We start from the raw sequence: 115,343 nt of genomic DNA on the forward strand, positions 1-115,343 counted from the left end.
CGTTCATCCTGAGCCAGGATCAAACTCTCGCATGTAGAACTTTGGCTTCGTCTTTAAAAGCCTCTTGTTCGTTTGCGCTCCCCATGTTCTTAACGCGGTTTCCCACATGTTTAGAACTGTCGGAGCTTCTTTTTGTTTGCCCGGACCAGAATTAACCTCTAGCTAATTCTTATCCTTTTACTGTTCTTGGTTCGTCTGTATTCTATACAGACCGTTCGAAAATTTCTCTCTTAGAATTTTCAAGGATTGTTGTCTATTGTTCAGTTCTCAAGGTGCTTCTTTGTTCTCGCCTCTTAGCGACAGCTTTTATATATTACCAAAACCTTTTCCGCTTGTCAAGAACTTTTTTCTTCTTTTTTCGCCGCCTCTTTCTTCTCTCTTTCGCGACAGCTTTCTTAGATTATCATATCATTACTTGTCTGTCAAGCCTATTTTTACCTTTTTTCCACTTTTTTACTTTTTAATCTTCATCTCTATTTTATCTCCCTATTTTTTCTACTTATTTGCATTTGCACACACTGGCACACTAGCCTGAAAAGTAATTGACACAGGTAGTAAAATAAGCTTATCTCTGTCCTACATAAAGCTAATAATTGATTTTTTCTGATAGAACCGCTATAATATTCATAATTTATTTAAACTAATTTTATAATGTTGAAAATAAAAAAGGGGTATAAAAATCTGGAGGAAAATTATAACATGTACTTTTTCCAATCGTTATGATATTCAGCCCATCTATAAAATGAATGTGAGGAAACTATATGCATTTTATCCATAATGAAAATCAAATAGTACTTTATTCTGACAATGAAGAATTACTTGCAGAAATTACTTTTCCTTATATAGACAAGGACACCGTCAATATCAACCATACATTTGTAGATGCTTCTCTACGCGGACAAGGAATTGCCGCAAAACTCATGTTAGAAGTTGTCGCGGGACTTGAGCTTCGTCAATTAAAGGCCGTCCCTACTTGTTCTTATGCAAAAGGTTGGTTTGAAAAGCACACAGAATACCGTTATCTTCTTAAATGAAAACTTTCTATAATGAAATAAAAAATTGCTCTGTACAAATAAGGTTTATATTTGCACAGAGTAATTTTTTATCTCATCATCTTGTATTTATCAATTCAAATATTAATTATTTTAATTTTTATATCAAAAATATTAATTTTAATATTGATTTTATTAATATATTGTATTATATTTATTTTAAAAGGAAGGAAGTGAGAAGATGCAAAAAATTATCAGTCGTTGTCCGGTATGTAATGAAGAAATGCATGTAACCCAGTTAAAGTGCTCCCATTGTGAAACGGTCATAGAAAACAATTTTCAATTAAGTAAATTTGATTATTTGACAACAGAGGAACTTCATTTTACTGAAACTTTTCTAAAATGCAGAGGTAACATAAAAGAAGTTGAGAAAGAATTAGAAATTTCATATCCTACTGTGCGTACAAAGCTGAATTCTATAATAAAGAAGCTTGGATTTGAAGATACCGTCGCACAGGACGAAGAACTACAACATCGTGAAACTGTTCTAAAAGCTTTAGAACGAGGTGAACTTACTGTCGAGGAGGCAATACGCAAATTAAAGTAACTTTATTCCTAATATTATCATTTATAAAGCAGAAAGGAGATATAATTATGGATGAAAAGCTAAGAATTCTAAAAATGGTGGAGGATAAAACAATTACAGCAAAAGAGGCCGCAAGCTTGATGGATGCACTAGGCATAGAGGAAACGGAACAAGCGTATGTTTCTTCTCCTTCGTATGATAAAAAAATGTTCCGTATCATTGTAGACAGTGTCAATGGAGATAAGGTAAACATTCAATTTCCAGTAAATGCTGTAAGGCGTCTGTTAAAAGTGACAGGAAAACTTCCTATTCCAGAGAAAGAGTTAGAAGGCTTTGACCTAAATGAAATGCTATCCGCCGTATCTGAATGTCTGGATGCACAGATAAATGGCGACTTTGTCAATGTGACTGGTGCAGATGGAACTGTCGTAAGAATCTATGTGGAATAACAATTGTCTTTATATCTTTATTAAAAAATGAACAGGGGTACACTCAATGAAAATACATATAAAAACACCGGATGGACACAACATTAAAATGCCTGTTCCCGTTGGTTGCGCTGCTTTTTTCATACAGAGACTTCCAGACAGCCTTTTCAAAAATGTGCAGAATAAAATTTGCTATCCTTTTAATACTTTACTCACAAAAGAAATCGTATCACTTATGCTCTCTCAATGCACAGATATCATAAAAGAAAACAAAGGTCTGGAAGTCATTCATATAGAAGCGAAAGATGGTACTTATGTTTCAGTCCAATTCTAATTTTTATAGAGCCCTCTCCTGACCAGAGTGCTTTTTCCTGCAATCCTGTCCTCCTCTACGGCGGGCAATTCCTCGTGTAGCTTTGACATATTTTCCCGTCTATTATAGGTTTCTATATCTATGGCTATCAGCCCCCGTACCGTTCTTAGTTAAAAAACTAGCTTCTGCGGTCTTTCTGCACATATCGGCAATCTCATTGTCATCTGTATGATTGCTTAATATTCTATTCCTATTATATTTTCATACAAGCAAGTCCACCAAATTGTAAAAATAAGCGTACCATTATTTCTAATGATACGCTTATCATTATTCAGATATAAACATCAACATCCAAATCTTCGCCTATTTTCGTGCAATAGCCGCCTGTGCTGCTGCCAGTCGCGCGATCGGCACTCTAAACGGTGAGCAAGATACATAATCCAGTCCAATACTGTCACAGAATTCTACCGAACTCGGATCTCCACCATGCTCGCCGCAGATACCTACATGCAAGTTCGGATTAACCGGTTTTCCTAATTCAATCGCCATCTTCATCAGTTTGCCAACACCAACCTGGTCAAGCTTAGCAAATGGATCGTTTTCAAAAATCTTCGCATCATAGTATGCTTCTAAGAACTTACCGGCATCATCACGAGAGAATCCGTATGTCATCTGTGTAAGGTCATTTGTACCGAAGCAGAAGAAGTCAGCTTCCTTTGCAATTTCATCTGCTGTAAGTGCAGCTCTTGGAATCTCAATCATTGTACCCACTTCATATTTCAGATCGCTTCCTGCTGCCGCAATTTCAGCGTCTGCTGTCTCAACTACGAATTTCTTCACATATTTTAACTCTTTGATGTCTCCAACAAGTGGAATCATAATTTCTGGTTTTACATTCCAGTCCGGATGTGCCTTCTGTACATTGATTGCAGCGCGGATAACCGCTTTTGTCTGCATCTTTGCAATTTCAGGATATGTTACTGCAAGACGGCATCCACGATGTCCCATCATTGGGTTAAATTCATGCAGGCTGTCAATGATTGCTTTAATCTGCTCTACGGTCTTGCCCTGTGCATCTGCCAGCTTCTTAATATCTTCTTCCTCTGTTGGAACAAACTCATGCAACGGTGGATCCAGGAAACGGATAGTAACCGGATTACCCTCCAATGCTTCATACAGCTTCTCAAAATCTCCCTGCTGTTCTGGAAGAATCTTGTCCAGTGCCGCTTCTCTTTCTTCCTCTGTCTCGGAGCAAATCATTTCACGGAACGCATCGATTCTATCTCCCTCAAAGAACATATGCTCTGTACGGCAAAGACCAATTCCCTCTGCGCCCAGCTCACGTGCTTTCTTAGCATCTGCCGGAGTATCTGCATTGGTGCGGACTTTCATTGTTCTATATTTGTCAGCCCATCCCATAATTCTTCCGAATTCACCTGCAATCGTTGCATCTACTGTCGGAATGATTCCGTCATAAATATTTCCGGTAGAACCATCCAGAGAAATCGCATCTCCTTCATGGTACTCTTTTCCGGCAAGTGTAAACTTCTTATTTGCTTCATCCATTACAATATCGCCGCACCCTGATACACAGCATGTACCCATTCCACGTGCAACAACTGCCGCATGAGAAGTCATACCACCACGTACAGTCAAGATACCCTGTGCAGATTTCATTCCTGTAATATCTTCCGGTGATGTCTCCAGACGTACCAAAACAACTTTTTCTCCTCTCGCAGCCCATTCTACTGCATCATCTGCCGTAAATACAATTTTACCGCAGGCAGCTCCTGGTGAAGCACCAAGTGCTTTTGCCATCGGTGTCGCTGCTTTTAAAGCCGCAGCGTCAAACTGTGGGTGAAGCAGAGAATCCAAATTTCTCGGATCGATCATTGCAACTGCTTCTTCCTCTGTTCTCATACCTTCATCCACGAGGTCGCACGCAATTTTCAGAGCTGCCTTTGCAGTTCTCTTACCGTTACGTGTCTGAAGCATATACAGTTTACCATGCTCTACAGTAAACTCCATATCCTGCATGTCTCTATAATGTGTCTCCAGAGTCTTGCACACTTCTTTAAACTGTGCAAATGCTTCTGGGAATTTTTCTTCCATCTCAGAAATATGCATCGGAGTGCGGACACCTGCAACAACGTCCTCTCCCTGTGCATTTGTCAAGAACTCTCCAAAGAGTCCGTTCTCTCCCGTAGCAGGGTCTCTTGTAAATGCAACACCTGTACCACAGTCATCTCCCATGTTACCGAACGCCATCATCTGTACATTGACAGCAGTTCCCCATGAATACGGAATATCATTATCACGGCGGTATACATTGGCTCTTGGGTTATCCCATGAACGGAATACAGCCTTTACAGCTCCCATTAACTGCTCTTTCGCATCAGACGGGAAATCTGCACCGATTTTTTCTTTATATTCAGCCTTGAACTGTCCTGCCAACGTTTTCAGATCTTCTGCTGTCAGCTCAACATCCTGTGTAACGCCCTTCTTCTCTTTCATCTCGTCGATGAGCTCTTCGAAGTATTTTTTGCCTACTTCCATAACAACATCTGAATACATCTGAATGAATCTTCTGTAGCAATCCCATGCCCAGCGTGCGTTTCCTGATGCTTCTGCCAGAGTTTCTACAACTTCTTCATTCAATCCCAGATTCAGGATAGTGTCCATCATACCTGGCATAGAAGCTCTTGCACCGGAGCGAACAGAAACAAGCAGAGGATTTGTCTTATCTCCAAATTTCTTTCCTGTAATTCCTTCCAGCTTTTCGATGGCTTCCATAATCTGTGCCATGATTTCATCATTGATTTTTCTGCCATCTTCATAATACTGTGTACAAGCCTCTGTAGTTACTGTGAATCCCTGTGGTACCGGGAGTCCTAAGTTTGTCATTTCTGCGAGGTTTGCGCCTTTTCCGCCAAGAAGGTTTCTCATTGTAGCGTCACCTTCTGTGAACATATAAACCCATTTTGCCATGTTCGAATGACCTCCTAAATAAAATTTTACAAATAATTTTGCATTAAGTCGCATATAATATTCTAATTGTTTTACCCTTTGTCGTCAAGCGTTTTATTGGTAAATATACACAATCTTTATTCCTTTTTTCATTTCTCTTTTCCCAAAAAACAAAGCCCTCGGCAGTGCAGCTTTTTGCACATGCCGAGGGTTAATTTTGCATAAATATTCGTTTTATTTTCTCTAGTCCAGTTTTAAAAATGCCCTGTAGCCTTTTACTGCCTCATAAATATCTGCTTTGCTCGTCACCTCATAAGGCGCATGCATATTCAGTACCGCCACGCCGCTGTCTATGACTTCCATCCCGTAGTTCGCCATAATATACGCAATGGTTCCGCCGCCTCCTATATCCACTCTCCCTAACTCGGAAAACTGATACGCAACTCCTGCCTCGTCCATTACACGCCTAAGCTCTCCCAAATATTCTGCATTTGCATCGTTTGAGCCTGATTTTCCCCTGCTTCCGGTAAATTTATTAAAAGTCAGTCCATTTGCGAAAAATGCAGAACTCCTCTTTTCAAACGCCTCTGCAAACATGGGATCATATGCCGCGCTGACATCCGAAGAGAGCATTTTCGATCTGGCAAGCGCACGGCGGACTTTCAGCTCTGATTCTCCTTCTGTCAGCGCCACCAATTCCGCTACTGTATTTTCAAAAAATTTGGAATGCATCCCTGTAGCTCCTACGCTCCCTATCTCCTCCTTGTCTACAAGCAGACAGCATCCTGTGCGCTTAGCCTGCTCTACATCCAGCATAGCAAACAGAGAGGTAAACGCACATACTCTATCGTCCTGTCCATAAGACAACACCATGCTTCTGTCTATTCCGCAGTCTCTCGCCTTCCCCGCAGGAACAATTTCCAGTTCTGCAGAATAGAAGTCTTCCTCTTCCATCTCATATTTTTCTTTCAGTATCTCCATCACATGCTTTTTCACAGCGTCTTTTTCTGCCTTATCAAGCCCTTCCACCTGTTCAATCGGCCGATTTCCAATTAAAAGATCTAGTTTTTCTCCCTCAATTACTTTGGAAGCCTTCTTTTCCATCTGCTCCTGTGCCAGATGGATCAGCAGATCTGTAATTACAAATACCGGATCGGATTCTTCTTCTCCCACCGTCACTTTCACAGCACTTCCATCCTTTTTCACAATGACTCCATGCAGGGAAAGCGGCTGTGCTACCCACTGGTATTTTTTAATTCCTCCGTAATAATGAGTATCCAAATAGGCAAGCCCTTCATTTTCATAGAGTGGATTCTGCTTTACATCAATACGGGGAGAATCGATATGCGCCCCTAAAATATTCATCCCTTCCGAAATTGGTTTTTCCCCTATACGGAAAAGCGCAATCATTTTTGACATGCACACTGCATATACCTTGTCTCCAGCTTTTAGAGACGTTCCTTTTGCCAGTATCGTTTCTATGTTCCGGTACCCTGCGCGCTCTGCCATATCTACAGCCAAAGCAACACATTCTCTCTCTGTTTTCCCCTGATTTAAGCATGTTTTATAGCGTTCATTGATTTCATTTAACTCCTGAATCTGATTTTCATTATAAGTTGCCCATACATTTTTTGCTTCCATCTCTTCTGTCATCCTTTCTTTGTATCATCTTCCCCTTAAAGCGATATTTCTATGCAGCCGCTTTCCAATTGCGTGCAGTGTGCATCCCCAGAGGTTTTTATTGTATAGGGAACGAGGCTTCCTATGCAATGAAAAAGAGGGGAGATACCCTCTTTCTTCAGAATATCCCCCATTTACCACTCGAATTTTTTCTCGAAGTATGCTTTTAAATCTTCTATTTTCACTCTCTCCTGCTCCATTGTATCACGGTCACGTACAGTAACCGCGCCGTCCTGTTCGGACTCAAAATCATATGTCACACAGAATGGAGTTCCAATTTCATCCTGACGGCGGTACCGTTTACCAATATTTCCCCTGTCGTCAAATTCACAGTTGTATGTCTTTGACAACACCTCATACACTTTTAAAGCGCCCTCGTTGAGTTTTTTAGAAAGTGGCAGAACCCCTGCCTTCACCGGCGCTAAGGCTGGGTGAAAATGAAGAACCGTACGTACATCCCCGCCTTCTAATTCTTCCTCGTCATAAGCGCTGCAAAGGAACGCAAGCACCATGCGGTCTGCTCCTAACGACGGTTCAATCACATAAGGAACATATTTTTCCTTCTTCTCATCATCAAAATACGTCAGATCCTGTTTGGACACTTCCATATGGCGGGATAGATCATAATCCGTACGATCCGCAATCCCCCATAATTCTCCCCATCCAAATGGGAATAAGAATTCTACATCTGTAGTCGCTTTACTATAGAAGGACAATTCTTCCTTCTCATGATCGCGGTAACGTACCTCCTCCTCTTTTAGCCCAAGTGTACTTAACCAGTTTAAGCAAAAGCTCTTCCAGTAATCGAACCATTCCAGATCTGTATCCGGCTCACAGAAAAATTCCAGTTCCATCTGCTCAAATTCCCTTGTACGGAATGTAAAGTTTCCCGGCGTTATCTCGTTGCGGAAAGATTTTCCTATCTGTGCAATTCCAAAAGGAATTTTCTTTCTAGAGGTACGCTGTACATTCTTAAAATTCACAAAAATTCCCTGTGCCGTCTCCGGACGGAGGTATACAATATTCTTTGCGTCCTCTGTAACCCCCTGGAATGTCTTAAACATCAGGTTAAATTCACGTATATCTGTAAAATTGTGCTTTCCACAGGAAGGGCACTTGATACCATGCTCTTCAATATATGCTGTCATCTGCTCTTTCGACCATGCATCTACACTTCCTTCAAGTTCTATACTGTTTTCCGCCGCGTAATCCTCAATCAGTTTATCTGCACGAAACCTTTCTTTGCACTCCTTACAGTCCATAAGCGGATCGCTAAAGCCTCCCAAATGTCCCGAAGCCACCCATGTCTGCGGATTCATTAAAATTGCACAGTCCACTCCTACATTGTACGGACTCTCCTGCACAAATTTTTTCCACCAGGCTTTCTTTACATTATTTTTCAGCTCTACACCAAGATTGCCGTAATCCCATGTATTGGCAAGTCCTCCGTAAATCTCGGAGCCTGGATATACAAACCCTCTCGATTTTGCCAGAGCTACAATCTTGTCCATTGTCTTTTCCACCATTATACTATTCCTCACATTCTCTTATTCATCTACACACAGGGTATAAAGAAAATTCCTCATACACCCGTCTTCGTGCCGGTTTCCGGCATTATAAACTGCTACTTATTATAACGGGTCGCTTTCCTTTTGTAAAGTGAAAGCAGCGGCTGAATTTGCCTATAACTATAGTAAAGTCTCCAGGATCTCTAAGGATTTGAATTTTTTATCTATGTATATAGCGCAATAATGTTCCATAATTTTCCCAAGTTGATTCAACACCTTTTCAGACACTGTAAATGTATATAATTTCTCTATTTTACTACTTTCTATATATTGCATGCTATATAATGTGGAGTTATCCAGTACAATCTTATCTATCACATCTTGACCACATTTCCTGCACACAAGCCCGCCCTTTTTTGCGCTGAACTCCATATTTTTTTCCTGGCTGCCGCAGCCTACACACTGAAAGACCTGCGGTCCCTCCCCGTTTATGCTCACCGCTTTCAATTCAAATATATATCGGACAAGCCTGTTTGGAATATGTGGATTCGATATCGCCTTCAAGGTCTGATAGAGAAGTTTTAACATGTCCCTCTCGTCATTTCGTTCTCGTGTATAATAATTGGCAAACTCCAAAAAATAAAACCCATAATATGCTCCCGTGATATCTTCTCTTAGCTCTGCGAAATAATTCGATATATTGGCAGACTGTATTGTATAGGAGGTTCTGCCCTCATACATCACAAATTCCCCGAAGCTAAAAGGATTCACAGCGCCAATAAGGGGGCTGTTCGGTCGTCTCGCCCCCTTTGCAAATGCAGAAATTTTTCCATGTTCTTTTGTCAGAAGCACAACCCTTTTGTCATATTCACCAACCGGCGCTGCGGACAACACCATTCCTGTCAAAACAATCTGATTCACTCTCTATGCCCCATTTATAAGTACTTCCTGTCTCTTTTACTGCTTCTCTTCTCTGTTCCTGTCTATAGAGGAGATAGTCCTCCACTTTCCCCGTCACCATAAACTGCTTCCAGTATCTTTCTTCCATCGGCTCACCTCTTCATATGTGTTACTGTTAGGTTCCCCGATTCATACGCAGGCTATACCACGCAAAAACTACCAGTCTTTTTTGCGCAAAATACCTTGACAGCTTCAAATATCTTCTTGTCTGTAACCAAAATTTTTCATCTGGAAATCACTATCGCGCCAGTTTTTCTGTACTTTTACCCACAGTTTCAAATTCACCTGACAGTCAAGCAGCTTCTCTATCTCATAACGCGCGGTAATTCCAATTTTTTTCAGCATGCTTCCCTGTTTTCCTATAATAATTCCTTTGTGGGAATCCCGTTCGCAGATGATCGTCGCATCAATATGCATCACTTTCTTCTGCTTTTTCATTCTATCAATCGCTACAGCAATTCCATGTGGAATTTCCTCCTCCAGGCAGTGCAGCGCCTTTTCCCGGATCAGTTCTGCCACAATCTGGCGTTCCGGCTGATCTGTCACTGTCTCTTCGTCATAGAACTGCGGCCCACTAGGAAGATATTGAAAGAGCACCTTTACCAATTCATCCGTATTCTTCCCGTTTCTTGCAGATACCGGCACAATCTCTGCAAACTCCAGCTCCCTGCGGTATGTATCGATCGCCTGCAGCACCCCCTCTGGTTTTACCATATCTATCTTATTGATAACGAGAATAACCGGCGTATGCACTTTTTTCAGCTGCGCGATAATGTGCTGTTCTCCTGCCCCTATAAAGCTGGTCGGCTCTACAAGCCACAGTATAACATCTACCTCTCCCAGCGTATGCTCTGCTACATTTACCATGTATTCTCCCAGCTTATTCTTCGCTTTATGTATACCAGGCGTATCTACAAATATAATCTGTCCTTCCTCCGTCGTCAGAACTGTCTGGATTCTGTTCCGGGTCGTCTGGGGCTTATTTGAGGTAATCGCAATCTTCTGTCCGATCAGATAATTCATCAATGTAGATTTTCCTACATTTGGCCTGCCAATCAGCGTCACAAATCCTGATTTGAAATTTCCTTTCATTCCTGCTCCTTTTCTACTCAAAATCCGCCTGTTCAAGCTTTCCTTGAACAGGCAGACTTACTTAAAATAATGTCTTTATTTCCATAAACAGCTCTTTTGCCGCCTCTATTTTGTCTTCTCCGCCGATCACACAGAGCATGTCAGCATTTAAAAGAGCCTGTACTACCCCCGCCAGCGCACGGATATCCTCTTGATCTGCTGTAAGAATTTCTTCTCTTTCCCGACGAATCATAGCCTCTGACACATGATTCATATACAGATTCATAGAACGTTCCCCTTTCGCCGCAGGCGTCATAGGACGATCGATATTGCTGATTGTCCCGATAATATATTTGTCCATATCTCTTTCACTGACAGTGAAATTCTTCAGATACTTCACAATCCCCTCGTAGATCTTCATCGTCTCTTTTAAATTGGGATCTCTATAAGAAACAAGATACCCCTCGCCTATTCGGTTAAAATTACTCATACAGCCATAAGCACCGCCCTTAACCCGGATATTCTGCCACAGATAGTCATAACTTAAAATCACTTTCAGAATCTGCAGTGCTCCGCTGTACTGGGCTCCCTCATCTATAAAATTTCCTACCCGCGCCACATATTGTACTTTTGAAGAGGTTTTAAATCCTTCATTTTTCTTTTTTACATGAAGAATACAATTTCTTTCTCTTTTTCTGTCTCCTTTGTATAAAGTATACTCTATTTTCTCAAATGCCTGTAGAATCGGCTCCATTTTGCCCTCTGATGCGGTATAGCTAATCATCAGATTGTCCGATCGGAAAATTCTTCCTGCAATGTCTTTCAGATTGTGAATCAGCTCTTCCTTTCTTTCTTCAAAATGCTCTTCTATCTCTTTGACAACTTCATAAAATCCGATTCCGTCTGTATCATCTTTAAATTTCGCCATAGGCGACCCATAAGAGAGGGCACGCAAGGCTGCTGTCGTATGCCCGGATGCCTGGAAGGACATAGTAAGCCTGGATTTGAGCATTGCAAGAATTTCCTTCAGGCGCTTTTCGTCGTCCAGCTTTGACTCCATAAGAATCTCCCGCATCATAGAGAGCAGAACGTCCATCTGCGGATAAAGTGCCTTGCCTTTCATCTCGAATGTTGCTTTAAATGCTTTTTCTTTTACTTTCACAGCGTCTGCGTACAGCTCCAGCGATGTTCCAATTCCGCCTGTATGCACATTGATTTCGTTAAATAATTCTCCGTATTCATAATGGCTTGTATCAATAATACCAAGTACACTTTGCAGAATCCCTACATACGGTAAGAGCTCTTCTTCTATTTCTGACAGGTCAAACATCAATGTCACGTAGCCGATTCCATTCGTCTCTACCTTATGATATACCAAAGGAACCTCTCCGGCCTTTCTCTCTTCATTATATATCGGAGCAATCTCTCTGGAAATATCCCCTCTTTTCAGCACTGGTATCTTTGCCAAATCTTCCGGCGCGGATTCTTCCTCCTGATAGTTCACAAGCGCGGCAGTATCCGACACAAGCTTTTCAATTTCCTGGTCGCTTAAGCCCTCTTTATAAGCTTTCAGCTTTTCTCTCAGTTCCTTTTCCATATGCGCTGTGCGCCCTCTCTCTGGTTTGATTACAACAATCGACGCATGCGTATTTTCCAGAAGGTATGTTTTTATCAATTTCTCGAAATATCCCGTTTTTATCTGCTCTTTCAAAAAATGAAAGGTTGGGATCGCCTGCATATGGATAAATGGCTTTGTATCGTCATACAGCCAACTGTCGAACAACTGAAGCCCGTACATAAGCCCCTTTGGATAATTCCCGAAGTCTGCCTCTCGGAAACGAAATTCATGGTAGTTGATGCCCGCCTCCAATGCCTTTTTATCCATTCCATTTTCCACAATCTTTTTCAGTGTATCTTCGATCACTTCCACAAATTTCTGTTTTTGTTCCAAATTCGCGTTTTTTGATATTACGGAAAAAATCGGCTGATAAATCCCATTATCATAGGAGCCCATGATGTCCTTGCCGATTCCTGCATCTAAAAGAGTCTTCTTAAGTGGTGCCCCCGGTGCAGATAAAAGTGCATAATCTAGTATCTGGAATGCGAGATATAGTTTTTCATCCAGTGAGGTTCCAATTACTTTATTGTAAGAAAGATACGTGTTATTCGCTTCTGACTCTTCACTGGAAATCGAGTATTCCATCTCCACTTCTTTGACCTTGTCAAAAGGAGCCTGGTATCGGATTTCTGAATCCACTTCCTTAGCATCAAAAGCCGAAAGATAGTTTTCGTCCAGCCACTTTAGTTTTTCTTCCATATCCATATTTCCATAGAGATAGATATAACTGTTAGAAGGATGATAATACTTTCTATGGAAATCTAAAAATTGCTCATATGTCAATTCTGGAATTACCTCCGGATCTCCGCCAGATTCATTTGCATAAGAGGTATCCGGAAAGAGTGAATTTAAAATCACGCGGTCCAGCACACCCTCCGGAGATGAGAATGCTCCCTTCATCTCATTATATACAACTCCATTATAGGAAAGCTGCCCATCCGCACTGTCCAGCTTATAGCTCCAGCCCTCCTGACGGAAAATCTCGTCATGTTCATAGATATTCGGATAGAACACTGCGTCCATGTATACGTGCATCAGATTTTGAAAATCCTTGTCATTACAGCTCGCTACAGGATATACTGTTTTGTCTGGATAGGTCATGGCATTTAAAAACGTATTCAAAGATCCCTTCACCAGCTCTACAAACGGATCCTTCACCGGAAAATCCCTGGAACCACACAGAACGGAATGTTCCATGATATGCGGCACTCCGGTGCTGTCTGACGGCGGTGTGCGAAATCCTATCGCAAACACTTTGTTTTCATCTTCATTCTCCATTAGCAAGACTCTTGCCCTGCTCTTTTTGTGTCTCAAAAGCACACCCTTTGACTTCAAATCGGATAAGTCTGCTTCCTGGATTACTTCATATGCTGACAACTCATATATACTCATCTGCTTTTTCTCTCCTTGTCCTATTCTCTTTTCTGTTAACAGAATAACCAAAATCTTAGATTTTGAAACGCTTCCTCGTTTTTTATAAGGTATACCCTAAAGGGCATACCGTAATTCATTCCCTTTGGGAGGGCGGGCTTCGCCCGATAAGGTATACCCTAAAAGGTATGTATTATTATAGCATTTTGTCTAAATCCTGAAAAGAGGCGCCGCTGTCTTTTGATGCTATTATGTCAGAGCCTGTGCCGGCAATATCCTTTATAAGTATATCCCCTGTTTTTACTGGGGCTGTGACTATCATACCTTTTAAAATTTTCATACATTCCATTATTTTTTCTTTCGGAATTTCCCGATTTGTCCGAACCGGCACAAGAGGATACGCGCCTCCTTTTACCCGCACAGTCGTCGTCAAACTTCGCATAGGATGAAAAAGTTCTTTTATAGCATACTCCTTTCCTCTTTTACAATGGTTTCCCAAGACACATGTCTTTCCGTCCTCTGCAAATACCTTGAGCCTGCAGCCAAGCGGACAACAGATACAGACAAGCTCTTTTTCTTTTCCCATATCTCATGCCTCCTTTATCTGGATTTGCAAGACGGACATATTTGGATACTTCTCTGCTTCATCGCTTTTTAAGCATATCTCTGCCATCTCTCCCGGGGTAAGCACTCTTACTTTTTTTCGTGTTAAGAGCTGCCCGTCTGCCAGTAGTTCCACATAACAATTTTCAAATACAGCGGTTACTCGGAAACGTATGGCAATCTCCTTTTCTACCCTCTGTATGTCGATAAAGGAAGGGACTGTATAGCGGATGCCTGTTCCTGCACACACAATCGTACAATCTTCCCAGGCTTTTCTTACATCCTTTTGTCCGCCGCGTCCTTCTCTTACATATGCAGCCGCATGTTTTCCTGCATTTTCTGCTTCCTGGGAAACAAAGTCCACCAGATCATGCACATGTAAGACATTCCCACATGCAAAAATTCCGTCTGTACTTGTCTGAAAGCTCTCATCTGAAACAGGCCCGTTTGTAACGGGATTTAATACAACTTTCGCCTGTTTAGACAATTCATTCTCTGGTATCAACCCTACAGAAAGCAACAGTGTATCACAGACATATTCCTCTTCTGTTCCAGGAATCGGCCGTCCGTTTTCATCTACCTGAGAAAGCGTGACCCCCTCCAGCCGTTCTTTGCCTCTGACGGCAGTCACTGTATGCTTTAGCTTCAGAGGAATCCCATAGTCGTCCAGACACTGCACAATGTTTCTCTTTAGTCCTCCGCTAAAGGGCAGAAGCTCTGCTACAACCTGCACATGTGCCCCTTCCAGCGTCATTCTCCGCGCCATAATCAGACCTATATCGCCAGAACCTAATATTACCACTTCTTTTCCAGGCAGTTGCCCCTCTATATTCACCAACCTTTGTGCAGTCCCTGCTGTATAAATCCCTGCCGGACGAAACCCTGGAATATTAAGCGCACCTCTGGGACGCTCTCTGCACCCCATTGCAAGAATGACTGCATCTGCTTTTAGTATGCAGACCCCTCTTCTAGAATTCACTACTGTCACTTCTCTCTCTGGGGAAATATCTGTCACCATTGTCTCCAGCCAATATTCTATTTTCAACTCCTGCACTTGCTTTATAAATCGAGCAGCATATTCCGGCCCCGTAAGCTCTTCCTGAAAGGTGTGGAGGCCAAACCCGTTATGGATACACTGATTTAAAATACCACCCAGCTCTCTATCCCTCTCCAGAATCAAAATCCTATCCACACCTTCTCGTTTTGCCGCCGCAGCCGCCGCAAGTCCTGCCGGGCCTCCGCCCACAATGATAATCTCATATTGTTCCATCTTCATTTCTCCCCTATCACCATTCGGGACTTGCCGCCCTTTTTCGTTATTTCTTCCCACGCAATATTCTGTTCACGTGCCAAAATCTCCATCACCTTTGGAGTGCAAAAGCCTGCCTGACATCTTCCCATGCCCGCGCGGGTTCTTCTTTTTACACCGTCCAAAGACCTGGCCCCGAGGGGGCGGTGTATGGCATCGAGTATTTCCCCTTCTGAAATCTTTTCACAACGACAGATCATATTTCCATAGGCGGGCTCTTTCTGAATCAGCTCGTTCCTTTCTTTTAAAGACAGTTTTTCTGGATTCAGAATCCCTTTTCTTGTCTTTTGAAACTTTTTATTTTCTTTTAGTTTTAATTTATTTCTTACCATATTTGCCACCATCTGTCCAATCGCCGGAGCGCTGGTAAGTCCTGGGGACTCAATTCCCGCGCAGTCTATAAATCCAGGGGCGTCCTCTGCCTCCTGAATAAGAAATTCATGTCCATCCTCATGGGCACGCAGACCTGCAAAACTGGTAATCACTGCTTTTGTGGGAATATGTTCTACCGTAAGACGTGCTTTCTCCTGCACTGCCCAAAGTCCCTCTGCTGTAGTATCTACCCCGTCTCTATCTTCTATATCCAGTGCGGTAGGGCCACACAGTAGATTTCCATGCACAGTTGGGGTTACAAGCACTCCCTTCCCTAATTTCCCCGGCAGGGCAAATATTGTACGCGTAACATGCTCTCCTGCCTCTTTATCATAGAGCAGATACTCCCCCTTTCGAGGGGTAATATGTATTTTTTGCCTGCTTGCCATATTGTGAAAAACATCTGCATAGACGCCTGCCGCATTGATAACCGTTTTTGTCTCATAAATTTTTCCTGTACCAGTTGTCAGCTTCCAGCCATCTTTCATTCGTTCTATCTGCTTTACCTCCTGTTCAAGGTAAAATTCCACTCCGTTTACGCAGGCGTTTTCTGCCAGTGCTATCGTAAGCCCAAAGGGACAGACAATCCCTCCCTCCGGTGCGTAGAGGGCGCACACCGCTTCCTCTGAAATATGTGGTTCTAAGGAAAGCAGCTCCTCCCTCTCAAGAATCCGCAGATGTTTTACTCCATTTTTGATTCCTCGCTCATATAGCTCTGTCAGTCTGTCTCTGTCCGCAGGATCTGTACATACCACAAGAGAACCATTTCGCTTAAAAGGAAAGTCCAGCTCCCGAGAAAGTTCCTCCATCATACGGTTTCCCTGCACATTCAGCTTTGCCATCAAAGTCCCCGGCCGCGCGTCAAACCCTGCATGCACAATCCCACTGTTTGCCTTGGATGTTCCACTGCAGACATCCTCTTCCTTTTCCAGCACGCACGCCTTTATTTCATATCGAGACAGTTCACGCGCCACCGCACAGCCTGTCACTCCGGCGCCAATGATCACTGTGTCATACATCTTTTTTCTCCTTCCCGTCTTTTTCTTTCAGAAATATTTCTACTGCTTTATTAAAGGCTTCTGGGTTTCTTTTAGCCACAAAATGGTTTCCTTCGATCAAGACTAATTCTGCGTCAGAAAGATTTTCGTATATCTGCCGGGTGTGTTCCTCCTTAATCATGTCCTTCGTCCCTGCAATCACCAATGTCCGTACTTTTACTTTTTTTAATTCTGACGGCTCAATATTTGGATCGTGTACCATAAGCCCAAGCATTTCTGCATTAGCTGCTGCCCTGCTGCTTACTCTGGCGAAAAGAGAGGCTATCCTATATCCCACAATAATTGGAATCTGCACTGTCGGCTTTACCCCGTCTCCCTTTAGATTCGCTCCGTTTAAAATCAATTTTTTTACATACTCCGGATAACGCATTGCAAAAATAAGCGCAATGTTTGCACCGTCTGAAAACCCTAATATATTTGCTTTCTTGATTTTCTTCTCTTCCATAAAATCATGCAAATCCTCTGCGAACTGCCGTATACAAAAATTAGCAGTTCCTCTCGCAGACTTTCCATGCCCGCGCGTATCTAATGCAATCACACAGTAGCTTTTCTTGAAATATGCTGTCTGTTCATCAAAATACGTGCTGTCCTCTCCATTTCCATGCAGCAGAATCAACGGTTCTCCGCTGCCCTCTTCACGGTAAAAAAGTTTTATCTCCATTTGTTCTATTCTTCCTTCGCCCATCCATATGCATATTTGACCGCTTTCTTCCATCCGGCAAGCATACTTTTTCGTCTCTTGGCTTCTATCTCGGGCTCAAATGTCCGGTCAACCGCCCAGTTTGCTTTTACCTCCTCCTTATCCTTCCAGTATCCTACAGCGATTCCTGCAAGGTAAGCGGCTCCCATTGCTGTCGTCTCCACACACTGGGGGCGCTTTACAGGCGCGTAGGAAAGGTTTGCCTGCGTTTGCATAAGGAAATTGTTTGCACTTGCCCCGCCATCCACCTTCAATGCGGCAAGGCGGATTCCAGATTCCTCCTCCATCACTTCTAAAACATCATTCACCTGATAGGCAAGGGATTCCAAAGTAGCGCGTATGATATGATATTTATTGACTCCCCGCGTAAGTCCTACGATTGTCCCTCGGGCATACTGATCCCAGTAAGGCGCTCCAAGCCCTGTAAAGGCTGGCACCACATAACAGCCATTCGTATCCTTTACCTTCTGCGCCATATATTCCGAATCCTGTGAGGAGTCCAAAAGGCGCATCTCGTCCCGCAGCCATTGTATCGCTGCTCCAGCAACAAAAATAGAACCTTCCAGAGCATAATTGACTTTTCCATCCAGTCCCCAGGCGATAGTTGTCACCAGTCCCTTTTCTGAAAAAACAGGTTTTTCTCCTGTATTCATAAGCAAAAAGCATCCGGTACCATATGTGTTCTTTGCTTCTCCCTTTTCAAAACAAGTCTGCCCAAACAATGCCGCCTGCTGATCTCCTGCCGCACCCGCAATCGGTATCGGCGCCCCAAAAAAGCCTGCATCCGCCTCTCCGTATATGCAGCTCGATGGCTTTACTTCTGGGAGCATACATGCCGGTATATTCAGCTCTTTCAAAATCTCTGCGTCCCACGTCAGGCTATGGATATTAAAAAGCATTGTCCTGGAAGCGTTCGAATAGTCTGTTACATGCACTGCTCCCTTCGTCAGCTTCCATATCAGCCACGTCTCCACAGTGCCGAACAAAAGCTCTCCGCGTTCCGCACGTTCCCGTGCCCCTTCTGTATGATCCAATATCCATTTTATCTTTGTACCGGAAAAATAAGCGTCAAGCACCAGCCCTGTCTTTTTTCTAAATTTCTCTGTCAACCCTTTTGCCTTCAGGCTGTCGCAGTATGCAGATGTCCTTCTGCATTGCCAGACAATCGCATTTCCTATAGGTTTTCCTGATGTCTTGTCCCAGACAATTGTAGTCTCCCGCTGATTCGTAATTCCAATCGCCGCAATATCTGCCGCTGTGGCATGAATATTCGCCATCGCGGTCATCGCTACTTCCAGCTGCGTAGACCATATTTCTTCTGGATCGTGCTCCACCCACCCGGGTTTTGGGAAATACTGCGTGAACTCCTTTTGTGCCACACTGCATATCTCCCCTTTCTCATTAAATAAAATACAGCGGTTGCTTGTTGTTCCTGAATCCAATGCCATCACATATTTTCTCATAATTTCCTCCCTGTGGACTTCTGCTTTTTTCCTTCTTTCATTATATGGAAAATACCTGTAATTTACAACACTTATCCCACCTTATACACATTCCTTCTTTTCCATATATCTGACGCCACATTTCTCGGCAGCCGCACTCTTGTCTATTTTTGTTCAGATAGTATATAATATAAAGAACGATTACAGCCTATCGGAAATATTGATTATCAGAGGAGATTACCATGCGTACTACAAATGACACTCTGCTGCCCTGTTCACCCGTACAGATTCTTACAGAAAAACAGTTCTGTGAAAAATATCCTTTGGCCTCCCGCCGTATTTTCTTAAATGAGGGACTTGTCCATGCCCGTTTCTGCAAAGCAGAACAGTTAAGCAACGGTGTTGCAGGCACATTTGCCATACCAGATAAAAAGAAGCCCGTAAACGGCAAATTCACATTCGGCTATTATCTGACCTCAAAACTTTTGATTTTTATCGATGATTCTGGAAATGTACAAGATTTTATAAAAGAGATGAAAGACCTGCCGCTTACCGATGCTTCCTCTCCCTGCCTCTTTTTATTTGATTTTCTAGAATTCCTTTTGAAAGATGATATGATATATCTTCTCGATTATGAAGAAAAGCTGACAGATTTAGAAGAACAGCTATTAAACAAAAATCTCTCTGACTTTAATCGTACGATCCTCTCTGTCCGCAAAGAATTATCCGCACTCAGCGCATATTATGAACAGCTCTCTGATTTAGGAGAGACCTTCCAAAAGCTGGCTGCTGAAAAAGAACAGCAGAGAGAACGTCTGCTTTTCGGTCTTTTTTCCGACAAAGCAGACCGCCTTCACTCTACTGTTCAGATGTTAAAAGAATATTCTATCCAGTTAAAAGAAATGCATCAGACACAGATCGATCTGCGCCAGAATGAAATTATGAAAGTTCTGACTATTGTCACAACTGTCTTTATGCCTCTCACTCTCGTCACCGGATGGTACGGGATGAATTTCTATAATATGCCGGAGTTGTCTTACCGGTATGGATACCGTATTATATGTATTGTATGCCTTGTTATTCTTTTCATAGAGCTTTGGATATTCATCATAAAAAAATGGTTCAAATAACTCCTTTTTGCAGCATAATATTTGCATAAAGAGCAGACTCAGATGTGGCAATAACCGCATATGCTTTTTTAGCCTCCTCATAGAACGCAAAACGTTCTATGTTTCCAACAGTTGTCTCTCCTCTGTCGTCATACTTTCGTATTATTTCTTTATACACATCCCATATAGGGGTTTCCACTGTATCTCCCGGCATTACCTCCATAAGGCTGACAGGCTTTTCCACATAGGTATCCAGTGGAAAAACCTGTAGGATTGCCTCTAAAAGCTCCGGAATGTTATGCCCGTCACATCTTATGACAACTGCATTTTTCCCAATCGACTCTACTGGAAAATTTCCATCGGCGATGACCAGCCTGTCACTATGCCCCATTTCGCAAAGTACTTTCAAAAGTTCTGGTGATAAAATTCCGGGTATTCCTTTTAACATTTCATTTCCTCCTTGTTTTGGCTTATTTCTGTTCGGTAAAGGCTGCCAGACCTTTCCTGAAAAATAAGGGTGCAGAAGCTCCGCACCCTTATAAAATATACCTGTTTCTTTTCTTTGTCTGCCAATATGTAGATACGCCTATTCATACAAGCAGGCAGCAATTTCTTCATTATCAATATTATCGGCGGTATACCACAGAGCCCCTGTATCCACATCTGATACTTCTTCCCCGTTAGCGGCCTTTACTGCCAGCTCTACTGCCTGATATCCAATCTGTACTGGATTCTGTGTGATAGAACCTGCAAAAATACCATTTCTTACAGCGTCTAATTGAATCTTACCAGCATCAAATCCCACGCCGATGATTTTGTCAGCACCCAGTTTATCAAGACTCTCATTTGCTGTTATGATATTCTTTGCTGCAAACTCATTAGAGCCATAGATTGCAACAAGATCTGCTTTATTGAGCAGTGTATTTGCTACTGTTACGCAGGCTGCGTCTTCTACTGTAGCAGGAATACCTACTTCAAGCACGACTTTTGCTCCGTCTACTTTATTGTTATATTTGTCGTGTCCTTCTACAGAAGCTTTATCTTCTCCGATAAGGCTTACCATTTTATCAATAAAACCAGCTGTTCTGTCTATGATAGATCCGGAGGTCGCATCCTGCGAAACCACACCGATTCTTACAGTCTCAGAAGGATCTGTCACTTTATCCTTGATCAATTCATACATATTCTCTGCTGCCATCTCGCCTGCCGCATAGTTGTCTGTAGCCGCATTGGCAACGATCGTATCATTTCCCGGCACTCCGGAGTCAAAGCCAACCACCGGTATATTCTGGGAAGCCGCCGTATCTAAGGCACCCTTTACAGATTCCGGATCCAGGGAAGCAAGAACAATTGCGCTTGGCTTTTTGTTGATCGCGTTATTTAACTGTTCTACCTGCTCTGCTACCGCAGACTCGTCCTTCGGTCCTACAAAGTTCATCTTCGCCCCGTATTTCTCTGCCGCCTGTTCAGCGCCGGAATTTACCGCTTTCCAGAAATCATGCTGAAATCCTTTCGCGACTACCTCGATTGTCACATCTGATCCCGATGAAGAACCGCCGTCAGATCCAGATGTTCCCGCGTCTTTCTGATCTTTGGATCCACATCCAATTGCCAGAGATGCTACCATTGCCGTGCATAATAATACACTCAGAATTTTTTTCTTCATAGAAAATCCTCCCTTTTCATTTTTGTTTTCTTGCTGCTATCTGAATATCTGCCTTGCAGATACCGATGCCTTTTTTATACGGACGCTGCTTTCCTTCTGTTCAATACATCTGCGAATACCGCGAATATCAGGACGAAACCTGTGATAAACAACTGGTAATGCGGCTGCAGTCCTACAAACGGAAGCCCTGTCTTTAAAACTGCCATGATAAACACACCGATCAAGGTACCGGAAATAGAACCATTTCCTCCCGAAAGAGAAGTTCCTCCAATTACCACGCCCGCGATTGCATCCAACTCGAATCCGTTTCCGGTTCCCGGCATAAGTGTGGAATACACCGCCGCGTAGGATATTCCCGCAAGCGCCGCGAAAAATCCACTGAATGTATACGCCAGAGTTTCCCATTTCACTACATTGACACCAGAAAGTCTTGTTGCCTCCTTGTTGCTTCCAAGCGCAAGTATATACCGCCCTGGTCTTGTCTTATTTAAGATTACAGCCATCAGAACCGCCATAATAATCAACAGAATAAACCCTGTTGGAATTCCCGCCGGAAGGCTTGCTGTCTTAAACTTAAAAATATTGTGGAACCAGGCTCCCGCCACATCTCCCTGAGGGAAAGTAACCGTCGCAGTTCCTGTTACAATAGAACCAAATCCACGCGTAATCATCATAGTACCGAGCGTGGCGATAAACGCCGGCAGTCCCATCACAGATACCATTAATCCGTTCGCTACGCCGATCAGAGTACCAATTACTAAAATAATGATCAGCACCGCCGCCATCGGAACGCCTTTTTCAAACAGTGTTCCACCAATCAGAGAACAGCAGATGCAGACTGTACCGATAGAAAGGTCAATTCCGCCGGTAATAATGACAAATGTAACGCCTATCGCCATAAAGCCTATGTAATAAGATGAGTCAAAAATACTTACCAGCGTACTATACTGGAAAAAGTTATCTCCAAAGATACTAAAGAAGATATACAGCAGTATCAACGCAAGCACTGCAACCATCTTCTGTGTTTTTAATGTTTTTTTCATTTTCTTTCTTCCTCCCTATTCTCTCATTGTCGCCGCATGCATAATATTTTCCTGTGTCGCCTCAGAAATATCTAATTCTCCTGTTTTGCGGCCCTCACACATTACTACAATTCTGTCGCTCATACGAAGGATCTCCGTCAGCTCTGACGAAATCATAATGATGGATTTTCCTTCTTTTACCAGTTCGTTCATAAGTGAATAAATTTCACTTTTTGCCCCTACGTCAATTCCGCGCGTAGGTTCATCGAAAATAAGGATGTCGCTGTCCCTTGTCAGCCATTTTGCGATAACAACCTTCTGTTGATTTCCTCCAGATAAGTTCTTTACAAACTGACGCACAGACGGAGTTTTTGTCTTTAGCGCGTCTACGTAATTCTGCGCCGCCTTCTCTTCTTTTTTCTTATCGATAAAGATACCGGACATGAAATTTTCCAGAGATGCCATTGTCGTATTTTCTGTCAGTGTCTTCTCTACAATGACACCATATCGCTTTCTGTCTTCCGACAGATATCCGATTCCATGCTTTACCGCATCCTTCGGGCTTTTGATCGTCACTTTTCTGCCATGTACATAGATGTCTCCGCCCTCAATTTTGTCCGCGCCAAAGATTGCCCGCGCAGTTTCCGTTCTCCCCGCACCCATGAGACCAGAAAACCCTAGAATCTCTCCTTTGCGAAGTTCAAAGCTTACATCCTTTACCATCTTTCCTGCGCGCAGATGTTCCACTTTCAGTACCACCTCCGCGTCCGCCGGAACATTGCTGACCTCTTTCGGATCTTCATATACGACACGTCCCACCATCATACTGATGATGTCGTCTTTCGTACACTCCTTAGATACCAGTGTTCCTACGTATTCTCCATCCCGCATGACAGTCACTCTGTCTGTAATTCTTTTGATTTCATCCATACGGTGCGATATGTATATGATCCCAAGGTCTTTTTTCCGCAGATCGTCAATAATCTTAAATAATTCATTTATCTCCGTCTCTGTCAGCGCCGCTGTCGGTTCGTCAAATACGATGATTCTGGCATCCGTTGAAATCGCCTTTGCAATTTCACACATCTGCTGTTTTCCGACTGTCAGACGTCCCATTGTTTCTTTTGGATCAATATCAATATGCAGCATATCAAACAGACGTTTAGCTTCCTCCGCCATCTTTCCGTCATTGATAAGCTTCCCATTCATTTTTTCGCGTCCGATAAATATATTCTGCGCTGCCGTCAGGTGGTTCATCATATTTAATTCCTGATGCACAATCACCACACCCGCCTGCTGTGCTTCTTTCGGATTTTTGTATTCCACTTCTTTTCCATCATATATAATCGTCCCGCTGTCTTTACTGTAGATACCTGTCAGGATTTTCATCAGCGTGGATTTGCCCGCGCCGTTTTCTCCCATCAGGGCATGTACTTCCCCTTTTCTCAATTCTAACTGTGCATTTTTCAGCGCATGTACTCCAACGAAAGATTTATCAATATCTTTCATCGTCAAAATCACTTCTCCCACTTTCTCACCTTCCATTCTTCTTCCCTGTTACTTACTTTTGTTATATTTATTATAATTTTCGCCCAACATGGCTTGAATAGAATATCTTACAAAAAAAGGTAAATATCTTCCTTAAATAGAAAGATATTTACCTTTTTATGGTAAAATATTCATTTTTTAATTTTTAATCGTCTCCTGTATGCACCGGAAAAAGCAATTTCTGATTTTCTTTTGTATAAATCGTTTCTCTTGTCACTAGTTTACATCCTGAATCCACATTTGCCTCCTGTTTTTCTCCCTTTTCTGTTTCTATTCCTAGTTTAATTCCAAGATAGCCCATATCGAACGCGCGCTGGATTACCAGCCCCTCGATCACTCCAGATTCCAGCATTTGAATTTCTTCTTTTGAATTATCGAAGCCTACAATTTTTACTTTTCCTTTCAATCCCATATCTTTTATAAGCCTTGCAGCACCTACTGTAGCATATTCGTTTGTTCCTACTATCACTGTAATTTCCGGATGTGCCTCCAGCATTTTCTTTGTCTCATCATACGCAATACTATAATTTGATTCGCCATAGACTGTCTGCACAATTTCTCTTCCGTCCTCTTCTAAAACCATTTGCACACCTTTTTCCCGTTCCTTTGCCGTAGAACTCCCCTTCACATGGCTTACGATTCCGATTTTCTCTTCTGGACTGCAGATGGATAACGCATACTCTCCCAATTCTTGCCCTGCCGCATAATTGTCTGTAGATACAGCACAATCCGCAATATCCTCCGAAAGCCTGGAATCAATCAATACCAGTGTAATCCCCTCTTCCTTGATCTTTTTTGCCTCCGGTAGTATCTCTTTTTCATCTACAGGCGCTAGCGCGATTACATCCGGAGCCTTTTCTATCGCTTCTCTGATCAGTTCTTTTTGCCTGTCTACATCTTTCTCCTGTACAGGCGCCATCCATTCATATTCCGCCCCATACTCATCGGCAGCCATCTGAGCCCCCTCTACAAGTGAATTCCAGAAATCAATATTATCCTGGGTCTTCGAGACAAAAATCACCTTCACATCCTTCTCCTGCCGGAGGCCGATATATAGTGCTGCTCCTAATATAAGCAAAAACAGCGCGGCGGCAATTCTCTTTTTTTCCATCTTTTTATATCTCTTCATCCTCCGCCTCCTCTCCTACAGGAATCTTCACATAAACAGTCGTGCCTACACCCTTTTTGCTCTTGTAAAACAGCCCATATTCTGCTCCGTAATAAAGCCGCAAACGGTTCTGCACATTATATACGCCAATTCCGCCAAATCCCGGTTTGTATATTTTCTTATCAAAGATATGCTGCAATTCCTCTTTTGTCATACCTTTCCCATTGTCCTGTATTTCAATTATCACATATTCCTCTTTATAATAGCCCCTGACAGTTATTTTTCCAGGCCCTTCTATATATTTTATTCCATGATAGAGCGCATTCTCTACCAACGGCTGCAATGTAAGCTTCGCGATCTTTTCATTTTCAACTTCCTCTTCTAGTTTTATATCAAAAGAAAGTTTATCTTTGTACCGCATCGCCTGAATGGTGAGATATGTCTCAATATATTCCAGCTCCTGCCTGATCGGAACAAATTCCTCCTCATTCCCTATACTCTGCCTAAACAGACGGGAAAGAGCAGAAGTCATACGCACAACCTCCTTATTGTATTTCCCGCTTTCTGCCATCCAGATAATAGAATCTAATGTGTTATAAAGGAAATGTGGATTGATCTGCGCCTGCAACGCCCTCATTTCTGCTTTCCTTTTTTCTTTTTCTTCCTTTACATTTTGTTCCATTAAACTCTGTATTTCCTGTACCATCATATGAAAAGACTCTCCCAACCCTCTGATTTCTGCCTGCCCGCCATGTTCTGTCATCAGTGCACTTTCAAAATGGCCTTTCTCCACTTCTCTCATAGCGGCATCCAGAGATACAATCGGCTTAGTGATTGTCCTTGACAGAAGCAGGGCCAGGAAAAAACCGACTACAAAGAAACAAAATGCCAGAATAATATATATTCTTTTAAGCTCTTGTCCTTCTTTTAAGAGTTCTGACATATAGGCAACGCCTACTACTGTCCATCCTGTATCTGCAGAGGTAGATGCTGTATAAAGCTTTCGTTCCTGACCTTTTCCCGATACGAAACCACCACTGTTATTCCCTTTTTCCAATACTTCTTCTATAAGCTCTGTCTTAAGCCCACTGTAAAGCAGCTGTTGCTGCGGATGGTAAATAATTTCCCCGTTTTTGTCGAGCACATAAATATATCCCTTTTTCCCCAGGCTTACAGAACTACATAAGCTGTCTATCGTCGCATAATTCATGTCGATTAAAAATACGCCTTCTACCTCTTTTGTATTCTGGTTTTCAATTCCCCGACTTAATGTGATTACCCAGTCATATTGATCATATATCATGTTCTGTACGTGAGAAGAAGTAATGTGTATCTCTTCGCTTTCCTCCTTGACAGTCTTATACCACTCCTGTTCTGATAACGATATATAAGGATTCAAAGCAGACGTTCCTCTATTGATCACGCTTTTTCCATTATCTCCGAGCACCGCGATATTGCAAACGTCTTTTCTCGTGTTCATAATTGTTCGGAACTGTTCTATGATTCGTGCGTAATTATCTTCTTGGAGGTCTTTTGACAACTCCTCCTGGAATAAGTACTTCTGTATATCCCTGCTACTGTATACCATAGAAGAAATATCTTTCATATAATTCATATAAGAATCCATATCATCATTTACTTTCTGGATCAACTGCTCTGTGTATTCTTCGGAATTCTTTATAACACTGCGCTCTGTAAAGCTAATCGCTAATATAAAAAATGCAATGGAGGACATCAAAATCAAGACTGTAAATACCCCCATAACCGCCGTATGTATTTTTAATCCTTGTAATTTCTTTTTTATCCAGTACCGCACTGTTTTTTCATATTTTATTCCCTTTTGCATATTCCTTTGGTGTTATCCCTTCATTCCTTTTAAAAATACTTCCAAAATAATGGGCGTCGCTATATCCAACTTTTTCAGCAATCTCATAGGACTTCAATTCTGTCGTACGAAGCAGTTCCTTAGCTTTTTCCAACCTTACCTTTGTCAACGCTTCTATAAAGGTTCCTCCCGTCTGTGCTTTGAACAAAGCACTGAAATAGCTTGTACTAATCGCAAGCGCCTTACTGACAGAATTCAAAGAAAGGGACGTATCCTGATAATTCCCGTCAATATATTCCATCGCTCGTTCTGCCAGACTTTTTCCTAATTTCTCCCTATTCTTTGAAATGCTTTCTGTGACTTCCAGGCAGAACTTAAGCAGTAGCTCCTCCATTTGCTCCGCCCTGCCCTGATCTACAATCTCCTCAAAGAGTGGTTTTTCCCATAGCATCATATTTTTCTCATCTATTCCCGCCTCATCCGCAAATAGACTAATTCTTGTCGTCAAGCTCTGCACATACATCCCTGTGCGTACTTTTGTCATATAAAGCCTGCGCATATCCTGAAAAAATTTTTTTACCTCCGCGCTTACACCCTCTCTGTCGTTTCTCTTCATCCGACTGATCATTTGTCTGGCGAGTTCCCCCGTATCCACCTCTGCCTTAGCACCACGGTTTATAAATTCCTTACCAAATATAAGTTCATTGTCATCAAACAGAAACGCATATTCTGATGCGCGTTTGACGTTCTCATAAGACTGCCCCAGATGCGCCAGATCCCAGACGCATTTTCCTGAAAGTATCATCACAGGCTCACTGAAAAACTTTTCCACATATATCCGGATCACCTCTGAAATCCTCTGGATTTCCGTTTCTACCTGATAAGTACTTTCTCCGCAGAATATCAGTGTAGTTATATTACTGATGTCCTGAAACACCTCACAGCACGTCTCTTCTCTAACCAATTCTTCTATCACGTTATAGAGTACAAACAGAAGAATATCCGCCGGATCCTCCTGCCGTATATATTTTATCTGCACCACAGAAAAACATTCACCTTCTAGGTGAATATCATAGAGCTCCATTCTACCTTTCATATCCTGGTGTACATCTTTTTCTCGGATCAATCGGCTTAAAAACCGTTCCTTAAAATATCCTTTGTTCTGCTCAAATGCTTCCCTGACTTTTTTTTGCTTTTCCGCGTCTGCACGCTCCTTTGCAATTTCCTCATGCAGCTTTAAAAGCACCTCTTTCAATTCTCTGGCTGTCACAGGTTTCAGTATATATGCTCCAACCTGGTATTGAATCGCTTCTTTGGCGTATGCAAAATTATCATATCCACTGATTATTGCCACTTTACATTGTGGGCAGTTCTCCTGCACATACTTTGCCACGTCCAGTCCGTCCGCATACGGCATACAAATATCTGTCAGCACAAGTTCCGGCTGCTTCTCTTCGATTGCTTTTATCGCTTCACGTCCGTTTTCACACACCGCACACAGACAAAAACCCGCGCTTTCCCAGTCCATACTTTCACTAAGCACCTCTCGTATTAGAGCCTCATCATCCGCCAGTAAAACTTTATACAATATTTTCCCTCTTTTCTATGTCCATTTTTTACTTTACATTTCAAACAGGTACAGAATAAATCTTTGCTGCATCTTGTATTTATTTTCTATTATGACATATAATTTACTTAAATGGAAAGAAAACTTCTGCACAAGTTTCTATTCCATAACTGTGCAGAAGTTTCTGTCCTAATTTTTCTAACTATACCAATATCTTTTTAAATCTCTCATACGCCTCGTCCCAGTCTTTTTTCCCATGTGGGATATATCGTTTTATATCCTGGGAACCGCGTATAATTTCCCGTACCTCCTGCAAGGAGGAAATATCGCCCATAGCAAGAAACTGTAACGCCACGTTTCCAAGCACCGTCGCCTCCACCGGACCAGCGCTGACCGCACATCTGCACGCATCTGCCGTACATTGGCACAGCAGTGCACTCTGTGTTCCTCCACCGACCATGTATACAGTCTGATAGTTCTTTCCGGTACAGCTTTGAATCTCTTCCATTGCATAACGGTATTTCATTGCCAGACTCTCATTGATACAGCGCACAATCTCCCCTGGTGTTCCGGGGATGTTTTGTCCCGTCCTCCGGCAAAATTCCCGTATCCTTTCCGGCACATTCCCGGCAGGCGTAAATTCCGGGGCGTCTGGATCGATAAAGCATTTTAAAGGAGGCGCTGCTTTCGCCAGTTCTTCTAACTCACCGAAGCTAAACTCCTTCCCTTCTCTTATCCACTGCCTGCGGCTTTCCTGGATGCACCAGAGTCCGATGATGTTTTTCAGGAACGAAATTTTTCTCCCGTATCCTCCTTCATTCGTCACATTATAATACCTGGATTTCTCATTTATAATTGGCTCTGAAAGCTCTGTTCCAAGCAAAGACCAGGTTCCGCAGCTCAAAAAGATAAAATCCTTTTCTTCCGCCGGTACGGCTGCAAGAGCGCACTGCGTATCATGTCCCGCAACAGCGACGACCTCTGTTTTGCCTATGGAGAGTTCTTCACATATTTCTTTCGTAAGGCTTCCGACTTTCGTTCCTGTAGGAATAATCTCTGGAAAAATCCTTTCAGGAAAATCAAAAGCATGTATGATCTCGTCTGACCATGTTCTTTTTTCCGCATCCAGCAGCTGCGTGGTGGAGGCTATAGAATACTCCGCTTTTTTCTCCCCTGTCAGAAAATAATTAAATAAGTCCGGCATCAACAGCAGCTTATCTGCTTTCATAAGCAGATCTTCTCTTTTTTCCATAAGGGAAAGAAGTTGAAAGACTGTATTGATCTCCATAAACTGATTGCCGGTAATGTGGTAGAACTTCTCCATGTCTATTCGCCTGAAGCTCTTCTCCAACATCCCCTGTGTTCTTTTATCCCGATAGTGTACCGGATTTTCCAGAAGTCTCCCTTCCTTGTCAATCAGCCCGAAATCAACTCCCCATGTGTCAATTCCAATACTTTCTATTTTTCCGCATTTTTTTGCCTTTATCAGTCCCTGCTTGATTTCAAAAAACAACCGTAAGACATCCCAATACATCGTACCATTTACGATGACCGGATCGTTAGAAAAGCGATGCAGTTCCTCAATCGTGATCTTCTTCCCGTCAAATATACCGCACATTGCTCTTCCGCCGGAAGCTCCAAAATCAAACGCTAAAACTTTCTTTTCCATATCGTCCTCTCTTATTTATAAAGCGGCCCATATGCAGCACACGCCCTGTAATCCTGTCCCTCTTTATCCATTCCAAACGCATTCCATGCAGACGGACGGAAAATCTTCTCCTCCGGTACATTGTGCATTGCAACTGGTATTCTGAGCATAGAACACATCGTGATCAAATCAGCTCCGATATGGCCGTAGGAAATAGCGCCATGATTTGCTCCCCAGTTATTCATCACGTCATACGCCGTCTTAAACGCTCCGTCTTTCCCATTGCATCTTGGCGCAAACCATGTACAAGGCCATGTATAGTCTGTACGTTTCCAGAGTTTGTCGGAAACCTCCTCTGGAAGATGCAGCGTCCATCCTTCCGCAATCTGCAGCATTGGCCCCAACCCTTTGACAAGATTCAGACGAATCATAGTCACAGGCATCTCCGCACGGGTCGCAAAACGACTGGAATAGCCGCCTCCGCGGAAATAGCCATTGTCCGCCGGATTCCATGTAGTGGCCGCCATAATCGCCTTCTGGTCTTCCTCTGTGACATTCCACCACTCTTTCATCACTCCGTTCCCATTCTCATCCTTTGCCTCTGCGCAGGCGTCCAGACAAGCAGCTCCGGAATTAATCAAGTGAATAAAGCCTCCCGCTTCCTTTGCGATTCCTTCGAGTTCATAGCCTGTGGCATTCTTTACCGCTTCCGGGCTCCAGTATGTACGCACGTCTGCAAAAATCTGCGCACGGTTTGTCAACAGCTTCATAAATAACATTCCCAGACCATTGAGAATGTCATTCTCTGTCGCGAGAATATAAGGTTCTCTTGCCCCGTTCCAATCGAAAGACGTATTGAGCACTGCTTCTGCAAAATCTGCATTTGGATAAAAATCTGTCCATTGTCTCTGCCCCTGGAATCCTGCCGCGATCGCATTGTGTCCGATTGCCTCTTCGGAGAATTTCTCTGGTAATTTTCTATTTCCATTCATAAGTTCTTTGATAATGACCGCCATCTTTACTACAAATGCAAACTGTTCCTCTTTCTTTTCCGGGGATGCCTGTAACTCCTCTGGATTTTTATCAAATCCGATCTTGCAGGTTTCTTTTGCCCACTTCAATGCTTTTTCAAATTCTTCTTTATCATAGATTCCTTCCGTCATCCTGCGGATGATCTCTACCTCGTCTACTGATTCTACCCTCATCCCAAGATAGGATTCGATAAAGTCAGAATCTATAATTGACCCGCCTATTCCCATACAGATAGAACCGATCTGCAGGTAGGATTTCCCGCGCATGGAGGCCGCTGCAACTGCCGCCCGCCCGAATCTAAGCAGCTTTTCCTTTACATCCGAAGGAATCTCCGTCTCGTCCGCATTCTGTACGTCGTGTCCATAAATTCCAAACGCCGGCAGTCCTTTCTGCGCGTGCGTTGCCAAAACAGACGCAAGATACACAGCGCCTGGTCTTTCTGTGCCGTTAAATCCCCATACCGCTTTGATCGTATTCGGATCCATGTCCATTGTCTCTGAGCCATAGCACCAGCATGGCGTTACTGTCAATGTAATATCCACGCCTTCTTTTCTGAATTTATCTGCACACGCCGCACTCTCACCAACGCGGCCGATCGTTGAATCCGCGATCACGACCTTTACTGCTTCCCCGTTCGAATACTTTAAATTATCTCTGAAAAGTTTTGCCGCAGAATGTGCCATATTCATTGTCTGTTCTTCCAGAGACCCTCTCACATCCAATGCCCCGCGGCGTCCGTCTATCGTAGGACGAATACCAATTACAGGATAACTACCGATCAATCTGCTCTCTGCCATTTCTATATCCTCCTTCTTCTTTTCCTTTCCGCAGCGCGCCTGCTCTGCGGAAAGCTATGCGCACAGGCCATATACTGCTTTATGCCTGATGCATATAAATTATTATATTTTTCTTTATTATAAGCCTGACATTTCAGTAATTCTTGTGATATAATAGAAAAAAATATAATAATATTCACTTTTTATTTCTGCATTTTATATAGGAGAATATGCGCTATGAAATATATTAAATACAGAGAAGATAAAAAGCATGGAACTTTTGATTTTCCGATTGAGTTTTATCATGTCACCGCAAGTCATCCGCGTTATGAAATGTCTTATCATTGGCATATTGAATATGAAATTATACGTATTCTCAAGGGTGAGTTCTTGATGACACTCAATGAATCCACATTCACAGCCCAGGAGGGAGATCTCATTTTTGTACAAAGCGGAGCGCTGCACGGAGGAATACCGAAGCACTGTGTCTATGAATGTATTGTCTTTAACCTAGGTATTCTTTTATCTCCTAATCATATCGGGGAAACATTTTTAAAAAAAATAGAAAATAGTTCTATTCAAATATATCATCACATTAGTAACTGCGACGAAGAGCTGAAAGAGATCATAAAGTTTCTTTTTGAAGCTATGAGGGGCAAATCTGAAGGCTATAAATTGACCGTCATTGGAGCTTTATATCAATTCTTTGGTTATGTCTTCAGTCATCATTATTATAAGCCTGTCGGAAACGTATCGGCAAAGAACAACAGGCGGATCGAACAGCTAAAAAAGGTTCTCGAAATGATCGAGACCTCCTATGATCAATGTCTGACTCTGGATATGTTAGCAAAGGAAGCCGGCATGAACGCAAAATACTTCTGTCGTTTCTTCCATGAAATGACGCACCGCACTCCGATTGATTATCTGAATTATTACCGGATCGAGCAGGCCTGTTTGAAACTCGTCACTTCCAGTGACTCAATCACAGAAGTAGCATTTAGCTGTGGATTCAATGATATTAGCTATTTTATTAAGACTTTTAAAAAATATAAGGGCATCACTCCAAAAAAATACCTGAGCGCCTCCTTTTAAACGCTCAGGTATTTTAATTGTTATTCTCCAAAAGTCAGCACAATCTTGCGAATAGACGGATCCTTTGTATCTACGAAATCAAACGCTTCCTGCGCCTTCTCAAACGGATATGTATGAGAAATTGTTCCTGTCAGATCTAATTTTCCTTCCCGTATCAAGTCAATTGCAGTCTGGAATTTCTTATTCTGAAGCCTTGATCCTCTCACATCTAGCTCTTTCGATGTGATGACAAACTGATTCACCTCTGTAGGTGCCACTGAAAATCCCATTGTCATCACACGCCCTGCATTTCCCGTTGCATTTAAAAGCGTTAAAAGAGAATCCTTCGTGCAGGCTGCGTCAATCGAAACTGTCGGCCCATATCCTTCTGTCAATTCACGTGCTTTTTTAACCACATCCTCTCTTGCGATATGGATTGCATAGTCGGCGCCATTTTGCAATGCCTCCTGCAGCTTTTCCTCCACAATGTCTGCAACGATAATTTTTGCGCCGCTTAATCTGGCGATTTTCAAAATTGTGCTTCCAAGAGCGCCGCAGCCCAAAATAAGCAGCGTATCTTCCGCACACAGTTCTGCCCTGGAGCAGCTCTGTATGGCAATCGTCGTCGGCTCAATCATCACCGCCTCTGTATCGGTGAGCCCCTCCGGTAAAATATAACAGTCGTGTTCCGGAACCGCCATATATTCCCGGTACCCTCCGTCAATATGTACCCCGCGTACCTTCAGGCTGCCGCATACATTTCCTCTCCCTTTGCGGCATGCATAGCAGTGCCCGCAGCTTACAACCTGATCTACAATCACTCTGTCTCCTGGCTTTAAATATTTGGTATTCGCCCCTACTTCCTCTACGACTCCAACCATTTCATGACCAATGACGCGCGGATATGTAGCAGCGGCGTTAGTCCCGTGATAAATCCCTACATCAGAGCCGCAGATGCCCGCAGCTTTCATTTTCACCAGCACATTGTTCTGTTCTGTAATCACTGGCTTTTCCATCTCAATCATTTTCAATTTATTCGGTTTTACAATCTGAATCCCTTTCATGCGTCTTCCTCCTCACATAATATCTTTTAGATACATAAATGTGCCTAACTTTTCTTGGCATCACTAGAAACCGACGCTACCAGTATCAGAACAAGGACTGCCCCCTGAATCAGCCTTTGCATTCCCACTGACAGACTTGCTGCATTTAAGAATGTCGTAAGCAGATACATCATCAATGCACCTAAACATACACCGGCGACATTGGATTTTCCGCCGGATGCCGCTGTTCCTCCTACAAATGCCGCTGCAATGGATGGCAGGAAGTAGGTTGTTCCCATATCCTGAAATGCCCCGCCATTGAAGGCCCCGCACAGAGTACCAGAAAGCCCGCACAGGGCGCCGCCTAACACAAACGCTAGAATCACGACTCTTTTGACATTGATGCCCGCATATCCTGCCGCCACTCTTTTCTGCCCCACCGCATGAAGCTGTTTCCCATATTTTGTCTTATAAAGAAGCAGTGCAAGTAAAACTGCAACAAGAATACAGATAACTGTCAGCATAGAAAATCCGCCTGCATGAAGATTGATAAAATCTACAAATCCGGCATCCGGCAGTGTTTTCATTCCCGGAGCCAGGACAAGTACAATCGTAAAGATAATATATCCCGTAGCCAAAGTTGTCACCATTGCCGGAACTTTTAAGTAAATATTGATCAGCCCGTTTACCAGGCCGCACAGTGCACCCACCGCCACTGCCGCCACGATCCCAAGAAGTACGTTGTACTGCATTAGATCACAGGATATATATGCAGCCAGTGTCAGGATATATTGCTGTGACAGATCAATTGCGCCTTCTCCACTCGTTACAACTACCATCTGTCCCAACGCCAAAAGCAGAGCGAACGAACATAACTTAGCGCTGGAAAACACCTGTGCGACACTAAATTTCCCGGATACAGCTGAAATCGCAATCCACAAAAAGATGGAACCGAGAAGTGGCCATATAAACGCATACTTCGTCATTATCTTTTTCATTTTTATCTTCCCTCCTTTTTATGGGTAACCAATTTGATTGCCAGCACGACAATCAAAATCAGGCCTGTCACTGCTGTCTGGTAATTCGAATCTACCCTGAATGATGTCAGAATTGTTGTGATAAAAGACATAGCGATTCCGCCGCATACCACGCCGATCGGTGCCACAATTCCTCCCGCCATCTCACATCCGCCGAGAATAACTGTCGCAATAGACATCATACAGTATGTCGCGGATGAATTCGCATCTGCTCCCATACAAACCGCCGTATATGCCATACCTGCCAGTACAACCATCAATCCGGCAAGCGCATAGTTTGCCATTTTCGCCTGTAGATAAGACCAGCCTGAACGCTCTACCGCCAGAGGGTTATTGCCGATTCCTCTTAAAATCATTCCGTATTTTGCGCGGAAAAGTACATACCAGCAGAAAATTCCTGCGAGTACACACAACACAATCGGCATTGGAACAATCGGAAATTCAAACTTGTAAATCGCAAGCAGCCACTCAGGGCAGGTTCCGCCCGGAGATGGCGCAATCACTAAGGCAATTCCCCACCATACAAATTGCGCACCTAATGTTACGACAATCGCAGGAATATTGCGCACATGGATCAATGCCCCCATCAGCGCATATGCGGCGATAAAAATCACCAGACTTACGATACCAAACAAGGGATTGCCTGTCAGTATGATACCGACCAGTACATTGACCAGCGCGATAGAATATCCATTTCCCATGTCTACGTCGCCCGCTGTGACTATGAACATCTGCCCTAGAGCAGCAAATACAAGAGGTACAGCCGATGAAACCAACATGCGCAGCCCCATATAGGAGAGAATACGTGGATTCATCGCTGCATTTGCCAGAATCATAATGATCATAGCAGCAACCGGAAGCAATACCCGAGATGTCAAAATCCTATGTACGATTCCCTCTTTTTTCTCTTCTGTTGCTTTCTTATGTTTTACATCCTTAAAAGAAGCCTTTACAATATTTGCAACTGTAATATCTTCTTTCTTTAATTCTTCGGTAATCTCACCTTCATGCATAATATAAGCACGGTCGCAGATCTCAATTTCCGCGTCTTCTGTAGAATAGAGAATTACCGCTTTCCCTGCTTTCTTTGCCTCTTCAAGAAGACTATAGATTTCCTGCTTTGTCTCTATATCTACTCCCGCTGTCGGATCATTTAAAATAATCAACTCGGCGCCTGACGCGATTCCTCTAGCAATCAACGCTTTCTGCTGGTTTCCTCCACTAAGTGACATAATCGGGCTGTGAATTCCTTCAGCCTTAAATTTCAGTTTGTCATACCATGTCTGCGCCAGCTCTTCTGATTTCTTCTTATCCAAAAACAGACCCTTTTTCACCTGATCCAGATTTCCAATAATCGTATTGTCAAAAATATCCCAGAGGTGGAAGATTCCTTCCTTTGCCCGATCCCCGCTGACATACGATACAGATGTATTTAAAATTACACCTTTCTTCTCTTTTCCCTTATATTTTTTCGAATCATAGAGAAGATTTAAAAGCGTTGTCTGTCCCGAACCCACCAGGCCGGAAATTCCTACAATCTCGCCTCTGTTTACATACATATTGATATTGTACAGACCTTTTCCAGTGAAGTCCTTAATCTGCGCCGCCATCTTAACATCCTGTACATTTTCCGCTGCACTGCTTTTTAACACTGCCTTTTTTGCGCCGGTACCTCCAAGCATTTCTACAAGTTGTTCTGTTGTAATCTCAGCAGGGTCACACTCCCCTGAGTTCGCGCCATTTCTCATCATTACAATACGGTCAGATACTTTCCGTATTTCATCCAGCTTATGAGAAATATAGATGACTGCCGTTCCCTTTGCGCTTAATTCCTCCACCACTTTATGAAGCTGTTCTGCCTTGTCTGTAGACAGTGCGGAGGTCGGTTCGTCCAGAACCAATACCTTTAGATTATCTGTCATCAACGTCTTACAGATCTCTACAATCTGTCTCTCAGCGAGTGTCAGACGTTCTACTGGCTTCATCACATCAATATGATTATTGGGAAAGTATTTCTCCAGAAGTTCTTTTGCTTCCTTCTTTGCCCTTTTTCTCCAGCCTGGTTTTGTGACAATACTGTGTTCCACATTCAGCATTGCGAAGTTTTCATACACACTTAGGTTTGTACACAGGGACAAGTCCTGATATGCACAGGAGATACCAATTTCCTTCGCCTCTTTTGTCGTATATTTCGCCATCTCTTTGCCTTCTACAATGATTTCCCCTGCTGTGGGAGGAAGCACTCCGGTCAGCACCTTCATCATAGTAGATTTTCCTGCTCCATTTGGACCAACCAGCCCAATTACTTCTCCTGTAAATATCTGAAGATTGATTTTCTTAAGTGCCTTCGTAATTCCGAAAAACTTGTCAATCTCCAGCAATTCTATATAAGGAGTCTGTGTTTCTGCTCTTTTCACTTTTTTAAATGCTCCTTTCTATTTGACCGGTGTCAGTGCAATCACCCTTATCGGAGATGCAGAACCGTCCTTTATCTTATTTGCCAGACCAACTACATAAGAAAATACCGGAAGCTTATGTAAATTCGTCAGGTTTTCTATAATCGGCACTCCATTGCCAAGCAGAATCAGATGACAGGGATATGTTTCACTTCCGAACGGATCCAGTGCAAGTGCATCTGTTCCTACAGAGGCAGCTCCTTTATCCAGAAGATACTGTGCCGCATCCTCTCCCAGTCCCGGCCAGTCTTTTAAAAATCCTTCCGCAGCTTTGCCTATTCCGTATTTTTCTTCCCACCCGAAATGCAAAAGGATAACATCTCCTTTTTGGATCTCTCCATTTTTTTCCTCAAATTTTTTTAGCATATCCAGTGTATATACTCCGCATGGCTCCAAAAACGAAGCGTCTATCCTAACTCCTCTTCCTATCACTGCTCTGACGTCTACCTCTTCAATAGATGCTCCACCTTTTATAAAGTGTTTCGGCGCATCCAGATGTGTGCCCGTATGTTCTCCGAAGCTAAGCTGTCTATGTAGAGAAACCGCCCCTTCGTCATATGTCTCATACACAATGCTTCCAAATCTTGCATGTGTCGGCCAAACGGGCATCCCTGGCTCCAATGTATAGCTTAAGTCGACAATATTGGAAGAATCCATTACTTGCTGCATTAAAGATATGATTTGTTCTTTCACGAAATATCCCTCTTTTCCATGTCAATTCTTTTTCATTGCCTGCCGCCGGATAATGACAGAAATATAGACAAATAACTGTTCCTGCAAAAAAGCATACTCCGGCAGAATAGAAACAGCCAGACCCTTCTACTGCCCCGTCGCGGCCTGGCTGTTCTTCTCACTATTTATTCTCGTTACCGGTACTTAATTATTTATATAAGTTCTCTCTTACCCACTCGCGGTCATATGTCGGAGTTCCTATTTCTTCATCTCCCATATCTTTGTAGTTCTGTACTTCGTCCTTTGTCACTACCGCAAACGGATGTATCATTTCATTCGGAATTTCATATTCACCGCTTAAAATGTCACATGCTACATATACTCCAGTAGCTCCGTCCCAAGGATTGGAGGAAACAGAAATTGTATCATATCCCTCTGGTGCTTCATTTGCCCACCACTTCAAGAAATAACCGCGGTTGTCGCCGCCGATAACCGGAAGTTCCATTCCAGCTGCCTCAAATGCCTGTACGGCTGCGTAAGAATCTCCTCCCTGTGTTACAACTCCGTCAACCTCATCCAGCGTCGGAAGAACAGAAGCTAATTCTGACTGTGCCTTAGAACCTGTCCAGTCTGTATAGACCTCTGCGACAACTTCAATCTCCGGATAATTTTCTAATGTCTTCATCACGCCTTCGTGTGCAATATTGTCAAACTCTGCTCCTGCAGTTCCTCTCAGCTCGATAATCTTGCCTTTTCCGCCGATTGCCTCACATACATATTCTGTCAATGTCCCCATCTGATCCACTGTATCAAAGTTAATCTGATAGCACAGTTCTGCATCCGATTCTACTGGGCCGTCATTGATAATGATACATGGGATTCCGGCATCAGAAGCCTCTTGAATCGCTCCTGTCAGTGCAGTAGCGGAAATTGGATCGATAATAATTGCGTCCATTCCCTCCAGAATAAAGTTCTCAATCTGCTGTACCTGTTTAGAAGCATCATTATTCGCCTCCACAATCGTGAATTCGGAAATCTCTCCGGACTCTTTTAACTCATCTGCCGCCTCCTGTGCATATGCTTCCATCTGCTGACGGTAGGAGTTTCCGTTAAAGCTGTTTGTCAAACCAATTTTATAACCGCCTTTGCTCTCCTCGCCTGCATCTTTCTTGTCGTCTGAACCTGAGCTCCCACATCCTGCCATGCTCATTACCATAGCCGCTGCAAGAAGTGCTGCCAATACTCTGCTTCTTTTTTTCATAACTAAGTCCTCCTTTTAAAAACTGTTGTGAAACGTTTTCCACACTTGTATACTAGTATCTTACCCCCCCCCCAATATATTTTGTCAACTAGTTCTGTTATACTTTTACATTTTCCATTTCTTTTCTCCATTTTGCACAATTTTTGTCTTTTTTGCTCCGAAAATACATTTTGATTTTCTGTCATATTACACAAAAAAATTCTGCCAGGATTTCTTTTTCCTTTTGAAATCCTGACAGAATTTTTTATCTTTATAAGGTATCACTTAATACCTTTCTTTTATTTTTCCTTAAAAAATTGCTGATATTTCTCTTTTACAACTGCTTCATCAATTTCATGTCTCGTTAGATGTCGTTCCATAGCGATTCTTCCCCGTTTTGCATCCTTTCTGCGAATTGCGTCCAGAATCTCCATATGGTCATCTATTACATACTGCTGATCCACAGTTTTTGTACGGAGCGTACGCAAACGGTCAAAATGTAGCATCATATTACTCATCAATTTATAAATATGTGGTTTATTTGTCATTCTAAACAGTTCTTTATGGAATTGATTATCTAGATCTAACAGCTCTCCCGGCTCATTATTATTCAGATAAAATTGCTGCAGCTTCACATTCTTTTCCAGTATTTGTAGATTTTCTTCTTCTATGTCCTGACATGCCAGACAGATAACCGCTTTCTCCAGAGTGATACGCATAAACTGCGCTTCTTCTACCATTTCCCAGTCAATCAGTGAAACATAACTCCCCTTCTGCGGATAAATCTCAACAATTTTGCTTTTGCTCAATTCGATCAGAGCTTCTCTCACTGGTGTTCGTGAAATTCCCAGTTCTGCTGCCAGCTCGTTTTCACTGATTCTGCTTCCTGGTTCTAATTCCAACATCACAATATTCTCTTTGAGCACACGCAGCACATATTCCCTTCCAGTTTCCCTTCCATATCTTTTCTTTACAATCATCGCTTTACCAAACCTTTATTTTCTAGATTGGATCTGGGTACTAAAAAGGAGATGTCTGTCATCCAGATCCGAATTGTATACCACTTTATGTTGCAAGCTAGTATACAAGTTATATATCTAGTATAATGGCTTATGAGATATATTGTCAATATAAAAAGAAATTCCTTAACTGTATACAACAATTAAGGAATTTCTCTTTACGCTGCCGCTGACTTTTCCTTTATGGATAAGCAGTCAAGCCACAGTGATTATTCTTCTCCGTACAGAGTCACCAGTTTTTTCAGATAAGCATATCTCTCCATTGCTTCTTTCTCATTCTGAGCGAAGAGCTTTTCAGCTTTTTCAGGATTTGCTCTCTTCAATGCATTGTAACGAACTTCTCCGTCAAGGAATGCCTGGTATTCTTCCTGTTTTGGTTCTTTGCTGTCAAGGAAGAACTTATTGCCTTCTGCGGCAGGGTTAAACCGGAAGTTGTTCCAGTATCCGCACTCTACTGCAAGCTGTTCCTCTGTCTGCGCCTTACTCATGCCCTTCTTAATACCATGGTTGATACATGGAGCATATGCGATAATCAGAGATGGTCCCGGATAAGCCTCTGCCTCTGCGATCGCTTTCACTGTCTGATTGAAATCAGCGCCCATAGCAATCTGCGCAACGTATACATAACCATAACTCATTGCGATGCCTGCAAGGTCTTTCTTCTTAATTTCTTTTCCGCCGGCTGCGAACTGTGCCGTAGCACCTGTCTTTGTAGCCTTAGAAGACTGTCCGCCTGTATTGGAGTAAACTTCTGTATCAAATACCATGATATTGATATCCTTGCCGCTTGCAAGTACATGGTCAACACCGCCGAATCCGATATCGTAAGCCCAGCCGTCACCACCGAATATCCACTGTGATTTCTTGGAAAGGAAATCTTTGTTCTTCAGCAGTTCTGTCTTTTCTTCTCTGTCACATCCACAGTTTTCCAGTGCAGCCACCAATTTATCTGTTGCTGTTCCATTTGTCGCTCCACATGCAAACGTATCCAGGTATTCTTGTGCGGCTGCTTTTACCTCTGCATTTTCTGCAGATTCTGCCAGTTTTGCAACTTTGCCTTTCAGTCTTGCTCTGATTGTATTCTGTGCCAGAAGCATACCATATCCAAACTCTGCATTGTCCTCAAACAGAGAGTTACACCATGCCGGTCCTTTTCCTTCCGGAGTTACCGTATATGGTGTGGACGGTGAAGAGTTGCCCCAGATAGAAGAACATCCTGTTGCATTTGCAATGTACATTCTGTCACCAAACAACTGTGTAATCAATTTTGCATAAGGAGTCTCGCCGCAGCCTGCACATGCTCCTGAGAATTCAAGCAACGGCTGTTTGAACTGACTTCCTTTTACTGTCGTTTCTTTGAATTTTGTAACAACTTCTGGTTTTACCGGAATTTCGCGTCCATAGTCGAAGAAATCCTGTTTTCCGGCATTTGCTTCCATGTTCCCCATAACAAGTGCTTTCTCGCCCTTCTTACCTGGGCATACATTTGCACAAGACCCACATCCTGTACAGTCATAAGCAGACACTGTGATAGAGAATTTCATTCCTGGCATACCGATCATATCAATTGCTTCCATTCCTTCCGGAGCCTTGGAAAGTTCTTCCTCTGTCAATGCCACCGGACGGATAACAGCGTGTGGACATACATATGCACAGCGGTTACACTGGATACAATTCTCTGGTTTCCAGATCGGAATATCTACCGCAATTCCACGTTTCTCATATGCGGAGGAACCAGACGGTGTGGAACCATCTACATACTCATTGAAAGCGGATACCGGCAATGAATTTCCTTCCTGGGAATTTACTTTTGCCTGAATATTCTTAACGAAATCTACAACGTCTTTTCTTCCGTTTTCATCTACGTGCGGTGTTGCAAGTCCTTCGTCAGCCGCGTCTTTCCAGCTTTCTGGAACGGCAACCTCTACAACCTGTTTCGCACCTGCGTCAATCGCATCATAGTTCATCTGTACAATCTTGTCACCTTTTCTGCCATACGTAGCTTTCGCAGCTTTCTTCATCAGATCGATCGCTTCTTCTTCCGGAATAATAGAAGCAAGCTTAAAGAATGCAGACTGCAGCACCGTATTGATACGTCCGCCAAGTCCGATTTCCTTTCCGATCTTGATACCGTCGATTGTATAGAATTTAATATTGTGTTTTGCAATGTATGCTTTTACCTGTCCTGGAAGATGTTTCTCAAGTCCTTCCATATCCCATGGACAGTTCAAAAGGAATGTACCGCCGTCAACTAACTCCTGCACCATATTATACTTGTCCACATAAGACGGATTATGACATGCAACAAAGTTTGCCTGGTGGATCAGGTATGTGGATTTGATCGGAAGTTTTCCGAAACGCAGGTGAGACATTGTGACACCGCCTGACTTCTTGGAATCATAGTCAAAGTAAGCCTGTGCGTACATATCTGTGTTGTCACCGATAATTTTGATAGAGTTCTTGTTTGCGCCGACTGTTCCGTCTGCTCCAAGTCCCCAGAATTTACAGTTGATTGTTCCTTCCGGAGTCGTAACAAGCGGCTCGTCCGCTTTCAGAGACAGATTTGTCACATCATCTACGATACCGATCGTGAATTTCTGTTTCTCATCATTGTGGTATACTGCAACAATCTGAGCCGGGGTCGTATCTTTTGAACCCAGTCCGTAACGGCCTGTATATACCGGAACCGCGTCGAATTTCGTGCCTTTGAGCGCAGCAACGACATCCAGATACAGAGGCTCTCCAAGTGCTCCTGGTTCTTTTGTTCTGTCAAGGACAGAAATTTTCTTCACAGAATCCGGAATTGCAGCGATCAGAGCTTCTGCACTAAACGGTCTGTACAGACGTACCTTCACAACACCCACTTTTTCTCCGGCTGCTGTCAGGTAGTCAATTGTCTCTTCGATCGTATCACAGACAGAACCCATTGCGATAATCACATGCTCTGCGTCTGCTGCTCCATAGTAGTTGAACAGCTTATAATCTGTTCCGATCTTCTCATTTACTTTATCCATGTATTTTTGAACGATTGCCGGCATAGCATCATAATATGGATTACATGCCTCTCTTGCCTGGAAGAAAATATCCGGGTTCTGAGCGGAACCTCTCTGGCATGGATGATTCGGGTTCAGTGCATGTGCACGGAATTCATCAATCGCGTCCATATTTACAATCTCTTTTAAGTCTTCATAATCCCAGGTCTCAATTTTCTGAATCTCATGGGAGGTTCTGAATCCGTCAAAGAAGTTGATAAACGGAAGTTTTCCTTCCAATGCCGCACAATGTGCAACCGGTGTTAAATCCATAACCTCCTGTACGCTGGATTCACATAGCATAGCCGCGCCAGTCTGACGACAGGCGTAAACATCAGAGTGATCTCCGAAAATAGACAGCGCATGGCTTGCAAGTGCACGCGCAGATACGTTGAACACACCCGGAAGCTGTTCGCCTGCTACTTTATATAAGTTTGGGATCATCAGAAGTAATCCCTGTGAAGCTGTAAATGTTGTTGTCAGCGCTCCTGCTGATAAAGAACCGTGTACGGCACCTGCCGCACCTGCCTCTGACTGCATCTCTGTAACTTCTACAGTCTGCCCAAAGATATTCTCTCTACCTTCAGTAGCCCATTCGTCAATGTGTTCTGGCATAACAGATGATGGTGTAATCGGATAGATTGCCGCAACTTCTGTGTACGCATAGGAAACGTGAGCGGCAGCCTGATTACCATCCATGGTCTTCATTTTTCTTGCCATTTTGTTGTTCCTCCTTATAATTTACATTGTAAAGTTAATATTTTCACATGTACTGTAATTATATCCCGAAAAATAACAAAAGTCTATAGAACACACTCTATTTTTTGTTTATTTTCAGGTACATTTCCCATTCTGTTTAGTCTCTTTTCAATGGCAGATATTTACTGATACAAAAACATTTCTGTAATACAGCAATCATCATATTTATTTCCATCTCTGACGTCAGTAATCGTCACTTTACACTCACTGATTTCTACTGTTTCTCCAAAATCAATATATATCATCCCGTCGAAAGGATTTTCGCTGTGGAAGGGAAGTTCCCTGTCTACATAAGAAAAATCCATAGATTCTTCTCCATATTCTATATGAAACGCTATCGGCGCTCCATTTTTTGCATACAAATCTGCACTGGCGCAAAATCCCGGCAAAATTGCAAGCCCCCTTACCGTTTGTTTCTGACTGCTTGTAAAGAGGATACTTTCATTTGTTCCGTTTCCTGCCACACCGTCCGCCCAACATGTAGAAGCATCCAGATCCTTCAAATTTTCTGCCTCATAATTATATCCACTTTCTTTTAGGACAGAGGACGCAGAAACTGTAAAATCCGCCATATAAATTTCTTCTCCCGCGTACGTCAGCCCTGTTGCTATACCTGTTGGTTCTGGCAGTTCTTTTTCTTCTGCTTTTTCTGTCTCTTCACGTTCTTCTCTTTTTGCCTCTTCCTGTTTTTCTTCCTTTTCTTCCTTCTCCGCCTCTATCTCTTCTTGTTTTTTTGCTTCCTGCTGCGCTTCTTCTTCCCTCTTTTTCAGGAAAAATATAGCGAACGTTGCCGCCAGTATAAGAATGGCGATCAGAAGAACCGTCAGCGCGGCTATTAGCCCTGCCTTCCCTTTTTTCCTTTTCCCTGGCTTCTTTCCACCCTGTTGCTCCCCTTTGTATTCCTTAATATCAGAATGGCCTTGGATTTCTGTTTCCTCCGCCGATACTTTCTGTCCACAGTTTGGGCAGAACTGCTCTCCTTCTTCTATCTTTTTCCCACAATTTTCACAAAACATCTTCCACCTCTCCCCTATTCCTATTTTTTAAATCCCTGTATACCACCTCTTTATGCATGACTTGCCTTGGATGTAATATACAGGGACTGCTCTGGTTTCTTACCTACTTCTTAAATTTGAATATCCGTTCTTTTGTTTTAGGAGGTTTCTTTCCCTCTATTTTCTCCGGCATGGGTTCATATCTTTTCTCCGTTTTCAGAAACGGCATCCTCTTATGGTTTTTCCTAAGATACAAAAGCGCTGCGCCGGTGCCGATTACAATCAGCCCTGCCAGAAGCTGGGATACCGCGATACCAAGTCCTGGAAGGAGCAGTTGATCCGTCCTGAGCCCTTCTATCCATACCCTTCCCAATCCATATCCAAACAAATACAGCAGAAAGAGTTCTCCTTCATACTTTTTGTGTTTCCGGTATGCAAACAAAAAAATCAGCAGCACCATGCACCAGAAAGACTCATAAAGAAACGTAGGATGTACCTGAATATAGCTTACGCCGTCTATCCGCTGCACAGCCCTTCGCATCTGCTCTGTTACATCCGAAGAACGCACCGCATCTAACGGCAGTCTCATCGCAAACAGACTGTCCGTATATTCTCCGAACGCCTCCCTGTTGAAAAAATTTCCCCATCTTCCAAGCATTTGCCCGTTTAGCAGTGCCATCGCAATTGTGTCAAATATCTGTGGCGCCGACAGATGCTTTACCTTAGCCAGCACAAGAACACTAATCACTGCCGCGATCACGCCGCCATAAATAGCGAGCCCGCCTTCCCGCAGATTAAATATATCCAGCAGATTGTCTTTGTACATATCCCAGGAGAATATCACATAGTAAATTCTGGCTCCGGCAATTCCGGCTATCACTCCAATAATCCCCATATCCAGGTAGTCTTCTGGGTTCTGTCTCGTCCTTTTGGCCTCGGAAGCGGCAATCAAAAATCCCAACAGAATTGCCAGCCCAATTATGATTCCATAATATGCAATCTCAAATCCAAAGACACGGACACTTTTCCCCACATGCTCCAGGTAGATACCAAGATGTGGAAAACTGATGTCATAGTGCATAATTATGCTCCTTTCTATATTGCCCTGTCCTGCTTTGCCCGCGCTGTCCATAAAGCAGCAGTCCATGTTTACTGGGTCTTTACGCCTGCCCAAGACATGGAAATATGGTGCTATACATTAAATCTGAACAGCATAATATCCCCGTCCTGCACTACATAATCTTTCCCTTCTAGTCTTACCAGCCCTTTCTCCCGCGCTGCCGCGTAAGTTTTACATGCCATCAGATCCGCATAGCTTACTACCTCCGCACGGATAAATCCTCTTTCGAAGTCCGAATGAATTTTTCCCGCTGCCTGCGGCGCCTTCGTTCCCTTCGTGATTGTCCATGCGCGTACTTCCGGCTCTCCCGCCGTCAGATAGCTGATAAGTCCCAAAAGATGATAGCTCGCTTTAATCAGTTTTTCCAGACCTGACTCCTCTAAGCCCAAGTCCTCCAAAAACATCTTCTTTTCCTCATCCTCTAATTCTGCAATTTCCTGTTCAATCTGCGCACATATCACAAACACTTCGCACTGTTCTCGCTTGGCGTACTCGCGCACTGCCGCAACCTTGGTATTATTCGCTCCATCATCTGCCAGGTCATCCTCCGCCACATTTGCCGCAAAGATGACAGGTTTAGCAGTCAGCAGATTATATCCTGCCATCCACTCCCTTTCTTCCTCGTCATCTGTCTCAAAGGTTTTCGCCATCTTATTTTCTTCCAGATGTGCCTTAATCCGATTCAAAAGCTCCAGCTCTTTTGCTGCCGCCTTATCATTTCGGGAGAGTTTTACTGTTTTTGCAATCCTTCTTTCTAATATTTCCAAATCTGAAAAAATCAATTCCAGATTAATCGTCTCTATGTCACGCAGAGGATCGATACTCCCGTCTACATGGACAATATTGCTGTCCTCAAAACATCTCACAACATGGACGATGGCATCCACCTCTCTGATATTCGCCAAAAACTGATTGCCCAGCCCTTCACCCTTGGAGGCTCCCTTCACCAAACCTGCAATATCTACAAATTCTATCGCAGCGGGAATAATCTTCTTCGTATGGTACATCTCCCCCAATACATCTAAACGTTTATCCGGCACTGTCACGACCCCTACATTGGGATCAATCGTACAGAATGGATAATTTGCTGATTCTGCCCCTGCCTTTGTCAGAGAATTAAACAGTGTGCTCTTTCCTACATTTGGCAGTCCTACGATACCTAATTTCATCTTATTTGTTTCCTCCTATTTAAAATTCCTCTATTTTATTGGCTTGTATCTTCTTTCAGTCATACCAATTTCCTTTTTTTTCTTAAGTTTTTTCTCCATTATTCTAGTTCTTTCCAAGTAAAGGAAGCTCTCATATAGCAAGTTATAGATTACCATAATAAAGCTTCAAATTCAATGTGAATCCGTTATTTTTATGGATAAAACAGACTCAATCTAATGCAAAAGAGCCTTATATGTGATAATATTTTTATGAGTCCTGTCTAAGCTCGTTAAACGCTTAAATATTTTCATTTAATGAGAGGAGCCTTGTTATGAACAATGTTGACCCTAAATCTGTAAAAAGCTGTATACTATCGGGCAATGCCATCCTGGGAATCGAATTGGGTTCCACTAGAATCAAAACCATCTTAATTGATCAAGATCATACCCCCATAATAACCGGCAATTATGACTGGGAAAATAGATTTGAAAATCATATGTGGACCTACGATATAAAAGATATATGGAAAGGGATCTCCGCCAGTTATCTTGATATGTCCACCCGCCTTCGCAGCAAATACGAAGTCTCGCTTACATCTGTAAAAGCAATTGGAATAAGCGCTATGATGCATGGATATATGGCTTTTAACAAAAAGGGACAGTTACTCGTACCATTCCGCACATGGAGAAATACAAATACAGGAGCCGCCGCTGATGCCCTTACAAAATTATTTCATTACAACATCCCGCAGCGGTGGAGTATTGCACACCTTTATCAGGCTATTCTCAACGCCGAACCGCACGTCCAGGATCTGGCTTACATTACCACACTTTCCGGCTATATCCATAAAATGCTGACCGGACAGCGTGTTCTTGGAATTGGAGATGCTTCTGGAATGTTCCCTGTAGATATTGCCACCGGAACGTTTAATCAGACTATGATCTCCCAGTTTAATGCTCTTATTAGGGATAGAAATTATTCTTGGAAACTAGAAGAAATTCTTCCCTCAGTCCTCCAGGCGGGAACATATGCAGGCAGGCTCACAAAGGAAGGCGCTTGGTTATTAGACCCCTCCGGCTGCCTGAAACCAGGAATTCCTCTCTGCCCTCCTGAAGGCGATGCCGGAACAGGAATGGTTGCTACAAACAGTGTGGCTCCCAGAACAGGAAACGTTTCAGCCGGAACTTCTGTCTTTGCCATGATTGTACTTGAACAAGAATTAAAATCTGTGCATCCAGAAATAGATATGGTGACAACCCCCTCCGGCCATCTTGTTGCTATGGCACATGCAAACAACTGCACTTCTGATATAAACGCATGGGTAGAACTCTTCAGAGAATTCTCTGTTCTCACCGGTCATGCTGTAGATAAAGACACGTTATATCCACTGCTTTATAACCTTGCCTTGGAGGGAGATGCGGACTGCGGCGGTCTTTTGTCATACGGCTATTATTCAGGTGAAAATGTTCTTCCTCTTGACGAAGGACGCCCTCTGTTTATCAGAACTCCGGACAGCCATTTTAACTTAGCTAATTTTATGAAGACACATTTATATGCTGCTCTGGCGGCTCTTAAAATAGGAATGGATATTCTTACCAATGAAGAACATGTAAAAATTGATACCATTTATGGACATGGTGGATTTTTCAAAACTCCTATTGTCGGGCAGCGCATTATGGCGGCCGCACTGGGAACTTCTGTAACTGTACGGAAAACTGCTGGAGAAGGAGGAGCCTGGGGAATCGCTGTTCTGGCCTCCTATCTCGTCAACAATCCGTCAGATAAAAGCCTGGAAAATTTTTTGAAAAGTGTTGTGTTTTCTAATGATGACAGCATTTGTCTAAAACCATACCAAAATGAGATCGATGGGTTTGCTCAATTTATACACAGGTTTAAACAAGGACTTCCCGTAGAACAAAGCGCCATCAGACAGATTCCTTCCTCATAAAATTTGGCAGGAAAATATGGTAAACTTTCGTCTTGTTTCCTTCATATTTTCCTGCCATAATTATGCTACTTTCTTTTAATCCCGCGTCTCCATCAGGATAAGTGTTCCATAAGCAAAGGAAATCTCTACCTCGTCCGCGTCAAATTCATTGCTTACACACAGACTGTCATAGGGCATCAGCGTATGTCCTCTAAGAGGATATTTCGCTCCGGAAATATTGACTCCTTCCACAGTTCCTCCCAGAGAGAACACAGAAAAATAAGGGCCAAACGCCTCTTCTTTTTTCAGGCAGATTTCATCCTTCAAAAGCCGTATCTGATTATGACTGTCGAGAAGTCTCGCATCTGCCCCCGCATCCAGGGCAATTTTCAGACTCTGGACATTCGCCCATATATGATCGATTCTTGTTCCCGTTCCTCCTAGTATCACAATCTCTTTTCTCCGCAGATCCATGCAGAGCCTAAGTGCGATCTCTGTGTCAGACGCATCCTTTACCGGATTGAATTCTCTGATAGGAACATTTGTCTCTTCTTTATAGTAATTTACAACGTCTGAAGGAGCGCTGTCAAAATCTCCTACAATATAGTTCGGGCAAATATCGTGTTCATATAAAAAGTCAAGCCCCTTGTCCACCCCGATAATAAATTCTGTCTCTTCACTGTTTAAAACAGAAAGCGCAAATTCTTCCTCTATCATCCCGCCGCTTACAATGACTGTCCGTCTACTCATATTGCTTTAATATCTCCATAAATTTTGCTGTATTTTCTCTGATGTCCCCTTTAAACACACCGGAACCCGATACAATGACATCGGCTCCCGCCTGCAAAACTTCTCCCACATTCCGATGGTAAATCCCACCGTCCACTTCAATCGCCGCTTCTGGATTCTTTTCTTCCAGAAGCCCTCTCAATTCCTGTATCTTGTTTAGAGAATAGGGAATAAAAGACTGTCCGCCAAATCCCGGCTCTACAGACATAATCAAAAACATTTCTGCTTCCTTTAAAAATGGATGCAGCATGTATACCGGTGTATTTGGTTTGATAGATATGCCGGCCTTCATTCCGTACTTATGGATCTCCTCTAATGTCCTGTGCAGATCTTCACATGCCTCATAGTGAACCGTAAGAAAATCTGCTCCCGCCTCCTTGAATGCTTTGACATACCGGATTGGCTCTGTCACCATCAGATGCACGTCCATCACCTGCTCTGTAACTCCGCGAATAGAAGAAAGCACTGGCATGCCAAAAGAAATACTCGGCACAAAATCTCCGTCCATCACGTCAAAATGAATATACTGTGCCCCTGCCTCTGCCGTCTGTCTTAACTGTTCTCCCAGTATTTTAAAATCTGCTGACAAAATAGACGGCGCTAAAATTTTTTGCATTTATCTAATACCTCCTTTTCTCTTTCAATTCCTGATATATATCTGTGTAATCTTTATACCGTATTTTGTGAATTTTTCCTTCTTCCACCGCCGCCTTTACCGCACAGTCCGGCTCATGGATATGATCGCAGCCATGAAACTTACATGTTCCCTCATACTGCGCAAATTCCTTGAAATAATATTTCAGCTCTTCTTTTTCCAATTCATTGACATACAAAGAGCTAAAGCCCGGTGTATCCATAATATAAGAACCTTCTTCTATCACGATCAGCTCCGAATGTCTGGTTGTATGCTTTCCACGTGCAATCTTTTGGCTGATTCTCCCTGTCTCCATCTTCACCTCTGATTGCATCAGGTTAATCAGAGAAGACTTTCCCACGCCGGAAGGCCCTGCCACTGCTGTTGTCTTCCCCTTTAAGAACGCTTTCAGCCGATCCATATTTTCTTCTTTCTTTGCACTTGTAAACAATACCGGATATCCGCATGCCTCATATACTTCCTTTAGTTCTGCAACTTGCGTATCCTGTGCAATGTCCTTTTTGTTAAAGCACAGCACTGCCGGTATGCCTTTACAGTCCATCATAACCAGGAAGCGATCCAGAAGCTGAAAATGTGGGCTGGGCTCTGTCACAGCAAATACAACCAAAGCCTGGTCAATATTGGCGACTGCCGGACGCACCAGCTCATTTTTGCGCGGCAGGATTTCTATAATGCTGCCTTCTTTTTCTGTATCGCTGAACACTTCAATTTCAACTTCGTCTCCTACCAGCGGCTTTTTTTTATCTTTTCTGAAAATCCCCTTTGCTTTACACTCATAAACACCGGATTCTACTACGTCAACGTAGTAGAATCCGGCAATTCCTTTTATTATTTTTCCCTGCATCTTATCTTACCTTGCTGTCACTACTCAGCTTCATCCGATCCGTCCCCGTCTGTCCCCGGATCTGTCTGCTCCGGCCCCTTGCTCACTACGAAGTCTATATATGTCCCCTCGTCCACACTTCCACTGACAGCCTGCCGGATGACAATCCCCTGTCCGAAATCGTTACTGTACTCATACGTAATCTGTCCCACTTTCAGACCTGCACTCTCAAGCATCTGCCGCGCATCTGCCTCTGCATATCCGGCAATCGGCGGAACCGGCACTTTCTTTGTCTGCGGCCCTTTACTGATAACATAATCTACATTGGAGCCTTTATCCACCTTTTTGTCCGCCTTTGTTCCCTGTGAAATAACCTGTCCTGCCTCATACTTATCGCTGTATTCTTCGGTCACATTTCCGGGATTTAATCCTGCGTTGTACAGCGCGTTCACCGCGTCCTCTGACCACATCCCCACTATGTCAGGCACAGTGGCAGGCTCTGCCCCAAGGCTTACATACATCTTTACTGTAGAGCCCTCTTTTACTTCTGTTCCTGCGGCAGGATCCGTAGAAATCACTTTTCCTTCCTCCACAGTATCATCATACTGTCCTTCGGAGGTTACTACAAGATTTGCCTTCTCTAATGCCTTCTGCGCACTGTCCTCATCTTTTCCCGTCACATCTGGTACAGAAATTGTCTCTGCTTTCTTGCCTGTGCTTACCACTACTTTTACTTCTGTATTTTTCGCTACCTTTTTCCCTTTTCCTGGATCCTGACTGATAATCTCGCCTTTCTCATATTTCTCTGACTCTTTCCGTTCGGAGACAACCATCCCCAGCTTCTTTTTATTCAGCGCTTCTTTTGCTTCCTCTTCTGTCATTCCTGTGACATCCGGCACTGTTACTTTTGAGGAAGTTGTCTGTGTCGTGCCTGCGCCTCCTTTAAAAAGCCCTGCCGCGTTCGCGATCATAAAAATTACAGCGAGAGCGATCACCGCAGCCGCCACTATCATCAAAATTTTCATGATCTTCTTCGTATTCGGATCTACATTATTTTTCTTACGATTCTTTTCGTACCTGCTGTCCTCGTCGTCATCTTCCTCATCATCATAGTCTTCATCGTCATACTCCTCGTCATCATAAGGACGGTTCTGCACACGCTCCATCTCTTCTGTAGACATCACAACCGTTCTGTCACCTGTATTGCCGTAAATGCCGGAATAGACAAAATCCCCTTCCGGATCAACTAGAGAACGCTTCAGATCCAGAATCAAATCTTCACAGTTTAAGTATCTGTTTTCTGGATTTTTCTGCGTACATTTTAAAATGATACATTCCAGGCTGTAGGGAATATCCGGCACTTCCTCTGCCGGGGACGGTACCTCCTCCTGCAAATGCTTAATCGCGACAGAGACCGTAGAATCCCCGTCAAACGGCACATGTCCTGTAACCATTTCGTACATGGTAATACCGGCAGAATAAATGTCGCTCTTTTCATCTACAATACCGCCCCGCGCCTGTTCCGGCGAAGTATAATGTACCGATCCCATCACACTGGCGCTGATCGTATTTGTAGAAGTCGTCGCTCTCGCGATTCCGAAATCTGTTACTTTTACCTTCCCGTCTTTGGAAATAATAATATTCTGGGGTTTGATGTCCCTGTGAACGATATGCTGGTTGTGAGCTGCCTGAATACCTGTCACCATCTGAATCGAGATGCTGATGGTTTCCTTCGCTGAAAGCTGTCCCTTCTTCTCAATATAATCTTTCAGCGTGATTCCTTCTACCAGTTCCATGACCATATAATAAAGGCCCCGATCCTGTCCTACGTCATACACATTGACTACGTTCGGATGCATCAGCCCCGCCGCAGCCTGTGCTTCGCTTAAAAATTTCTGGATAAACACTTCATCCGTACGGAAATCACTTTTCAGCACTTTAATCGCTACATATCGGTTCAGCTTGTGGTCTTTTCCTTTATACACATCCGCCATTCCGCCGGAACCAATACGGCCCAGTATTTCATACCGTTTTCCTAAAAATACTCCTTCTTTAATCATATACTCACCTCATCTGCGAACGGTTCCACCAATACAATTCCAATATTGTCTGTACCGCCGTTTTCTTTTGCAGCTTCTACCAGAGACTGCGCCGCTTCTACGATGTCTCTTCCACCCTGTACAATATGGAAGAGCTCCTCATCCTCCACCATATTGCTCAATCCGTCTGTACACATCAAGATGATGTCCCCCTTTTTCAGACGGTGCTCGTAAAAGTCTACCTCCACATCTGCCTTCGCCCCGATTGCCCTTGTGATAATATTTTTGTCTGGGTGATGCTTTGCCTCTTCCGGCTTAATTCCCCCCAGACGCACCATCTCTTCCACAAGAGAATGGTCCTTTGTCAGCTGCTGGATTCCCTGGTTAATCAGATATAAACGACTGTCCCCGACATTGGCAAAATACATCATCTGTCCCTCGATTGTTGCCGCAACGATTGTTGTCCCCATTCCTTTGAGGTGTGTATCCGAAGAAGCTTTCTTGATAATTTCTTTATTTGCTTTTTTAATCGCCTGTACAAGCGCCTTTTCTACATCTTCCTCATCGCTTTGCTTTAACTCCCGCTGCAAAACCTCTACTGTGTATTTGGATGCATAATCTCCCGCCTGATGTCCTCCCATTCCGTCTGCCACCACAAATAAATTGTGCAGGGTACCAAGCGGTTTGTCCGTCGTATAGACATAATCTTGATTTACCTGTCTTACCATTCCTACGTCAGTAATGGAAAATGTCTTCATAAATCTTCTCCTTTAATTATTCTGCCAATTTCTCCTCTTTTTTGCAGATACATGTCTGCGGCTGCTGTCTGGAGGAAGGGGTATACCGCCTGCGAAGCTGTCCGCAGGCCCCGTCAATATCTGCGCCCATTTCCCTTCTTATAGTAACATTTATCCCATTTTTTTCAAGTTTATTTTTGAAATTCAAGGTATTTTTACTGTCCGGACGCTGAAACTTATGCTCCTGAATCGGATTTACCGGAATTAAGTTCAGATGGCAGTTCCTGGGCTTCAAAATCTGAATCAGCTCTTTTGCATCCTGGTCTGTGTCATTGACATCATGGACAAGGCTGTATTCAAAAGTGATTCTTCTGCCCGTTTTTTCAAAGTATATATCACATGCATGTAATACCTCTTTTAGATCATACTTATTTGCCACAGGCATAAGTATCTTCCTTTTTTCCTGTGTAGAACCATGCAGGGACAGTGCAAGCGTAATCTGTAAGGACTCCTCTGCCAGCTTAAGAATCTGCGGTACCAGACCACAGGTAGATACGGTAACATTCCGCTGACTGATATGCAGCCCATGTGTATCGGTGAGAATTTGGAGGAAGCGCAAAAAATTCTCATAATTATCGAGTGGTTCTCCAGTACCCATCACTACTACATTGGACACCCTCTCACCGGTCATTTTCTGAATCTGGTAAACTTGCCCCAGCATTTCTGACGGATACAGGTTCCTGACGAGTCCTCCGATTGTGGAAGCACAAAAACGACACCCCATCCGGCATCCTACCTGTGAAGAAATACAAACGGAGTTCCCATGCTTATAACGCATAAGAACACTTTCCACCATATTGCCGTCATACAGTTCGAAAAGGAATTTATTCGTTCCGTCTAATTTTGATTCCTGTCTCTTGAACATCCGGACAGGAAGGATGACATATTCTGCATTCAGCTTTTCTCTTAATCCCTTGGACAAATTTGTCATTTCATCAAATGTGTCTGCAAGCTTTACATGCATCCATTCGTAGATCTGTTTTGCACGAAACTTCTTTTCCCCAAGTCTCTCTATTTCTGTCTGCAGTTGTTCATATGTATATGCACGAATTTCTTTTTTCATATCCTGTCACTTTCTTTTTTACGCACCAGCCTGGCAATAAAAAAACCATCGCTGTCATGGATTCCTGGAAGAAGCTGAAGCCATCCTTCACCGCTTACACTTTCCTTCAATTCTTCACACAAGTCTTCTTTTATATTCTCCAGTACAAAATCGGGATGGTTTTTCAGAAACCAACGGACGTTTTCCTCATTTTCCTCTCTGTGTATGGTACAGGTGCTGTATAGGAGAGTTCCCCCTGGTCTCACATAATTCTGCACAGTACTTAATATATTTCTCTGCAGAAAAACCAGCTCTTCCATTCCCTCCCTGGTGATTTTATATTTTAAGTCTGTCTTTTTTCCAAGTACTCCCAAACCAGAACAGGGCAGATCGGCGAGTACAATATCCGCCTTTCCTCTCTCCTTTTCATCTAGTATTGTCGCATCCTTACAGACTGCCTTTATATTTTTCAAGCCTGTACGCGCAATATTTTCTTCTATCAATTCTGTCTTGTACACCGTCAGATCCCTGGCTTCTACAAAGCCAGTGTTACAAAGCTTTTCCGCCATGTGAAGCGCCTTACCTCCCGGGGCCGCGCAGACATCCAATATTCTGTCATTTCTCTTTACCCGCGCAGCCTCCACTGCAAGCATAGAGCTTATATCCTGTACAAGAAACCATCCTTTACAAAAGCAGTCCAGATTTTTAAGGTGATCGTAACCCGATATGCGAAACGCATACGGTAGATAAGGATGTTCCTTTACATGCACCCCCTCCTTCATAAGCGCTTCCTTTAGCATTGACGGGGATATCTTCTCTTGATTACAGCGGATCGTAACCGGAATTTCCCGTTGAAAGGAGGCGGCAATTTTCTCTATTGTTGCTGTGTCTATGTCCCTGCTCCACATATCCAAAATCCACTCTGGCATAGAGTATTTTACAGAGAATGCTCTAGTTCCTTCTTTCGGATACTCTGCCTTATCTATATTTCTCGCCACATTCCGAAGCACTCCGTTTACAAATCCTTTTAGGTTTGCAAATCCTTTCTTCACTGCCAGCTTCACAGCTTCATTGCAGACCGCCGCATCCGGAATACTGTCCATATATTTCAGCTGGTATACAGCACTCCTTAATATCGCGCGGATCACCGGTTTCATTTTCTTTACTTTTACTTTTGAAAAGCAATCCAGTATATAATCTATCTCTATCAAATGTTCCAGCGTCCCTTCTGTCACGCGAGTAATAAAGGCACGCTCTTTTTTCTCCATATACTGGTACTTTTCAAGAGTTCTGCGAAGCACAATGTGACTGTATTCTCCTTCTTCTGTCACTTCTAAAAGAATTCCAAGCACCAGCTCCCTCTCACTTACCGGCTTAGTCATGGTTCCTTCTTCCTCCTGTCAAAATCAATAGACGAAGAAGCTGCAAAATCATTGCAGCAGCACTCGCCACATAGGTAAGCGCCGCTGCGCTTAAAACTTTCTTCGTCGCATCCACCTCATCCGGATACAGCATGCCGGAGGTTTCCAACACTCTGACTGCCCGGCTGGAGGCATTGAACTCTACCGGAAGCGTGATAAGCTGGAACAAAACAGCAGCCGAAAACAAGTAAATTCCCAGATTGATCAGAATAGAGGACATGTTCCCATTTATAAAAAGCCCAATCAGAATCAACGGCCACGCCGCCATAGAACCAATATTTGCAACCGGAACCAGGGAACCTCTGATCTTCAAAGGCGCATATCCGGTCGCATGCTGTACCGCGTGTCCACATTCATGCGCCGCTACGCCGATCGCCGCCACAGAAGAAGAATTGTATGTCGCATCAGAAAGTCCCAGCGTCTTATTCCTGGGATCATAGTGATCTGTCAGATTTCCCGGAATATGATGCACCGTCACATCATAGATTCCATTCATATGCAAAATCCGTTCTGCCGCCTCTTTTCCTGTCATGCCCGTATGACTTCGCATACGGGAATATTTCGCATATACCCGATTTACCCGGGAGGAAGCGATAATACAAATCACTGCTCCGATAAGCACTAAAATATACGTAGGATCCAGATAATATCCGTAAAACATAGTTTCTCCTCCTTGAAATTTATACCGGCATACATAAGTCCGGGCTTACTCGTGAAACACCGTTCCTGCTTCGATTGTATACCCCCGCAGAAAAGCCTCCGTCTCCATTCTCTTTTTTCCTGGAATCTGTAGTTCATAGACAGCGAGTATTCCGTCGGCAGTCTGTACACAGACACAGTCCTTTCTTACCGCCGTCACTGTTCCCGGAACTGCCCTTTCGTTTTTATCCTTCTCCTCTGGTTCTACCTTTGCTCTCCAGATTTTCAATACTTTATCCTGCCAGTGTGTATATGCACTTGGCCAGGAATTTAAGCCTCTCACCAGCCGTTCTATCAAAACTGCCGGCTGGTTCCAGTCGATATTTCCTATCTTCTTATCCAGCATCTTCGCATAGGCAGTCGGACTTTCTCCCTGCTTTTCAAATGCCGCAGTTCCTTCCTCTATCCTTTTTAAGGTCTCTACGCAAAGCTTTGCTCCTGCCACGGCAAGTTTATCGTGCAGACTCTCTCCTGTCTCATTTTCATCAATTGGCACCTCTGTCTTTAGAATCATGTCCCCTGTATCCAGTCCTTCGTCCATCTGCATTGTCGTAACACCCGTCACACTCTCCCCGTTTATGATCGCCCACTGGATAGGGGCTGCTCCCCTGTATTTTGGAAGCAAAGATGCATGAACATTGATACATCCGTACGGAGTAAGGGTCAAAATTTCTTTCGGCAGTATCTGCCCAAATGCGATCACAACCATCACATCCGCAGCATATTTCTTTAATTCTTCCACACATTCTTTCTTTCGAATTTTTTCCGGCTGAAAGACAGGAATCTGGTACTTCTGCGCCGCCTCCTTTACAGGCGAAAACTGCACCTCTTTTCCACGTCCTCTTTGTCGGTCAGGCTGTGTCACCGCAAGGCAGATCTCATGTCCTGCCTGTATGAGCGCTTCAAATGTCCCCACCGAAAAGTCCGGTGTTCCCATAAAAATAATCCGCATCTATTCTTCCTCCTTCGTTTCCTCCTCATTGTACGACACATCATGCAGCCCGTCCTGCGTCTTGTCTACATACAGCTCCCCTTTTAAATGATCGATTTCATGGCAGAATGCCCTTGCAAGCAGGCCTTCCCCTTCCATCTCAAAGGGTTCCATATTTTCATCAAGAGCGCGCACTTTTACACGCTCCGGACGTGTCACGATCCCCCACTTTCCAGGCACACTTAAGCATCCCTCTTCTCCCGTCTGCTCCCCAGATGTTTCTATAATCTCTGGATTTACAAGCACAATCGGTCCTTCTCCCACATCGATAACCACAATTTTCTTCAGGACGCCAACCTGCGGTGCTGCAAGGCCTACCCCCATCTTCTCATACATGGTATCCAGCATGTCTTCAATGAGTATCTTTGTGCGGAATGTCATCTTTGCAACCTCTTTACATGGTTTTGTTAATATTTCATCTCCTATTTCACGTACTTCTCTGATTGCCATAATTGCCTCCTGTTTTTCTTATAGATACATCGGATTGAAATCAAACTGAATCCGCATCTTAGCAAATCCAGAATTCACTTCAATATATTGCTCTAGTCTGTTTTTTATCCCTACCAGTGTATCATATCTTTTTGCTTTTATATAGAGTACTCTTCGATATACATCGTTGATTTTTCCGATTCCAGGGCTTGCAGGCCCAATTATCTGTATTTCTCCTGCCCCCCAAAAACGCGTGACAAATTCCTTTAAATATTTGCATCCTATCTCTAATATAGCCTCTTCTTTGCCGCTTGCCAGTACAGCCAGCAGATTCTCTGCCGGCGGATACCCCATCCATTTACGATACTGAATTTCCTCCGCATAAAAGGTTTCATAGTCCTGCGCTGCCGCTGTCTCTACAGCATAGTGCTCAGGGCTGTATGTCTGAATCACTGCTTCTCCTTCTATATCGCCTCTTCCAGAACGTCCCACCGCCTGTGTCAGAAGCTGAAATGTACGTTCTCCGGCGCGGTAATCATCTGCATATAAAGACATGTCTGCCGCCAAAATCCCCACCAGTGTCACATCTGAAAAGTCGTGTCCCTTTACAATCATCTGTGTACCTACCAGAATATCTGCCTCTTTGTCTGCAAAGGCAGACAAAATCTTTTCATGCCCGTCTTTCCCACGTGTTGTATCCATATCCATCCGAAGGGTGCGTGCCTGCGGAAACCTACGCTTTACCATCTCTTCAATCTGCTGTGTCCCCGCTTTAAATTCCCCCACATGCCGTGATCCGCATACAGGGCAGGCAGACGCTTTCGGCTCCTCATACCCACAGTAATGACATACAAGCCTTCCATTCCTGTGCAGAGACAGTGACACGTCACAATGGGGACACTTTATCACATGTCCGCACTCCCGACAGGAGAGAAAGCCTGCGTATCCTCTGCGGTTTAAAAACAACAGGATCTGCTCCTTTCTTTTCAGCCTTTCCTCCATCATCTCTTGTAGCTTTCTGCTTAAAATAGAACGATTTCCACTTTTTAATTCCTCCCGCATATCGACAATGCTTACTTTTGCCAGCTTCTGCATGCCGCTTCTGTTCTTCATTTCCAACAGCGTATAATTTCCCTGCCTTGCGCGGTACATTGCCTCCATAGAAGGGGTTGCACTTCCCAAAACTACACTCGCTTGTTCCATACTTGCCCTTTGAATCGCCGTCTCTCGTGCATGGTACCGCGGCACCTGTTCGCTTTTATACGTATTCTCATGCTCCTCATCTATGACGATCAACCCTAAATTTGGCAGCGGAGTAAACAATGCAGAACGCGGCCCTATCATCACATCTACTTTCCCATCTTTGGCCCGCAGCATCTGATCATAGCGTTCACCCGCAGACATCCGCGAATTCATAATAGATACCCGATCTCCAAAACAGCTATAGAACCGCATTACTGTCTGATATGTCAAGGCAATTTCTGGTATCAGTACAATCGCCTGCCTGCCCTGGCTCACTACAAGCTGTATCATTTCCATGTATACTTCTGTCTTACCACTTCCAGTAACCCCATAGAGCAGATACGTTTTATAGAATTGTCGTTCATAGTCTTGCCGAAAAGTGTCAATCGCATGCTTTTGTTCCGGCGTAAATGTAATTTCTTTCCTCTGCTGCGTCTTTCCTTTTACAGGATTGCGGTATATCTGTTCGGACTCTAAAGCGATCACCTTTTGCTCTTCCAACGCCCGTATCACAGACATTGTAATACTTAGCTTCTTGGTGACCAGTTCATAATCCAACACCGGATGATCCAAGAGTGCAGCCAACAGCCTCGCACGCGCTCTCTGATTTTTTTCCAGATAAAAGGCCAGTCTTTGCTCTCCTGCCTCTTTGTCCAGGAGGAGCCGCACCTGTCTTTTCACCTTTGCATTTTCCTTTTGCTTGATGGGAAGTACCGTCTTTAATGCCTGAATCATCGTTCCGCCGTACTGCTCCTTCATCCATGCCGCAAGAACAATCAGTTTTGCCTCAATCGCCACGCCGTCCTTGGAGATTTCCTGGATTTCTTTTATTTTGGACACATCATAGTCGCTGTGCTCGGAAAAGCCCGTCACGTACCCTTTTGTAATCCGGTTTCCTTTTCCGAACGGAATCCATACTTCCATACCAATAGAAAGTTCCCCTTCCATTCGGGAGGGGACTTTGTATTGAAAAATTTTATCCAGCTTTTCGTGTGTAATATCCACAATAATATTGGCAAACATGTATCTGCCTCACCTACTTTTTCTCTTCTTTTCTTTCTTCTAATACTTCCTGAATCAAAATACGCTCATCCATCGGGTATTTCACACCCTTGATTTCCTGATAATCTTCATGCCCCTTTCCTGCAAGGACAATGACATCCCCTGTCTGTCCATGTTCAATAACATAGCGGATTGCCTCTTTCCGGTCACAGATCTCTATATATTTCCCTTTTGTTCTTTCAATTCCCTTTTTAATGTCATCTATAATTGCCTGTGGCTCTTCAAATCTTGGATTGTCAGATGTAATCACTGTCAGATCTGCAAGCCGTCCTGATACTTCCCCCATTTCATATCTGCGATCCTTCGATCGGTTTCCTCCGCAGCCGAACACACAGACCAGTCTCTGCGGATGATATTCCTTCAGCGTTGTCAACAGGCTCTCCAGGCTCATTGCGTTGTGTGCATAGTCGATCATCAATGTAAAATCCTCTGAGACCTTCACCATCTCAATCCTGCCTTTGACCTTCGCTTGCTTCAGTGCTCTTTTAATCTTATCCGCCGGCACATCAAAATGACGGCACACCGCAATTGCTGTCAAAGAATTATAAACACTGAATGTCCCTGGAATATCGATCTCTACCTCCATATCCATAACACCTGAAGCATGGTATGCCACCCCCAGGTAGCCCGGCCTGGTTACGAGATGCACATCCATAGCACGCAGATCTGCTTTCTTGGAAAATCCAAATGTCTCCGTCCGGCAAGCAGCATTTTGAAAAACGTCTTCAAAATATTTATCGTCCACATTTGCAATTCCAATTCTGCACTGCTTAAACAACAACCCCTTGCATCTTTTATAGTCTTCAAAATCCTTATGTTCATTGGGCCCGATATGATCTTTTCCCAGATTCGTAAAAATCCCTATCTCAAACGGAATCCCTGCGGTTCTATGAAGCATCAAGCCTTGGGAGGACACTTCCATTACAACACTGTCGCAGCCTTCCTTGAGCATCCTGGCAAAATACTGGTGGATCGTATAAGACTCCGGTGTTGTATTCGCTGCCGGAATCCTTTCCTCACCAATGATCGCCTCAATGGTTCCGATTAACCCTACCTTATGTCCTACCTCCTCTAAAATCGATTTGATCAGATAGGTCGTAGTAGTCTTTCCCTTTGTCCCTGTGATTCCGATGATTTTCAGCTTCTCTGCAGGATAACCAAAATATGCCGCTGACATCAAGGCAAGGGCATACCGGGAGTCGCTGACCTTTATCACCGTCACCCCCTCTGGCGCGTCCACCTTTCTTTGCACAATCACTGCCGCTGCTTTCTTATCTGCCACTTCCTTTACATACGCATGCCCGTCAGATACTGCTCCACAGATACATACAAATACAGAACCTGCCTCTACTTTCCGAGAATCATTGACAAGCGTTGTCACCTCCGTCTCATCACTTCCCTGGATCACTTCATATTCCAAACGTTCTAGTAACTCATTTAGTTTCATTCTTTACTCCTCCTCAGGAAACCTCTGCCTCTTTATCAGGCCGGATTTGTCTCAATACGTTTTATTATAACAGCATTTATGTTATTTGTCTGCCCCAGGAACATTTTCGTATCAGGAATACAGATACATATGAAGCCGCGGCAATTGTGCCAATCAAAAGAGGAATCGCTGCCCACGCCGTAAAATCCCCAGGCTCCATATATTTTTTATAATTGTCCAGAAAGAGGATATGGATTAGATAGATACCAAATGAACAGGAACAAATACGGTCGATCCAGCTTTTAAGTCTTCCCTCTGGCTCAAACCGGCATTTTTTAAACCGAATTGCCCAGAGAAAGAACGCTGCTGAACCGGCTGCTATAAACGGACAGCCATATTCTAAAACCTTCTCGCAATGTTCCCCTGTCTGTACTGTCATTCCGGCAGTTATACCGAATACCGCAGCCATGTTTGCCGCAAATATAAGAAATGCTGTCCTCTGTCCAAGTCGGATATGCTTTCTATACCGATAGATATAATATCCGATAAATACATAATACATATAGACTTTATCCCCGATTAGCGGCAGAGCATAGTAAGCCTCTTCGTGGACAAGCGAAGAGACATAATTGAAGATTGTCGTCACACTAATCACTGCCAGAAATGCGTATTCCAGCTTTATTCCCATAAACCGGCACATAACCTGCAAAAAAGGAATCACCAGGTATATGGGGATCATCGCATACAAATACCACAGATGCGGTTCTGTAGGCACATACAAAATATCGCCTAAATCATACGGGGTTTTCATATAAAATGTATTCCACAGGTAATAGACAATGCTCCACACCACCAAAGCCACCACAAACCGCAAAAGTCTCCTGACATGTTTTTCAAACGGCTCTTCTCTTCCCAGCAGAAGCGCCCCGGTAATCATAAAAAAGCAGGGAACACTCACCCGTGCCACTGTATCTAATACCAGAGAAAAATAATATTCCCCGGCAGAAATTTCTCCATACGCACGACAAAAATAATTCGTTACATGAATGGCAATCACAAAAAGAAAGGAAACCATTCGGATGAACTCCAGATTATAATCCCTTTTTCTTATCTTCGGCTTTTCCTTCATTTCTTTTTTTCCTCTTACTTCCCCTTCTCAAAAATGTTCCCTTAACGACCGCACCTTTTCCAAATCGTGCATTTAATTCTTCCACAGCCGCATTTAGTTTCTTATGCTTTTCATCCGGAGGCTTGGGCAGCTCCACATCAAAAATGGTAATCTGTTCCGGCTCTGTTTCATCTACCAGCTTTGCTGTACGGATTCCAAGAAGCCTTACCGGTTCTCCGTTCCATACCTCTTTAAACAGACGGAGTGCTGTTTCATATAAAATTTGAGGTTTGTTTGACGGTCTGTCTAACTGCATTTGATGAGAAATCGTCTGAAAATCATAGTATTTGATTTCCATACTTACCATATATGCTTTCTGTCCCGCTTTTTTCAGCCTCATTCCCACGCTGTCCGCCAGTCTGTCAAAAACCTGCTGTATCTCTTCTAAGGTTCTCGCGTCCTCCGACAGAGTCGTTGAATTTCCGATTCCTTTTGCCTCTGTCTGCTCTGACTGCACCAAGGAGTGATCGATACCGTTGGCAAATTCCCAGAGCATTTTCCCATGACTTTTTAAATGCAGCGCTATCAGCCTTGGATCTGCCTGCGCCAAATCCCCTATCGTCTGAATTTCCAGCTTTTTTAACGTCTCTACACTGGAATGTCCCGCCATATATAATTCCCCGATTGGCAGCGGCCACATTTTCACCTGAATTTCTTCTGGAAATAATGTATGTACTTTATCTGGCTTCTCAAAATCCGATGCCATTTTCGCCAACAGCTTGTTCGTAGAGATTCCAATGTTCACTGTGAATCCAAATTTTTCCCGTATTCCATTCTTTATCTCAAAGGCAGCATCTACACAGGAAGGATACTTTCCTGCTATAGATGTAAAATCCATGTAGCACTCATCTATGCTGACCTGTTCTATCTCCTTTGTATACGTCTTAAGATATGTGATCAGACGCCGACTTTTTTCCTTGTACATCGCGCGATCCGGCGCTTCCATCACCAGGTTTGGACACTTACGAAAGGCATTCGCAACGGGTTCCCCCGTGCGGATGCCATATCGTTTTGCAGGCAGAGACTTCGCAAGCACTACACCTCGGCGTGCTTTCTGATCGCCGCCGATAATCGCCGGTATCGTACGTAAGTCCTGCTTTGCACCACTTTTCAATTGCTCTACTGCCGTCCAGCTTAAATAGGCCGAGTTGACGTCAATATGGAAAATGGTAGGTCTCATGCAATAACCTGTCCTTTCACCCTCGCCTCTAGTTTTCCATCAGAAGCATCTATTATGATAGTATCCTCTCTTCCTACATTCCCTGCAAGAATCAATCTCGCTGCCAATGTCTCTACGTTTTTCTGCAGGTATCTCTTAAGCGGTCTTGCCCCGTACATCGGATCATATCCGCCTTCTACGACAAAGCTCTTCGCAGCCTCTGTCAGTTCAATTCTTAGTTCTTTCTCCTGAAGACGTCTGTTGACATCCGCTATTAACAAATCAATGATCGCACGAATATTTGTTTTCGTCAATGGTTTGAACATGATTATTTCATCCAATCTGTTTAAAAATTCCGGTCTGAAATGTCCTCTCAAATCGTGCATTACCATCTCTTGGCTGCGTTCCTCTATCGTTCCGTCTTCCCGAATTCCTTCCAACAAATATCCTGCGCCGATATTGGAGGTCATAATCAGTATCGTATTCTTAAAGTCTACTGTGCGTCCCTGTGAATCTGTAATACGCCCGTCGTCCAACACTTGAAGCAGTACATTAAATACATCCGGATGTGCCTTTTCAATCTCGTCAAACAATACAACGGAATATGGTTTTCTTCTGACTGCTTCCGTAAGCTGTCCTCCCTCGTCATATCCTACATATCCCGGAGGCGCCCCGATAAGTCGGGATACAGAATACTTTTCCATATACTCGCTCATATCAATGCGAACCATATTGTTCTCGTCATCAAACAAATCTGCGGCAAGCGCTTTGGCAAGCTCTGTTTTTCCAACCCCCGTAGGGCCTAGAAACAAGAAAGAACCGATTGGTTTAGAAGGGTCTTTGATCCCTGCCTTGGAACGGATAATCGCCTCCGTCACCAATTCCACGCCTTCCTCCTGTCCGATCACACGCTTATGCAGCTCCTCTGCAAGATGGAGTGTTTTATTTCTCTCACTTTCGTTTAATTTTGCTACCGGAATTCCTGTCCATCTGGATATGATTCTTGCAATTTCTTCCTCTGTAACAGCTTCGTGAACCAGGCTTAAATCCTTTGCCTTTACCTTTTCTTCCTCGTCCTCCAGCTGTTTTTGAAGCTGTGGAAGCTTTCCATACTGAAGCTCTGCCGCCTTGTTCAAATCATATTCCCGCTGTGCCTTTTGTATTTCCTTATTTACCTGCTCTATTTCTTCGCGAATTTTCTGCACCCGTTCAACGGAGGTTTTTTCATTTTCCCACTGTACCTTCTTCCCCGCATACTCTTCTTTTAGTTCAGACAGTTCTTCCTGAAGATGCTCCAGCCGTTCTCTGCTTAAGCGATCCTCTTCTTTTTTCAATGCCTCTTCCTCAATCTCCAGTTGCATAACCCGTCTTCTAAGTTCGTCCAGCTCTGTAGGCATGGAATCCAGCTCCGTCTTTATCAGTGCACACGCCTCATCTACCAGGTCGATCGCTTTATCCGGCAGAAAACGATCGGATATATACCGGTTCGATAGGGTTGCCGCAGCCACCAGTGCACTGTCTGTAATCTTCACTCCATGAAATACTTCATAGCGTTCTTTTAGCCCGCGCAGAATCGATATTGCATCTTCCACAGTAGGCTCCTCTACCATGACGGGCTGGAAACGGCGTTCCAACGCCGCGTCTTTTTCAATATACTGTCTGTATTCATCCAGCGTTGTCGCACCGATACAGTGTAATTCTCCCCGCGCAAGCATTGGCTTTAGCATATTTCCTGCATCCATTGCACCGTCTGTTTTTCCTGCTCCTACGATTGTATGCAGCTCATCGATAAACAGAATAATTTTTCCGTCGCTGTTCTTTACTTCCTCTAATACTGCCTTTAATCGTTCTTCAAATTCTCCGCGGTATTTTGCCCCTGCTACCAGCGCTCCCATATCCAGGGAAAAAATCGTCTTTTCCTTAAGGCCCTCCGGAACATCCCCACTGACAATTCTCTGTGCAAGTCCTTCTACTACTGCTGTTTTACCGACACCCGGTTCCCCTATCAAGACAGGGTTATTCTTTGTCTTACGCGAGAGAATTCGGACTACGTTCCGGATTTCTTCATCCCTTCCTATGACTGGATCTAATTTCTGGTCCCGCGCCCGTTCCACCAGATCTTGCCCGTATTTATTCAATGTGTCATACGTTGCTTCTGGATTATCACTGGTCACCTTCTGGTTTCCGCGCACAGTAGAAAGCGCCTGCAAAAAGCCCTCTCTGCTGATCCCAAACTCTCTGAAAAGTGGTTTTACGTCTCTGCCTGCATATTTCAGCAGGGATAAAAACAAATGCTCAACAGATACATATTCATCTCCCATCTGCTTCGCCTCGTCTTCTGCGTGTATCAGGACATTGTTCAAATCCTGGCCTACAAATACCTGTCCTCCCTGTACTTTTGGACGTTTGCGCAGCAGCTCCTCCGTCCGGTTGACAAACAGAGACCCTTGAATACTCATTTTCTCAAGCAGTTTTAAAATAAGACTGTCATCCTGCGTGACAAGAGCATACAAAAGATGTTCCTGTGCAAGTTCCTGGTTTCCATATTCATAAGCCAATTTCTCGCAGGACTGCACCGCCTGCATAGAATTCTGCGTAAATTTATTTATGTTCATAGCAAATCCTCCTTCACTATTCGTTTCATTGTTCTATAAGTAATATAGCAATGATTATTAGCACTGTCAAGCATCGAGTGCTAATTTTAGATATTGTTTATACTTTATTATACTTATTCCTTGATAATCTTAAAATCGCATAAAGATTGTATTCCTTCTATTGACAACTGACAACCCTAATATTAATATTGGGTTGTCAATACTTGAATATATAAGGAGCGCTATTATGAGAATTTCAAAAAACATCCCCATCTATGGCCGCGTCGCCTACGATATTGCCTCACAGATTGCGAACGGAAAGCTGGCGGAGGGGCAGCGCTTTTCCGGACGTTCTTTGATGGGTTCCCAATATGGGGTATCTTCTGAGACAATCCGGCGTGCCATGAATTTACTTTCTAATATGAATATAATCGAAATTCAACAAAATGTAGGCGCGACCATTATATCTCGGCAGAATGCACTTGTCTATGTGGAGCAATACAAGGTAGACAACGATTTAAGAGCTTTGAAATCCCAGTTAAAAGAGTTGACTTCCCAAAGAGATCAGCTAAACCGAGATATTTATGATACCTTCTTAAAAATCATGGATTTAGAGGAACGTTTTAAGGACAGTGAGCAGCTTAAGACCTATGAATTTACTGTTCGTGCAGACAGCAAGGCAGCTGGAAAGACACTCGCTGACATACAATTCAGGCAGAGCACCGGCGGTACAGTTGTCGCTATCCGAAGAGACGGAAAGATACAGCTCTCCCCTGATTCAGAAACTACGCTGTATATCGGCGATGTTCTTGTCGTAGCATGCAATGTAGCCAGCATCAGCTATATCACAGAACTCGTCGGCTGATTCTAATTTTTACTATATTATGTACAGGAGGACTTTTATTTATGAAAAAGATTCTATCTCTTACCGTCGCCTCCATACTGCTGTCGGGCACTTTTTTCTCCATTGTTCCCGCTGTTCAAACAGAGGCGGCAGAGACAAAAGGAAAACAGGAGATTGTTTTTGCCGATGTAGGCTGGGATTCTGTGAAGCTCAACAACGCCATTGCAGGGCTGATCGCCGAAGAGGTTTTTGGATATACCTGGGTGGAAGTGCCCGGTTCTACCCCTATCACCCATGAAGCATTGATGAAAAATGAAATCGATGTAAACATGGAGGAATGGACAAATAATATTCCGACCTATCAAAGCGATCTGGAGGACGGCACTTTTACAGAGCTTGGAATCAATTTTGACGATAATTACCAGGGATTGTATATTCCTCGGTATGTAGCTGATGAATATCCAGATCTCAAAACCGTTCAAGATCTGGAAAAATATCCGGAACTCTTTCCAGATCCGGAAGATACCTCCAAAGGAATCATCTATGGCGGAATTCCTGGCTGGGAAGCTACTGAAATTATGCAAAAGAAGATAGATGCCTACGGTCTGGATCAGTATTATAATTACCTCGTTCCAGGCAGCAATGCCGCCTTAGACTCTACAATTACTTCCGCCTGGGACAAAGAAGAGCCTTTTGTCGCATATTACTGGGAGCCCACATGGCTCATGGGAAAATATGATCTGGTTTTGCTTGAAGACAGCCCCTATGATCCCAATACTTATCACGACGGTATCGGTGCGTACCCTGCTGTGACTGTAACCGTAGCTGCAAGTAATGAATTTGCCAAATCCAATCCCGAATTTTGTGAATTTTTATCTAACTATCACACCGGTTCCGAACTCATCAGCGAGGGACTTGCCTATATGCAGAAAAACGATCCGGATGACCATGAAGCGGCCGCAAAATATCTTTTAAAGCAGCATCCCGAATTGATAGAAGAATGGCTCACTTCAGAACAGGCAGAACTGCTCAATGCCAGCTTAGAGAAAGACTCTGGCACCGGCAATCACTCCGATTGGCTCTTTCATTTTCCAGTCGTATTCAGTCCGGATACAGTAGCAATCGACAGCGCCGTGCGTGAATTTGCTGTCGCGGCAGATTCCGTGCTCCAGGCAGTCCAAAACGTTCTCGGAGGCCTGGTGAATTTGTTTAAATGGCTGCTGTCACATATCCCTTGGTTCTTGCTTCTCCTCCTTGTCTTTTTACTTGGATGGAGGGTTCGCCGCCGGATACGCAGCGGAATTCTATATGCGGCCATATTAAGTCTGGTCGGCATAGTAGGTTACTGGGATGAGATGTTGCTGACGCTTTCTATTGTACTGGCAAGCGTTGTGATTGCTCTCCTGCTCGGTCTCCCTGTAGGTATCCTGATCTCTAATTCTCAAAGAGCAAACCGGATTGTACGTCCTATTCTGGATACGATGCAGACTATGCCTGTATTCGTCTACTTGATTCCGGCGCTTCTTCTGTTCGGCATGGGCAATGCATCCGCGGTGATCGCAACAGTGATCTATGCGATTGTGCCTGTCATCCGTTTAACCAGCCTGGGAATTCGCCAGGTAGACAAAGAAGTCGTCGAGGCTGCGCGTTCCTTTGGCTCAACCAGGTGGCAGACTCTGTTTAAAGTACAGATACCGCAGGCAGTTCCTACAATTATGACCGGCGTGAACCAAACGTTAATGATGGCTATGGCAATGGTCGTTACTTGTTCTATGATCGGCGCTCGTGGTCTTGGCATGGAGGTGTTAAACGCAGTCAACCGTATCGAAATCGGACGCGGGCTTATTGCCGGTAGCTGTGTTGTTATCCTCGCCGTCGTGTTAGATCGTCTTACACAGGGCTGGTTCAACAAAAATAGTGACAATACAGACAACGGAAATGAAGAGTAAAAGCTGGAGGAGAATATATGGATAGGAATGAAAATGTAATCGAAGTGCACCATGTAAGCAAATTATATGGATTAAATAAAACAGAAGCTGTGCGGCTTATGGAGGCGGGCAGTCAAAAAAAAGAGGTGCAGAAAAAAACAGGGGTATCTGTGGCATTGTGGGATATTAATCTGGAAATTCCCCGCGGACAGATCTTCGTTATCATAGGTCTGTCTGGCTCTGGAAAATCTACACTCGTCCGGTGTTTTAACCGGCTGAATAAACCTACCTCCGGTTCTGTCTGCTTCAACGGAAGGGATCTTTCTAAGCTTTCCAAAAAAGAGCTGCTTACATTTCGCCGCAACAATATTTCTATGGTTTTTCAGTCCTTCGGACTGATGAGTCATCGGGATGTTCTGGGAAATGTCGCCTATGGTCTTGAAGTCAAAGGAGTTTCCAAGGCCGAGCGCGAAAAAAAGGCAATGGAAGTCATCTCAATGGTCGGTCTATCCGGCTGGGAGCATCAGTCCTGCAAAAATCTTTCCGGCGGTATGCGCCAGCGTGTAGGTATCGCACGCGCACTTGCCAATGACCCAGATGTACTTTTGATGGATGAGCCGTTTTCTGCACTGGATCCTCTCGTTCGGCAGGATATGCAGTTTGAACTTCTTCAAATACAGCGTAAGCTTAAAAAAACAGTGATATTTATTACCCATGATATTGATGAAGCGTTTAAGCTTGGAGACACTGTGGCAATTATGAAAGATGGAAAATTAGTCCAGGTTGACACTCCGGAGCAGATGAGTGAACACCCTGCCAATGAATATGTAGAAGCCTTTATCAATAATGCAGATAAGTCTCATGTGCTCTGTGTCCACAACATCATGATCACACCAAAGGCATTGATCCAGACAGATGATGGGCCAGAACACGCCATTCGTGTAATGAATAAAAATGAACTGTCTACCGTATATGTCGTAGATAAGGATCTGCACCTAGCCGGAGTTCTCACCATCAATGACGCTCTGCGCGCCAGAAAGGAGCATCTCCTCATTACAGATATTATGGAAAAGGAAATACCCGTGGTAGATACCGATACCCTGGTAGCCGATATTATGGCTTTGGCTGCCTCGGCGCATTACCCAATCGCCGCTGTAGGAAAAGATGGACAGCTCAAGGGAATTGTGACAAAGGCAAAGGTATTGTCCTCATTGGCGTAACTTATTTTTCGCTAAAGCAACAGGCCTGTGCACGTAATCTGTACACAGGCCTGCCCTCTTTCTCTGACTTCGTCCTGAATCTGTATTCGATTCTTTATAGCCTTTCACTGCTGTCATTCATAAACTTATACTCCGCCACAGAACGGTCAAATCCTTTGATATGTCTATACAGCCATTCAATCACATTTTTATTTACCTGCTCTACAAAAGCGTCCGACGGCCCTTCTTCCTCTTCCAGCATATTATAAAGATCCTTTACGACATTTCTCAATTTATCATGCTCTTTCTTATGTTCTGCGATTCCCGGATACTGGATAGACTCCTGCAGCTTTTCCTCCTCTCCAAAGTGGAATTCCGTATAATCTGCGAGATAATCCAGTGTCTTTACTGCCACCAGCTTGTCTTTCGTAGTCTCGCAGCTATCCAGAAGCTTATTGATTTTGTCAATCAGTTCCTTGTGCTGTGAATCAATCATTTCATTTCCTGTTACTAAGCTTTCATCAAATTCTGCTCTCATAAATATTACCTCCTAAACTTCTCCGTTTTTAAATTTCATTATCATTTCATTGGTCAGGCTATCCCGTGAGCTTTTTACCGGAATATCTTCCCGTTCAAACCATTCTGCCAGAGCCAGCTCCTCTTTGTCAAGTATAATTGTATCTTCTCCGTCCAAATCACAGTAAAATCCCATTAGCAGTGTATCTGTAAAAGACCAGGGCTGGCTCTTATAATAGCGGATATTTTTTACCTTTAGCCCCACCTCTTCCATAACTTCCCGCTTAACCGTCTCCTCCACAGTTTCCCCGATCTCTGTATACCCTGCCAAAAGTGCATATTTTTTAAATGCTCTGTCTGCATATTTTGACAGCAGGATTCGATTCTTGTCCGTCACCCCGATGATGACCGCCGGACATATTTTCGGGAATTCCATATTCCGACATTCCTCACAGTAGACCATTCTTTCCTTTTTGTCCATTTTCATAAGATGTCCGCATCTTCCACAATACCTATGCGCTCGATACCAGTTAAAAAGCTGAAATCCTGTAATCCCTGCAAACGCACGATACTGTGGTTCTCCCGTTCTGAAGATCTCTGTATTTTCCAGGGTAAAATCGGACAGACGTTCTCTGCTGATTTCTTTTACGAGATAATACTGTTCCTTGTCAATTGTAAATAAATATATGTAATCCTGATATATATCTTCATTTAAACGTTCTAAGTCCTGAAACCTTGGAAATTCTATTCCTTCCCTTGTCTTCCTTAATAATACCGTATGTCCCTCATAATACAATGCGATGCTGTCCCTTTTAGGAGGAACAGGTCTGTATTGATTGTCATAGCTGTGCGGTGCAATATCTTGTATCATTTGTCCGTCTCCTGTTTTCTTTTTATTTCTGTATTCTGCCTTTTCAAACCTGCCTTATTATTATACCGCCCAGTCCCAAAAATACAAGTATCCGAACACAATGAAAAAAGAATACTCCCGAGAAAAATAAACACATCTCCCAGATTAAACGTAACATTTCCGCTTCCTTTTTTACCGTTTACAGCTATATAATCTACGACATATCCGCGCGCCCACCTGTCCAGCGTATTACTCCACGCACCCCCTGCCAGAAGGGTCAGTCCTGCTTTTTCACAGAACTGTCCCTTCTTCTCAAAGGTAAATACCTGGCGAAAAGCAAGCACCACGCAAAGAAACAACGAAAGGATACGCACAATATCCGGACGGCTGTCAAACAAATTCATACACGCCCCTTTATTGTGTGCTTTTCTGACAATTATCCTTCTGCCAAGCTTTTTTTCTTCCTGATCTTCTACATGCTTTTCTACAAAATTTTTTATTATCTGATCTGCCGCAGCCAGCAGTCCTGCTGCCCCTGCTCCTTTGATTATACCCGCCATCTTGCTTCCTCCTGGCAGAAAAACTCCTCTTACTGCTTATTTTCCTGTATCTTTTTCAGCTTTATCTGCTACATCAGACGCTTTTCTTGCTACCTTTTCTGCCGTATCTGCAACCTTCTCCGCTGCCTTATGTGCTATATCCACCGTTTTTTCCACTACCTTATCCGCTGTATCGGCCGTCTTCTGTGCCGCCTTATCTGCCGCATCTGCCGTTTTTTGTACCGCCTTGTCCATCGCTTCGGCTGTCTTATGCACCGCCTTATCTGCTGCGTCTGCCGTCTTCTGTGCCGCCTTTCCCGCTGCATCTGCTGTCTTATGCGCTGCCTTGTCCACTGCCTCTGCTGTTTTCTGCGCTGTCTTTCCCGTCATATCTGCTGCCTCCTGTGCTGTTTCTGCTGCTTTTTCTTTTACTTTCTCCGAAAATTCTTCTGCCTCTTTTTCTATCTTTTCTCCACAATATGGGCAAAATGACATCTCCTTTGCTGCCATTCTGCCACACGCATGACATTTTACTGCTCCTCTTACTTCCACGATTTTATGCTGGTATTCTCTTATACTGTCCTCTCTGTTTTCAATCGCTTCACAGTAAGCTGCCGCATCTTCTTCTACTTTCTTATTTTTCCTATAAAGGCGGTAAATTATGTTTCCAATCTCTGTCAGATCTTTCTCATTCTCCCGTTCCAGAGAACGGATCTGATTTCTCAAACGCTGGATCTCCACCGCCTCACCAGCCTTATTTGCCACCGTTTCTGCTGTTTCACCAATCCTTTTTCCTAAATCTTCAAAAAAATCTTTCATGCTGTCGTCTCCCTTCATTTCACAGTCTGACCTATTTAACATGCAAACCGTCTATTTCAATATATACCGCTTTGAACTTATATACATTATACCCCACTATCTGCCAACTTCAACCATATCATTTCCGAATTTACATTTTTATAATATTTTCTCTTCTTTCGCATATATTATCACAAAGTCTATTTATGAAGAGGCCTCCATGACAAATGAAACAAAATGTAAGGAATGGATTCTTTCTGAAGATTACCGGGATTTTATTATAAATGAAAACCGCACTCCCTTTTTAGAAAATATTGCACAGAACCCTGTCTGTGAACAGTATGCCGGCTTTGACTACCGCTGCATCTATCTGCCTGCACTCCAGGCAGGAACTCTTACCAGCAAGCAATTTTCTTATAACTCGATTCCTAAATGTTACGCTCTGCTTAGCATGGACACACTCAATCAGGCTGGAATTCTTCCCATCCAAAATTATCCTACCCTGCAATTAAAAGGAAATGGTATTTTGATCGGTTTTATAGACAGCGGAATTGATTATGCAAACACTGTATTCAGAAATCTGGACGGTTCTACCCGTATTGCCGCAATCTGGGATCAGACAATCCAAACCGGCACTCCGCCCGATGGATTTTTATATGGCTCTGAATACACACAGAATGACCTCAATGATGCGCTCTCTCTAGACAATCCCCTTTCCGTTGTTCCTACCAGAGATGAAATCGGTCATGGCACATTTCTCGCCAGTCTCGCAGCAGGTTCTGCCGAACCCTCCCGCCAATTTTTAGGCGCAGCTCCTGAATCCACATTGGCCGTAGTCAAATTAAAACCTGCAAAGCAATACTTAAAGGAATATTATTATATCCCCGATGATACGATATGCTATCAGGAAAACGATATTATGCTTGCCCTGAAATATCTAAATGACCTGGCTGATTCTTTGGGGATGCCTCTTGTTCTTTGCATCGCACTCGGCACCAGTATGGGCGGACATATTGGCTCTCTTCCCCTGTCTACACTGATTGATGACTACAGCAGCTCCGCCAACCGGATTCCCGTGATAGGAGTAGGAAATGAGGCAGACAAAAGACATCATTATTACAATGAAATACTGGATAATAAAGATACAAAAACCGTAGAAATAAGAGTCGGGGAAAATGTCTCTGGATTTACAATGGAGCTGTGGACAGAAATCCCGAATTTTCTGTCTATCTCCCTGATTTCTCCCTCCGGAGAATCCACTTCTACGCTTCCTGTCCGGGTAAACGAAATTACAGAATTAAACTTTCTGTTTGAGCGCACCACCGTAAATATTGACTATCGGATTCTCGTAGAGCAGACAAATTCAGAACTTATTTCTTTTCGTTTTACAGCGCCTGCTCCTGGAATCTGGAAATTGGTTGTAGAACCTCTGCGCGTTATAGATGGCCGTTTCCATATCTGGCTCCCACTTACTGAATTTATAAGCGGAGAAGTGTACTTCTTAAATCCAGATCCTTACTATACGCTGACCAATCCGGCTAATACCTCAAAGCCTGTCATTGTCTCCTATTATAATGGTACAACAAACGGCCTTGCCTTATCCTCCGGAAGAGGATATACCCGTACCAATCTTATCAATCCCAGCATCACCGCGCCCGGGATTGAAGTCGAAGGTGCCCTGCCTGACGGCCGATTTGCTGTCCGTTCCGGTTCCAGCATTGCGACAGCTATAACCGCAGGGAGCACTGCCCTGCTATTGGAATGGATTCTATTTCACCTGGGGAACCCCAGTATTGACTCTTATCAGATAAAGAGTCTGATGATTCTCGGCGCCGTCCGTCCTGCCGGCATGGACTATCCAAACCGTGAATGGGGATACGGACAGTTAAACCTGTACAATTCTCTCGAAGAAATGAGGCAGCTATGAACGATAAAGGGGAGATAAAAATCTCCCCTTATAAATCCCTCTTTTATTTCTTTGAAAATAAATGTTTTATAAATACATATAATACGATGACAAACGCTATCAAATATCCCAGTGCTCCGAGCGCCGGAATCCCCCATATTTTCGGAGTCATGTCCGTCGTACAAATAATACTGGAACTAATTAACAGAGCCATCACCCACAGTCCCATCACTATGTTTCTTACCAGCCGCCGCAAAAGCTCTGACAAATCCCCGGCAGCATGGAGATCCAGATTTACCCGCGTCTGCCCTCTCATATGCCCGCGCAGAATATCCGCTGTCAGGGAAGGAATATCCATCGCCTTTCTCAAAGATTTATAAAAGCTTTTTCCACCGCTTTTTAATTCCTTCTTCAAATCCAGATTTTTAAAAAAGCTTCCTGCAATTCGTGCAGACGCAATATCCACCATATTTATCTCTGGAGCAATGTCTGCCAAAACCCCTTCCATATGTGTCAATCCTCTTGCCAGCATTGTCAGTCCATGGGGCATCCTGATTTTATTTTCCTTCATAACCTCCATTAAGTCTGTCATAACTTCTGCAACATTGATGCTTCCCATATCCGTACTTCCGTATTTTAGAATCAGTCCGTCGATGTCTTCATACAATCTGCTCAGATCTGGTTTCTCTTTAAACTCTCCCAGTGCGAGTACCGCTTCTTGAATGAGTTCAATTTCGTGCAGGCCTACCCCCTGCACCGCTTTTCCAATCATTTCTCTGTCATGTTCCGTCAGCCTGCCCATCATTCCCATATCAAGCCAGATGATTTTTCCATCTCTGATTTTTACATTTCCAGAATGAGGATCCGCATGAAAAAAGCCATCTTCCATTACCTGCTTAATATAATTATCTACCAGCTTGGTTCCGATTTCCTTTAAATCATACCCATACTTAAGCAGACGTTCCTTATCATCTATGCCGCAGCCCTCAATATACTCCATTACAAGAACATAAGACGTCGTGTATTCCTGGTACAGCACCGGAGTTCCCACAAAGGCGATATCTCTGTTGTTCCTGGCAAATTCTTCCATATTAGAAGCTTCCTTCAGAAAGTTCATCTCCTCACGTGCCACTGCCCACAGCTCATCTAAAACCATATCTAAGTCTGCCAGACCTTTCACGCTGACCGGCGGCATCAGCTTCACCGCTTTGTGAAGCAGTGCAATATCCCGCGCCATCTTCTCATAGATCCCCTGTCTTTGTACCTTTACTACAACATCTCTGCCAGATTTTAAAACTGCCTTGTGTGCCTGTGCAATAGACGCAGAGCCTAATGGCCGCTCCTCAATGCAGGAAAATATCTTCTGCCATGGGACTCCATAAGATTTCTCCAATATTTCTGCTACCTCTTCGAACGGCATCGGAGAAACCTCCGTACGAAGTCTTGTCAGTTCCTCACAGTATGCCTTTGGAAGAATATCCGAATGCATGGACATAATCTGTCCGATTTTAATAAATGTAGGCCCTAGATCTTCTAATATAAGCCGTAATTTTTCAGGCGTGATTCCCTTCGTTATCTCGTGTTTCCTAAGTACTCCTGTAATTTCCTTAAGACGCAGGGAATACATGCCAGGTTCCTTTTTACTCATTCACTTTTTCCTTGTCCCGCACTTTCTTTGTCCGCGCCTTTTGTATCTGTTTTTTCTCTTTTTTGAATCTCTTCTTTCAGTGCTTTTATCTGCTCCGGTGTCATTTTGTCGAGGATCTCGTCCATTTCCTTTATTGCAGAACTCTTTTCTTCTGCATGGACACTCTCTTGCATTGTTTTCTTTATATTATGCTTCAGCTCCTCATTCAATACTTTTCCCTGTTCTACTGTCAACTCACCCTTTTTTACCATCTCATCGAGCAGATCCTTAGATTTCTCAGCAGTGGCTGCCACTGCTCCAATTCCTGCCAATAAAATTTTTTTAACATTTTCTCCTAATTTTTCCATTCTGTTCTCCTCTCACACTTCAAACTAATGTGTTTCTTTTCTATTTTGTTCTTTCCTCTTATGTTCTGCCAGGACTCCCTGTCAGCCCTGTATATTTCTGCCGGCTAAAACATAGAAAACAACTTAGGAACAAAAATCATACACCCTGTAACAGCAGCCATAATCGCCGCAATCAAAACAGCGCCTGCCGCCGTATCTTTTGCTACTTTTGCCAATGGCTTTTTCTCTTCTGTCACGAGATCCACAACTGCCTCGACTGCTGTATTGACAAGCTCAAGCGCCAGAATCATGCCAAATAAAATGAAACAAATACACCACTCTGTCACAGATATATGAAGCAGTGTTCCCGCAAGAATTACCAATAGCATTGCCACACAGTGCAGCTTCATATTTCGTTCCTTTGCAATCCCTGAAAAAATCCCTTCAAAAGCATATCCAAAGCTCTTATACAAGGGGGATTTCCCGCCTTTTCTCACATTTTCCACCTTCTCATTCTGTGTTTTCCTTACCCGTATTCTATCAGACATTCTCAAGAAAGTAAACACGCCAGAGGCGGCATAAGATATTCCTTCTTATGCCGCCTCTCTCATACAATTCTATCTTTTCTTATTGTCTTCACCGCGGATTTCCGCTGCATTCTCATAATAACTCGTCACACGTTCACTTTCAGGCACAAGCTGCTCTGGAGCCGGTGCTGTTCCCGGTGCAAATACAACTTTTAAAAGAATCGGCGTAATAATCGTCGTGATAACCACTACAATAATCACCGGCCCTAAAAATTCTGGACTCATAAGTCCTATAGAATCTCCTTTACTTGCAACAATCAATGCAACTTCCCCACGGGAGATCATCCCAACTCCTATTCGCTTTACCTGATAATTTTTATAACCGCACAGCTTTGCTCCCAGACCACATCCGACTATCTTCGTCAAGATTGCAACAATCGTAAGTGTGACTGCAAACCCGATAATTGCCCCTGACATTTCCGGCAGTACAACCTTCAGACCAATACTTGCAAAGAAGACTGGGGAAAGAAGAAGATACGAAAGTGTGTCAAACTTACTTTCCAGATAATTTGCGCGGCGCACGTTTGATATAATCAGCCCTGCAATAAATGCTCCTGTAATGTCTGCTACACCAAAAACCTCTTCTGCTATATACGCCATAAGGAGGCAAAATACAAACGCTACAATGGTATGTCTGTGCAGTTCCTTCTTCGCATCATCCACCCATTTTTTATATAATTTGTAAAACAAAAACCCGATAATTCCTGAAAAGGCAAAAAATCCGACTATTTTCAACAGTACAACCGCCAGGCTCACGCTCGAATCTGCAAGGCTTGTCACAATTGTCAAAGCAATGATGCCGAGTATATCATCTATAATCGCAGCTCCTAATATCGCATTTCCCGAATGTGTCTTTAATTTTCCAAGTTCCTTTAGTGTCTCTACACTGATGCTGACAGAAGTCGCTGTCAGTATTACCCCTATGAAAATATTCTGAAGGAATACACTGACCTCTGCTGTCGATGCGATCATGTCCGGCCGGTTAAAAAACCATGCTACTCCAAATCCTCCAAATAGAGGAACAATAACACCACAAAGCGCTATCACAAAAGAAGCTTTTCCGCTTGCTTTCAGTTCCTTGATGTCTGTTTCCATTCCGGCGCTGAACATCAAGACAATAACTCCGATCTCTGCCACTGACTTGATGAAAGAAGTCTCTGTAAGAACTCCAAAGCCTGCCGGCCCCAAGACCAGACCTGCCAGAAGCGCTCCCACCACCTGCGGCATCTGCACTCTTCGCGTCAGAATTCCCAGAAATTTTGTACAAAGTAAAATAATTGCCAGATCTAATAAATACCCGTAACTGCTCATTCCTCTTCCCTCGCTCTTTCTGCACAATTTATCTCGAACAGATTAAGAATACTCCTTTTACTCCTTTTTTTCAAGGTCTAATCTTATGAAACTTTATACAAAATCAAGTCTCCAAACGGAAATGAAAAAGCAGTAATACACGCCCTTTTGCGCGAATCATTTTTGTTAGCGTCCGCAGTGCCAGCTCAATTCCGCATACGCTTCATTTCGCTATCGGCAGTCGCCGAATGAAAAGAAACAGACAAACTTCTGTTTACATGCAAGCATGACACAGAGTTTGCCTGTTCTTTTCGCACTGCTTGTTGCTTCGTTAAATTTATACTTAATTTAATCTTGGAACTTCTTGTCCTCTTAGTTCTATAATAGGGCCCCCGGTTCCTTCTATATATTCTCTTGTAATAGTCACCTGACCGATACTGTCATCCTTTGGTATCTCATACATGATGTCCAGCATAAATTCTTCGATAATTGCGCGCAGTGCACGGGCTCCTGTATCTTTCTCCATTGCTTTTTCGGCGATTGCCTCCAACGCTCCGTCATCAAACTTCAAATTTACTTCATCAAGCGCCAAAAGCTTCTGGTACTGCTTCAATATCGCGTTTTTCGGTTCCCTTAATATCTTTACAAGCATATCCTTATCCAGACCTTTTAAGGTGAAGATAATAGGCAGACGTCCTATAAATTCTGGAATCATTCCAAATTTACGCAGATCTTCCACTGTGACTTTAGACAAAAGCTCTTTATCATGCTCAAATTTATCTTTCAGTTCAGAATTAAAGCCCATAGACGTCTTTTTAGACAATCTCTCTTTTATGATTTCTTCTAAATCTGGAAACGCGCCGCCACAGATAAACAAAATATTTTTTGTATTGACTGTCGTCAGAGGCACCATCGCATTCTTGCTGTTCGCACCTACCGGCACCTCTACTTCGCTTCCTTCCAAAAGCTTTAGCATTCCCTGCTGTACAGATTCTCCGCTTACATCTCTCTGGTTCGAATTTCTCTTTTTCGCAATCTTATCAATCTCATCAATGAAGATAATGCCCTGTTCTGCCCTTTCTACGTCGTTGTCCGCAGCAGCCAGTAATTTAGAGACAACACTCTCAATGTCATCCCCTATGTATCCTGCCTCTGTAAGCGAAGTCGCATCTGTAATCGCAAGCGGCACATCCAAAAGCTTTGCCAGTGTTTTTACAAGATATGTCTTTCCGCTTCCTGTCGGTCCAATCATCAGCATATTGGATTTTTCAATTTCAATATCATCCATCGTATCTGTAGCAACCCGTTTATAATGATTATATACAGCTACAGACATCGCCTTCTTTGCATACTCTTGTCCTACCACATACTCGTCCAGCCTTGCTTTAATTTTATGCGGAGCAGGAATATCTTTGATGTCTAGTTTATGATATTCCTTTGTCTTTTCTTTTTTCTTCTTTATCTTTTGGCTCTTCGGAATCGTATTTTCCAAGTCCGACATATTTAAAAACTGTACTCCTGGAATATGCATCAGCCTATTTAGATCCACTGACCCATTTGTCATTGCATCAAAGCTCTTCTGCATACAATCCGGACATACGGTGATATTATTCGGCAGTTCTACCATCTTCCCAGTCACACTCTCCGGTCTATGGCAGATAAAACAGATTTTCTCGTACTCATCTTCTTTTTCTTTTTTCTCTTCTGTTTTTATTACTTCTGTCTTTTCTTCTGAAACTGTGTCTGGAGTAGTTTCCTTCTCTTTTTTTTCTTCGTCTATGATAACAAAATCCTTGTCTGACATCGTCTTTTCCTTCCTTGCCCTCTATGAATATTTTCTGCGCACACTCATAATACCGTACGCAGATATGCCTTCATACGTATTTTTGCTGCTTTATCTATCTCAAGATGCAGCTAACCTGTCTCCCATTATAATACACATGCTGCGTATATACAAATGAACTTTTTCTAAACCTCTCTCCTTATTCTTCCAGCATTTTCAGAAATTCTTCCTCAGAAATAATCGGAATTCCCAGTTCTTTTGCTTTCTTATTCTTAGAAGAAACAGACTCTACATCATTGTTAATCAGATAATTCGTCTTGGACGTCACCGTACCTGTCACCTTTCCGCCCTTTTTTTCAATCTGTTCCTTTATCTCCCTGCGATTTGAAAAATACTTTACCGTACCTGTCACAACAAAATTCATATTTTCAAATATCTGCTTTTCTGCCTGCTCTGTCTCTTCTGGTATCTCCACTTCCAAAAGCAGACGCCTGAATAAATCTTTATTCTCTTTATCGGAAAAATATTCTACAAATACGTGCGCAATTACGCCTCCGATTCCAGAAATCTCATCTAATTCTTCCTCTGTGGCATTGATAAGACGTTCCGGCTGATTATCAAATGCCTTGCAGATCATCTTGGCATTAGCCAATCCGATATTGGGAATTCCCAGACTGTATACCAGTTTTGCAAGGGTTGTCTGCCGCGCCTGCTCTACATTACGGATTAAATTATCATAAGATTTTTCCCCAAAACCTTCCATATTTTTGATCTGTTCCTCATATCGGTCCAGATGGAAGATATCCGTAAAGTCCTTCACAAATCCATTGATAATAAACTTCTCTAAGGTTGCCTGAGACATGCCTTCAATATTCATCGCATCTCGGCTTACAAACAATACAAAAGATTTTACATGCTTTGCCTGGCATTTCGGGTTCGTGCAAAACAATGCTTTTGTCTCATTTTCCATAGAAATCTTTGTCTTTCCACCGCATACCGGACAGACCTTTGGCACATCTTTCACCCCGCTGCGCGTCAGATTCTCTGCAATCTGCGGAATGATCATATTCGCCTTATACACCTTAATGCGATCCCCAATTCCTAGTTCCAGTTCTTCCATGATACTGATGTTATGCACGCTGGCCCGGCTGACCGTCGTACCTTCCAGCTCTACCGGCTCAAAAATCGCAACTGGATTCAAAAGTCCGGTGCGTGAAGGGCTCCACTCAATCTCCCTAAGTGTCGTCTCCCTTATCTCATCCGCCCACTTAAATGCAATAGAATCTCGCGGAAATTTCGCCGTCGCTCCCAGACCTTGCCCATAGGCAATATCATCATAGATAAGTACTAAACCATCGGAAGGTATCGCATTTTCTTTGATATGACTTTCAAACCACTTCACTTCTTCTTCAACGGTACTGCTCGTAACAAGGTGATTTTCTACTACAGAAAACCCTTGCTCTTTCAACCATTCCATCTGATAAAAACGAGAATTCTTAAAATCGACTCCATCCGCCTGCACAAGACTGAACGCATAAAACTGTACGTTCCTTCTTGCTGTAATTTCATTATTTAATTGTCTTACAGAACCACTACATAAATTTCTTGGATTTTTATATTTCGCGTCTACATCCTCAATCTCATCATTGATTTTTTCAAAATCTCGGTAACTGATAACCGCCTCTCCCCTGAGGATCAGCTCACCCTTATAAGGAATATGAAGTGGAAGATTTACAAACACCTTCGCATTATTGGTAATGACCTCTCCGACTTCTCCATTTCCTCTGGTAACTGCCTTCAAAAGGCTTCCCTCCAGATAGGTCAGCACGATCGTCAGTCCGTCCAGCTTCCAGGAAATCACCGCCTTTTTGTCTCCCAGAAATTCTCTTAACTGCTCTGTCTCCTTCGTTTTGTCCAAAGACAACATAGGACGCTCATGCTGCTCTTTAGGCAGTTCACTAAGTACTTCATAACCCACATGAATGGTAGGACTGGACGAAATTGTCGTTCCCAATTCACGTTCCAGTCCTGCTAATTCATCATATAATCTGTCATATTCAAAATTGCTCATGATTTCGGTGTCTTCCTGTTCATACGCACGCCGCGCTCTGTTTAACAGCTCCACCAATTCAAGCATTCTTTCTTTTTTATTCTCCACAATTTTCCTCCTGCCTGTCTGAATTTCTCCTTCTCTGCCTGTTCTGTTTATTTTGTACCGGTTCATTTGAGGAGCCTTTCAGCAATTCATACAGCTCGTTTAATTCGCAGTCTGTAAGCTTTCGGTATTCTCCTTCTTTTAACTTTCCCACATGGATATTCATTACCCGCACTCTGAACAAATCTTTTACTTTATATCCCAATGCTTCACACATTCGCCGTATTTGCCTGTTCAGTCCCTGGGTCAGCACAACGGAAAATGTATATTTGCCAATCTGCTCTACTTTACATGGCCTTGTCACAGTACCTAATATATGCACGCCATTCCCCATTGCATTAAGAAATTCTGGTGTAATCTCCTTATCTACCGTCACCTTATATTCCTTTTCATGAAAATTTCCCGCACGCATCATTTTATTGATAATGTCCCCATTATTCGTCATCAGAAGCAGACCTCTTGAGTCCTTGTCCAGTCTCCCGATATATGTTATGCGGATCGGATAATTTAAAAAACGCACAATGCTGTTGTGTTCTCTTTTTTCCTCTGTACATACAATTCCCGCAGGCTTATTCACTGCCAGCACAACCATCTCGTCCTGCCTGGAAACTACTTTTTTTCCTACTTTCACTGTCTGCCCCGGAACAATCTTCATTCCCGTCACAGCGCGTTTCCCGTCTACACTCACGAGCCCGCTCTCAATCAATTTGTCTGCCTCGCGCCTGGAACATACTCCTGCTTCGCTTAAATATTTGTTCAGACGGACGGGTTCTTTTTTCATGTGAAACTCTTGTTTTATCCGATTACTCACCTGTAAACACTCCGCTCATACTATTGTCTGTAAAGAACGTATTCCCGCTATATAAAAACATTACATCTGTTATCCGGTAATTTTCCATAATATCCTGGATATTTCCACCGTAGTATCTTGGATCTACAAGGATAATTTCTCTGAAATACGGTGTCAGAAACTGTACAAAACAGTTTGCAAAGGAATCCTTTACAAGCAGCAGTCTTCTGTCACTTGAAGACACGGTTTTAATATCAATAACAGAGGAATTTCCGCCTAAATATACTCCATACTTGTCTCTTGTCTCTAATTTAGAAGAATCATAAATCGATGTAGTTCTACGCTGCTCGTCCACATAATTTACAATGACATCATTGTCCTCGTCCTTTGGGACATAGATATCAATCGTTTCTTTTACATTCAGGTTTACTCCACTTTTGGATGCAAGTGTACCATTAAAACTGTCTGTCACCGGATGTGCAACAAATCCACTCGAAAATTCCTCATTGATATCCAGTTCCTTTGCCGCCTCCTGGAAGGTATAAAATGCTCCTAGCGCCGTCCAATGCGGATCCGTCTTGTAATATATTTTCTCCGACTTATGCTTATCTAATACAGAAACCGCATCTATCCAGGTCACAGAATCACCCAAGTCCTTTTTTACCTGATTGATAAGCTGTGTCTGATCCTCCACGGGTGCAAATGCCGGCAGCTTATCATTTAAAACGTTTGCTGCATCTGGAACAAGAAGCATAGAAACAGGAAGATCTGGATAAGCTTTCGTAAATGTCTGAATTGCCTCCATGTTCGCGCGCAGATTTTCCTTGTCTGGTACTTCTATGCTCTCCATAAGCTGATTACTTTTCCCGATTAACACCCCGTTTTCTTCCCTGCTTCCACCAAGACGATCGAAGAAAACTTTCACACTTCTCCACGCATTACGGCCTGCAAACTGATCCGACAGATAACTTTCATAACTCTCCATAAAGTTCCCGTTGGTCACACTACTCCAGTTCAGCTTTGGCTTCTTCGTCAGCATCCTGTTTTCTTCTTCTGACATTTCATTATCTGGAACCAAAATATTAAGAATCATAATAAAAAACAGACACAGGATAAATATGAGCCCTATCAAGTTTTCTATTCTGCCCTTCTTTTTTCTGTTCTTTTCACTCATACTCTCACCTAAAATCTAAAATATAAAAACGGATTAAATGTGTCAGTCACCAAAAACGCCACGGAAAGGAAAAACATTCCGATATACACTACCACCGCGGCAGTCATTCTCACACGTACATGAACAAACGCGCCGATTATCCGATTTATGATACGCATCCCCAATGCTGTACATCCGATAAGCGCCAACAAATACAGCAGCCAGTGTGTATACAGCAAAAAAACTGCCTGTCCATCGATAAACCCTGAAGCTCCGATCCCGAACATCATTCCTAGATATTCAAACGCATATCCCAGGCTCGGACTAAAGAAAAACACCCAGCCAATTAAAACCAGCACCATTGCATAGATATGCCGTGCCACACTGGGAAGTCGATCTAAAACAGCTCCCCACACATATTTTTCTAAAATTAAAAGAACACCATAGTATACTCCCCACAGAAAAAAGTTCCATGCTGCTCCATGCCACAGTCCGGTCAGCATCCATACAATCAAAAGATTCAATATATGGCGTGACGCACTGCACCGATTCCCCCCAAGTGGGATATAGACATATTCCCGAAACCATGTGCTTAGAGAAATATGCCACCGTCTCCAAAACTCGGTTATACTCCTGGAAATATAAGGATAATTGAAGTTCCTGCGAAATTCAAATCCAAACATTTTTCCTAATCCTACCGCCATGTCAGAATACCCGCTAAAATCAAAATATATCTGAAGCGCATAGGAAATACATCCCAGCCAGGCTGTCAATACACTAAAACTGCCGATTTGCATCGCCGTTATTTCTTCAAAAATCTGCCCAACCATATTGGCTATTATTACTTTTTTTGCAAGCCCCCGAATAAAATACAGAGCTCCCTGGCCTAACTTCCGCCCTGAAACTATACGATTCTCTAACTGCTCTTCAATATCTACATAACGGACAATCGGTCCTGCTATCAGCTGCGGAAACATACTGATATAAAGTGCAAAATATAAGATATTTTTCTGCGGTTTTACGTTTCCCCAATATACGTCTACAATATAGGACAGCGCCTGAAATGTATAAAATGAAATTCCAATAGGAAGCGGAAGCTCCCGGTATGGTATATCGACCGGAATTACTGCATTGATGCTGTCCATCAAAAAACCATAATATTTAAAAAAACCAAGCAGAAGAAGATTCATCGTCACGGTGAAAATCAAACTGCGTCTGGCTTTCCCTATATCTTCTTTCTTTGCTTCTACATCCTGCCCACAGAAATAATTCAGCAAAATGGAGAGCAGCATCAGAATAATATAAACCGGTTCCCCCCAGGCATAGAAAAAAATGCTTGCGAAAAGCATCACAATGTTTCTAAACTTCTTAGGAACAATATAATAAACTGCCATCGTGACAGGCAGAAACATAAACAAAAATGTAATACTGCTGAATAACATCCGCTGTTTCCTCTCTACTTCAACCTTACAGACTCTTATTAAATGCCTCTTTGTATTCCTGTGCTTTGGGAGCAACCGCCAGAAATACATAATTTCCTCTTACACTGCGCTGCGCATCATCGAGAAGTTTTACCTCTTCTGGAACATACCCTTCAAATTCGTTCTTCTTTTCTGCTAAATATTCGTCTATCGCGTCTGACACATCCTGTACCTGGTCATTTTCTTTTACCTTTATTACCAGAACCTCCTCTGCAGACATAGCAGACTCGGAAGAATATAAAAGAACCCCTTCATAATCCGCGCTGTTTAATCCATAATATCGTTTCAGAGCCTGTCCATCCATTTTCGTAAGATTGGCTGTATCTAATGCCTGCTCTACTTCCTTCGCCACTTCTGCAAAGGGTCTGTTACTTCCACTTGTATATACCATAAGCAAAGCGATATATAAAAGAATAATCACTAATACAATATACTTCATTACTTGATTGATTCCCGGCCTGTCTGTTCTCATAAAGATGCCACCTCCGCCATACGGGCAGCCCAAACTGGATAAAACTCCGGCTTAAAATGTACACCATCCTCTTCATAATACTCAGGTGATACCAGTTTTGTGTTATCAATATAAGCAATCTGCCGTTCATCACACAGCTTGGACAATGCCTGATTATACTCTTCCAGATTCTTAAATGCCGGCTCTTTTTCAATTTCCTGTTCCTGAACAGGAAAAATCGAATTCACAAATATTTTTGTATCCGGCAGTTTCTCCTCCAGCTTGTCAAGCAGTGCAGAATACTGCTCTATAAATTCTTCGGTATCCCCCTGCGTAGCAATGATGTCATTCATTCCATAGGCAAGAAAAATAACCTGCGGATTCAACTTGACCATCTGTTCTATCTGTTCGTCCAATTCATCTAACTCTACCCCAATCTTTGAAACTACACTGGACGCATTTAAAACATCATATTCTGTAAACCCCTCTGTTATCGAATCTCCCATCACAACTGCGCTGGAAAAAATCTCTTTTGGGCTTCGTGCATCCTCCTGTGCATTTTCTTTATCTTCTAGCTGCTGAATCTTAGTCTCTATCGTTTTGATATCTGCCAATTCTGCTCTCTTTATAATCTCCATTCCCTCATCCGTATTCACCTTTGTAGAGGTAACATGGGTAATTACTTCTGCTAATATAAATATGGCAATCAGAAGCGCAATAATGGCAATACAAATATAAACGCCTCTTCTTCTATGTTTTTTCATCTACGTTCCCTTTTCTTATATTTATGCATACATATTTAATCATACTTTTTTTATATACAAAAGTCAATGTCTGGCTGTCATAAAAACGCCTCGGCCGCATTACCAGCCAAGGCGTTTTCTTATCATTGACCTTCTTTTTCCTTTTTGTTGAGCTCCCGAATCAAAAGAGCCGTCCTATCCCAATGTTCCTTCACCAAAACAGACGCTGAATATTCATCTTTCATTTCCAAAGCCTGAATGATTTTCTCATGCTCCCGAATAGAGTCCTCCAATGGGGTGTCTCTGAAAAAGCCATATTCCAGTCTCTGTATATGTATCCACAATACGTCACAGAAATCCATAATATACTCATTTCCCGCCGCCTCCAAAATACAGCAGTGAAATTCTTTATCCGCTTTTAATATTGGCATTGGCTTGTCCTGTTCTTTGACACACTCTGTAAATACGTCACTGAGCGTTTTCAAACGCCTGATATGTGCAGGAGTGATTTTCTCAACAGCAAGTTTAATCGCTAACTGTTGCAGTATCGCCATTGGCAGATACCATTTCTCAATATCCTCTGTCTCAATCTCTGTGACAAGCGTCGCTTTACCCGGATAGGATTTCACCAATTTCTGCGCTTCCAGAAGCTGCAATGCCTCCCTGACCGGTGTTCTGCTTATATTAAAGTATTCAGCAATCTCTACATCTGAAACCTTCTCTCCCGGCTTGAACTGACCTTCAATAATCCAATCCTTCACAGTCTCATATACCTTCTGTTTAGCGGAAGTTCTCTCAAAAGGTATTTCCTGATTTGGCAATGGCATATTAGCACCCCGCTTTCTATACTAGAATCATACCAGAATTTCCCCTTACAATCCAGGCTTTTTAAAATTTTCATGCTATAATGCTCCCTACATTTTATTTTTCTCTTTACATTCATCTGAAATCTGCCTGTCCCTTTAACCGCTTACATTGACATGTTTATCTGCTCAATGTTAAAATATAAGAAATCATTTTGCAGAAAACGAGGAGAGTATATGTCTAATTTTTTACAGGATTTAAGTACGCATTACAATATGTTTACACGTTCTCAAAAAATCATCGCTGATTATCTTAGTGAAAATTTAAATGATATCGCTTTCTGTACTTTAGAAGAACTTGCAGAAAAGATAGATGTCAGTACAACTACGATAATCCGTTTTTCCAGGGCTCTTGGGTATACCGGTTACTCAGAAATGCAAAAAGATATCCAAAGCAATATCCAGACAAAAGTAGGACTGCCGGAACGTTTATCCAGTCAGAAATTTTATCCGGATAACACGCTGCTCTCTGATTCTTTCCAGAATGATATTCACAATATCCAGCATACAATGGCAACCCAGAACAACGAAGATTTGCAGGCGGTGATCCATCTAATTTCCAATGCACCCAATGTCTATATTCTTGGGATGAGAAGTTCTTTTTCCATCTCTTATTATCTTGCCTCTCGGTTAAGTGAAATCCGCGAGAATGTTCGTCTTATCCAGTCCGTCGGAATGCTCTACCCAGAGGAAATTGTCAGCGCAAAAGAGGGCGATGTCTGTATTGCATATTTATTTCCGCGTTATTCTAAATTAAGTACCACTATTCTTTCCTGGCTAAAAAATGAAGGAGTAAAAATCATTTTGTTTACCAGTCAAAACTATAGTGCTGTTCAAGGATACGGTGATATTATTCTCCCTTGTTCTATCGCCAGCCTGACTTATAAAAACTCTTATGCTGCACCGTTGAGTCTTTCCAATTATCTGATTACTGCAATTACACAGAAAAACTTCGATGAGTCGCAAAGACTCCTAAAAAAGACAGAATCGATACTTAATCAGGGATTTTATTTAGGGTTGTAAAACATTTAATAATCCTTAAAATACTTCTTTTTATAGATGTTTTACTGCACTTATCTATTTATACAATTTAAGACCAAATGAAAAAATCTGGAAGTGAAGGATTCCCTGAACTTCCAGATTTTTAGATGCTTTAATTTATATATATCTACAGAAGAATTCTACGTGCCAAATTGCTGATAACCGCCAAGTTTTCTTCTATAGAATCGCATAATACGTATTCATCTGCCTGGTGAGCGCCATATCCGGCTGCCCCATAGGACATTCCGTTTCCGCAGCCTGTGCTTCCATCGACAACACCACTGTCTGTATATCCTGTTATCATAATTGGTGTAAGGTCGTCTCCTGTAACCTCTTTGCATGACTCTCTTAGTTTTGCAAGCAAGAATGAATCGTCATTTTGCAGTACAAATGGACGTTTTGCGATTACTTTATAAGAACCTGACGAACCCGGTACTCTAGCCGTTCCTGCTGCGATTGCATCTTCTACCAGTTTGTATGATCCTTCTGTTGTCAACGGCGGAGATAAGCGCATATCTATTGTAATCGTACAGCTTTCCGCAACGATGTTTGTATTGTTTCCTCCATTGATCGTGCCAAAGCATACACTTGGTTTTCCCATAAGTGGATCTGGAGCATAGGATTCAATTCTGTTGCGTATCTCCAACACCACTTCTGCCATTGCAATAATCGCATCTACACCCGTAGACGGCATACTTCCATGTGCCGGTTTTCCCTTTGTGGTAATTTCAAACCATGTTTTTCCTTTATGTGCCATTGCGACAAATTGTCTTGCCCCGTCTTCTATTTTGTTTGCAGCCATACTCTTCATTACTCTGACTGCATTCGTGGGTTCTGTATCTAAAACAAGACTATCTTTGTCAGCCACACCTAAAGCCACCAATCTGTCAGCACCTTTCATAACATCTTCCTCATCTCCGGTTGCCACAAATATAAAATCATATTTCGGAGCTGTTCCCTTTTTCCTGCACTCATTTTCAAAATCACGGAAAGCTATCATCGCAGCAGCTAGACCACACTTCATGTCACAAGACCCGCGCCCATATAATTTATTTCCTTCAATCTCTCCTCCAAAGGGATCTTTTGTCCAGCCATTTCCAACAGGAACTGTATCCATATGTGCAAGATATAACAAATTAGGATGCTGTGCTTCCCCTTTTAATTTTGCCATTACATTAAAACGTCCATCTTCAAACTCATCTCTGATAATTTCTGCTTTTGTATACTTTTTCAGCCATTCCTCTACAAAAAGACTAATCTCCCCCTCGAATGTTCCTACATTCGTACTTTCAATCTGTACAAGTTTCTGGGTAAGTGCTACTACTTCTGATATATTTTTCATATTTCTTCTCCTTTTTTCTGCTATCCTATTATTTTTACAACAATAACCGTTTTGCCAAATCAAATACAACATCATGTGCTTGCAAAATTGTATCACAATCTACATATTCATCTGCCTGATGGAAATTCCCTCCATTCACTCCATACGACATCCCATTTCCACAGCCTGTGCTGCCGTCAACCACTCCGCTGTCTGTATAGGCTGTTGTAACAGAAGGAGCGGGCTTTCTTCCTGTAACCGCAAAGCATGATTCCTGCAAATTTTTTAACAATACAGATTTTTCATTAATTAAAACATACGGTCTCTTCGCAATCACTTTATATGTGCCAGTTGCACCCGGTACTCTGGCTGTTCCTGCTGCAATTGCATCCTCAATCAATTTATAGGATCCTTCAGTCGTCAAAGGCGGCGACAATCTCATATCAATCGTTATCGTACAACTTTCTGCGACGATGTTCGTATTATTCCCTCCATTAATTGTTCCAAAGCATACACTTGGTTTTCCCATCACTGCGTCTGGCTCAAACGCATCAATTCTGTTGCGTATTTCTAAAATCACTTCTGACATTGCTATAATCGCATCTATACCGGTAGAAGGCATACTTCCATGTGCCGGCTTCCCTTTTGTAGTAATTTCAAACCATGTCTTTCCCTTGTGCCCCATCATAATCTCTCCGTTTGTCGGCTCTGTATCCAGCACCAAGGTATCCTTATTCGCAATCTTTAATTCTACAAGCCGATCTGCTCCCTTCATAACATCCTCTTCATCTCCGGTTGCCACAAACGTAAAATCCATATTGGGAATAACATTTTCTTTTCTGCAATAATTTTCTATGTCACGGAAAACAAGCATCGCAATCGCTACCCCGGCTTTCATATCGCAGGCTCCCCGTCCATACATCTTATTTCCTTCTATCTCTGCTCCAAAGGGATCCTTTGTCCAGCCCTCTCCGATAGGAACTGTGTCCATATGTGCAAGGCATAAAAAATTAGGATGGGCTACTTTGCCTTTGATGGTCGCCAAGACATTAAATCTTCCCGGCTCAAATTCATCTCTTGTAATTTCAGCCTTTGTATTGTTTTTCAACCAATTATATATAAATCGACTTACTTCTCCTTCAAAAGTACCTACATTCGTACTTTCTATCCTGACTAATTCCTGTGTCAACCGAATTGCTTCTTTTTCATCATACTGCATGACTTCTACCTCCTGAACAAAAGAATATTAAAACAACCGCAATCCTATCTCTGCGATTAAACCAGAGAAAAAGAAAGTTCCCAGCATAGCGATACATCCGATAATTACAGCCCTCCAGCCAAGACGTTTAAAGGATTTCCAATCCCGCCCTATAGCTACTCCGGCATATGCGAGAATTGCCGGAACAATCGCACTTAGTTCTATTTTGTTCGTGTACATTATTACAGCATCTGAAAAAGGAAAAATAGGTGCTCCCGAAAGCATTGCTATGATTACAACCCATAAAGTACCCGGAATTTTTGGAAAAACTGCTCCCAAGATCATCCCTACAGTGCCCAAAGCAATCAAAATAATGATTCCAGGAATCGCATCAACTATTCCGGTGTCATATCCTATAAAATTACACACTATCGTAATAATTCCGATAATTATAAAACACAAAAGCCAGTTTAAAATTTGTTTTGCTGTAATCTTTTTCTTTATTGCTTCCATAACTATTTCTCCCCTTTCTCAGCTTTTACTGCCTTTCGCCTTGTCAATAGTGCATAACATTTCTCTGTAATTGGAAGTGCTAAGAAAAGTGACAGATAAAAAGCAAGCAGGCCAGAAATCACATTCGATATCATAGCAAATCCAGTTAATTGTGATTCTAATTCAGGAAATTTAGCAATAAGAACAGTCAGTCCTGATGTCATCATTGCAGTGCTTCCACATCCTACTGCCATCGCTGTTGCTTCTGGAGAAAACCATCCAAAATCAACAAATAATCCTGGAATCATTCCAAAAAATACTGGTCCGAAAATAGTGCCTACAATATAACAAGCCATTACACCTTGAAATTCTTTGCTCTTAGCTCCATATTTATCTGTAATAATGGCTATACCAGGTTCTCTGCTCAATGCGAATGAAAGCCCCACTGCTTCACGTTTACAACCTAGTAGAATCGCAACAGGAAGTGCCAGAAATATCGTCCCGAGATTTCCAATATTCTGAATTACCAAAATTGCACTCGCAGACATGATAGAAGCCAATCCAGGAATCATAGTAACTCCCATTTTTACGCATAAAAACATGACTGCCAGCATAAGAAGCGGAGAAGATTCTTCAGACTGTTTTGTAGAAATAAATTTAATTGGTTTAATTAAGTAAAGAGCCAGGCCAAACACCATAGCATATATCAAAGGCATCAACATAAGGCTGACCGGCCCAATAGGAATATTAATAATTCCTATTTTTTGAGCCACTACAGCGCATACAAACATAGCAATATGTAACTTCCAGTCTTTCCATAGTTCTGTCGGTTCCATTTCTTTTTCATTTTCATTTACAACTATGTTTTCTTCTTTTACGTTGTTGTCATTCATAAACTCCCTCCATTCCTTTTAGAGAAAAAGTACATAAAAAGTTCCTCCCATGTAGTTATTTCTGATACGGGTCATCCCATAAAGTCAGCATAGTTCCAATGCCATTTTCAACAGCGGTCTTATACAAATCATAGCCAAGTCCGACATCAAAAGTAGCCATACCGCAGGCAACAAACGTAACTCTCTCAAAATCGTTTTGTCTGCCGGGCTTTTCCCCAAGAATAACTTCACCAATACTCGTAGAATTTGCCAACGGCGGCATCTTGCCGGCATCAATCAAAGTATAAATAGGACCGCCGATCACCCCTTTGTAATATCCGGCAATGTCGCCGGACTCAACAGCTTCCTGGACATAAGCTTCATGTAAGCGTACATTGTCATAAATCAGTTTGCTACGCATCCAGAAAGAATCATCTGTCTGCATAGGCCCGGTAATAAGTACAGTCACACCCTCCTTCATCCATTCATCTTTTACATACAGAGGTTTTAATCTGGAAGCAGCAACAGTTATTACATCAGCTTCTTTGACGGCGGCTTCTAAGTCAAGAATCACTTCGCCGTCAATGCCAAGCTCCTGCTTCTCCCAATCAAGAAATTTTTTAGCGGCAGCTTCAAAAATATCATAGCAGATAACTTTTTTCAAATTCGGAAGCTGCGTAGCGATGGAACGTAAGCAGGAACGGTTAATCTGCCCGCAGCCTAAAACTGTGATGACCTCTGAATCCTTTCTTGCCAGGTGTCTGGCAGCAACGCCCGGAACAGCTCCCGTACGTGCCGCACTGAGCAAATTAGCGGACATAAATGCGAGAGGCTCACCGGTATCTTTGTCGTTCAAAGTAACAGTAAGAACAGACCTGGGCAGCCCTTTTTTGGGATTTTCTGCATTGGATCCATACCATTTATTTCCGCAAACATCAAACCTTCCCCCTAAGTAAGCAGGCATAGCAACAAACCTTCTGTCCGGACCTGCCACAGGCATATTCGGAAATGGACTTTCTTTCGGGAAAACAAGGCCCAGTCCATGGCTATTGTGATTGCTTCCCCCCATAAGATAATCTCCTTTACTTAACAGAGTAAAAACCTCTTCTGCATTATCAATACATTTTTCTGCATTAAGAACACCTGCTTCTATTGTGTCTTTTTCTGATAGATAAAGAAATTCTGTTTTATGTGCCATTTATTTTCTCCTTTCATCTTTTATTACAGCACTTACTTATAAGTATCTGTTACATTTTACGCACATTTTTCATTTAACTTTTGTTCCTAATGTTTTATTTAATACATTTATACTATTATAATATATTGCATATGTCAATATTTTCGGTATATTTATTATTTTTTCATTTATTTTCACAATATTTTTGTGCATTTTTTGGTATTTTTCACTATTTATTTTTTATTTTCCCTTTCTTTATTGACATATATAATATATCGCATTATTATAAAAGTACATTTTAATACATTTTTATTTTTTATTTCTCTCTTAATGTTCTATTTAATACTATTCATATTGGAAGTAAAGGGGATTTTTATTATGAATAAAATCAAAAATTATGATACCCTTGTTTCTCACGGAGACACTCTATCCAGAAAGATTGTGCTGGATATTACGAACCGCACACTTGCACGCCTGGATGCATATCAACGTATCAAAAGTATTATGTGTTTAGATAGCGATATATTGCATATCGGTTTAAAATCATGGGATCTTTCCAAGAAAAAACATGTGTATCTCTTAGGAGCAGGAAAAGCATGCAATCATATGGCAATGGCAGTAGACGAGATCCTGGGCGATCGGTTGACCAAAGGTATTGCCATAGTAAAAGTAGCAGAAGAAACAGATCATTTCCAAAATACAGACGTCTACGTCGGCGGACATCCGCTGCCAAATCAGGCGGGTTATGAGGCTTGCTTAAAAATCCTGGATCTGGTAGATCATGCCGGTCCTGATGATTTGTTTATCGTCGTTATAAGTGGAGGCAGTTCCGCACTTATGAGCTGCCCTATTGAAGGTATCACTCTGGAGGATGAGATCAAGACGACAGACGTTATGCTTAAATCCGGTGCCGGCATTTATGAAATCAATGCAATCCGCCGTCATATCTCGGCAATGAACGGAGGTATGCTTGCAAAGCGGATTCAAAACGTAGGCGCTGAATTAATCGGTTTTGGTATCAGCGATGCCGTTGGAAATCCGGCCACAGGGGATATTGGCGTTCCTTATGAAAAATATGCCAGCACACCAATGGGGCCTGACAAAACAACCCTGGAAGACGCGCGCAGGGTTATTCGGGACTATAATGTAGCGGATCGTCTTCCTAAGAGTGTTGTCGACTATTTGATGCATGTAGGGCCGGAAGGGGAGACCCCAAAAGAGTTTCCGGATAATACGTATTATTTGCTGAACACGCTGCCGGATTCCTGTATTTATGCAAAGGAAATCGCTGAAGAAATGGGGATTCCCGCTATCATACTCACTTCTTTCCTGGAAGGTGAGAGTAAGGATGCCGGCTCTTTCTTTGCCTCTATAGCCAGAGAAGTACAGGCATATGGAAATCCTATCAAGCCGCCTTGCGTCATTTTAAGTTCGGGTGAGACAACGACACAGATACTAGATAATCGCCTCATAACTGGACATGGCGGACCTGGACAGGAGCTGACTTTAAGCTTCGCTATTCTCGCTGCCAAAACAAAAGGCGCCTGCATGCTTTCTATTGACTCAGAAGGAACAGACGGCACTACTCCTGTGGCAGGAGGTATCTGTGATTCTACCAGCTATCAAATGGCGCTGGAAAAAGGCGTGGATATATACGGCGCTTTGCGTGGGCATGCATGTTATGAAGCCTTGTCAGAGATGAACGATGCTGTATTTACCGGAAACACCGGTACGAACCTGTGTGATTTCAATGTACTATATATTCCAAAATTGGAGGACTGACACTATGAATTCTAAAATTAAATCTGTCCACGCGCGCCAGATTGTAGACTGCAAATGCCGTCCTATGGTAGAAGTAGACGTGGTAACGGAGGACGGCTGTTTAGGACGGGGATGTGCTCCTACCGGTTCGTCTGTCGGTATGTTCGAATCCTGCGTACTGCGTGACAACAATCCGGATGAATATCATGGATTAAGTGTACATAAAGCTGTGGACAATGTAAACAATATCATTGCACCGGCGCTGATTGGCAAAGATGTAACCCGCCAAAAAGAGCTTGATCAGATTATGATTGATTTGGACGGAACACCGGATAAAAGGAATTTAGGTGGAAATACAATCTATTCTACTTCCATCGCTCTTTTTCGGGCTGCTGCAAAGGCTTCTCATCAAACTTTGTATAATTATATTGCAGGCGGCTCTATACAAACTGTACCTGTACCAAGCTTTAACGTCATTAACGGCGGGCACTACGAAAATTTGACACAGCCCTTTAACGAATTTATCATTATGCCTTACGGAGCTTCTAGTATTTACGAAGCAGTTGAAATGGGAATCAACACTTTTCAGGAGCTGGAAAAAGTCATTACAAGCTATCTGGGATACAAACCTGTTGTAGCGCCTTCCTATGGTTACGCCTCCCCAAGCGAGGATCCGGAGGTCAACTTAAATCTGATGTCCGAAGCCATTGAAAACTGCGGATATACTGGAAGAATTGGTTTCGCCTTTGACTGTGCTTCCAGTGAAATGTATGATCGTCAAACCAATACCTATCTCCTGAAGGGCGATCGGGTATCCGCAGACACCTTGATCTCTTATGTTAAAAAATTGACTGAAAAATTTCCTTTTGTATTCATTGAGGATTTATTGGACGAAGAAGACTGGGAATCTTATCCAAAAGCACATAAAGAAATGACTTGTACCAATCTCCTCGGAGATGATTTTATTGTCACGAATTTAGAAAGACTAAAAAGAGCTTATGAATGTAATGCCCTGGATGGTTTTATCCTAAAGCCCAATCAAGTCGGAACTATCACAGAAGCTCTGAACACTTATGAATTCGCAAAAGCGCATAATCTAATTGCTACTCCTTCCGGAAGATCCGGAGGAGTCATCGGAGATGTTGTCATGGATCTTGCTGTAGGACTACAGGTGGGATTCATCAAAAACGGCGCTCCCCGGTCAGGAGAACGCATTGATAAACTAAATTTCCTTATGCGCGCCTGCGATCTTACGCCGGGATGTGCACTTGCGGATATCTCTCCTTTATTAAAATTTTAAACCATTGTATTTACTTCCTATATTTGAATACCTGTATTATGTATGCCCAAGGCGCCTCCTTTCAGTCACCCTGCTTTGGGTATACTCCAGGAAAACACTCCTTTACGTATTCAAATATTCTTATTTTTATCTTTTACAATATATTGCATATTTTATATTTCAAATATACTTAGTTTTATAGAAAGAAGGAAAATAAATGAATACATCATCTACAAAATACAATCCTTATGATAATGTGATTTCTACTGTCAGGCATGCTGCATCCATCCTGGGTTATACTCCCAGTGATTATGAAGCCGTCCTCCATCCAGAACGGGAGTTAAAGGTTTCTATACCTGTCCGCATGGACGATGGCAGTGTACGTGTTTTTGAAGGCTATCGCATACAGCACTCCACTTCCAGAGGCCCTGCAAAAGGCGGAATCCGTTATCATCAAGATGTAAGTATTGATGAAGTCAAGGCACTTGCAGCGTGGATGACCTTCAAATGTGCAGTCGTAAATATACCATATGGCGGAGGAAAGGGGGGAATTATTTGCAATCCCTCCGAATTATCCGATGCAGAAATCCGTCGACTTACCCGTCGTTTTACAGCCATGATCGCTCCCATTATCGGCCCTGAGCAGGATATTCCTGCCCCGGATGTCGGCACAAACGCAAATGTCATGGGTTGGATAATGGATACATACAGCATGCTCAAAGGGCACTGTGTTCCCGGTGTTGTCACGGGAAAGCCCCTGGAACTGGGCGGAGCTTTAGGAAGAAGCGAAGCGACCGGACGGGGTGTTATGATCACCTCCCTCAATGCTCTGCGCGCCTTACAAATTCCGATAAGTGGAACAACGGCGGTTGTACAGGGAATGGGAAATGTAGGAAGCATATCAGCAAAGCTCCTGCATATGGCCGGCATGAAAATCATTGGCGTAAGCGATGTTTCCGGCGGCCTTTTCTGCGAAAGCGGTTTGGACATTCCGGAGATCATCCGTTATCTGTCTGCCGACAGAGGAAACCTTCTAAAAGACTATGAGAAAGAAAACGTAAAACATATCACAAATAAAGAGCTGCTGGAGCTTAACACCACCCTTCTTGTCCCCGCAGCTTTGGAAAACCAAATTAATGCTGACAACGCGGACAGAATCCATGCCAGGGTAATCGTAGAAGGCGCCAACGGCCCGACTTCAATAGAAGCGGATGAAATCCTGAAAAAGAGGGGAATTGTACTGGTTCCCGACATTCTGGCAAACGCTGGCGGTGTTGTTGTTTCTTACTTTGAGTGGGTACAAAATATTCAGTCCGTAAGCTGGAGTGAAGAGCATGTCAATGAACAGTTAAAAGCAATTATGGATCAAGCTTTTAAATCTGTATGGGATATATCTGAAGAAAAGCATACTACCTTACGTACTGGGGCTTATCTTATTGCCGTAAAACGGGTAGTAGACGCTAAAAACCTGCGTGGTATCTGGCCGTAAAAACCTACAGGAAGAGTCTCTTTATTCATTCGCAGTGATTTACCGGATTTCCTTTTACGTCCTCCCTGTAATGTGCTATACTTATAATTAAGCCATTCGGCTTCACATATCTGAATGAACGCACCCTGGGAGGTTTTCCATGATTGCACTAAAGCTGAATCACACAAAAGAATTTATGAGCCAGATGCTTTTATCTGATACATTTGATAATTTTCTTTTTATAGAAGGCAGAATTGTAACTTTCAATACATTTACCATTGACGGGTACATCCAAAAAGCTTTTTTTGAATCTGCAGAAGAACTTCCGCAGTACTCTTCCTGGAAGAATGTACGGGAATATTGTTTTTCTCTCATTAAAGGGAAACGTACTCCACTTTCTTTCCACTTTATCCTCTGCCTGTCTCCGAAAAACACCGCCTTCCTGATTGAAGAGAATCACCTGGACTTTCAGCCGGAATCGGTACAAGGACTGTATTTAAATTTAAAATACGACGGAAGTGCCCTGACCTGCATTACAGGTACCTCCCTTCATATTTTTACTATGGATAAATCTCTGGAACATGCATGGGACTGCTATTTGCAAAAATTTTTTTCACAGAAGAATATTTCTTTTGACCTTGCCTAAAAAACAGAACCTTTTCTATTGATATGCTTTCTTTTAGGAAGATAAGTAAACGAATAAAGTGCGGTTTCATATTAAGAAACCGCACTTTGTCTATATCAGTATGAATTTAGAAAATTGAAGCAAGAGAATCTATAGAACAATAAATTTTGTTTTGCTTCTGAGAATCTTATTTTCCCATCTGTGCAGCTACTTCTTCTGCAAAATTCTCCTGTTTCTTTTCCAGTCCTTCGCCTGTCTCAAAACGTACAAACTTCTTCACTGTCACATTCGCATTGTTTTCTTTTGCAACTTTCTCCACATATTTCGCAACAGTCAGATCACTATCCTGAACATATACCTGATCTAACAGGCAGATTTCCTTTAACTCTTTGTTCAAACGTCCAATGATCATTTTCTCAATGATATTGTCCGGCTTTGGTTTGCTGCTCTCTTCGTTTTCTTTCTTAGCAGCCGCAAGAAGAATCTCTTTCTCATGATCCATATATTCCTGAGATACTTCATCACGGGATACATATTTCGGATACATAGCCGCTACCTGCATAGCTACATTTTTCAGACAATTCTTGATTTCATCGTTCACAACATCTGTATCCGCCTCTACCAGAACACCGATACGTCCGCCTCCATGAATGTAGGAAACCACACATCCATTATCTGCAACTACCTTTTCGAATCTTCTAATATTTAAGTTTTCACCGATTACGGCTACTTTTTCTACCAATGCATCTTTTACCGTCTTAGATGGTTCTGCTGCCCATGCCTCTGCCATAAACGCATCCATATCGGCCGCATCAGAATCTGCCGCCTGATTGACAACTGCTTCTACAAAATTCTGGAATTCTTCATTTTTTGCAACAAAGTCTGTCTCTGAATTTACTTCTACAATTGCAGCTACTTTATCTTCTTTCACAACTGCTTTAACAATGCCTTCCGCTGCAATTCTTCCAGCTTTTTTCTCAGCCTTTGCCTGTCCGTTTTTTCTTAAGAATTCAACTGCCGCATCCATATCGCCATTCGTTTCTGTAAGAGCTTTCTTACAGTCCATCATTCCTGCACCAGTCATTTCCCTTAATTCTTTTACCATTCCTGCTGTAATTGCCATTCTTATTTCCTCCGTTTCATCATTTTCTTGTCTCTTCAAAAAATGCTTCAACCTGTCTTCTCAGGCTGAAGCATCCCCGTTCAAAATTATTAAGCTTCCACAGTTTCTTCAGCTTCTTCTGTTTCTACTGCTACTTCTTCAGCTTCTTCGTAATACTCTTCTTCTGCACCGGCTTCTCCCTGGTTTGCCTCAATTACTGCATCTGCCATCTTAGAAACAATCAATTTTACGGCTCTGATAGCATCATCATTTCCAGGAATTACATAGTCCAGTTCTTCCGGATCGCAGTTTGTATCACAGATTCCAATCAACGGAATTCCCAGTGTGTGCGCTTCCTGTACGCAGATTCTTTCTTTCTTCGGATCTACGATAAAGATAGCATCTGGGATTCTCTTCATTTCTTTGATTCCGCCGAGGTTTTTCTCAAGCTTCGCCCATTCTTTTTTCAGTGCAATAACTTCCTTCTTAGGAAGAACATCAAATGTTCCGTCCTCTGACATTCTCTCAATTTCTTTCAAACGCATCACTCTGCTCTGAATAGTTTTGAAGTTTGTCAGCATACCACCTAACCATCTCTCATTTACGTAGAACATTCCACAACGCTCTGCTTCTGTTTTAATTGCATCCTGCGCCTGTTTCTTTGTTCCTACGAAAAGGATGGTTCCGCCTTCTGCCGCGATATCTGCTACCGCTTTATATGCGTCATCTACCATTCCCACAGATTTCTGCAGATCAATGATATAGATGCCATTTCTTTCCGTGTAAATATATGGAGCCATCTTAGGGTTCCATCTTCTTGTCTGATGTCCAAAATGTACACCAGCTTCCAAAAGTTGTTTCATTGAAATAACGCTCATGTTTCTTTCCTCCATTGGTTTTTTACTTCCGCATGTTTTTTCACTTCTGAGACCGTACCATATCTATGCAAAAAGATTACTTTATTCTATAATCTCTTTTCATGTATATAGTCTTAGGCACCTTCAAAAAGTATCCACACGCGTGTTTTTTTGCAACATTGGTAGTATATCATAGAAAAATAGCGAATGCAAGGGATTTTCCTTCATTTCTCCTCCTACTTTCGTTTTTCAATTATTTGTGTTATCCTGTAAGGGCAGCAATATTAATTCAACAATATGTATTAATTAAAACTCAAACAAATACATGTTAGAATTATAAAGTTTAGGATATATTCTTTGCCCCTTTACTGGATTTGCTGTAGAAATTATTATGGAGGTAAAAAATGAAATTTACATTTGCACACAATAATTTGAATGTCTATGAACTTCAGAAATCTCTGGATTTTTACAAGGAAGCACTGGGACTTACCGTAACACATGAAAAAGAGGCAGATGACAACAGTTTTAAGCTCGTATACTTAGGAGATGGTGAAACACCGCATCTTCTCGAGCTTACGTGGCTTAGAGATATGAATCGCGCATATAATCTGGGAGATAATGAAATTCATCTTGCTTTTCGTACAGATGATTTTGACGCTGCATATAAAAAGCATAAAGAGATGGGCTGTATCTGTTTTGAAAACCCTAAAATGGGAATTTATTTTATATCCGATCCAGATGGATATTGGCTGGAAATCATTCCTTCCAATGAATAGCAACATAAAAATTAATATAACAGGAACGTTAGCGTCAGTGTACAAGGGGCAATACGCCTCAAACCGCGTAATTTCGGCGATTTTCAGCGTTATCCTCAATCGGCGTACGTCCAGTACGCCTCAATCGTCTGCCTTGAAAAGCGCCGAAATTTCTGCGGTTGAGGTCTGAGAGTCGTGAAGAGACAAATTTAAGCCTCTTTTAGGCACTTGAACGACGCGTACAAAGACGTACGCGGAGTGAAAGCAACGACAAAGCGGCTTAAATTTGTCCTTCATCGACCGTATTGCCCCTTGTACACTGACGCTATATATGTTGAAAACCTCTGCGATACTTTCATACCGCAGAGGTTCTTTCTTTTGTATTCTATATAAATTTTTCTTTAGTACCGCACATAAATCATACCGCCTTGAACGGGTCCGATAATAACACCAACTCCTTCAGTGGCTGCATGAATCATCTGTCCGCCGCCTATGTATATTCCACAATGATCCGCGTTTACACATACATCTCCCGGCTGCGGATCACTCACCTGCGGCCATCCCAAGAATGTGTATGTAGTTCCCAGTCTCGTATAACTTCCTGTCAAGCAGTAACTTACAAATCCCGAACAATCAAATGCACCCGGACGACATGCTCCCCATTCATAAGCTGCTCCAAGCTGGCTGTAAGCACGATCTACAATGGCATTTCCAGTACTCGAGTCATACGATGGCGGCGTCCAACTGCTTCCGCCGCTGTCACTACCTCCGCCATTGTCTGTCGGCGTGTTCTGACTTCCATTATTTCCGCCGCCGTTATTATTTGCCGCTTCTTCCGCTGCCTGCTTTGCCGCTGCTTCTTCCGCCGCTTTCTTTGCTGCTTCCTGAATCATAGCATCTATGTTTTCTACTTCTGCGCTTTTAGAAGAAATTGTTGTATTCAGTGCTTCCTGCTGCGCTTGGTAATCGCTTTCCATACTCTGCAGGTTTTCCATCTCTGTCTCTAATGTATCCTGCAATGTTTCTACTTCCTGTACAGTAGCCGCATACTCTTCGAGCTGATCTCGGTCATAAGAATGTACTTTTTCTGCATATTCTGCCTGTGTCAACAGCTCAGAAATGCTTCCTGAAGAAAGTACTCTTTCAGCCGCCTGTCCGTCACCGGATTCATACATATATTTAATCCGGAGCTTCATGGCATCATACTGTTCCTGCTCTTTCTCCTGGGCAACCTCCAAGTCCTGCTCTGCCTGTGCAATCTCCTGCCCTTTGGAAATCAGATCTAACTCTAAATCATTCGCTTTTTGTATCAAAGTATTCAACTGTGACTGTAAATCACTTAATTCGCTTTCTGCCGCTGCTTTCTGGTTTTCTAAGCTCTCTGTGCTCTCAGGTTCTGCAAATACCGGCGTTACGACCAAAGAACAAGTCAAAGCTGTGGCAAGCGCCGCGCTATGTATCTTCTTCAATTTCATTCCTCACACCAATCCTTATATAGTATTATCTATGTCCCCACATATATGTTTCATCATACAACATTCAACAACGTTTTTCAACATAGTTTGCGAAAAAAACATATTTTACCACATGAATCTTTTCTTACTCTGCTTTTTTATTATGGTTACTCTGTAGATTTTGTGGGAATATGGAAAAATAGTATATTACATACTATGCATTATAATAAACCCTGCTTATAATTGCAACACCTTTTTAACATTTTTGTAATATTTCGCGTATCAGTTCAGCCATACAGTGTGGTTTTACGAATGGCGCGGGCTGTTACTATTTCACCACACAGTTATTTCTTATAGACAGTTTCCTTCGCCGTATTCTACCGGAACATGTCTGGTGTAATTTTATTTTCTGTCGGAGGTTCCTTGGGTTCTGGTTTCTCTTCTATTTTCTGAATCAACACATATACAACAGATGCAAAGAATGCGCTGAGTATAACCGCACACGCCATGCGAAACGGCTCTGCTGCCAGCCAGTTGAACACACCTGCTTCTGTAAAAATAAGCGATACCGTATTCATTATAATGTGGAGAAATACCGGTGCTAATATAGAACCATATTTTTCACAGACATACGCAAGAAACATACCCGTCACAAATCCATATATCATTTGTATCGTATTATTGTGAATCAGTGCAAACAAAAGCGCTGAATAGATCGCTGCCCTCGAAAAACTGTTGTTCTCTCTATACCGTTTAAATAATACGCCTCTAAACATCATTTCTTCCGCAAGAGGCGCTAAGATACCCAAACAAAGAATCTGTACCGGAAATCCCACCGCATACGCGATGGTCTGTGCTTCCTGATACTGCTCGCTGTAAAATGCAATCTCTGCCATTGCAGACAGACAAGTAAATCCCACACTAAATGCTGCTCCAAGAATAAGCAATTGAGGGTATTTACTCATTCCGGCCTTTTTATTTACAGGTACCTGATAGGTCTGTTCTAATTTTCTGTCTTTTCGGAATAAAAAAATAGTCATCGGCAACGTACACAATGCACATAAAGCTGCAATTTCCACCTGATGTTCTGCCATCACCGTAAGAACCTGATTTAACACTTCCGCGGCATCTTCCGTGGGAATAGACTGACTCCCCTCTTTCATACTGCTCGCCAGCAGCTGCGCCATATATGGAATCATCACAATCATTTCCACAATTGTCTGTACGGCCATCTCAATACCCATAAAAATCAAAAATGGACCGCATACACTCCAAAACGGACTTTTCCTATAAACACGGTTCATGCTTTTACGTTCCTCGCTTTCTCTTGGATCCACTGCCGAATTTCTGATGCTGTTCCTAAAACAGTACCCTGCACCATTTCTGGTCTGCCCCCGCCTTTTCCATCAAATTCTTCATGCATCTCTTTTGCAAGCTTACGAATATCAGAACACCTGCTTCCCATCACATAACGATAACCATCCCCGTCATTTCCAGTAAAAACCGCGCAGCATATTCTGTCCTGTTTTAGAATTAAATTCATCAAAAATCGAAGCGCATCTTGGTTTAAATCCTCTTCAAACAGACATACAACTTTTTCCTCTTCAGAAATCTCTTTTGCACGATAAGCCAGCAGTTTTCTTTCAAGCCCCGCACATTTTAATTTTTCCAGTGCATACTCTTCCTTTAAACGCTCAACCGCCTCTACGATTGTATTCTCTTTTGCGCAGAGCGCCGCAGAAATTTCTCTTGCATACGATTCTTTCCTTCCATAATCTGCAAGTGCTCGAAATCCACACAACATTCTTACACGGACACCGCCTTTATATCTCTGCACATTTGTCAGTTTTATCATCCCGATTTCTCCGGTTTTTTTCACGTGCGGAGCACAACAGGCACATACGTCATATCCAGGTACAGTCACAATTCTGACCTGTCCTTCAATCTCTATTTTGCTTCTGTATGCAAGACTTTCCAGAGTCTTTTTCGACGGATAGCTTACTTCTATATTCAGATTCTGTACAACCGCACGATTTGCTTCTTTTTCAATCTCACACAGTTCTTCTCTTGTAATTGCTCCGTCAAAATCCATTGTGCAATCTTCACTGCCCAAATGGAACCCCACATTGTTATAACCAAATTTTGTATGAACCAGCCCCGATACAATATGTTCCCCCGTATGCTGCTGCATTTTTACAAACCGTTCTTCCCAATCAATTTCTCCAAGTACACTGCTTCCTTTTAAAAGAGGGGTTTTTGTTATATGAAATATCTTTCCGTCCTTTTCCTTTACGTCCAACACAGTCACACCGTCCAATGTTCCGGTATCCGCATATTGGCCCCCACCCTCAGGAAAAAATGCCGTTCTGTCCAAGACGATCTTATACATTTCCCCGTCTTGTATACATTCTTGCACCTCTGCTGTAAATTCTTTTATATGGCTGTCGGTATAGAATAACTTTTCTGTCATTTTCTGTTTACATCCTTTCCGGCGCCTCAAACCCAAGCAGATCAATACTGGTTTCCAATATTTTTCTAGTAAGCATCAAAAGAGCGATATAACTTTCTCTAAGCTTTTCATTCTCCTCTGTCAAAATCTTCGTCTCATGGTAGAACTTGTTAAAAGCATTTGCCAGATCATAAATATAGGCACATATTTTATGTGGAGCTATCTCTTCATATACGGTTTCAATCACATCATTAAATTTTGCCGCTTCCAGCATCAAGCTCTTTTCGCACTCACTCTGTGCCGCGCTAATACTAATTCCTTCCGGTGTCTTTCCAGACTCTACATATTTATTCAAAATAGATTTGATACGTACAATCGTATATAAAATATAAGGTCCTGTATTTCCCTCAAAAGAAGTAAAGCGGTCTACGTCAAAGATATAATCTTTCCCAGCCTGATTTGATAAATCTCCATATTTAATTGCCGCCAGTCCTACTATCTGTGCGGTACGCTTTGCTTCCTCCTCCGGAACAGTACGATTATCCATGATCTTTTTATACATCTCCTCATGGATCTCCCGTATCAGATTTTCCAGACGCATAACGCCGCCTTCTCTTGTCTTAAACGGCTTTCCGTCCTTACCATTCATTGTTCCGAAGCCTAAGAATTTAAGTTCTGTTTCTTTTCTTACAATTCCGGTTTTTTTTGCACAGCGGAATACCTGGACAAAGTGCATTTCCTGCCGTTTATCCACCACATAAATAACCTCGTCCGGCTGATAGAGCTTCTCTCGTTCCACTAAAGTCGCAAGATCGGTTGTGTCATAAAGTGCAGCTCCGTCTGATTTTAAAATCATGCAGGGAGGAATTTCCTTTTTATCACTCTCCTCCTGTACGTCTACCACAAGTGCGCCCTGATCATAGTGCGCATATCCGCCGTCTTTGAGCATTTCCACCATAGAAGGAATATATTTCTGAACGTCTGCCTCTCCTTTCCAGAGTTCAAATTCTACGTTCAGATTCTTATAATTCTTCTTCAGATCTGCCACTGATATGCGCATAATATGCTCCCATATCGCACGGTACCCTCTATGCCCGTTCTGTAAAAGATATGTCGCCTTCAACGCTTCCTCGCGGTATGCTTCATGTTCTTTCGCATACGCACTTGCAAAAGGATAAATTTCCTCCAGCTCCGCGATCGTAAATGGTGCTTCTTTGGGATATTCCCCTTCATAAGATGTATCAAAATATGGAAGCTTAGGCTGCCGTTTCTTTAACTCTGTAATAATCAAGCCCATCTGATAGCCCCAGTCACCCAAATGAATATCTCCAATCACTTCATTTCCCTTGTACCTTATAATTCTTTTGATACTTTCTCCTATGATTGCAGAGCGCAAATGTCCTACATGCAGCGGTTTTGCGACATTCGGGCCGCCATAATCAATCATTACCGTCCTCGCTTCTGCACACTTACTGACACCAAGCATTTCATCCAATGCCATTTTATTTAAGTAATCTGCCGCAAATTTCTTTTCAATTTTCAAATTGATAAACCCAGGATTTACCGCCTCCGCCATCTCAAAACAGGCGCTGTCTTTTAGAAGCTCCACTACTTCTCCCGCTATCATTGCAGGAGCCTTTTTATAGGTTTTTGCAGCCGCCATCGCCCCATTACACTGATATTCACACAAATCCGGACGATTGGACAGGGTCACTTTTGCAAATTTTTCATCATATCCTGCCTGTTTAAATGCTTCCTGCATCTCTATCGTAATACATTCTAACAACGTTTTCACTTTTCTTCCACGCTCCGTTCTCTCTTACTTCCCACAGCGGTACTTATTTTGCCGCTGCCTGTACCATGTTATTCTATCATGTCTCATTTGCAACGGCAAGACACAATCATTTTCAATATTGCCAATTTCATTTCTACATTTTATAATGACTTTATTATTAATGACATTATTAAACGAAGAAAGGATATACATTTATGAAAATAGGTTCTCATGTTGGAATGAGTGGAAAGGAAATGCTTCTTGGCTCTGCTAAGGAAGCCGTATCCTACGGTGCCAACACTTTTATGTTCTATACTGGCGCCCCTCAAAATACGAGAAGAAAGGAAATCAATGAATTAAATATAGAGCCTGCATGGGAGTATATGAAGGCCCACGGGATCGATGAAATCATCGTCCATGCTCCCTATATCATCAATCTCGGAAATGCTGTAAAACCAGAGACCTTTGAACTCGCAGTAGAATTTTTGGATAAGGAGATACAGCGAACTATCGCCTGCAAAAGTCATCTTCTCATCCTCCACCCCGGCGCTCATGTAGGAGAAGGTACTACTGTCGGGACAACCCAGATCATCAAAGGACTCAATGAAGTATTAACCAGAGAAACCAACTGTTATATCGCACTGGAGACGATGGCAGGAAAGGGCTCTGAAATCGGGCGTTCTTTTGAAGAGCTTGCGGCGATTTACGAGGGAGTTACTTATAATGAAAAGCTCCGCGTCTGCTTCGACACCTGTCATACAAGCGACAGCGGCTATGATATTATTCATCATTTTGACGATGTGATTGCTGATTTCGATCGCATAATCGGAAAAGAACAGATTGCTGTCTTTCACATAAATGACAGTAAGAATATTCCAGGTGCCAAAAAAGACCGCCACGAAAATATTGGCTTCGGAGAAATTGGCTTCTCTGCTTTACATTATATCGTACACCATGAAGATTTCATCGATGTTCCTAAAATTTTAGAAACTCCCTATATTCCATCAGAGGTAAATCCCAAAAAGTCTTACGCTCCTTATAAATACGAAATAGAAATGTTAAAAAGCGGTATTTTTAACCCACAGCTTAAGCAGCATATTTTATCCGACAATGAAAAGCCTTAAGAACATCCAAAAAATTTTGCAAATAATTGTTGACAGCCCCCCCCTTTCATTGTATGATTGTATTATATAGATAGTACAAATATCACACTACCAAATATCTTATATTCTAAAAGGTACGCCGTAATTCATTCCTTTCGGGATGGCGGGTTTTTCCGATAAGATATACCCTAAAGGTTACACCGCAATGCATCCCCCGAGACAGCGGGTTTCGCCCGCTAAGGTAATCCCTAAGATATTTGCTTCACACGGTTACTGCCGGATTCATGTTTTCTCTATATATCCGGTCTGTTGTCCACAGCAATTAAAGAAAACGAGGTGACTTAGATGCCATGGGATTTAGATAATGATCGCCCCATTTATCTACAACTGATGGAACGTATCCAACAGGATATTATCGCCGGAGTCTACAAGCCCGGAGATAAAATCCCTTCTGTCCGTGATTTAGCTTTAGATGCCGCTGTCAATCCCAATACAATGCAAAAAGCGCTGGCGGAGCTGGAACGGAATGGACTTGTATATTCTCAGCGAACAAGCGGAAGATTTATTACAGAGGACGAGGTTATGCTTAAAAAAATGAAAATGCAGCTGGCCAAAGAACATATCCAGCAATTTTTTGAAAAGATGCACCAGCTGGGATTCCGTGATGAGGAGACACTCGAAATGATACAGGATGCGTTAAAGGGGGAGAGACAATGAAACCAATTTTAGAGTGCCAGGGCCTGACAAAAAAATATGGAAATTTTTTCGCCCTTTCTAATCTGAATCTAACACTGGAAAGAGGACAGATTATAGGTTTGCTTGGTCCAAATGGAAGTGGAAAAACAACGCTTATTAAACTAGCCAATGGGCTTTTGACTCCAACTGATGGACATATCATAATCAATAGTATGTCGCCAGGAGTAGAAACAAAGAAGATTATCTCTTATCTTCCGGAAAGAAGTTATCTGAACACCCACATGAGAGTAGAGGATATTCTGACGTATTATGTCGATTTCTATGAAAATTTTAATCTTTCTCGTGCAACCGCCATGCTGAAAGACTTGGAAATCGACACACACGCAAGGCTGCGTTCCCTTTCAAAAGGTACGAAAGAAAAAGTGCAGCTTGTCCTGGTAATGAGCCGAGATGCTGATTTATATATACTGGACGAACCGATTGGAGGGGTAGATCCCGCTGCAAGGGATTATATCCTTCAAACTATTTTAACCAACTACACTGAAAATGCCACTGTACTTATTTCCACTCATCTTATTTCTGACATCGAGAATGTATTAGACAGTGTTGTCTTTTTGCAGTACGGTCAGCTTGTCTTAAACGCTACTGTTGATGAAATACGTTCACAGCGCGGCAAATCGGTCGATGCATTATTCAGGGAGGTATTTAGATGTTAGGGAAGCTTATAAAATATGATTTAAAATACGGCTATAAAATAATCCTCATTGTCCACGCCGTCCTTATGGTCGCCTGTATCATGGGGCGTTTTGTGCTGAATAAGGTAGACTTTCGCGCCCCATCCGAAGCCCTGGGCGCCATGCTTGCTATCTTCATTGCACTTTTTGCCCTTTTAATCGCTGGGGTTTCTTTTGCTACCTGCGCAGTAATTGCTGTTCGTTTTTATAGGAATTTGTTTACAGATGAAGGGTATCTTACATGGACTTTGCCGGCAACCCCACTTGAACATCTGTGGAGCAAAATCATTTCTGGCGTCATCTGGTACACCTTCGATATTTTACTGTGTTATCTAGGTCTTCTTATTCTTGTAACCGGCGATAACGTCGTGTCCCTTTATACACAGATTGCCCCTGAGATGACAGAAGCTCTCGGTATGTCATTTTCTTCATTTACCTTATACATTGTACTTTTTTCCTTATTCAGTACGCTTGCTTCTGTCATAATGATTTATGCATCGATTACAATCGGACAGCTTTTTCCAGGTCACAGAATTCTGGGTGCTATTATCTCCTATTTTGCACTTTCCTTTATCATACAGATATTTACACTTGTTTGCATGTTGCTGTTTAATCTCTTTCCATATGTTGGAGATACAATGACGGGAAGTACAGCATCCCATTACCTTTTCTCAAGCCTCGGACTTGGTGTCCTGCTTATAACAATTACCGCTATACCAGAATATTTCATAACCCACTACATTATGAAAAAGAAAATCAACCTAATATAAATTTAACGAAGTAACAAGCAGTACGAAAAGAACAGGCGAACTGTATTCGGAACGCTCCTTGTCAATGCCCTGCTTATCTGACACAGTGTTTTTCGCTGTCACTTTCAGTCAGAAGTTTTTCCCCTGTCGTTCGGAAGGCACCTTCCTATAGACGAAGGAAAAACTTCTGACTGGGAGTCTGTAGCAGCGTGAAACCGGTTCTGTTCTGTCTGAAATTATAAACTTAAGCTGGCGAAAGTGTAAGCGCAAGAGGGCGTGTATTGCAAAAGTGAGGAATTCCGGCGAAGCCCTGACGAACGTTGCAATACACGCCCTCTTGCGTGAACCATTTCGTCAATTAACTTTATAATTCTGCTATTATTTTTTGAATGGTTTCTATATCTTCTTCCAGCATTTCTGCTATCTCTTCTGCTGCATACCCTTTTTGTACTTTCTTTTCTACCAGTTCTTTTAATTTTTGTGTCAAACCTTCCTGGCGCCCTTCTTCACGTGCTTTCTCCTGCTCTAATATCTTTTCTTCCCATGCCTGCATGTACTTCACTCCAATCTTTTCACTGGATTTGATAGCGTGGATCCGTTTTTGGATATTATGTATCCTCTCACTGGCAGAGGCTGCGCTCACTTCCTCTGTGGTATGTTCCATATACCTTAACAGCTCTATCAATTCTTGTGGTACTCCTTCTGTGTGCTGTCCGCGGGTATTTAAAAATATCCGAACAGCGCCGTCCTGTAAGGACAATCCAGGAACTTCCTTACACTGCATCTGAAAGGTATATCGGTATAACCCATAGCCGAACAGATCAAAGGGACAGATAAGAATAATATAGACAGGATTCAGCCTTTGAAATCCCACTTCTCCTGGCTTTAAAAGGTTGGAATCGATGAGCGCCTGGTAAAACCGGCTTCGTTTTGGCAGATTTCCGGTATCTTCTTTCTGTACCTCTGTGTTGTATATGCGTTCCTCTTCATCCATTGCCCAGACATCCAGACGGACATATCGATTCAGCGGATGGGTGCGCTGCTCTTTTTCTGTCTGGGGCAGGAGTTTTAAAACAACCTCCCTTCCCAGAATAATCTCCAGCATGTCCCGCATTGTATCTGGGTCATCAGCAGCCTGTGAGAATAAAAAACGATCCAGCAGATTCAAATCCTTCAATGTTTTTTGTTTTTGTTCCATATTTACTTTTCCTCCTTTTATTATAGGGAAAAGCCTTACACTTTACAACACTTTCCCCTTAAGTTATGCAGCATTTACGGTAACTTGTCTGGTGTTTTTCGTAGATTCGACGCCAGACATAAAAATGTATAAATGACCGGTAACACACATAATAGAATAGCTGCTATTTACAATCGTTTTTTTGCTTCATTGGGTAAAGATTCAGAATATCCAGGCAGCTAACTGCCGGAAAAACGATTGTCCATCAGATGGACATAATAGAATACCTGATTTATTTAAATTTTTAGACATATAAAAACCGACGCCCTCCTGCTGCAAACCTCTGACAGCAGTACCCATCTCTTTTCAGTTGGGACATTACAGCAGGATAAGCCCGATCTTTTCTCTTCGAATTATAAGATTCATTCTTTAGAATATATATTTATCTCAAAAAACTGTCTGTATAAGTATCATATACAAGACAGTTCCTGCCCCTATACTCAGCAGATTATTTCTTTTCCATATATGCAGTACTGCCACAGTCAGTACCGCTATGCCTTCTGGAATACCATGCGGTGCTGTCAATACCTGGGTATCTTTTAAACAGTATACAACCAGCATCCCAATCACAGCAGGAGTCAACACCTTTCCAAGGTACTCAATCACCAGCGGAATCTTCTTTCCTTTCGGAAATACAAGAAATGGAACAACTCTTGTACAAAATGTCGTCAACGCCACTACTAGAATAATCAAAAAAGAGAGTCCTGCATTTACCGGCATATGTCCACCTCCTCCGAGATCCGCTTTCTAGATGCAAAAAGCACCAGTACACAGAGTATCATTGTGGGAAATACGAAATTTGCACTCCCAAATATCTGCAGACATAGAAATGCCGCCCCCACTCCGATCGCTGCCGGAATCCGGTTCTTCTTTTCCAGCCACTGTTCTATAAAAATAACAACAAACAGGGCAGTCATTGCGAATTCAATACCTTCAGCATTAAAAGGCAGTACATTTTTTAAGATTCCTCCAATCGCTGATCCAATAATCCAGTAGCATTGATCTAAAAGAGCAATTGCAAATAAAAATTTTTCCTCTTCGACATCCTTTGGTATCTTAACCGTACACAGAAGAGAATACGTCTCGTCTGTCAGAGAAAAAATCATATACCACCGCTTCTTCCCCATGCGGTGAAATTTATCCAGCAGAGATATGCCATAAAATACATGCCGTATATTTACCATCAAAGTCATAAATGCGACATGCAAAAATGA

At 42.7% G+C, this 115,343-nt stretch carries 97 protein-coding genes (1 of these 97 running past the window's edge); 21 read left to right on the top strand and 76 right to left on the bottom strand.

Annotation, left to right across the window (positions count from 1 at the left end; all coding sequences use genetic code 11):
* Positions 1-761: 761 nt before the first annotated feature.
* The 4 genes from H8S37_RS14550 (at position 762) to H8S37_RS14565 (ending at position 2,340) form a co-directional block, all read left to right on the top strand.
* Complete coding sequence (locus H8S37_RS14550) at positions 762-1,034, top strand: GNAT family N-acetyltransferase (RefSeq protein WP_186876798.1); 273 nt, start codon at positions 762-764, stop codon at positions 1,032-1,034.
* Between the two features lie 199 nt (positions 1,035-1,233).
* On the top strand, positions 1,234-1,599 hold the full coding sequence (locus H8S37_RS14555) for a DUF2089 domain-containing protein (RefSeq protein ID WP_186876799.1): 366 nt from the start codon (positions 1,234-1,236) through the stop codon (positions 1,597-1,599).
* 47 nt (positions 1,600-1,646) lie between these two features.
* Positions 1,647-2,027, top strand: coding sequence for an SHOCT-like domain-containing protein (locus H8S37_RS14560; protein WP_186876800.1), 381 nt, complete (start codon positions 1,647-1,649; stop codon positions 2,025-2,027).
* Positions 2,028-2,073: 46 nt separating this feature from the next.
* Positions 2,074-2,340 carry a hypothetical protein gene (locus H8S37_RS14565; RefSeq protein WP_186876801.1) on the top strand — a complete coding sequence of 89 codons (267 nt, stop codon included), beginning with the start codon at positions 2,074-2,076 and terminating at the stop codon, positions 2,338-2,340.
* Between the two features lie 342 nt (positions 2,341-2,682).
* On the opposite strand, the gene ppdK is transcribed toward H8S37_RS14565, so the two are convergent.
* The 12 genes from ppdK to glpK all read right to left on the bottom strand — a co-directional run bounded on the left by ppdK (position 2,683) and on the right by glpK (position 18,999).
* A complete protein-coding gene (gene ppdK / locus H8S37_RS14570; RefSeq protein ID WP_186876802.1) occupies positions 2,683-5,307 on the bottom strand; it encodes a pyruvate, phosphate dikinase in 2,625 nt (874 codons plus the stop codon).
* A 222-nt stretch (positions 5,308-5,529) separates the two neighbouring features.
* Positions 5,530-6,927, bottom strand: a complete 1,398-nt coding sequence (locus H8S37_RS14575; RefSeq protein ID WP_186876803.1) for an aminopeptidase — start codon at positions 6,925-6,927, stop codon at positions 5,530-5,532.
* A 173-nt stretch (positions 6,928-7,100) separates the two neighbouring features.
* On the bottom strand, positions 7,101-8,489 hold the full coding sequence (locus H8S37_RS14580; RefSeq protein ID WP_334298559.1) for a glycine--tRNA ligase: 1,389 nt from the start codon (positions 8,487-8,489) through the stop codon (positions 7,101-7,103).
* A 165-nt stretch (positions 8,490-8,654) separates the two neighbouring features.
* Positions 8,655-9,395 (bottom strand): DNA repair protein RecO, encoded by a 741-nt coding sequence (gene recO, locus H8S37_RS14585; protein ID WP_330605017.1) that lies wholly within the window; start codon positions 9,393-9,395, stop codon positions 8,655-8,657.
* Complete coding sequence (locus H8S37_RS14590; RefSeq protein ID WP_186876805.1) at positions 9,343-9,522, bottom strand: hypothetical protein; 180 nt, start codon at positions 9,520-9,522, stop codon at positions 9,343-9,345. Before H8S37_RS14590 ends, recO begins: the two co-directional genes overlap by 53 nt.
* A gap of 104 nt (positions 9,523-9,626) precedes the next feature.
* The gene (gene era / locus H8S37_RS14595; protein ID WP_186877035.1) at positions 9,627-10,526 is read right to left on the bottom strand and encodes a GTPase Era; all 900 of its coding nucleotides are present in this window, start codon (positions 10,524-10,526) and stop codon (positions 9,627-9,629) included.
* A gap of 61 nt (positions 10,527-10,587) precedes the next feature.
* Positions 10,588-13,515, bottom strand: coding sequence for an insulinase family protein (locus H8S37_RS14600; protein WP_186876806.1), 2,928 nt, complete (start codon positions 13,513-13,515; stop codon positions 10,588-10,590).
* Positions 13,516-13,690: 175 nt separating this feature from the next.
* Complete coding sequence (locus H8S37_RS14605; RefSeq protein WP_186876807.1) at positions 13,691-14,080, bottom strand: DUF1667 domain-containing protein; 390 nt, start codon at positions 14,078-14,080, stop codon at positions 13,691-13,693.
* 3 nt (positions 14,081-14,083) lie between these two features.
* On the bottom strand, positions 14,084-15,367 hold the full coding sequence (locus H8S37_RS14610) for an NAD(P)/FAD-dependent oxidoreductase (protein ID WP_186876808.1): 1,284 nt from the start codon (positions 15,365-15,367) through the stop codon (positions 14,084-14,086).
* A 2-nt stretch (positions 15,368-15,369) separates the two neighbouring features.
* A complete protein-coding gene (locus tag H8S37_RS14615) occupies positions 15,370-16,797 on the bottom strand; it encodes an NAD(P)/FAD-dependent oxidoreductase (RefSeq protein ID WP_186876809.1) in 1,428 nt (475 codons plus the stop codon).
* Complete coding sequence (locus H8S37_RS14620) at positions 16,790-17,497, bottom strand: alpha/beta fold hydrolase (RefSeq protein WP_186876810.1); 708 nt, start codon at positions 17,495-17,497, stop codon at positions 16,790-16,792. Before H8S37_RS14620 ends, H8S37_RS14615 begins: the two co-directional genes overlap by 8 nt.
* 5 nt (positions 17,498-17,502) lie before the next feature.
* Positions 17,503-18,999, bottom strand: coding sequence for a glycerol kinase GlpK (glpK, locus tag H8S37_RS14625; protein WP_186876811.1), 1,497 nt, complete (start codon positions 18,997-18,999; stop codon positions 17,503-17,505).
* A 221-nt stretch (positions 19,000-19,220) separates the two neighbouring features.
* Here glpK and H8S37_RS14630 point away from each other — a divergent pair, with 221 nt between their 5' ends.
* Complete coding sequence (locus H8S37_RS14630; RefSeq protein WP_186876812.1) at positions 19,221-20,108, top strand: magnesium transporter CorA family protein; 888 nt, start codon at positions 19,221-19,223, stop codon at positions 20,106-20,108.
* Here the strand turns inward: H8S37_RS14630 and H8S37_RS14635 are convergent.
* The 9 genes from H8S37_RS14635 to H8S37_RS14675 all read right to left on the bottom strand — a co-directional run bounded on the left by H8S37_RS14635 (position 20,101) and on the right by H8S37_RS14675 (position 32,300).
* Positions 20,101-20,535 carry an RbsD/FucU family protein gene (locus tag H8S37_RS14635; protein WP_186876813.1) on the bottom strand — a complete coding sequence of 145 codons (435 nt, stop codon included), beginning with the start codon at positions 20,533-20,535 and terminating at the stop codon, positions 20,101-20,103. The genes H8S37_RS14630 and H8S37_RS14635 overlap by 8 nt on opposite strands.
* A gap of 138 nt (positions 20,536-20,673) precedes the next feature.
* Positions 20,674-21,753: an ABC transporter substrate-binding protein gene (locus H8S37_RS14640; RefSeq protein WP_186876814.1), complete on the bottom strand. Its 1,080-nt coding sequence runs from the start codon at positions 21,751-21,753 to the stop codon at positions 20,674-20,676.
* A gap of 74 nt (positions 21,754-21,827) precedes the next feature.
* The gene (locus H8S37_RS14645) at positions 21,828-22,796 is read right to left on the bottom strand and encodes an ABC transporter permease (protein ID WP_186876815.1); all 969 of its coding nucleotides are present in this window, start codon (positions 22,794-22,796) and stop codon (positions 21,828-21,830) included.
* Positions 22,797-22,811: 15 nt separating this feature from the next.
* The gene (locus H8S37_RS14650) at positions 22,812-24,305 is read right to left on the bottom strand and encodes a sugar ABC transporter ATP-binding protein (protein WP_186877036.1); all 1,494 of its coding nucleotides are present in this window, start codon (positions 24,303-24,305) and stop codon (positions 22,812-22,814) included.
* A 163-nt stretch (positions 24,306-24,468) separates the two neighbouring features.
* Complete coding sequence (locus tag H8S37_RS14655; protein ID WP_186876816.1) at positions 24,469-25,452, bottom strand: substrate-binding domain-containing protein; 984 nt, start codon at positions 25,450-25,452, stop codon at positions 24,469-24,471.
* Positions 25,439-27,277: a cache domain-containing sensor histidine kinase gene (locus H8S37_RS14660; RefSeq protein WP_186876817.1), complete on the bottom strand. Its 1,839-nt coding sequence runs from the start codon at positions 27,275-27,277 to the stop codon at positions 25,439-25,441. The genes H8S37_RS14655 and H8S37_RS14660 overlap by 14 nt, the downstream gene beginning before the upstream one ends.
* A complete protein-coding gene (locus tag H8S37_RS14665) occupies positions 27,255-28,844 on the bottom strand; it encodes a response regulator transcription factor (protein ID WP_186876818.1) in 1,590 nt (529 codons plus the stop codon). Before H8S37_RS14665 ends, H8S37_RS14660 begins: the two co-directional genes overlap by 23 nt.
* Before the next feature lie 181 nt (positions 28,845-29,025).
* Positions 29,026-30,492: a rhamnulokinase gene (locus H8S37_RS14670; protein ID WP_186876819.1), complete on the bottom strand. Its 1,467-nt coding sequence runs from the start codon at positions 30,490-30,492 to the stop codon at positions 29,026-29,028.
* A gap of 11 nt (positions 30,493-30,503) precedes the next feature.
* Positions 30,504-32,300 (bottom strand): L-fucose isomerase, encoded by a 1,797-nt coding sequence (locus tag H8S37_RS14675; protein WP_186876820.1) that lies wholly within the window; start codon positions 32,298-32,300, stop codon positions 30,504-30,506.
* A 216-nt stretch (positions 32,301-32,516) separates the two neighbouring features.
* Between H8S37_RS14675 and H8S37_RS14680 the strand changes: the two genes are divergently transcribed.
* Complete coding sequence (locus tag H8S37_RS14680; protein ID WP_186876821.1) at positions 32,517-33,371, top strand: AraC family transcriptional regulator; 855 nt, start codon at positions 32,517-32,519, stop codon at positions 33,369-33,371.
* Positions 33,372-33,391: 20 nt separating this feature from the next.
* On the opposite strand, the gene H8S37_RS14685 is transcribed toward H8S37_RS14680, so the two are convergent.
* From H8S37_RS14685 to ychF, 10 genes are all read right to left on the bottom strand, one after another.
* Positions 33,392-34,414 (bottom strand): zinc-binding alcohol dehydrogenase family protein, encoded by a 1,023-nt coding sequence (locus H8S37_RS14685; protein ID WP_186876822.1) that lies wholly within the window; start codon positions 34,412-34,414, stop codon positions 33,392-33,394.
* A gap of 44 nt (positions 34,415-34,458) precedes the next feature.
* Positions 34,459-35,391 (bottom strand): ABC transporter permease, encoded by a 933-nt coding sequence (locus tag H8S37_RS14690; RefSeq protein ID WP_186876823.1) that lies wholly within the window; start codon positions 35,389-35,391, stop codon positions 34,459-34,461.
* A gap of 2 nt (positions 35,392-35,393) precedes the next feature.
* Positions 35,394-37,847 carry an ATP-binding cassette domain-containing protein gene (locus H8S37_RS14695; RefSeq protein WP_186876824.1) on the bottom strand — a complete coding sequence of 818 codons (2,454 nt, stop codon included), beginning with the start codon at positions 37,845-37,847 and terminating at the stop codon, positions 35,394-35,396.
* A gap of 18 nt (positions 37,848-37,865) precedes the next feature.
* A complete protein-coding gene (locus tag H8S37_RS14700) occupies positions 37,866-38,579 on the bottom strand; it encodes a cyclase family protein (protein WP_186876825.1) in 714 nt (237 codons plus the stop codon).
* Between the two features lie 187 nt (positions 38,580-38,766).
* The gene (locus H8S37_RS14705) at positions 38,767-39,819 is read right to left on the bottom strand and encodes an ABC transporter substrate-binding protein (protein ID WP_186876826.1); all 1,053 of its coding nucleotides are present in this window, start codon (positions 39,817-39,819) and stop codon (positions 38,767-38,769) included.
* Between the two features lie 278 nt (positions 39,820-40,097).
* Positions 40,098-40,778 carry a GntR family transcriptional regulator gene (locus tag H8S37_RS14710; protein WP_186876827.1) on the bottom strand — a complete coding sequence of 227 codons (681 nt, stop codon included), beginning with the start codon at positions 40,776-40,778 and terminating at the stop codon, positions 40,098-40,100.
* A gap of 248 nt (positions 40,779-41,026) precedes the next feature.
* On the bottom strand, positions 41,027-44,569 hold the full coding sequence (nifJ, locus tag H8S37_RS14715; RefSeq protein WP_186876828.1) for a pyruvate:ferredoxin (flavodoxin) oxidoreductase: 3,543 nt from the start codon (positions 44,567-44,569) through the stop codon (positions 41,027-41,029).
* Positions 44,570-44,730: 161 nt separating this feature from the next.
* On the bottom strand, positions 44,731-45,624 hold the full coding sequence (locus H8S37_RS14720; RefSeq protein WP_186876829.1) for a zinc ribbon domain-containing protein: 894 nt from the start codon (positions 45,622-45,624) through the stop codon (positions 44,731-44,733).
* Between the two features lie 103 nt (positions 45,625-45,727).
* Positions 45,728-46,684, bottom strand: coding sequence for a prolipoprotein diacylglyceryl transferase (gene lgt, locus H8S37_RS14725; RefSeq protein WP_186876830.1), 957 nt, complete (start codon positions 46,682-46,684; stop codon positions 45,728-45,730).
* 110 nt (positions 46,685-46,794) lie between these two features.
* Entirely contained in the window at positions 46,795-47,892 is a 1,098-nt protein-coding gene (ychF, locus tag H8S37_RS14730; protein WP_186876831.1) for a redox-regulated ATPase YchF, read from the bottom strand.
* Positions 47,893-48,203: 311 nt separating this feature from the next.
* Here ychF and H8S37_RS14735 point away from each other — a divergent pair, with 311 nt between their 5' ends.
* Positions 48,204-49,820, top strand: a complete 1,617-nt coding sequence (locus H8S37_RS14735; RefSeq protein WP_186876832.1) for a xylulokinase — start codon at positions 48,204-48,206, stop codon at positions 49,818-49,820.
* A 75-nt stretch (positions 49,821-49,895) separates the two neighbouring features.
* Here the strand turns inward: H8S37_RS14735 and H8S37_RS14740 are convergent, their stop codons facing one another.
* The 15 genes from H8S37_RS14740 to clpB form a co-directional block, all read right to left on the bottom strand.
* Positions 49,896-50,549 carry a thiamine diphosphokinase gene (locus tag H8S37_RS14740; RefSeq protein ID WP_186876833.1) on the bottom strand — a complete coding sequence of 218 codons (654 nt, stop codon included), beginning with the start codon at positions 50,547-50,549 and terminating at the stop codon, positions 49,896-49,898.
* Positions 50,542-51,204 (bottom strand): ribulose-phosphate 3-epimerase, encoded by a 663-nt coding sequence (gene rpe / locus H8S37_RS14745; RefSeq protein ID WP_186876834.1) that lies wholly within the window; start codon positions 51,202-51,204, stop codon positions 50,542-50,544. The genes H8S37_RS14740 and rpe overlap by 8 nt, the downstream gene beginning before the upstream one ends.
* Positions 51,205-51,208: 4 nt before the next feature.
* Positions 51,209-52,087 carry a ribosome small subunit-dependent GTPase A gene (gene rsgA / locus H8S37_RS14750; RefSeq protein WP_186876835.1) on the bottom strand — a complete coding sequence of 293 codons (879 nt, stop codon included), beginning with the start codon at positions 52,085-52,087 and terminating at the stop codon, positions 51,209-51,211.
* Between the two features lie 20 nt (positions 52,088-52,107).
* Positions 52,108-54,126: a Stk1 family PASTA domain-containing Ser/Thr kinase gene (gene pknB / locus H8S37_RS14755; protein WP_186876836.1), complete on the bottom strand. Its 2,019-nt coding sequence runs from the start codon at positions 54,124-54,126 to the stop codon at positions 52,108-52,110.
* Entirely contained in the window at positions 54,123-54,863 is a 741-nt protein-coding gene (locus tag H8S37_RS14760; protein ID WP_186876837.1) for a Stp1/IreP family PP2C-type Ser/Thr phosphatase, read from the bottom strand. The genes pknB and H8S37_RS14760 overlap by 4 nt, the downstream gene beginning before the upstream one ends.
* A 16-nt stretch (positions 54,864-54,879) precedes the next feature.
* Positions 54,880-55,965 carry a 23S rRNA (adenine(2503)-C(2))-methyltransferase RlmN gene (gene rlmN, locus H8S37_RS14765; RefSeq protein WP_186876838.1) on the bottom strand — a complete coding sequence of 362 codons (1,086 nt, stop codon included), beginning with the start codon at positions 55,963-55,965 and terminating at the stop codon, positions 54,880-54,882.
* On the bottom strand, positions 55,962-57,326 hold the full coding sequence (rsmB, locus tag H8S37_RS14770) for a 16S rRNA (cytosine(967)-C(5))-methyltransferase RsmB (protein ID WP_186876839.1): 1,365 nt from the start codon (positions 57,324-57,326) through the stop codon (positions 55,962-55,964). Before rsmB ends, rlmN begins: the two co-directional genes overlap by 4 nt.
* Positions 57,319-58,026, bottom strand: a complete 708-nt coding sequence (locus H8S37_RS14775) for a zinc metallopeptidase (RefSeq protein ID WP_186876840.1) — start codon at positions 58,024-58,026, stop codon at positions 57,319-57,321. The genes rsmB and H8S37_RS14775 overlap by 8 nt, the downstream gene beginning before the upstream one ends.
* A gap of 45 nt (positions 58,027-58,071) precedes the next feature.
* Positions 58,072-59,016 carry a methionyl-tRNA formyltransferase gene (fmt, locus tag H8S37_RS14780; RefSeq protein ID WP_186876841.1) on the bottom strand — a complete coding sequence of 315 codons (945 nt, stop codon included), beginning with the start codon at positions 59,014-59,016 and terminating at the stop codon, positions 58,072-58,074.
* Positions 59,017-59,505, bottom strand: a complete 489-nt coding sequence (gene def, locus H8S37_RS14785) for a peptide deformylase (protein ID WP_186876842.1) — start codon at positions 59,503-59,505, stop codon at positions 59,017-59,019. It lies immediately after the preceding gene.
* Between the two features lie 18 nt (positions 59,506-59,523).
* The gene (gene priA / locus H8S37_RS14790) at positions 59,524-61,749 is read right to left on the bottom strand and encodes a replication restart helicase PriA (protein WP_186876843.1); all 2,226 of its coding nucleotides are present in this window, start codon (positions 61,747-61,749) and stop codon (positions 59,524-59,526) included.
* 13 nt (positions 61,750-61,762) lie between these two features.
* Entirely contained in the window at positions 61,763-63,235 is a 1,473-nt protein-coding gene (locus H8S37_RS14795) for a UDP-N-acetylmuramoyl-L-alanyl-D-glutamate--2,6-diaminopimelate ligase (protein WP_186876844.1), read from the bottom strand.
* A gap of 76 nt (positions 63,236-63,311) precedes the next feature.
* Positions 63,312-64,343, bottom strand: coding sequence for an acyltransferase (locus H8S37_RS14800; RefSeq protein WP_186876845.1), 1,032 nt, complete (start codon positions 64,341-64,343; stop codon positions 63,312-63,314).
* Positions 64,306-65,562, bottom strand: a complete 1,257-nt coding sequence (locus H8S37_RS14805) for a Y-family DNA polymerase (RefSeq protein WP_186876846.1) — start codon at positions 65,560-65,562, stop codon at positions 64,306-64,308. Before H8S37_RS14805 ends, H8S37_RS14800 begins: the two co-directional genes overlap by 38 nt.
* Positions 65,559-68,156, bottom strand: coding sequence for an ATP-dependent chaperone ClpB (gene clpB / locus H8S37_RS14810; protein WP_186876847.1), 2,598 nt, complete (start codon positions 68,154-68,156; stop codon positions 65,559-65,561). The genes H8S37_RS14805 and clpB overlap by 4 nt, the downstream gene beginning before the upstream one ends.
* Positions 68,157-68,382: 226 nt before the next feature.
* Between clpB and H8S37_RS14815 the strand changes: the two genes are divergently transcribed.
* The 3 genes from H8S37_RS14815 to H8S37_RS14825 are packed head-to-tail and all read left to right on the top strand — an operon-like array spanning position 68,383 to position 72,127.
* Positions 68,383-69,000, top strand: coding sequence for a TrkA C-terminal domain-containing protein (locus H8S37_RS14815; RefSeq protein ID WP_186876848.1), 618 nt, complete (start codon positions 68,383-68,385; stop codon positions 68,998-69,000).
* 41 nt (positions 69,001-69,041) lie between these two features.
* Positions 69,042-70,928, top strand: coding sequence for a glycine betaine ABC transporter substrate-binding protein (locus H8S37_RS14820; protein ID WP_186876849.1), 1,887 nt, complete (start codon positions 69,042-69,044; stop codon positions 70,926-70,928).
* A 17-nt stretch (positions 70,929-70,945) separates the two neighbouring features.
* Positions 70,946-72,127 carry a quaternary amine ABC transporter ATP-binding protein gene (locus H8S37_RS14825; RefSeq protein ID WP_186876850.1) on the top strand — a complete coding sequence of 394 codons (1,182 nt, stop codon included), beginning with the start codon at positions 70,946-70,948 and terminating at the stop codon, positions 72,125-72,127.
* A gap of 94 nt (positions 72,128-72,221) precedes the next feature.
* On the opposite strand, the gene H8S37_RS14830 is transcribed toward H8S37_RS14825, so the two are convergent.
* Genes H8S37_RS14830 through H8S37_RS14845 form a run of 4 tightly spaced genes read right to left on the bottom strand, consistent with a single transcriptional unit; the run spans position 72,222 to position 74,830 of the window.
* Positions 72,222-72,644, bottom strand: a complete 423-nt coding sequence (locus H8S37_RS14830; protein WP_186876851.1) for a bacteriohemerythrin — start codon at positions 72,642-72,644, stop codon at positions 72,222-72,224.
* 12 nt (positions 72,645-72,656) lie between these two features.
* Complete coding sequence (gene nudC / locus H8S37_RS14835; protein ID WP_186876852.1) at positions 72,657-73,493, bottom strand: NAD(+) diphosphatase; 837 nt, start codon at positions 73,491-73,493, stop codon at positions 72,657-72,659.
* The gene (locus tag H8S37_RS14840) at positions 73,490-74,032 is read right to left on the bottom strand and encodes a signal peptidase II (protein WP_186876853.1); all 543 of its coding nucleotides are present in this window, start codon (positions 74,030-74,032) and stop codon (positions 73,490-73,492) included. Before H8S37_RS14840 ends, nudC begins: the two co-directional genes overlap by 4 nt.
* Before the next feature lie 36 nt (positions 74,033-74,068).
* The gene (locus H8S37_RS14845; RefSeq protein WP_186876854.1) at positions 74,069-74,830 is read right to left on the bottom strand and encodes a zinc ribbon domain-containing protein; all 762 of its coding nucleotides are present in this window, start codon (positions 74,828-74,830) and stop codon (positions 74,069-74,071) included.
* A 199-nt stretch (positions 74,831-75,029) separates the two neighbouring features.
* On the opposite strand from H8S37_RS14845, the gene H8S37_RS14850 reads away from it, so the two are divergent.
* A complete protein-coding gene (locus H8S37_RS14850) occupies positions 75,030-76,736 on the top strand; it encodes a S8 family peptidase (protein ID WP_186876855.1) in 1,707 nt (568 codons plus the stop codon).
* A gap of 43 nt (positions 76,737-76,779) precedes the next feature.
* On the opposite strand, the gene H8S37_RS14855 is transcribed toward H8S37_RS14850, so the two are convergent.
* The 12 genes from H8S37_RS14855 to H8S37_RS14910 form a co-directional block, all read right to left on the bottom strand.
* Positions 76,780-78,363 carry an ABC1 kinase family protein gene (locus tag H8S37_RS14855; RefSeq protein WP_186876856.1) on the bottom strand — a complete coding sequence of 528 codons (1,584 nt, stop codon included), beginning with the start codon at positions 78,361-78,363 and terminating at the stop codon, positions 76,780-76,782.
* Positions 78,360-78,710: a phasin family protein gene (locus H8S37_RS14860; RefSeq protein WP_186876857.1), complete on the bottom strand. Its 351-nt coding sequence runs from the start codon at positions 78,708-78,710 to the stop codon at positions 78,360-78,362. The genes H8S37_RS14855 and H8S37_RS14860 overlap by 4 nt, the downstream gene beginning before the upstream one ends.
* A gap of 104 nt (positions 78,711-78,814) precedes the next feature.
* Complete coding sequence (locus H8S37_RS14865; RefSeq protein WP_330605019.1) at positions 78,815-79,186, bottom strand: diacylglycerol kinase family protein; 372 nt, start codon at positions 79,184-79,186, stop codon at positions 78,815-78,817.
* 120 nt (positions 79,187-79,306) lie between these two features.
* A complete protein-coding gene (locus tag H8S37_RS14870) occupies positions 79,307-80,587 on the bottom strand; it encodes a cation:proton antiporter (RefSeq protein ID WP_186876859.1) in 1,281 nt (426 codons plus the stop codon).
* Positions 80,588-80,909: 322 nt separating this feature from the next.
* A complete protein-coding gene (gene clpX, locus H8S37_RS14875) occupies positions 80,910-82,370 on the bottom strand; it encodes an ATP-dependent Clp protease ATP-binding subunit ClpX (RefSeq protein WP_186876860.1) in 1,461 nt (486 codons plus the stop codon).
* A gap of 178 nt (positions 82,371-82,548) precedes the next feature.
* A complete protein-coding gene (gene ligA / locus H8S37_RS14880; protein ID WP_207723976.1) occupies positions 82,549-84,486 on the bottom strand; it encodes an NAD-dependent DNA ligase LigA in 1,938 nt (645 codons plus the stop codon).
* Between the two features lie 10 nt (positions 84,487-84,496).
* Positions 84,497-85,315, bottom strand: a complete 819-nt coding sequence (locus H8S37_RS14885; protein ID WP_186876862.1) for a pseudouridine synthase — start codon at positions 85,313-85,315, stop codon at positions 84,497-84,499.
* A complete protein-coding gene (locus H8S37_RS14890; protein ID WP_186876863.1) occupies positions 85,308-86,468 on the bottom strand; it encodes a DHHW family protein in 1,161 nt (386 codons plus the stop codon). The genes H8S37_RS14885 and H8S37_RS14890 overlap by 8 nt, the downstream gene beginning before the upstream one ends.
* Positions 86,469-86,476: 8 nt before the next feature.
* Positions 86,477-87,889: an MBOAT family O-acyltransferase gene (locus H8S37_RS14895; protein WP_186876864.1), complete on the bottom strand. Its 1,413-nt coding sequence runs from the start codon at positions 87,887-87,889 to the stop codon at positions 86,477-86,479.
* A gap of 25 nt (positions 87,890-87,914) precedes the next feature.
* A complete protein-coding gene (locus H8S37_RS14900; protein WP_186876865.1) occupies positions 87,915-88,400 on the bottom strand; it encodes a DUF4358 domain-containing protein in 486 nt (161 codons plus the stop codon).
* Entirely contained in the window at positions 88,397-89,143 is a 747-nt protein-coding gene (locus tag H8S37_RS14905) for a GDSL-type esterase/lipase family protein (RefSeq protein WP_186876866.1), read from the bottom strand. The genes H8S37_RS14900 and H8S37_RS14905 overlap by 4 nt, the downstream gene beginning before the upstream one ends.
* Before the next feature lie 122 nt (positions 89,144-89,265).
* Positions 89,266-89,949: a GntR family transcriptional regulator gene (locus H8S37_RS14910; protein WP_186876867.1), complete on the bottom strand. Its 684-nt coding sequence runs from the start codon at positions 89,947-89,949 to the stop codon at positions 89,266-89,268.
* A gap of 213 nt (positions 89,950-90,162) precedes the next feature.
* Here H8S37_RS14910 and H8S37_RS14915 point away from each other — a divergent pair, with 213 nt between their 5' ends.
* The gene (locus tag H8S37_RS14915) at positions 90,163-91,008 is read left to right on the top strand and encodes a MurR/RpiR family transcriptional regulator (RefSeq protein WP_186876868.1); all 846 of its coding nucleotides are present in this window, start codon (positions 90,163-90,165) and stop codon (positions 91,006-91,008) included.
* 145 nt (positions 91,009-91,153) lie between these two features.
* Here the strand turns inward: H8S37_RS14915 and H8S37_RS14920 are convergent, their stop codons facing one another.
* Genes H8S37_RS14920 through H8S37_RS14940 form a run of 5 tightly spaced genes read right to left on the bottom strand, consistent with a single transcriptional unit; the run spans position 91,154 to position 96,107 of the window.
* On the bottom strand, positions 91,154-92,368 hold the full coding sequence (locus tag H8S37_RS14920; protein WP_186876869.1) for a M20 family metallopeptidase: 1,215 nt from the start codon (positions 92,366-92,368) through the stop codon (positions 91,154-91,156).
* Positions 92,369-92,402: 34 nt separating this feature from the next.
* On the bottom strand, positions 92,403-93,566 hold the full coding sequence (locus H8S37_RS14925; RefSeq protein ID WP_186876870.1) for a M20 family metallopeptidase: 1,164 nt from the start codon (positions 93,564-93,566) through the stop codon (positions 92,403-92,405).
* 27 nt (positions 93,567-93,593) lie between these two features.
* Positions 93,594-94,058 (bottom strand): hypothetical protein, encoded by a 465-nt coding sequence (locus H8S37_RS14930; RefSeq protein ID WP_186876871.1) that lies wholly within the window; start codon positions 94,056-94,058, stop codon positions 93,594-93,596.
* A 2-nt stretch (positions 94,059-94,060) separates the two neighbouring features.
* A complete protein-coding gene (locus tag H8S37_RS14935; RefSeq protein WP_243207216.1) occupies positions 94,061-94,930 on the bottom strand; it encodes a DUF3100 domain-containing protein in 870 nt (289 codons plus the stop codon).
* A 55-nt stretch (positions 94,931-94,985) separates the two neighbouring features.
* Entirely contained in the window at positions 94,986-96,107 is a 1,122-nt protein-coding gene (locus H8S37_RS14940) for a tyramine oxidase subunit B (RefSeq protein WP_186876872.1), read from the bottom strand.
* Between the two features lie 357 nt (positions 96,108-96,464).
* On the opposite strand from H8S37_RS14940, the gene H8S37_RS14945 reads away from it, so the two are divergent.
* The 4 genes from H8S37_RS14945 (at position 96,465) to H8S37_RS14960 (ending at position 101,240) form a co-directional block, all read left to right on the top strand.
* Complete coding sequence (locus H8S37_RS14945) at positions 96,465-97,868, top strand: glycerate kinase type-2 family protein (protein WP_186876873.1); 1,404 nt, start codon at positions 96,465-96,467, stop codon at positions 97,866-97,868.
* Between the two features lie 4 nt (positions 97,869-97,872).
* A complete protein-coding gene (gene eno / locus H8S37_RS14950; RefSeq protein ID WP_186876874.1) occupies positions 97,873-99,147 on the top strand; it encodes a phosphopyruvate hydratase in 1,275 nt (424 codons plus the stop codon).
* Between the two features lie 196 nt (positions 99,148-99,343).
* Positions 99,344-100,615, top strand: a complete 1,272-nt coding sequence (locus tag H8S37_RS14955; protein ID WP_186876875.1) for a Glu/Leu/Phe/Val family dehydrogenase — start codon at positions 99,344-99,346, stop codon at positions 100,613-100,615.
* A 139-nt stretch (positions 100,616-100,754) separates the two neighbouring features.
* On the top strand, positions 100,755-101,240 hold the full coding sequence (locus H8S37_RS14960; RefSeq protein WP_186876876.1) for a DUF5721 family protein: 486 nt from the start codon (positions 100,755-100,757) through the stop codon (positions 101,238-101,240).
* A gap of 166 nt (positions 101,241-101,406) precedes the next feature.
* Here H8S37_RS14960 and tsf read toward each other — a convergent pair whose 3' ends face one another.
* The gene (gene tsf, locus H8S37_RS14965; RefSeq protein WP_186876877.1) at positions 101,407-102,342 is read right to left on the bottom strand and encodes a translation elongation factor Ts; all 936 of its coding nucleotides are present in this window, start codon (positions 102,340-102,342) and stop codon (positions 101,407-101,409) included.
* Positions 102,343-102,431: 89 nt separating this feature from the next.
* Complete coding sequence (rpsB, locus tag H8S37_RS14970; protein ID WP_186876878.1) at positions 102,432-103,199, bottom strand: 30S ribosomal protein S2; 768 nt, start codon at positions 103,197-103,199, stop codon at positions 102,432-102,434.
* 383 nt (positions 103,200-103,582) lie between these two features.
* On the opposite strand from rpsB, the gene H8S37_RS14975 reads away from it, so the two are divergent.
* Positions 103,583-103,954, top strand: a complete 372-nt coding sequence (locus tag H8S37_RS14975) for a VOC family protein (protein ID WP_186876879.1) — start codon at positions 103,583-103,585, stop codon at positions 103,952-103,954.
* 380 nt (positions 103,955-104,334) lie between these two features.
* Here the strand turns inward: H8S37_RS14975 and H8S37_RS14980 are convergent, their stop codons facing one another.
* The 4 genes from H8S37_RS14980 to argS form a co-directional block, all read right to left on the bottom strand.
* Positions 104,335-105,408, bottom strand: a complete 1,074-nt coding sequence (locus tag H8S37_RS14980; protein WP_186876880.1) for a coiled-coil domain-containing protein — start codon at positions 105,406-105,408, stop codon at positions 104,335-104,337.
* A 356-nt stretch (positions 105,409-105,764) separates the two neighbouring features.
* Positions 105,765-106,691, bottom strand: coding sequence for a CPBP family intramembrane glutamic endopeptidase (locus H8S37_RS14985; RefSeq protein ID WP_186876881.1), 927 nt, complete (start codon positions 106,689-106,691; stop codon positions 105,765-105,767).
* Positions 106,688-107,857 carry an alanyl-tRNA editing protein gene (locus tag H8S37_RS14990; RefSeq protein ID WP_186876882.1) on the bottom strand — a complete coding sequence of 390 codons (1,170 nt, stop codon included), beginning with the start codon at positions 107,855-107,857 and terminating at the stop codon, positions 106,688-106,690. The genes H8S37_RS14985 and H8S37_RS14990 overlap by 4 nt, the downstream gene beginning before the upstream one ends.
* Before the next feature lie 7 nt (positions 107,858-107,864).
* The gene (argS, locus tag H8S37_RS14995) at positions 107,865-109,631 is read right to left on the bottom strand and encodes an arginine--tRNA ligase (protein ID WP_186876883.1); all 1,767 of its coding nucleotides are present in this window, start codon (positions 109,629-109,631) and stop codon (positions 107,865-107,867) included.
* Between the two features lie 194 nt (positions 109,632-109,825).
* On the opposite strand from argS, the gene H8S37_RS15000 reads away from it, so the two are divergent.
* The 4 genes from H8S37_RS15000 (at position 109,826) to H8S37_RS15015 (ending at position 112,913) form a co-directional block, all read left to right on the top strand.
* The gene (locus tag H8S37_RS15000; RefSeq protein ID WP_186876884.1) at positions 109,826-110,734 is read left to right on the top strand and encodes a deoxyribonuclease IV; all 909 of its coding nucleotides are present in this window, start codon (positions 109,826-109,828) and stop codon (positions 110,732-110,734) included.
* Positions 110,735-111,058: 324 nt separating this feature from the next.
* On the top strand, positions 111,059-111,430 hold the full coding sequence (locus H8S37_RS15005) for a GntR family transcriptional regulator (RefSeq protein WP_186876885.1): 372 nt from the start codon (positions 111,059-111,061) through the stop codon (positions 111,428-111,430).
* Entirely contained in the window at positions 111,427-112,125 is a 699-nt protein-coding gene (locus tag H8S37_RS15010) for an ABC transporter ATP-binding protein (protein WP_186876886.1), read from the top strand. The genes H8S37_RS15005 and H8S37_RS15010 overlap by 4 nt, the downstream gene beginning before the upstream one ends.
* Positions 112,119-112,913 (top strand): hypothetical protein, encoded by a 795-nt coding sequence (locus tag H8S37_RS15015; RefSeq protein ID WP_186876887.1) that lies wholly within the window; start codon positions 112,119-112,121, stop codon positions 112,911-112,913. Before H8S37_RS15010 ends, H8S37_RS15015 begins: the two co-directional genes overlap by 7 nt.
* Positions 112,914-113,256: 343 nt before the next feature.
* On the opposite strand, the gene H8S37_RS15020 is transcribed toward H8S37_RS15015, so the two are convergent.
* The 3 genes from H8S37_RS15020 to H8S37_RS15030 all read right to left on the bottom strand — a co-directional run.
* Positions 113,257-114,090, bottom strand: coding sequence for an Rpn family recombination-promoting nuclease/putative transposase (locus H8S37_RS15020; protein ID WP_186876888.1), 834 nt, complete (start codon positions 114,088-114,090; stop codon positions 113,257-113,259).
* A gap of 426 nt (positions 114,091-114,516) precedes the next feature.
* Positions 114,517-114,849, bottom strand: coding sequence for a branched-chain amino acid transporter permease (locus H8S37_RS15025; RefSeq protein ID WP_186876889.1), 333 nt, complete (start codon positions 114,847-114,849; stop codon positions 114,517-114,519).
* Positions 114,840-115,343 carry the 3' portion of an AzlC family ABC transporter permease gene (locus H8S37_RS15030; RefSeq protein WP_186876890.1) on the bottom strand. The gene runs 201 nt beyond the window's last position, so only the last 504 of its 705 coding nucleotides appear in the window; the start codon falls outside the window, past its right edge; the stop codon is at positions 114,840-114,842. Before H8S37_RS15030 ends, H8S37_RS15025 begins: the two co-directional genes overlap by 10 nt.

The sequence above is a fragment of the Mediterraneibacter hominis genome, assembly GCF_014287475.1.
In the GTDB taxonomy this organism is placed as follows: Bacteria; Bacillota; Clostridia; order Lachnospirales; family Lachnospiraceae; genus Mediterraneibacter; species Mediterraneibacter hominis.

Excerpts from the sequence above, each read along its gene's own strand:
- H8S37_RS14550 (WP_186876798.1), top strand. The coding sequence starts at position 762 with ATGCATTTTATCCATAATGAAAATCAAATAGTACTTTATTCTGACAAT.
- H8S37_RS14555 (WP_186876799.1), top strand. The coding sequence starts at position 1,234 with ATGCAAAAAATTATCAGTCGTTGTCCGGTATGTAATGAAGAAATGCAT.
- H8S37_RS14560 (WP_186876800.1), top strand. The coding sequence starts at position 1,647 with ATGGATGAAAAGCTAAGAATTCTAAAAATGGTGGAGGATAAAACAATT.
- H8S37_RS14565 (WP_186876801.1), top strand. The coding sequence starts at position 2,074 with ATGAAAATACATATAAAAACACCGGATGGACACAACATTAAAATGCCT.
- ppdK (WP_186876802.1), bottom strand. The coding sequence starts at position 5,307 with ATGGCAAAATGGGTTTATATGTTCACAGAAGGTGACGCTACAATGAGA.
- H8S37_RS14575 (WP_186876803.1), bottom strand. The coding sequence starts at position 6,927 with ATGGAAGCAAAAAATGTATGGGCAACTTATAATGAAAATCAGATTCAG.
- H8S37_RS14590 (WP_186876805.1), bottom strand. The coding sequence starts at position 9,522 with ATGGAAGAAAGATACTGGAAGCAGTTTATGGTGACGGGGAAAGTGGAG.
- era (WP_186877035.1), bottom strand. The coding sequence starts at position 10,526 with ATGAAAGGAAATTTCAAATCAGGATTTGTGACGCTGATTGGCAGGCCA.
- H8S37_RS14600 (WP_186876806.1), bottom strand. The coding sequence starts at position 13,515 with ATGAGTATATATGAGTTGTCAGCATATGAAGTAATCCAGGAAGCAGAC.
- H8S37_RS14605 (WP_186876807.1), bottom strand. The coding sequence starts at position 14,080 with ATGGGAAAAGAAAAAGAGCTTGTCTGTATCTGTTGTCCGCTTGGCTGC.
- H8S37_RS14610 (WP_186876808.1), bottom strand. The coding sequence starts at position 15,367 with ATGGAACAATATGAGATTATCATTGTGGGCGGAGGCCCGGCAGGACTT.
- H8S37_RS14615 (WP_186876809.1), bottom strand. The coding sequence starts at position 16,797 with ATGTATGACACAGTGATCATTGGCGCCGGAGTGACAGGCTGTGCGGTG.
- H8S37_RS14620 (WP_186876810.1), bottom strand. The coding sequence starts at position 17,497 with ATGGAGATAAAACTTTTTTACCGTGAAGAGGGCAGCGGAGAACCGTTG.
- glpK (WP_186876811.1), bottom strand. The coding sequence starts at position 18,999 with ATGAGAAAATATGTGATGGCATTGGATTCAGGAACAACAAGCAACCGC.
- H8S37_RS14630 (WP_186876812.1), top strand. The coding sequence starts at position 19,221 with ATGCGTACTACAAATGACACTCTGCTGCCCTGTTCACCCGTACAGATT.
- H8S37_RS14635 (WP_186876813.1), bottom strand. The coding sequence starts at position 20,535 with ATGTTAAAAGGAATACCCGGAATTTTATCACCAGAACTTTTGAAAGTA.
- H8S37_RS14640 (WP_186876814.1), bottom strand. The coding sequence starts at position 21,753 with ATGAAGAAAAAAATTCTGAGTGTATTATTATGCACGGCAATGGTAGCA.
- H8S37_RS14645 (WP_186876815.1), bottom strand. The coding sequence starts at position 22,796 with ATGAAAAAAACATTAAAAACACAGAAGATGGTTGCAGTGCTTGCGTTG.
- H8S37_RS14655 (WP_186876816.1), bottom strand. The coding sequence starts at position 25,452 with ATGAAGAGATATAAAAAGATGGAAAAAAAGAGAATTGCCGCCGCGCTG.
- H8S37_RS14660 (WP_186876817.1), bottom strand. The coding sequence starts at position 27,277 with ATGCAAAAGGGAATAAAATATGAAAAAACAGTGCGGTACTGGATAAAA.
- H8S37_RS14670 (WP_186876819.1), bottom strand. The coding sequence starts at position 30,492 with ATGGAAAAGAAAGTTTTAGCGTTTGATTTTGGAGCTTCCGGCGGAAGA.
- H8S37_RS14675 (WP_186876820.1), bottom strand. The coding sequence starts at position 32,300 with ATGGCAGAGAGCAGATTGATCGGTAGTTATCCTGTAATTGGTATTCGT.
- H8S37_RS14680 (WP_186876821.1), top strand. The coding sequence starts at position 32,517 with ATGAAATATATTAAATACAGAGAAGATAAAAAGCATGGAACTTTTGAT.
- H8S37_RS14685 (WP_186876822.1), bottom strand. The coding sequence starts at position 34,414 with ATGAAAGGGATTCAGATTGTAAAACCGAATAAATTGAAAATGATTGAG.
- H8S37_RS14690 (WP_186876823.1), bottom strand. The coding sequence starts at position 35,391 with ATGAAAAAGATAATGACGAAGTATGCGTTTATATGGCCACTTCTCGGT.
- H8S37_RS14705 (WP_186876826.1), bottom strand. The coding sequence starts at position 39,819 with ATGAAAAAAAGAAGCAGAGTATTGGCAGCACTTCTTGCAGCGGCTATG.
- H8S37_RS14710 (WP_186876827.1), bottom strand. The coding sequence starts at position 40,778 with ATGATTGTAAAGAAAAGATATGGAAGGGAAACTGGAAGGGAATATGTG.
- nifJ (WP_186876828.1), bottom strand. The coding sequence starts at position 44,569 with ATGGCAAGAAAAATGAAGACCATGGATGGTAATCAGGCTGCCGCTCAC.
- H8S37_RS14720 (WP_186876829.1), bottom strand. The coding sequence starts at position 45,624 with ATGTTTTGTGAAAATTGTGGGAAAAAGATAGAAGAAGGAGAGCAGTTC.
- lgt (WP_186876830.1), bottom strand. The coding sequence starts at position 46,684 with ATGCACTATGACATCAGTTTTCCACATCTTGGTATCTACCTGGAGCAT.
- ychF (WP_186876831.1), bottom strand. The coding sequence starts at position 47,892 with ATGAAATTAGGTATCGTAGGACTGCCAAATGTAGGAAAGAGCACACTG.
- H8S37_RS14735 (WP_186876832.1), top strand. The coding sequence starts at position 48,204 with ATGAACAATGTTGACCCTAAATCTGTAAAAAGCTGTATACTATCGGGC.
- H8S37_RS14740 (WP_186876833.1), bottom strand. The coding sequence starts at position 50,549 with ATGAGTAGACGGACAGTCATTGTAAGCGGCGGGATGATAGAGGAAGAA.
- rpe (WP_186876834.1), bottom strand. The coding sequence starts at position 51,204 with ATGCAAAAAATTTTAGCGCCGTCTATTTTGTCAGCAGATTTTAAAATA.
- rsgA (WP_186876835.1), bottom strand. The coding sequence starts at position 52,087 with ATGCAGGGAAAAATAATAAAAGGAATTGCCGGATTCTACTACGTTGAC.
- pknB (WP_186876836.1), bottom strand. The coding sequence starts at position 54,126 with ATGATTAAAGAAGGAGTATTTTTAGGAAAACGGTATGAAATACTGGGC.
- H8S37_RS14760 (WP_186876837.1), bottom strand. The coding sequence starts at position 54,863 with ATGAAGACATTTTCCATTACTGACGTAGGAATGGTAAGACAGGTAAAT.
- rlmN (WP_186876838.1), bottom strand. The coding sequence starts at position 55,965 with ATGAAAAAAGAAATTCGTGCATATACATATGAACAACTGCAGACAGAA.
- rsmB (WP_186876839.1), bottom strand. The coding sequence starts at position 57,326 with ATGACTAAGCCGGTAAGTGAGAGGGAGCTGGTGCTTGGAATTCTTTTA.
- H8S37_RS14775 (WP_186876840.1), bottom strand. The coding sequence starts at position 58,026 with ATGTTTTACGGATATTATCTGGATCCTACGTATATTTTAGTGCTTATC.
- fmt (WP_186876841.1), bottom strand. The coding sequence starts at position 59,016 with ATGCGGATTATTTTTATGGGAACACCGGACTTTTCGGTGGGGACATTT.
- def (WP_186876842.1), bottom strand. The coding sequence starts at position 59,505 with ATGGCAATCAGAGAAGTACGTGAAATAGGAGATGAAATATTAACAAAA.
- priA (WP_186876843.1), bottom strand. The coding sequence starts at position 61,749 with ATGTTTGCCAATATTATTGTGGATATTACACACGAAAAGCTGGATAAA.
- H8S37_RS14795 (WP_186876844.1), bottom strand. The coding sequence starts at position 63,235 with ATGAAACTAAATGAGTTACTAGAACGTTTGGAATATGAAGTGATCCAG.
- H8S37_RS14800 (WP_186876845.1), bottom strand. The coding sequence starts at position 64,343 with ATGAAGGAAAAGCCGAAGATAAGAAAAAGGGATTATAATCTGGAGTTC.
- H8S37_RS14805 (WP_186876846.1), bottom strand. The coding sequence starts at position 65,562 with ATGAGACCTACCATTTTCCATATTGACGTCAACTCGGCCTATTTAAGC.
- clpB (WP_186876847.1), bottom strand. The coding sequence starts at position 68,156 with ATGAACATAAATAAATTTACGCAGAATTCTATGCAGGCGGTGCAGTCC.
- H8S37_RS14815 (WP_186876848.1), top strand. The coding sequence starts at position 68,383 with ATGAGAATTTCAAAAAACATCCCCATCTATGGCCGCGTCGCCTACGAT.
- H8S37_RS14820 (WP_186876849.1), top strand. The coding sequence starts at position 69,042 with ATGAAAAAGATTCTATCTCTTACCGTCGCCTCCATACTGCTGTCGGGC.
- H8S37_RS14825 (WP_186876850.1), top strand. The coding sequence starts at position 70,946 with ATGGATAGGAATGAAAATGTAATCGAAGTGCACCATGTAAGCAAATTA.
- H8S37_RS14830 (WP_186876851.1), bottom strand. The coding sequence starts at position 72,644 with ATGAGAGCAGAATTTGATGAAAGCTTAGTAACAGGAAATGAAATGATT.
- nudC (WP_186876852.1), bottom strand. The coding sequence starts at position 73,493 with ATGATACAAGATATTGCACCGCACAGCTATGACAATCAATACAGACCT.
- H8S37_RS14840 (WP_186876853.1), bottom strand. The coding sequence starts at position 74,032 with ATGGCGGGTATAATCAAAGGAGCAGGGGCAGCAGGACTGCTGGCTGCG.
- H8S37_RS14845 (WP_186876854.1), bottom strand. The coding sequence starts at position 74,830 with ATGAAAGATTTTTTTGAAGATTTAGGAAAAAGGATTGGTGAAACAGCA.
- H8S37_RS14850 (WP_186876855.1), top strand. The coding sequence starts at position 75,030 with ATGACAAATGAAACAAAATGTAAGGAATGGATTCTTTCTGAAGATTAC.
- H8S37_RS14855 (WP_186876856.1), bottom strand. The coding sequence starts at position 78,363 with ATGAGTAAAAAGGAACCTGGCATGTATTCCCTGCGTCTTAAGGAAATT.
- H8S37_RS14860 (WP_186876857.1), bottom strand. The coding sequence starts at position 78,710 with ATGGAAAAATTAGGAGAAAATGTTAAAAAAATTTTATTGGCAGGAATT.
- H8S37_RS14870 (WP_186876859.1), bottom strand. The coding sequence starts at position 80,587 with ATGAGCAGTTACGGGTATTTATTAGATCTGGCAATTATTTTACTTTGT.
- clpX (WP_186876860.1), bottom strand. The coding sequence starts at position 82,370 with ATGTCAGACAAGGATTTTGTTATCATAGACGAAGAAAAAAAAGAGAAG.
- ligA (WP_207723976.1), bottom strand. The coding sequence starts at position 84,486 with ATGCTTGAATTGGTGGAGCTGTTAAACAGAGCGCGGCGTGCGTATGAA.
- H8S37_RS14890 (WP_186876863.1), bottom strand. The coding sequence starts at position 86,468 with ATGAGTGAAAAGAACAGAAAAAAGAAGGGCAGAATAGAAAACTTGATA.
- H8S37_RS14895 (WP_186876864.1), bottom strand. The coding sequence starts at position 87,889 with ATGTTATTCAGCAGTATTACATTTTTGTTTATGTTTCTGCCTGTCACG.
- H8S37_RS14900 (WP_186876865.1), bottom strand. The coding sequence starts at position 88,400 with ATGAGAACAGACAGGCCGGGAATCAATCAAGTAATGAAGTATATTGTA.
- H8S37_RS14905 (WP_186876866.1), bottom strand. The coding sequence starts at position 89,143 with ATGAAAAAACATAGAAGAAGAGGCGTTTATATTTGTATTGCCATTATT.
- H8S37_RS14910 (WP_186876867.1), bottom strand. The coding sequence starts at position 89,949 with ATGCCATTGCCAAATCAGGAAATACCTTTTGAGAGAACTTCCGCTAAA.
- H8S37_RS14915 (WP_186876868.1), top strand. The coding sequence starts at position 90,163 with ATGTCTAATTTTTTACAGGATTTAAGTACGCATTACAATATGTTTACA.
- H8S37_RS14920 (WP_186876869.1), bottom strand. The coding sequence starts at position 92,368 with ATGAAAAATATATCAGAAGTAGTAGCACTTACCCAGAAACTTGTACAG.
- H8S37_RS14925 (WP_186876870.1), bottom strand. The coding sequence starts at position 93,566 with ATGCAGTATGATGAAAAAGAAGCAATTCGGTTGACACAGGAATTAGTC.
- H8S37_RS14930 (WP_186876871.1), bottom strand. The coding sequence starts at position 94,058 with ATGGAAGCAATAAAGAAAAAGATTACAGCAAAACAAATTTTAAACTGG.
- H8S37_RS14935 (WP_243207216.1), bottom strand. The coding sequence starts at position 94,930 with ATGAATGACAACAACGTAAAAGAAGAAAACATAGTTGTAAATGAAAAT.
- H8S37_RS14940 (WP_186876872.1), bottom strand. The coding sequence starts at position 96,107 with ATGGCACATAAAACAGAATTTCTTTATCTATCAGAAAAAGACACAATA.
- H8S37_RS14945 (WP_186876873.1), top strand. The coding sequence starts at position 96,465 with ATGAATAAAATCAAAAATTATGATACCCTTGTTTCTCACGGAGACACT.
- eno (WP_186876874.1), top strand. The coding sequence starts at position 97,873 with ATGAATTCTAAAATTAAATCTGTCCACGCGCGCCAGATTGTAGACTGC.
- H8S37_RS14955 (WP_186876875.1), top strand. The coding sequence starts at position 99,344 with ATGAATACATCATCTACAAAATACAATCCTTATGATAATGTGATTTCT.
- H8S37_RS14960 (WP_186876876.1), top strand. The coding sequence starts at position 100,755 with ATGATTGCACTAAAGCTGAATCACACAAAAGAATTTATGAGCCAGATG.
- tsf (WP_186876877.1), bottom strand. The coding sequence starts at position 102,342 with ATGGCAATTACAGCAGGAATGGTAAAAGAATTAAGGGAAATGACTGGT.
- rpsB (WP_186876878.1), bottom strand. The coding sequence starts at position 103,199 with ATGAGCGTTATTTCAATGAAACAACTTTTGGAAGCTGGTGTACATTTT.
- H8S37_RS14975 (WP_186876879.1), top strand. The coding sequence starts at position 103,583 with ATGAAATTTACATTTGCACACAATAATTTGAATGTCTATGAACTTCAG.
- H8S37_RS14980 (WP_186876880.1), bottom strand. The coding sequence starts at position 105,408 with ATGAAATTGAAGAAGATACATAGCGCGGCGCTTGCCACAGCTTTGACT.
- H8S37_RS14985 (WP_186876881.1), bottom strand. The coding sequence starts at position 106,691 with ATGAACCGTGTTTATAGGAAAAGTCCGTTTTGGAGTGTATGCGGTCCA.
- H8S37_RS14990 (WP_186876882.1), bottom strand. The coding sequence starts at position 107,857 with ATGACAGAAAAGTTATTCTATACCGACAGCCATATAAAAGAATTTACA.
- H8S37_RS15000 (WP_186876884.1), top strand. The coding sequence starts at position 109,826 with ATGAAAATAGGTTCTCATGTTGGAATGAGTGGAAAGGAAATGCTTCTT.
- H8S37_RS15005 (WP_186876885.1), top strand. The coding sequence starts at position 111,059 with ATGCCATGGGATTTAGATAATGATCGCCCCATTTATCTACAACTGATG.
- H8S37_RS15010 (WP_186876886.1), top strand. The coding sequence starts at position 111,427 with ATGAAACCAATTTTAGAGTGCCAGGGCCTGACAAAAAAATATGGAAAT.
- H8S37_RS15015 (WP_186876887.1), top strand. The coding sequence starts at position 112,119 with ATGTTAGGGAAGCTTATAAAATATGATTTAAAATACGGCTATAAAATA.
- H8S37_RS15020 (WP_186876888.1), bottom strand. The coding sequence starts at position 114,090 with ATGGAACAAAAACAAAAAACATTGAAGGATTTGAATCTGCTGGATCGT.
- H8S37_RS15025 (WP_186876889.1), bottom strand. The coding sequence starts at position 114,849 with ATGCCGGTAAATGCAGGACTCTCTTTTTTGATTATTCTAGTAGTGGCG.